The following is an 81015-nucleotide window of genomic DNA, read 5'->3' on the forward strand; positions in this document are numbered from 1 at the left end:
CTTTAGCTCGTTGCCCCGACTGCCCGCCGAAGGAGGGAACTCCATACCACACTTTTGCTCGTTACCCCGACTGCCGGCCGAAGGAGGGAACTCCATAAAGTTGTATCTTGGTTAGAGAGCAGAAGGAGAGCGCATGGAAGGCTGTAACCCGATAATGTCGGGTTACAGAGCAGAAGGAGAGCGCATAAAAGGCTGTAACCCGACAATATCGGGTTACAGAGCGAAAGGAGAGTGCGTCGAAGGCTGTAACCCGACAATATCGGGTTACAGAGCGAAAGGAGAGTGCGCGGAAGGCTGTAACCCGACAATATCGGGTTACAGAGCGAAAGGAGAGTGCGCGGAAAGCTGTAACCCGACAATATCGGGTTACAGAGCGAAAGGAGAGTGCGCGGAAAGCTGTAACCCGACAATATCGGGTTACAGAGCCACCCGGCTGCGGCCCATGCCCAAAAGGCCTCGATTCCGACAATCGGAACCGAGGCCTTTTGCAACCAACTATTCTATTCGAACCGGAATTCCGCCACGCGAACGTCGCGGCTCAGCTTAATCCGGATGCCGACGACTCCGGACGGAGCGGCGATCGAGCCGGAGATCGTCCGCCACGCCTGCGGGCCGCCGGTGGCGATAATGTCGAGGCTGCCGAGCGTTGTCTCGCCGTCCGGACCGACGGCGCAGACTTCGAGCTTGCCGCCGCGGGGCGAGGATACCTTCGCGGCGAACGTTCCGACGCCGCCCGCCGCGAAGTCCGCGTCGGCGTAATACGCCCACGCGCCTTCCCGCACGGCCGCGACGCTGCTGCCGCCGTCCTTGCACTCGTCGATGACGACTCCCTCGTAGTCGTCGTAGTTGCAGGCGGACGTCGGCCGGCGAAGATCGCGCGGCGGCACGGTCTCGCCAACCGCCTCGAGCGAGCACGAGCAGGCGACGTCCGCCGAAGAGCGGCCGACCGCGAGAGTCCACGTTCCGCTCTCGAGGCACCAACGGTCGCGCGTCACGTCCCAGAACGCCAGCTCGGAAGCGGGAACGGCGAACTCTACCGTCGCCGTCTCGCCGGCGGCCAATCCGATCCGCCGGAAAGCGAGAAGTTGCTTGAGCGGACGCTTGACGCGCGAAGCTCCGGCGGTGCCGTACAGCTGAACGACATCCTCGCCGAACCGGTCGCCCGCATTGCGCACGCGAACGGAGACGTTAACTTCCTCGCCCGCGGAGATGGAAGAGCGGCTCAGATTTACCTCTTCATACTCGAACGGAGAGTACGTCAGGCCATGACCGAACGGATATAGGACGGGACCGCGGAAGTAACGGTACGTACGCTCTCCTTTGATGATGTCGTAATCCATGAAGTCGGGCAGCTGATCGGCGCCCCGGTACCAGGTCATGTTCAGCCTTCCCGCCGGCGCGTAGTCGCCGAACAGGACGTCCGCGACCGCGTTGCCGAGCTCCGGTCCGGCATGGGACGTATACAGGATGGCCGGCACGTGCTCGTCCGCCCAGTTGATCGCGAACGGATAGCTGCCGACGACGACCACGATCGTGTTCGGATTGGCTTCGTAGACGGCGCGGATAAGCTTCTCTTGCGCTTCGGGCAGCGTCAGGTCCGGGCGGTCGATCGTCTCCTTGCCGTTGATCAGCGGATGGTTGCCGACGAAGACGATGGCCGCGTCGGCCTCGCTCGCCGCCGCGACGGCCTCGCGAACTCCATCCTGCACCACATGCACGTCGTACGGAGAGACCGTCACTCCGCCTTTCGCGCTGCCGGAAGCCTTGCGCTCCTCCGGAGAGCCGAGGGAGGAATGCTCCACCGCCAGCTCGGGGTCGACGGTCAGCAAGCCGTCCTCGCCGATGCCGATCCTGGCGTTGTTCCAAGCCGAGAGGTTCAGCTTGCCTTGCTCCATCCGGTCGATCAGAAGGGCTTCCTTCGTGAACCAGCCGAATATCTCCTCGGAGTCGGCGGTCGCGTGAACGTCGTCGGCCGTCGCGACGTATTTGCCCGTGCTCTCGGCGACGAGGGAGTGGGCTCTCCAGCCCCAGTCGGTCAGCTCGAACGTCTCGGCGCCTTCCGCGGAGTCGAGCGAGGCTTCCAGCTTGCCGTCCGCTCGGGTCGTCACGAATTTGCCGGAGGCGGCCAGCTTCACCCGGTCGTTCCCCGTGGCGTGAAGGACTTCGCCGCCGGAAGCGTCCGCCTTGGAGCGGATAGCGTCCAACGGCGTGACCGAGTAAGGAAGGGAACCGCTGTACCAATCGCGGTAGACGATGTCGGCCAGCGGGCCGACGACGGCGACCTTGCGCGAACGGGAAGCGTTCAGCGGCAGCGCCCCGCCTTTATTCTTGAGCAAGACGACGTTCTTCCGGGCCGCGTCCAAGCTCGTCTTCTTGTGCTCGTCCGAACCGATGACGTCCTCGCCGATTCCGGAGTACGGATTGCGCTCGTCCGGGTCGAATTCCCCGAGCCGGATCCGGACGCGGAAGGTGTTGAGAAGCGCGACGTCCAAGTCGTTCTCGGTCAGAGTCCCGTCCGCCAGCGCATCCCGAATCGCCTGCTTGGAGATCGGATGATCGTCGGTGATGCTGTCGATGCCGCGTTTGATCGACGCCGCGACGGCGTCCTTATAGTTGTCGAAGTAGGCATGCTCGTTGACCGTTCCGAGCACGTCTCCCGCGTCGCTGACGACGAAGCCGTTCATGCCCCATTCGCCCTTCACGACGTCGTTCACCTGCGGGTTCAGGTTGGCCGGCACGCCGTTCACCGAATTGTAGGCGGTCATCATCGATTGGGCGCCGCCTTCCTTGAACGGAATCTCGAACGCCTTCAAGTAATATTCGCGCATGTTACGGGGATCGATGCTCACCGAGCATTCGCCGCGGTCGACCTCGTTGTTGTTGCCGATGAAGTGCTTCAGGCTGGCGACCGCGCGGAGATAGAAAGGGTGATCTCCCTGAATGCCTCGCGCCAGAGCGGCGGTCAGCTTGCCGGCCAGGATCGGGTCCTCCCCGTACGCTTCCTCGTTGCGTCCCCAGCGCGGGTCGCGCTCCATGTCCACGGTCGGCGCCCATAACGTCAACCCGTTGCGGTCCGGATCGCGGCGGAAAAACCCGCGGGCCTCGGTTCCGATCGCTTCGCCGACTTGGCGGAGCAGCTCCTCGTCCCAAGTGCAAGCGAGCCCGACGGGCTGCGGGAACATGGTCGCTTCCCCGAGCCAGGCGATGCCGTGGGCGGCTTCGGTGCCGTGCTTGTATTTCTTGACTCCCAGGCGGGGAACCTCGTCCTGATATTGGCACATCAAATTGATTTTCTCGTCGAGCGTGAATCTCGAGACCAGGTCGTTCACCCGGGTTTCGAGCGGGAGGTCGGGATTCTCGAACGGGAACGTTCCGGAAGCTTTGGTCACTCGGGTAGCTCTCCTTCCATGCGCCTCCTATTGCAAGCGCCTTCAATAATAGATATGATTTTTATTCTAATACGAATGCGCCTAGGAGTTATACCCCTACAATTGCACCAAAAATACGGCACATTCCCGAGAGAGGACTTGCAAGTTCTCCGGGGGTTGCTTCAAAATAAGGTCGATCGACGAAATTTCCGTCCGTTCGACACGTCGGCGCGAGGGAAGGAGGGCTTCCGATTGAAGCGCATTATCGCCGGCTTCAACGACTTGAAGCTTCGCAACAAGATCGTGCTGGCTTATATCCTGTTTCTGCTGCTGCCGATCGTCATCGTAGGGAGCTACGCCGTTCGGGAATACCGGGACTCGACGCTGGACAAGGCGATCGAACAGACCGAGAACTCGGTCGAACGCGTCAAGGCTCGAATGAACGAGACCCTGTATACCGCGAACGATCTGTCGGCCAGGCTGTTGATCGACAGCGATCTGGAAGAGATCGCCACGAAGCGTTTCGCGAGCCCGAGCGAAGTCCTGGACGCTTATTGGGAATACGATACGATCAAGCTCTATCTCACGTTTAATCCGGAAGTATCCAAAATCCAGCTGGAAGTCGACAATCCGACGCTGCTGAATAACGGGGAGTTCCTTCCGTTAAGCTTCAATACGAAGCAATCTTACTGGTACAAGGACGCGATGAATAATAAAGGGTTGATTGGGTGGTATTACCTGCCGGACGAAGCCGAGAAATCGGAGAGCATGCTGAGCCTGGTTCGGTCCGTCTTTTTCCGGGAAAATCAATCCTACGGGCTGCTGACCATAAACATCAATTCCGATTATTTGAACACCGTGCTGAATCAAGAGGATTCGGAGACGATTGTTCTCGATCCTACGGGAATCGCCGTCGCTTCCAACCGTCCGAATATCGTCGGCAAGCGGCTGGAGGACTCGTTGTACGGAGCCACTCTCTCGGATAGAGAGCCGGGGACTTACGAATTGACGGTGAACGGGGTTCGATCCAAGGTCGTCATCGATCAGATTTTGCCGGATAACAGCTTTTCGTACCTCAAGATCATCTCGATCTTCGCCGTGGACAGCATCATGAAGGATGCCAACCAAATTACCCGGATCGGCGCGCTGGTCATCGTGCTTTTCGCGGTGTTGTCGATTCTGATCATTTACCTGATCTGCACGGTCGTCACGAACCGGCTGCGTAAGTTCAGCAGGCAGATCAGCAAGGTATCCATCGGCAACTTCAACGCGGCGGAGCTTAAGGTCGGGGCCAACGACGAGATCGGGCAGATTACCCGCCAGTTCAACCAGATGGTCTCCAACATCAAAGAATTGATGGAGGAGCTGAAGGAATCGCACCAGCATTCGAACGAGCTCGAACGCAAGCAGGGCGAGATCAAGCTGAGGATGCTGGCCAACCAGATCAATCCCCATTTTCTATACAACGCTTTGGAATCGATCCGGATGAAGGCGCACATAAGGGGAGAAAAGGACATCGCCCGAACGGTCAAGACGCTGGGCAAGCTGCTGCGCAAGAGCCTGGAGATCACCGGCAGCAAGATCAGCTTGAACGAAGAGATCGAGATGGTTCGATGTTACTTGGAGATTCAGAAATTCCGGCATGAGGACCGATTGAATTACGAGCTCGAGATCGCTCCCGAAGCGGAGGGCGTCAAGCTGCTGCCGCTGTTGATCCAGCCTCTGGTGGAAAATTCCGTTATTCACGGACTGGAGCAGAAGGTGGAGGGCGGATGGGTCAAGGTCAGGGCGGAGCTTAGCCGGGGCGGATTGGACGTCGTCGTCGAGGACAACGGCGTCGGCATTCCCGCCGGCAAGCTGAAGGCGATCCGCCGCACGCTGGCCGAACAGGAATCGACGCGGATCGGATTGCACAACGTCCAACAGCGGCTGCTTCTCACTTACGGCCAGGTATCGGGGCTGCGGATCGAGAGCGAACAACAGGAGGGAACCCGGATCGCTTTCTGGATTCCTTTGGAGGAGTGACATCATGTACAGAGTCATGATTGTAGATGACGAGCCCTTGATTCGGGAGGGGCTTCGCACGATCGTGGAATGGGAAGAGTGCGGATTTCAGGTCGCGGCGGTCGCCGTCGACGGGATGGATGCGTTGTCGAAGATTCCCCAGGCGAAGCCGGACCTCATGGTGATCGACGTCCGGATGCCGGGGATGACCGGTCTGCAATTGATGCAGAACGTTCAGGAGCAGTATGATCCCGCGCCCCTGTTCATCGTCCTGAGCGGACATGCCGACTTCGAGTACGCGCGCCAAGCCCTGTCCATGAGAGCGGAAGGCTATATTCTCAAGCCGGTCGACGAAGAGGAGCTGGAGGACGCCTTGAGGAAGGTCAAGCTTACGCTCGACAAGCGGAGATCCGAGGGAAGCTCTCCGTCCGGCCAAGCCTGGAGCCGGGAGCGGACGGTTCTATCCTTGCTCTCCGTCGAAGGCGAAGAACCTCCGGAGGAGGCTCTTGGCACGATCCGGCTCGGGGGCGCTCCCTACTCCGTCCTGCTGATCAAATTGCAGAATAGGGAAGAAATCGATGCCGCGACCGCGACCTCCGTCAAAACCAGACTTTCCGACGCGTTCGACGCATCCGGCAAAGGCGTCGTTTTCTCCCTCGAATCGAACCTGGGACTTGTCCTGTCGGCTGACGAAACGGATATGCCGCATGTTTACCGCGAGATTCGGCGTGCTTGCTCGGAGTCCGGGTTGGATTTTACGGCGGTCGCGGGAGACGAGGCGGACGGGCTTGCCGGTCTGAGCCAATCCCTGCGGTCCGCGGAAGAGGGGCTGAAGAATCGCTTTCTGCTGGAAGGGGACCGGATCTACCCGGCCATGGAAGCGGCAGCCCCCGCGGAGCGGCAGAGCGACGCGAAGGTCCTCGGCGAGTCGGAATCGGAAAAGCTTCTGCTCGCGCTCGACCTCGGCAACGCGGAGGCGGCCGCCTCCTGGGTCAGGGGGACGGCGGACGCTATGCGGGCTGCGCGGATGGGCGAACCGGAGGTAAAATCCGCGTTCGCGCAATCGTTTACGGCCGCGCTCGCGAAGCTGGAGCAGAGGCGGCCGGAGCTGAAGGAACGTTGCCGCGCGTTCGCCGCCGAGGTGCTTAAGCTGTACGGGGAATATCGGCTCTCGGGACTGACCGAGGCGCTGACGGAGCTCGTCGCCAAGATGGCCGATTCGTTCCGCGGCTACGGCAGCGACCAGCAGATGCAGAAGATGATCGAGCTGATCCGCCGCAATTACGCGGATAATCTGAAGCTGGAGTCTCTGGCCGAGGTGTTCGGCTACAACAGCTCTTACCTAGGCAAGCTGTTTCGAAATTACACGGGAGAATCGTTCAACGCCTATCTGGACAAGGTTCGGATCGAACAGGCGAAGGAGCTCCTCGAGCAAGGCTTGAAGGTTTACCAGGTAGCGGAGCGCGTCGGCTATTCGAATGTCGATTATTTTCATGGAAAATTCCGCAAATACGAAGGGGTTTCTCCCTCCGCTTACCGCAAAAAATAGAAAATCCTATGAAAATCCGCAACTCTCCGTTTCCCGACCTCTAATTCTTACATGGTTTTTGCTTCAATCTTCCTCGTATTTTTCCGTCCTCCCCCTAAGCTATCATAGCAATATAGCAAAAGGGGGAGCGACACGAATGGAAACGCTAACAGCTGCTCAAGCATCCCAAACGAAAAAAAGACCGAAAAAAACCAAAACGAATAAGCGGAGCTTCTTGAAGGATCTCATCCAGCAGAAGTATCTATATCTGATGTCCATCCCGTTCGTGATTTGGCTATTCGTGTTCAACTATTACCCGATCTGGGGCTGGACGATGGCGTTCCAGAACTACAAGCCGGCCCGAACGTTCGGGGAACAAGAGTGGGTCGGCTTCGACAACTTCGTCCGGCTCTTCCACGACGACCAGTTCTATCTGGTTCTCCGCAATACGCTCGCGATGAGCGGAATGGGGCTCGTGGCCGGACTGATCTTCCCGATCCTGTTCGCCGTCCTGCTCAACGAAGTCAAGAGCATGCCGTTCAAACGGATCACCCAGACGATCTCCTATCTGCCTCACTTCGTCTCCTGGGTCGTCGTCGCCGGCATCGTGACCAGCCTGCTGTCGCTTGACGGCATCGTCAACGATATTCTGATGTGGCTTCACTTGATCGACGAGCCGATCCAGATCATGGCCAAGGAGCATTGGTTCTGGGGCGTCGTGACCGGGTCCGACATCTGGAAGGAAACCGGGTGGAACGCGATCATCTACCTGGCGGCCATTACCGGTATCGACAAGGAGCTTTACGAAGCGGCGAGAGTCGACGGGGCCGGACGTTTCCGGCAAATCTGGAACATTACGCTGCCCGGCATTCGTTCCACGATCATGGTGCTGTTCGTCATGAACATCGGTCACCTGCTGGCCACCGGCTACGAGAAGCAGATGCTGCTCGGCAACGACCTGGTATCCGATTATTCGCAAGTGCTCGATCTGTACGCGCTCGATTACGGAATCAAGATCGCCCACTTCTCCTACGGTACCGCGATCAGCATGTTTACCTCCGTCGTCAGCATTCTTCTGCTGTTTACGGCTAACGGCCTGTTCAAGAAATTCGCGAAAGAAAGCATCATGTAGGGGGCGGGCATATGTCCAGCAAAGCATTCAACTTGACAAGAGGAGAACGGGTTTTCAGCATCGCCAACTATGTCGTACTGACCATAATCGTCATCGCCACGGTCTATCCGTTCCTGAACGTGCTGGCGATCTCCTTCAACGATTCCGTCGATACGGTTCGCGGAGGCATCTACCTCTGGCCTCGCGAGTTTACGCTCGAGAATTACGAGACGATATTCGGTTACAAGTCCCTGCTTACGGGCTTTAAAATCTCTATTCTGCGTACGGTTATCGGCACGGTCCTAGGGTTGCTAAGCGCTTCGATGCTGGCGTACGTCTTAAGCCGGCCCGACTTCCGAAGCAGCAAGTTTCTCTCCACGTTCCTCGCGCTCACGATGTATTTCTCCGGCGGCATGGTGCCGATCTACATCCTGTTCCGCGACCTGAACCTGCTCGGGACGTTCGCCGTTTACGTTCTGCCCGGCATCGTCAGCGCCTTCAACGTGTTCGTCATCCGTTCGTTCATGGACGGCTTGCCTTACGCGCTGCAGGAATCGGCCAAGCTGGACGGGGCTAACGATTTCAAGATTTTCTACAAGATCATTCTCCCGCTATGCAAGCCGGTGCTTGCGACGATCGCGCTCTTCCTGGCGGTCGGACAATGGAACTCTTGGTTCGATACGTACCTGTACAACGGCAACAAGCCGTCCTTGACGACCTTGCAGTACGAGCTGATGAAGATTCTGGACAGCACGCAGCAAGGCAGCGCGATGACCAATGCCAACGACCTGGCGAACAAGATGGCGCAAGTCTCTCCGGAGTCGATCAAGATGGCCATCACGATCGTCGTTACCGTTCCGATCCTGGTCGTGTATCCGTTCCTGCAGCGGTACTTCGTAGGCGGAATGACGCTCGGGGCCGTCAAGTCCTAAGCGACTGTCAGACATTACCGGTACACCCAGGCCGATAGCCTGTGTACAATAAACGATTGACCAATTCATCATCTAGGGGGAAGTTCCAAATGAAGTTGCGCTCCACTCAATCGCTTTCCTTGCTGACATTGTCCGGCGTGCTGCTCCTCAGCGCTTGCAGCAGCAATAACAACAACGATGAAGCTGCCGGCAATTCGGCAAGCGAAGCGCCTAGCACGTCAAGCGCTTCCGCATCGGCCGATTCCGGCGCGATGGACACGACGCCGATCACGTTCTCGTTCTTCGGCGCGGACGCCAGCCCGAACTGGAACAACATGCAGGACGAAATCGGCAAGGTGATTACCGAGAAGACCGGCGTCACCATTAACGCCGAATACGACATCGCGAGCGGCGGCGGCGAGAACAAAATCGCCCTGATGGCGGCCAGCGGCCAATATCCGGACATCATCTTCGCCAAGGGCGAGCTCGGCAAGCTGGTTGACGCCGGAGCGATCATCGACCTGACCGACCTTATCGATAAATACGCGCCGAACCTCAAGAAATTGATCGGCGAGAACACGAACCGCCTGAAATACAGCCTGGACGACCAATCGATCTACTCCATCCCGACGAACGGAGGCGTCGATCAGCAGTACTTCGACGCGACGGGCGGATTCGAGGTTCAGCTTCGCGTGCTGGAAGAGCTCGGTTATCCGGAAATCAAGACCGTTCAGGATTTTGAAAACGTACTCAAGGAATACGTGGCCAAGCATCCGACGACGGACGGACAACCGACCATCCCGCTGCTGCTTAACGCCGACGATTGGAAGAGCATGATCACGGTCACGAACCCGGCGTTTATCGCGACCGGCGCTCCTGACGACGGCGAATATTACGTCGACCCGACCACCTATGAAGCCAAGCTTCATTATAAGCGTCCGGAAGAGCGCGAATACTTCAAATGGCTGAACCATATGTACAACGAAGGCCTGCTGGACAAGGACACCTTCGTCCAGAAGGACGACCAATACCAAGCCAAGATCGCAAGCGGACGCGTACTGGGCCTTATCTCGCAAGAATGGGAATACGGCAACGCGGAGAACGCGCTGAAGGCAGCCGGCAAGCACGAATACACGTACGGCCACTTCCCGGTAACGCTGAACGATCAGTACCAAGACCATGAGCTGGTGTCCGCCGGCATCGACTTCTCCGGCATCAGCATCACGACGGCGAACAAGGATCCGATCCGCACGATCAAGTTCCTCGACTGGCTCGCTTCCGACGAAGGCCAAGTTCTGCTCAACTGGGGCATCGAAGGCGTTCACTACAACGTAGAGAACGGCAAGCGCGTCATTCCGGCCGACGTGCTCGACAAGAAAGTAAACGACAACTCCAACTTCATGAAGACGACCGGCATCGGCCTGTACACGACGTTCAGCATGCACTACGGCGACGGCGTGCAGGATTCGACGGGCAACTACTACACGACGAACTTCCCCGACCAAATCATCGCGAGCTACTCCGATGCCGAGAAGGCAGCGCTGAAGGGCTACAACGCGACGACCTGGAAGGACCTGTGGCCGACCGATCTGCCGGTCAAGGAGTGGGGCGCGCTGTACAACATGCAAGCTCCGACCGACGGCGACTACCAAGTCATCTACCAGAAGACGCAGGACATCATCCGCAAGAGCATTCCGAAGGCGATCCTGGCGAAGCCGGAAGAATTCGACAAGACGTACGATCAATTCCTCGCCGATCTGGACAAGGCGGGCGCGGAGAAGATGGAATCCATCTACACCGGTCTGGTTAAGAACAGAGTCAAGCTGTTCACCGGCAAGGACATTCAATAGTAGGAAGGACGGCATCGTCCGGATTGCTTCATAGCCAAGAAACCGGCCGCCTTCGGGAGACGACCTCGTCTGCCTGTGGGCGGTCGGCCTTTTAGGGAAAACGTTTTATGTCTGGCGAGCCCTTGTGTTAAAATGATGGGGATAACCGGAGATAAAAAGACGGTTTAACCGATTAGTCGATTAAGCTTGAGGAGTGAGAGGAAGCCAATGACGATCTACCGATTTAAGGAAGGCTTCGCCTGGGGAGCGGCAACCGCTTCTTACCAGATCGAAGGAGCTTATGACGAGGACGGCCGGGGCTTGTCCATCTGGGATACGTTCTCCCATACGCCGGGCAAGGTCAAGAACGGAGACAACGGCGACGTCGCGTGCGACAGCTACCATCGCTACAAGGAGGACGTGCAGCTTCTCAAGGAGCTCGGCGTTTCGACCTACCGGTTCTCGATCGCTTGGCCCCGCATCTACCCGAAGGGACGGGGAGAGGCGAACCGTCTCGGTCTGGATTATTACCATCGCCTGGTCGACGAGCTGCTCGCGAACGGAATCGAGCCGTTCTGCACGCTGTATCACTGGGATCTGCCGCAAGCGCTGGAGGATGAGGGCGGCTGGAACAACCGCGGGACGATCGACGCGTTCGTCGCTTTCGCCGAGACGATGTTCAAGGAATTCGGCGGCAAAATCAAAAAGTGGATTACGTTCAACGAGCCGTGGTGCAGCTCGTTCCTCTCGAACTACCTGGGCATTCACGCGCCGGGCAACAAGGATCTGCAGCTCGCCACGAACATCGCCCATCATATTCTCGTCGCTCACGGACGCACCGTCAGCCTTTTCCGCAAGCTTGGCGCGGAGGGCATCATCGGCATCGCGCCGAACATGACTTGGGCGGTTCCATACGGTCCGAGCGAAGAGGATCGCAAGGCATGCCTGCGCAACATCCAATGGACCGGAGACTGGTTCAAGGACCCGATCTTCTTCGGCAAGTATCCGGACGAGCTTCGCGAATGCATCGAAGGCGCCGGCGCGACGATTCCGATTCTGGACGGCGATATGGAAGACATCCGTCAGCCGATCGATTTCCTCGGCTTGAACTATTATTCGGCCAGCATTAACCGATACAATCCGGAAGCCGGGCTCCTCAAGAGCGAACCGATCGAGTCCCATTACGAGAAGTCCGATATCGGCTGGCCTTACGACGCCGTCGGCTTCTACGACTCCCTTCGTTACGTGAAGGACAAGTACGGCGACATTCCGATCTACATCACGGAGAACGGGGCTTGCATCAACGATGCGCCGGGCTTGGACGGACGGGTTCGCGACGATCGCCGCATCGATTATTACAAGCAGCATCTCGTGAGCCTGTCCCGCGCGATCGATGCCGGAGTGAACGTGGTCGGCTACATGGCATGGTCGCTGCTCGACAACTTCGAGTGGGCGGAGGGCTACGATATGCGCTTCGGGCTCGTCTATGTCGATTTCCGCACTCTTAAGAGAACGAAGAAGGACAGCTACTACTGGTACGAGAAGGTAGCGCGGAACAATTGGTTTGAAGTGAAGTAGGAAGCGGAATAGGAGCGAGCGGTCCCCTCCGAATGTCGGAGAGCGCCGCTCGCTTATTTAATCGAATAAATCCGCATATTCCGAATATGTCAAAATCCGAACATTCGTATTTTCACGTTAATTAAGCGTTCGTCTTTCGATTGACATCCATGGGAGGTTGGGGTAAACTTAGAACCGTAAAATAGCTGATTTGCTCGTATATAGTCGGGGATACGGCCCGATCGTCTCTACCCGGAAACCTTAAATTTTCGGACTACGAGCCCTAGTTCTGGATGAGCAGGCGGATATCGGAGAAAGCGGCGGCGGAATGCCGGAATCCGATGTTGCGCCTATATGGCGTCCGGCGAGGGCGGAAGAACGAGAATAAGGTGTTTCGCAAGAGAGAAGATGGGGTTGATGGGGAATACTGACAGTATACCCATCGGCCTTTTTGTATGTTCGGGCACGATTTTACGCGGGGAAAGGGTGGAATTATGTCGGCACTTGTCGGCGTCATCATGGGAAGCACGTCGGATTGGGAGACCATGAAGCGAGCGTGCGAGGTACTGGATGAATTGAACGTTTCCTATGAGAAAAAAGTCGTTTCGGCGCACAGGACGCCGGACCTGATGTTTGAATATGCGGAGAGCGCGGCAAGCCGAGGGTTGAAGGTGATCATCGCGGGCGCCGGCGGCGCCGCTCACCTGCCCGGCATGGTCGCGGCCAAGACCGTTCTTCCCGTTATCGGAGTGCCCGTCAAGTCGCAAGCCTTGAACGGGCTGGATTCGTTGCTGTCGATCGTTCAGATGCCGGGAGGCATCCCCGTCGCGACGGTCGCGATCGGGACGGCGGGGGCGACGAACGCGGGCTTGCTCGCCGCGCAAATGATCGGAGCGTTCGACCCTTCCGTTCAAGAGAGAGTAGCGGCTCGCCGCGATCGGATTACGGCGGAAGTGCTGGCGGGAGAATTGCCATGAGCGAGCCGTTTAAGCTGGTTAACCTGGGTTCGGCGGACGGCTTGGTATGCGAGGACGGCTACTGCGCGGTGCCCGGGGCCTCGGAAGCGCCGGGGACGGAAGCGGGGGCTGCGGCAAGCACGGATGCGGCGGGATTCTCCGCGGGCAACGGAGCGGATGCGGGCGCTGCGGCGCAGCGTCCGATTCTGCCGGGCTCCACGATCGGCATTCTCGGCGGCGGGCAGCTCGGACGGATGCTGGCCCACTCGGGCAGCCGCCTCGGCTATCGATTCGTGACGCTCGACCCGACGCCGGATTCGCCTTGCGGCCAGACGGCGCAGCAGATCGTCGCGGGCTACGGGGACCGCGAGGCGGCCCGGGAGCTGGCTCGCCGTTCGGACGTGATCACGTACGAGTTCGAGAACGTCGACTCGGACGTGGCGGCGATGCTGGAGCGGGAATCGTACGTGCCCCAAGGCAGCGCGCTGCTGCACACGACGCAGCATCGCCTGCGCGAGAAGCGCGCGATCGAAGCGGCGGGAGCGCGGGTCGCTCCTTACGCGGAGGTGACGAGCCTCGAGACGCTGCGCGGCGCGGCGGCGCGGCTTGGATTGCCGGCCGTGCTCAAGACGGCGACGGGAGGCTACGACGGCAAGGGCCAATGGGTGCTTCGCTCGGAGGACGAGCTGGCTCCCGCTTGGGCTGAAGCCGAGAAGGCGGGAACGGAGCTCGTGCTCGAGAAGTTCATCGCCTTCGAGAAGGAGATCTCGGTCATCGCGGCTCGTCGGCCGTCGGGAGAGATCAAGACGTTCCCTCCCGCGGAGAACGTGCACGTTAACAATATATTGCATCTGTCGATCGTTCCGGCGAGAATCCCGGACGACGTTCGCGCCGAAGCGGAGCGCCTCGCGGTTTCGATCGCGAAGACGCTCGGAGCGGTCGGGCTCATCGCGGTCGAGATGTTCGCGGGGGCGGACGGAACGCTTTACGTCAACGAGCTGGCGCCGCGCCCGCACAACTCGGGACACTACACGATGGAAGCCTGCCGGACCTCGCAGTTCGAGCAGCACGTTCGCGCGATCTGCGACCTTCCGCTCGGAGATACGTCCCTGCTGTCGCCGGTCGTCATGGCGAACATTCTCGGCGAGCACGTTCCGCCTCTGCTGGAGTGGATGAAGGAGAAGGATCCGGAAGCGGAGCGCCTCGGCGTCGAGCCGAAGGTGCATCTGTACGGCAAGGCGGAAGCCAAGAACAAGCGCAAGATGGGCCACGTGAACGTGCTGGCGGACGATACGGAGTCGGCTCTCGCGTGGATAACCCAATCGAATATATGGAGGGTTTGATTTTACGATGATCGATCGCTACAGCCGCCCGGAGATGCGGGCCATCTGGACAGAAGAGAACAAATTCAAAGCATGGCTGGAAGTCGAGCTTTGCGCCTGCGAAGCATGGGCCGAGCTGGGCCACATTCCGAAGGAAGACACGGTGGAGCTCCGCAAGAACGCGAAGTTCGATATCGATCGCATCTACGAGATCGAGCAGGAAACCCGCCACGACGTCATCGCCTTCACCCGCGCGGTATCCGAGAGCCTTGGACCGGAACGCAAGTGGGTTCACTACGGCATGACCTCGACGGATGTCGTCGATACGGCGCTCGGTTATCTGTTGAAGCAAGCGAACGAAATTCTCGAACGCGACCTGGTGAACTTCGTCGAGATCGTTCGAGCACAAGCGATCAAATATAAATCGACCCCGATGATGGGACGCACGCACGGCGTTCATGCCGAGCCGACGACCTTCGGGCTGAAGCTGGCGCTGTGGCACGAGGAGATGAAGCGGAACCTCGAGAGATTCCGCCGCGCGGCCGACAACGTCCAATTCGGCAAGATGTCCGGAGCCGTCGGCACCTACGCGAACCTCGACCCGTTCGTCGAGCAGTTCGTCTGCGACAAGCTCGGCATCAAGGCGGCGCCGATCTCGACGCAGACGCTGCAGCGCGACCGCCACGCCGAGTACATGGCGACGCTGGCGTTGATCGCCACGTCGCTGGACAAGTTCGCGACGGAGATCCGCGCCCTGCAGAAGAGCGAATTCCGCGAAGTCGAGGAGCCGTTCGCGAAGGGCCAGAAGGGCTCGTCCGCGATGCCGCACAAGCGCAACCCGATCGGCTGCGAGAACATCAGCGGCCTCTCCCGCGTCATCCGCGGCCATATGATGACGGCCTACGAGAACGTGCCGCTGTGGCACGAGCGCGACATCTCGCACTCCTCGGTCGAGCGCATCATCCTGCCGGACGCGACGATGCTGTTGAACTACATGCTGAACCGCTTCGGCAACATCGTGAAGAACCTGACGGTGTTCCCGGAGAACATGAAGCGCAACATGAGAAGCACGTACAACGTCCCGTTCTCCGGACGCGTCATGACGAAGCTGATCGACAAGGGCTTCAGCCGCGAGCAGGCGTACGATACCGTTCAGCCGCGCGCGATGCAAGCATGGGAAGAGCAGCGCGACTTCCGCGACATCGTCTCGGGTACGCCGGAGATCACGAACGTTCTCTCCGCCGAGGAGATCGCCGACTGCTTCGATCCGAGCTGGCACCTGAAGCACGTCGATACGATCTTCGAGCGTTTGGGCTTGAATTAAGCGGAAGACGCCGCGGAATAGCCAGAACTGCCGTAACCCGAAATATTCGGGTTAGAGGGCCGCAAGAGCGCTGCAAGGCTGCCGTAACCCGAAAAATTCGGGTTAGAGGGCTGCAAGAGCGCCGCAAGGCTGCCGTAACCCGAAATATTCGGGTTAGAGGGCCGCAAGAGCGTCGCAAGGCCGCCGTAACCCGAAATATTCGGGTTAGAGAGTAGCAAGAGCGCCGGAAGGCTGTCGTAACCCGAAATATTCGGGTTACAGAGTCGCGAGAGCGCCGGAAGGCTGCCGTAACCCGAAATATTCGGGTTAGAGAGTCGCGAGAGCGCCGCAAGGCTGCCGTAACCCGAAATATTCGGGTTGCAGCAATCGCAATCGAAGAAATCACCGCCCCATCTAAGGAGGCTCTCATGTCCACCGAAACGTTGTCCACCGCAGAAGGGATGACCAAGGCTCCCCTCATTCATAAAGGCAAGGTGCGCGAGCTCTACGACCTGGGCGACCGGCTCCTGATCGTCGTCACCGACCGCATCTCCGCTTTCGACTACGTGCTGGATCCTCCCGTCCCGGACAAAGGGAAGGTGCTGAACGGGCTGAGCTCGTTCTGGTTCGAGCAGACGGGCGAGCTTCTCCCGAACCACGTCATCCATACGGACGTGAACAAGCTTGGCGACCTCGTTGCAGATAGCGACAAGCCGAAGCTCGAGGGCCGCATCATGGTCTCCAAGAAAGCGAAGCGCATCGACATCGAGTGCGTCGTTCGGGGCTACATTACCGGCGGCGGCTGGAAGCAGTACCAGAAGTCCGGCGAGGTGAACGGGATCAAGCTGCCGGAAGGACTTCGCAAGAACTCGAAGCTCGAGCAGCCGATCTTCACCCCGGCAGGCAAGAACGACGTCGGCCACGACGAGGACATCCCGTTCGAGGAGATGGCTCGGCGCGTCGGCCGGGAGCTGGCGGAGAAGCTTCAAGAGCTCAGCCTTAAGCTATACTCCTTCGGGCGCGATTTCTGCGCGAAGAAGGGCATTATCCTTGCGGATTGCAAATTCGAATTCGGACTTATCGATAACGAGATCATCCTGATCGACGAGCTGTTCACCCCGGACTCCTCGCGGTTCTGGGCCGACGAGAACTACAAGCTCGACGTCGAGATCGACAGCATGGACAAGCAGCCGGTCCGCGCCTATCTCGAGAACTCGGACTGGGACAAGATCAGCCCTCCGCCGAGATTGCCGGACGAGGTCGTGGCGGCGACTTCCGCCAGGTACCGGGACATCTACCGACGCTTAACGAATAGCTAACCCCGCCTTTAAACCTGGCAGTACGGATAAGACCAAACCTTTTTCCCCTACAGGAGGAGAATCAATCATGAAAGCAACGGTTTACGTAACGATCAAAGAGAACGTGCTCGACCCGCAAGGCAACGCCGTCCAAGGCTCCCTGCAAACGCTGGGCTTCGGCGAAGTGTCCAAGGTCCGCATCGGCAAGTACCTGGAGCTTCAGCTCGACACAAACGACCGCGCGGAAGCCGAGAAGCGCGTCAAGGCGATGTGCGAGAAGCTGCTGGCCAACACCGTCGTCGAAGACTATCGCTTCGAACTGGAGGGCTGAGACCTCATGAAATTCGCGGTTCTCGTGTTCCCGGGCTCCAACTGCGACATCGACATGCTTAAGGCGGTCGAGGACGTCGTGCAGCAGCCCGTCGATTACGTCTGGTATACGTCCACCGATCTGTCCCAATATGATGCGATTCTCGTTCCCGGGGGCTTCTCTTACGGCGACTATCTGCGCTGCGGCGCGATGGCCCAGCTCGCCCCGGTCATGCAAGAGGTTCGCAAGGCGGCCGAGGAAGGCAAGTTCGTTCTCGGCGTCTGCAACGGCTTCCAGATCCTCACGGAGGCGGGACTCCTTCCGGGAGCGCTCATCCGCAACAACTCTCTGAAGTTCCGCTGCCATCCGGTCGACCTCCGCGTCGAGAACGCCGGCACCGGCTTTACGAAAGACTACGAGCAAGGCGAAGTCGTCCGCATTCCGATCGCGCACGGCGAAGGCAACTTCTATTGCGACGAAGAGACATTGGCCAGCTTGCGCAAGAATAACCAAATCGTGTTCCGTTACGCGGGAGACAACCCGAACGGCTCCGTCGACAACATCGCGGGAATCTGCAACGAGAAAGGCAACGTCGTCGGCATGATGCCGCACCCGGAACGCGCGGTCAGCGAGCTGCTCGGCTCCAAGGACGGCGCCCGGATGTTCACGTCAGTACTCAACGCTTGGAGGGAACGCAATGGCGCAGCAAGTGTCCGCTAAAGAACCGACGATCGAGCAGATCGCCGAGCAGAAAATATACAAGCAATTCGGAGTGTCCGATTCCGAATACGAACTGATCTGCGGGTTTCTCGGCCGCAAGCCGAACTACACCGAGATCGGCGTGTTCAGCGTCATGTGGTCCGAGCACTGCGCGTACAAGAACTCGAAGCCGCTGCTCCGCCGCTTCCCGACGACCGGCCCTCGCGTCCTGATGGGACCGGGCGAAGGCGCCGGCATCGTGGACATCGGCGACAACCAAGCCGTCGTGTTCAAGATCGAGTCGCACAACCATCCGTCCGCGGTCGAGCCTTACCAAGGCGCGGCCACCGGCGTAGGCGGCATTATCCGCGATATTTTCTCCATGGGCTCCCGCCCGATCGCGCTGCTCAACTCGCTGCGCTTCGGCAAGCTCGAGAACGACCGAGTGCGCTACCTGTTCGAGCACGTCGTCAGCGGCATCGCCGGCTACGGCAACTGCATCGGCATCCCGACCGTCGCGGGCGAAGTCATGTTCGACGAATCGTACGAGGGCAACCCGCTCGTCAACGCGATGTGCGTCGGCCTTATCGACCACGGCCAAATTCAACGCGGCGTCGCCAAGGGCGTCGGCAACCCGGTATTCTACGTCGGACCGGCAACGGGACGCGACGGCATCCACGGCGCGACGTTCGCTTCCGAAGACCTCACCGCGGAGTCCGAAGCGAAGCGCTCGGCCGTCCAAGTCGGCGACCCGTTCATGGAGAAGCTCGTCATGGAAGCGACGCTCGAGCTGATCGCTTCCGGCATCGTGCTCGGCATCCAGGACATGGGAGCCGCGGGGCTCACCTGCTCCAGCGCGGAGATGGCGTCCAAGGCCGGCAACGGCATGGAGCTCTACCTCGACGAGGTTCCGCAGCGCGAAGAGGGAATGACGGCGTACGAGATGATGCTGTCCGAGTCCCAGGAGCGCATGCTGTTCGTCACCGAGCCTCAGCACGAGGCTCAAGCGAAGGCGATTTTCGAGCGTTGGGGACTCCACTGCGCGAAAGTGGGCAAGGTAACCGACGACGGCCGCCTGCGCCTGTTCCACAAGGGCGAGCAAGTCGCCGACATGCCCGTCAAGGCGCTCGTCGACGATTGCCCGGTGTATAACAAGCCTTCCAAGGTGCCGGACTATTACTTGAAGAACGGCTCCATCGATACGAACCGCTACGAGCAAACGATCGACCTGAACGATGCGCTCAAAAAAGTGCTCGGATCCCCGTCGCTCGCGAGCAAGGAGTGGGTGTACAGCCAATACGATTACCAAGTGCGCACGTCCACCGCGGTCGTTCCGGGCTCGGATGCCGCCGTCGTCACGATTCGCGGCACCCGCAAGGCTCTTGCGATGACGACGGATTGCAACGGACGTTACGTCTATCTCGATCCGGAAGTCGGCGGGCGCATCGCGGTCGCGGAAGCGGCGCGCAACATCGTCTGCTCCGGCGGCGAGCCGCTGGCGATCACGGATAACCTGAACTTCGGTTCCCCGGAGAAGCCGGAAGTGTTCTGGCAGATGGAGAAGGCGGTAGACGGCATGGCGGAAGCCTGCCGCTTCCTGGAGACGCCGGTTATCGGCGGCAACGTCTCTCTCTACAACGAGAATGCGAAGGGCGCCATCTATCCGACGCCGGTCGTCGGCATGGTCGGCCTCGTTCACGATACGGACCACATCACGACGCAAGAATTCAAAGCCGAGGGAGATATCATTTTCCTTCTCGGCGAGACGAAGGCGGAGCTCGGAGGAAGCGAATTCCAATACGCCGTTCACGGCGTAACGGAAGGACGTCCTCCGGAGCTCGACCTCGAGACGGAGCAGCGCCTGCACAAGGCGGTTCTCGGCCTGATCCAGCAAGGGCTCGTCGCCTCGGCTCACGACCTGTCCGAAGGCGGCCTCGCGGCTGCGCTCGCGGAATCCGGCTTCGGCCGCGGTCTCGGCGCCACGGTCGACTTCCAATCGAACCTGCGTCCGGACATCGCGCTGTTCAGCGAATCGCAATCGCGCATCCTGCTGTCGGTCAAGCCGGACAAGGCGGACGAAGTCGCCGCGGCTCTTGAGGCTGCGGGAGTGCCTTCGCAGCGTCTCGGAAAGGTTGGCGGCGAGAACCTCACCATCGCGATTAACGGACATACCGCCATTTCGGCGCCACTCAGCGAATTCCGCAAGGAATGGAAGGAAGCGATCCCATGCCGGATGAAGTGAAGTCCGGGACAGCCCGCTTGGCGTATCCGCCAAGCGGACAGGCAATAGGAGGGTTGGCTCCTTCCGAAGCCCGTTTCTGGACCGGCGATTATTACAACGAAGGCAACGGTCAGGAAGAAATCTTCGACAAGGCGAAGGAAGAATGCGGCGTATTCGGCGTGTTCGGTCATCCCGACGCGGCCAATCTGTCTTATTACGGTCTTCACGCTCTTCAGCATCGCGGCGAAGAAAGCTGCGGCATCTGCTCTTCCGAGGACGGGACTTTCCATTACCATCGCGGAATGGGGCTCGTCAAGGAAGTGTTCGATCGCGAGCGCCTCGGTGCGCTGAAGGGCGACCGCGCGATCGGCCACGTCCGCTATTCGACTTCGGGCTCGAGCAAGCTGGCGAACGCCCAGCCGCTCGTGTTCAAGTACCGCGACGGCGATCTTGCCGTCTGCACGAACGGCAACCTCGTGAACGAGCCGGTCATCCGCCGCGAGCTCGAGGAGCAGGGCTCGATCTTTCAGACGTCCAGCGACACGGAAGTCATCGCCCATCTCATCGCCCGCTCGCCCAAGGATCTGGTCGAAGCGGTCAAGGACGCGTTCGCGCGCCTCATCGGCGGCTACGCGTTCCTGATCATGACGAAGGACCGCCTGATCGCGGCTTGCGATCCGAACGGCTTCCGTCCTCTCGTCATGGGCCGCCTCGGCGACGCTTATATTTTCGCGAGCGAGACTTGCGCGTTCGAGACGATCGGCGCGGAATACGTTCGGGACGTACAGCCCGGAGAGATTCTTGTTCTCGACAAGAACGGCCTCCGCGAGGAGCGCTTCGCTCCGATGGAACGCCGCGCGGTCTGCGCGATGGAGTACATCTACTTCGCCCGTCCGGACAGCGACATCAACCAGATCAACCTGCACTCCTCCCGCAAGCGGATGGGACGGCAGCTCGCGCTCGAATCGTTCGTCGACGCCGACATCGTGACCGGCGTTCCGGATTCGAGCATCTCGGCCGCGATCGGCTATGCCGAACAGACGGGAATTCCTTACGAGCTCGGCTTGATCAAGAACAAGTACACCGGCCGGACGTTCATCCAGCCTTCCCAAGAGCTCCGCGAGAAGGGTGTCAAAATGAAGCTGTCCGCGGTGCGCAAGGTCGTCGAGGGCAAGAGAGTCGTCATGATCGACGACTCGATCGTGCGCGGCACCACTTCGCTTCGCATCGTCAACATGCTGCGGGAAGCGGGAGCGACCGAGGTTCACGTAAGGATCTCATCTCCGCCGTTCATGAATCCTTGCTACTACGGCATCGATACGCCGAATCCGAAGGACCTCATCGCCAACACGAAGACGGTCGAAGAGATTCGCAAGGCGATCAACGCGGATTCGCTGTACTTCTTAAGCAAGAACGGTCTGATGGAAGCGGTAGGCGGGCATGAGAACGAGAAGAATCGCGGTCTCTGCCTCAGCTGCTTCGACCACGACTACCCGACCAAGGTGCAGTTCGAGCTCGCGAAGGCGACCTCCTGCAGCTGCGATTAACAGGGAGCGGCGGCGCGGACACTCGCGCCAGCCGACAAGAAGAACTTAGAGGGGGACCTACCGTGTCCGAAGCGTATAAACAGGCCGGCGTCGACATTGCCGCGGGCAACGAAGCCGTCGAACGGATGAAGAAGCACGTCAAGAAGACTTTCCGTCCGGAGGTTCTGACCGGGCTCGGCGGCTTCGGCGGCTTGTTCGGCCTGAACAAAGACAAATACGAGGAGCCCGTGCTCGTCTCCGGCACGGACGGGGTCGGCACGAAGCTGAAGCTGGCGTTCTCGCTCGACAAGCACGACACGATCGGCATCGATGCCGTGGCCATGTGCGTGAACGACGTCGTCGTGACCGGCGCCGAGCCGCTCTTCTTCCTCGATTACCTGGCTTGCGGCAAGCTCGTCCCGGAGAAGATCGAAGCGATCGTCAAGGGAGTGGCGGAAGGCTGCCAGCAAGCGGGCTGCGCGCTTATCGGCGGCGAGACGGCCGAGATGCCGGGCATGTACCAGGACGGCGAATACGATATCGCCGGCTTCACGGTCGGCATCGTCGATCGTCCGAAGGCGATCGACGGCTCTAAGATCGCCGCGGGGGACGTCGTCATCGGCCTCGGCTCCAGCGGCGTTCACTCGAACGGCTACTCGCTCGTGCGCAACCTGCTGATCGACAAGATGGGTTACTCCTACGTGGACGAGCTGCCGGAGCTGGAGGGCAAGAAGCTCGGCGACGTGCTGATCGAGCCGACCCGCATCTACGTCAAGTCGATCCTGAAGCTTCTCGAGAGCGTGAAGATCAAGGGAATGGCGCATATTACGGGCGGAGGCTTCATCGAGAACATTCCGCGCGTGCTGCCGGAGAACGTCAACGTCGACATCAACCTGGGATCGTGGCCGATCCAGCCGATCTTTAAGCTGATGCAGCGAGACGGGGCGATCAGCGACCGCGACATGTTCACCACGTTCAACATGGGCATCGGCATGGTGCTCGTCGTGCCGGCGGACCAAGCGGACCAAGCCCTCGCTCTGGCGAAGGAGAACGGAGAACAAGCTTACGTGATCGGCCAAGTTACCGCGGGCAGCAAGATCGTCACGTTCGGAGGAGTCGAACTGTAATGAAGGGAGCTCCACTCCGAATCGCGGTATTCGCCTCCGGCAGCGGGAGCAACTTTCAGGCGTTGGCCGAGGCCATCCGGGATACCGGCATTCCCGCCGAAATCAAGCTGCTTGTCTGCGACAAGCCGGCGGCCAAAGTAGTCGAGAGGGCGGAGAAGCTCGGCGTTCCGACCTTCCTGTTCCGGCCGAAGGAATATCCCTCCCGGGAAGCCTACGAGACCGAGATCGTGAAGCGTCTTACGGCCGAGGGAGTCGAGCTGATCGTCCTCGCGGGGTACATGAGGCTCATTACGGATGTGCTCGTGAAGCCTTACTACGGTCGGATGATCAACGTCCATCCGGCTCTTCTGCCCGCTTTTCCGGGCGTTCATGCGATTCGGCAGGCGTTGGATTACGGCGTCAAGCTGACCGGCGTCACGGTTCACTTCGTCGACGGAGGCATGGATTCCGGCCCGATCATCGCCCAACGGTCGATCGAGATCGGGGAGGGCGAAACGGAGGAGGCCTTGACGGAGCGAGTTCATGCGGTCGAGCATGAGCTGTATCCCCAGGCCGTTCGCTGGATCGCCGAGGGACGGGTCTCTTTGGACGGACGACAGGTACGGATCCGCGGGTAAGCCGATTGATGAATGGGCATCGAGCATGATATTTCATGTTTAATTGCGCCGTAAGAGGCATTATCGATAAATAAGCTTGAAATTTCACCTTTATTTTGCTTTCGGAGTGGGAAAGGCACTTATTAAACCTGAAATATCATGTTTAATTCGCCGTTAGTGGGCCCTATCTCGAAAATAGAGTTGAAAATTCAAGTACATTGCTTGTAGCAGAAGGCATGAGGCGCTTAACCGCTAAGAAAATAAGAAAAAGGCTCGTTCCGCACGCTCCGGCGGATGGGACGGGCCATCATTATTGTATAGGAGTGGGAACCATGGCAATCAGAAGAGCGCTTGTGAGCGTCTCCGACAAAACGGGGATCGTAGAGTTCTGCCGCGAGCTGGCGAACCTGGGCGTCGAGATCATCTCGACCGGAGGGACGAAAACGCTGCTGGAGAAGGAGAACGTGCCGGTCATCGGCATCTCCGACGTAACGGGCTTCCCGGAGGTGCTGGACGGACGCGTAAAGACGCTGCATCCTGCCGTTCACAGCGGGCTGCTCGCGATTCGCGACAACGAAGAGCACGTCGAAACGATGCAAAAGCTCGGACTGGACTATATCGATATCGTTATCGTCAATCTGTATCCGTTCCAGCAAACGATCGAGAAGCCGAATGTGAGCTATGAGGACGCGATCGAGAACATCGACATCGGCGGTCCGACGATGCTCCGCTCCGCCGCGAAGAACCATGCGTTCGTTACCGTTGTCGTCGACGCGGGCGACTATGCCAAGGTTCTCGAAGAAGTTAAGGCGGGCGGCGACACGACCCTCGACACGCGCAAACGCCTGGCGGCGAAGGTGTTCCGCCACACGGCCGCCTACGACTCCCTGATCTCCGACTACTTCGCGAAGGTGCTGGACGAGCCGCTGCCGGAGCGTCTGTCCGTTACCTACGAGAAGGTTCAAGAGCTTCGCTACGGCGAGAATCCCCACCAGAAGGCGGCCTTCTACAAGAAGCCGATCTCCTCGGAAGGCAACATCACGAGAGCGGAGCAGCTCCACGGCAAGGAGCTCTCTTACAACAACATCAACGACGCGAACGCGGCTCTCTCGATCCTGAAGGAGTTCGAAGAACCGGCCGTCGTCGCCGTGAAGCATATGAACCCTTGCGGAGTCGGCATCGGAGCCGACATCGACGAAGCGTACCGCAAGGCTTACGAAGCGGATCCGACGTCTATCTTCGGCGGAATCGTCGCGGCGAACCGCACGATCGACGTACCTACGGCGACGAAGCTGAGCGAGATTTTCCTCGAGATTATCATCGCGCCTGACTTCACGCCGGAGGCTCTCGAGATTCTGCAGAAGAAAAAGAACATTCGCCTCATGAAGCTCGGCAACCTGACCGCGGGCGCTCAGCGCCAGTCGGAATGGCTCGTAACGAGCGTCGAAGGCGGCATGCTGGTGCAGGAGAGCGACGTGCACTCCCTGACCGAAGCGGATCTGACGGTCGTGACCGACCGCGCCCCGACGGCAGAAGAGCTGAAGCAGCTCCTGTTCGGCTGGAAGGTCGTCAAGCACGTGAAGTCGAACGCCATCCTGCTCGCTGCGGACAACATGACGGTCGGCGTCGGCGCCGGCCAGATGAACCGCGTGGGAGCGGCGAAGATCGCGATCGAGCAAGCGGGCGAGAAGGCGAAGGGCGCCGTTCTGGCTTCCGACGCGTTCTTCCCGATGGGCGACACGCTGGAGCTGGCCGCGAAGGCCGGCATCACGGCCGTCATCCAGCCGGGCGGCTCGATCAAGGACGCGGAATCGATCGCCGTCGCCAACGCGAACGGCATCGCGATGGTCATGACGGGCGTCCGCCACTTCAAGCACTGATTTCGGCTTACACATTAAGGGGGATTCGGAAATGAATATTCTTGTGATCGGGCGAGGCGGACGCGAGCATGCGATCCTCTGGTCGCTCAAGCGGAGCGACAAGGTGAAGCAGCTGTACTGCGCTCCCGGCAATGCGGGAACGGCGCAAATCGCCGAGAACGTGGACATTGGCGAGTTCGAGTTCGACAAGCTCGTCCAATTCTCGCTCGACAACGCCATCGATCTCGTGGTGGTCGGGCCGGACGACCCTCTCGCGGCGGGCATCGTCGACGTCTTCGAAGCGGCGAAGGTGCCGGTGTACGGGCCTCGGAAGAACGCGGCCGAGATCGAAGGAAGCAAAATTTTCATGAAGAACCTGCTTAAGAAATATAACATCCCGACGGCGAAATACGAGACGTTCACCGATTACGAGACGGCTTTGGCTTATCTTCGCGAGCAGCCGTTGCCGATCGTCATCAAAGCGGACGGGCTTGCGGCGGGCAAGGGCGTTACGGTCTGCTTCACCCGCGAGCAAGCGGAAGAAGCGCTTCGCGAGACGATGGTGTCGAAGTCGTTCGGCGCGGCGGGAGACAAGGTCGTCATCGAGGAGTTCCTCGAGGGCCAAGAGATGTCGATCCTCGCGTTCGTGGACGGCGAGACGGTTCGTCCGATGTCCGCGGCGCAGGATCACAAGCCGGTGTTCGACGGCGATAAGGGTCCGAACACGGGCGGCATGGGCACTTACTCGCCGCTGCCCCACATCCCTCAATCGATCATCGACGAGTCGATCGAGAACATCATCAAGCCTACCGCGAAGGCGATGGTCGCGGAAGGCCGTCCGTTCCGCGGCGTTCTGTTCGCCGGGCTCATGATCACGAAGGACGGCCCGAAGACGATCGAGTTCAACGCTCGCTTCGGCGATCCGGAGACGCAGGTCGTTCTTCCTCGGCTGAAGACCGATCTCGTCGATATTTTCCTCGCGTCGATCAACGGCCGCCTTCATGACATCGAGATCTCCTGGAGCGACGAGGCGGCGGTGTGCGTCATTCTGGCCTCCGGAGGCTATCCGGGCTCTTATCCGAAGGGCTTCCCGATCAAGGGGCTGGACAATGTCGGAGACGCTTTGGTGTTCCATGCGGGAACCGCCGAGAAGGACGGGGAGATCGTGACCAGCGGGGGGCGCGTGCTGGGAGTCGTCGGCCGAGGAGCGGATATCGCGCAGGCTCGGGCCAAGGCGTACGAAGCCGCCGATCGCATTCATTTCGAAGGCAAACAGAATCGAACCGATATCGCGGCTAAGGCGCTTGTGCAAGCCTAAACTAATATCGGCAAGGAAGAGCCGCCAGGCGATCTCCAACGCGGAGAACGCTTTGGCGGTTTTATTGTTTCCAGAACAGGGCTTTGCGGTTCGAAATCACGTAAACGACGGCTAAGATTGTTCCGACGATAAGGATCGTCGTCAGCACGTGATGCTCAAGCCAATTTACGATAGGTTTCATGGCGATCACCTCGGAGGTTGTGGTAACGGTCGAACAGGTTTCATTTTCCACGGGTCGATTGGTCTTAGAATGTCCTTATTCGATGCAAATTAGTAGAGCGTCCCGCGATCTCTCCCTTGACAGGCGGGTTGGGAACGTGTAAGATTCAATACATACTAAATTAATCGGAATTAATGGAAATAAGGAGGGCGACTCTATGCAGCGCGCATTGACCATCCGGCACGAAGGACTGAACCTGGCCGCGACGATTCATTATCCTAGCGGGATTCATCATCATAGCGGCGAGAAAAAGTGGCCGGTTATCGTCATTACTCATGGCTTCGTAGGCAGCCGCGTCGGGGTGGATCGATTGTTCGTTCTGGCCGCTGCGGAGTTGGCCGATCAGGGCAATCTCGTGATCCGCTTCGATTTTGCGGGATGCGGGGAGAGCGACGGAGTGTATGGGGAGCACGGCATCGATTCGATGATCGAGCAGACGAGAACGGTTCTGGACTATGCGCTCGCGCTCGATATCGTCGATCCTTGCCGGGTGACGCTGCTCGGGCACAGTCTGGGAGCATCGGTCGCGCTGCTGACGGCGGTGCGAGACCGCAGGGTTAAGTCCCTTATCCTGTGGGCTCCCGTCGGCTACCCCTTCAACGATATTCTTCGTATCGTGGGACGCAGTACGTACGACGAGGCGGTGACCAAGGGGTCGTCCGACTATCTGGGCTATGAGCTGAAGCCGCCGTTCTTCGATGCGCTCCTGAAGCACCAGCCTTTCCAAGAGACGCAGAGGTTCCTTGGCGACGTCCTGCTCGTGCACGGAACGGGAGACGACACCATCCCGGTGGACTACACGTTCCTGCTCGAGAAGACGTTCTGGCTACGGGGTGAGGGTCGCTGCGAGAAAGTGATCATTTTCCAAGCGGACCATACGTTCTCACGGGGGGAATACAAGAAGGAGCTGTTCAAGGCGACGACCGACTGGATCGCGAGCTACGAGCAGCGCCAGACCGACTGGCAGCATTGGAGCATTTAAAGTTTCGCTCGAGCTGGGGGAGCCGACTGGCATGGGGAAGGGCTGCGGCGCTTCTCCCGCTCGTTCAGTAGGATTGGTTGGTGCGTGGATCGTTGTGCTATGTCGCCTCTCCCGTTCGCTCAGGGGCCAAGAAGGGGGCAGTTGGTGGTATACCGCCTCTCACGCTCGTTCAGTGGGAGCTAAAAGGGGAGCGCCGATCGTTATGTCGCCTCTCCCACTCGCTCAGGTACGAAAGCTCTTACCTCGTTTCATATCTTGAAGCCAAATTTGAGAATTTCCGCTGAAATATGTTTTTGGTTGAATCCTCTTTGCCGAAAAGGAAGCGAATCCGCTATAGAGCGGTACCCCGTCAGGGTATTAATAAACCTCCACTCCTCGCGCCATATCTTCGAAAACATGGCGCTTTGACCACCAAACCGAATCGATGGCAGATAAAAGAACGTACGAAGCCAAAAAAAGGAATCGCCACGCCATAAAACGGGTTGACCGCGATTCTTACGGACATACAGTCCGTTAAAAACGTCGAAATGGCCTTTATAAAATGTAACGGACATAGAAAACCCTTAGAAGGATAAAAGTACCATTTCAAGGCCGTTTCCGAACGCTAACGGACTGTGTGTCCGTTACAATTCCAAAGAGCGATAAACCAACGTTTAAGAGTCGCCAGTGTCCGTTAGCCGATAACGGGCGTGTACCCCGTACCTACAAATCGCCGAGACTAGAGTTACTCCGCTAAAGTGGGTACCCGTACTCTACATTCGCCGAGACTAGGTTACCTCGTTAATGTGTGGTGCCCTTTACCCTACATTCGCCGAAACCGGAGCAACTCCGTCAAAGTGAGGTACAGCGTGCACCAAATGTGCCGAGACTGAAGACATCGAAAAGCCCCTCAAGCTAGCAAAGCTTGAAGGGCTTGTTTTTTACATCGCCAGGTCAGCGGACAGCTCGCTCCGGGAACGAGCCTCTGCGATCAGATGCACCGTCAGGATGAACATCGCGTGAGACCAGGTGAGCGGGACGACCCAGGCGGTCTCGCCGGTGCTCTTGTCGACCTGCTCGGGCAGCAGGCCGCTAGGCGTCCGGTGCTGAACCGCCCAGTCCAAGTGCCTCATGGCTTCGTCGAGCTGCCCGTTGCTCGCGCGGTATTGGGCAAGCCATAACGTCGTCAGAATCCAAGGGTTGCCGCCGATATAGTTGTCGTTCTCGTAGCGTTTGATCCCGCCGACGCCCGGAACCGTCAGTAAGCGTTCGATGGCGTCCGCGGTACGGAGCGCCTGAGAATGATTCGGCGGAATAACGGCGAACGGGACGGAAACGCCGAGCAGGCTGATGTCGACGACCGGGTCGAAGGATTGACGGTGGCGCGCGTAGCCCTTATCGTCGACGGAGCGGGAAACCGCAAAACCGGCGTGCTCGGCTTGCTCAACCTTCCAGGCATCGATCGTTAAGTTGACGCCCCGGTAGAAAGCGCCGCTTTCTTCGTTCCAGCAGAGGGTGACGAGCTTCTCCGCGATCCGATCGGCAACGGCGTTCCAGCCGTCCCGGAGAGCAATCTCTCCCTTCAGCTCCGCGAAGGAAGCGGCCGCCTTCAGCCCGGCATAGACCGCGGCGGAAGAATACGTATGCTGGCCGACGCGCTCCTCCCACAGGTCGTGGCTGGCCATTGGGAGATCGTTCGATTCGTCGATGGAACGAACGAGGAATTCGGAGCCTTTCTTCACAGCCTCCCATACCAATCCAAGAAACGCCGTCCGGCTCTCGTCCTTCAATGCCAGATAGTGCTGATGCATCCCCCACAGAATAGAGGAGCCTTCGTCGATTTGCAGTCCCCAGGACGGCGCGAGCGTGCCGTCGTGATAATGGCGCTGCTGCCAGGAGCCGTCCGGGTCTTGGGCGGTCAGCGTCCATTCGTAGAAGCGGGTCGACATGTCGATCAGCCCGGCTTTATCGAGAGCCGTCGTGATGAAGGCGGCGTCGCGTCCCCAGCAGTAGGCATACCCGCCGCAGCGGGAGAAATATTCGTCGAATTCCGGAGCCGCGATAATGCTTCCCGTCTGCTCGTCGGTCATCAGCTTCATCGCCAGCAAGGAGCGCTCGTATAGCTCGTTCAGGTCCGGACGATCGATAGGACAGGCGGCTACGGAGTCGAGGTATCCGCTCCAATAGTCGACCGTACGGGCCCGAAGCTCGGCGGCGCCTGCCGATTTGGCCGTTGCCAGCGCCGATAGCGACTCCTCTTGGCGACGTCCGGCAGCCAGATAAACGGTCATGCGGGCGGTATCGCCCGGAGCCAAGTCCGGGAAGGACCACTCCATCGCGCCTTCGGGAGACATCTGGATCCGATCCCCGTTGAGGCCTCCCGAATGGGCCGCCTCCCAGGCATATCCGGATTGATACTTAGTGCATACGTTTGCACCCGAGACCGCAAAAGAATAGTCATGACGGAAATGAACCAAGGCATCCGAAGGCGAAACGAACTGCGTCGTATGGTAAAACGGATTCTCCGAGGCTTGAATCGACGTGTAGAAGAAGAACGAGAAGGAGCGGTTCTCGTTGCCGGTGTTGGTGAACCGGTAGTCGAACACGAGAACGTCTTGGCCGGGAACGGCGTAAAGCTCGGAACGAACGCCGATCGGATAGTTCGGCGAAGCGGCCTCCACCGCGAATATATTCGTTCGCGGAACGTAGGAGGAGCGATGGCTCCAGCCGTCGTCCGTGCCGTCGAACCAGGTCGTGCGCTCGGCGCCTGCCATGCGGATGCCGCCGCGAATCGAATCCGCATGCTGCGGAATGTCGACGTGCGGCCACCAGAGACGGACGAGCCTGCCCGTCTTAAGAACGGATGCGAGATAACGCGAGTTGCCGATAACGGCATCGATCAGATAAGGTTTCTTGTCCAGGTAGGAGGACATGGGCTTCAACTCCGTTTGTTTTTTTGGTTGAGGGAGGATTCGCGCACGATCAGGCGATGCGGCACGATGACGCACGTCTGCTGCGGTTTGTCTCCTTGGATATGCCGGATCAATTGCTGGGAGGCCATATAGCCCAGCTGATAGATTCCGATGTCGATGCTGCTTAGAGGCGGCGTGGACAGCTCGGCCAGCGCGATATTGTTGAAGCTGACGAGGCTGAGGTCCTCGGGAACCTTAAAGCCCAATTCGTTCAAGCCGCGCAGCACCCCGAACGTGACCAAGTCGTCCACGACGACGAGAGCGGTCGGCCGCTCGGGCAGGTTCATGAAGAAGGACATCGCCCGGTAGCCGCTCTCCTGAAGGAATTCGCCCTCGACGATCCACTCCGGCTGCACGCGCAAGCCGCTTAAATCCATCGCTTTCCGGAAGCCTTCCAGCCGATCCACGGATACCGTCAGGTTCGGCGGGCCGCTGACGAAGCCGATGCGCTCGTGTCCTTGAGAGATCAGATGCTGGGTCGCGTCGAACGCCGCCTGCACGTTATCGTTGTCCACGCACAGAATGTCGTCGTCCTCCCGGTTGTGGCCGATAAGGATGAACGGGAACGCTTCTTTTTTCAGAAATTCGATGATCGGGTCGTTCTTGCGGGACTGCAGCAGAATGATTCCGTCCACGCGGCGGCCCTTCACGAGGCGAGTGACCGCCTCCAGCTCCCCTTGCTCCGAGTTGCCGGTCGTCATGAGCAGATCATAACCGTTGCGCGAGGCTTGCGTCGTTATCCCTCGGATGTTCTCGGCGAAAAACTGGTTCTGGAACAGCTCCTCCGCGGGTCGCGGAAGGATCATCCCTAGCGTGTATGTTTTATTGGAGACGAGACTTCTTGCCATGATATTGGAGTGGTAGCCCAGCTCTTCCATGATCTCTTTGACCTTCTTCGTCGTCTCCCGGCTGATCCGCGGATGATTCGACAGGACGCGGGAGACGGTGGACGGCGAAACTCCGGCTTTCTTGGCGACGTCTTTGATGGTAACGGACATAAGGTACCTCCATGCAACAGTGCAATCGTTTGAACGAGAGCTGCGAATACCTTCATGTTACATGAACGTAAAAGCGTTGTAAACGGTACCTAAAGGGCCTCTGGATGCCAAAAGAAGGAGAAAACCGAAGCAGCGGCGACTATTTATAATAGTAAGGAAAGGAAATTCCATTTTTTGATTTGCTAAGGAAATCGAAGAAAAGAAGAGAAATCGGAAGATAGCCCTCTTGAAATATAAGAAAAATGTTTGTGCAAACGTTTTTGCAACGCAGGCAAATGATGTATAGTGAAGATGCGAGTATGAAGCGCTTTCACCTATTTGTAAGCGATTAATCTCGTGAATGAAGCCGAGACAAGGATAAGATTTGTCCACTTTCTCGGCTAAACTCGGCAGGTTAATACAAACGTTTGCACAAGCTGAGTCGATCAGATGCCGAACAAGACTCAAGCAAGACTCGAACAAGACTCAAGCGAGACTCGAACAAGACTCAAGCGCGACCCGAATCGAGGAACCAATCCAGACAACGATCAAGACGAATGAGAGGGGAAAAGAAAAAGTGAAAATCAACAAAACGCTTTCCATGATCGCGGCGTTGACCCTGATGGCCGGATCGCTGGCCGCGTGCGGCGGCAACAACAACGGCAACAACACGGCATCTCCGGAAGCCTCCGGCTCCGAGCCGGCGGCAACGGAGTCCCCATCCGCATCCGCGTCCGCCCCGGCTTCCGGGGAAGCGGGCTCCGACGAGCTTGCGCCGGAAGAAGGCGCGTCCCTCGTCGTGTGGGAAACGAAGGAAATGATCCCCCGCATGGAGGCGATCGGCAAGGAATTCACCGCGCAGTACGGAATCCCGGTCAAGGTCGAGGAAGTCAGCGAAGCCGACCAGATCAACAAGCTTATCAACGACGGTCCTGCCGGAATCGGGCCGGACATCGTCATCTATCCTCACGATAACCTCGGCAAAGCGGTAGCGGCCGGCTTGATTCTTCCGAACGACTTCTTCGAGGAGGAGACCAAGGCGGAGAACTCGGAGGCTTCGATCGCGGCGTTCACGTTCGACGGGGTGCTCTACGGCTATCCGCGTTCCGTCGAGACCTATGCGATGTTCTACAACAAGGACCTCGTTCAGACGCCGGCCAAGTCGTACGACGAAATCCTCGAATTCGCGAAGACCTTCAACGATACGCAGAACGGCAAGTACACCTTCCTCTTCGAACAGAACTTCTATTACCAGTATTCGTTCCTTGCCACTCCGGGCGGCTATGTGTACGGCAACGGGGGCGTGGACAAGAACGATATCGGTTTGAACAACGAAGCGGCGATTACCGGCGCGAAGATGTATCAGAAGCTCAAAGAGATCATCCCGATGAAGACGGCCGACGCGACGTTCGACGTCAAGAAGGGCTTGTTCTTAAGCGGCAAGCTGGCCTACGACGTCAACGGTCCGTGGGCGATCGCGGAATACAAGAAGTCGGGAGTCAACTTCGGCATCGCTCCGCTGCCGTCGATCGACGGCAAGCCGAACGTCAGCTTCTCCGGCGTCAAGGGCTTCTCGGTCAGCGCCTTCTCGCAATATCCGAACGCGTCGAAGCTGTTCGTCCGCTTCGCGACGTCGAAGGATCAGCAGCTCAAGGACTTCCAAGAGCTCGGCACGCTGCCTTCCAATAAGGAAGCGGCCGCGGATCCGACGGTAACGGCCGATCCGCTGCTGGTCGGCATCCTCGAGCAATTCGCGAACTCCACCCCGATGCCGGCGATTCCGGAGATGGGCAACGTATGGACGCCTGCCCAATCGGCGATGGCCGACATCTGGGACAACAACAAGGATCCGAAGGAAGCGCTGGATAACGCCGTCAAGCAAATCCAAGACGCGAACTCCGCGACCCAGTAACGGATATCGAAGGACGAGGGGCGCTTACCCGCAAGGCAGGTGCCCCTCCTCCGTTTATGATACGCCTTTCTACTTGGACGCCGAAGGCGTTATTGCAAGTTTGGCAGGAATGGGGAGGTTCCGAATATGCAGCGCAAGAGCATTCTAGCGGCCATACTGTCGCTCATCGCCCCGGGGCTTGGGCAACTCTATAACAAACAATGGATCAAGGGACTGATCTTCCTGGCCATCGACGCGCTCGGCATCTGGTATTTCGCCGGGCATCTCTATCGGGCGGTCTGGGGAATCGTTACTTTAGGTGAGAAGAAACAGCAGCTCGTAAAGGTAGGCAAGGTTTACAAAAACGTACCTGGAGACCACTCCATCCAATTGCTCGTCGAAGGCTTGATCATCCTCATTATCTTTTTTATTTTCGTATGGCTCTATGTTCTCGTCGTTCGCGATGCCTATAAAACCGGCTTGATTAGGGAAAAAGGCGGCAAGATCGCCCGATTCTCCCAATCGGTGAACGCCTTGTTCGAGAAGAACTTCCCGATTACGATGCTGACGATCCCCGCGATCGGAATCCTGTTTCTGACCGTTCTGCCGATTCTGTTCGGCGTTCTCATAGCGTTCACGAACTACTCCGGCCCTTCGCACGTGCCGCCGAAATCTCTCGTCGACTGGGTCGGCTTCAAGACGTTCGTAGATCTGCTCACGCTCAAAACCTGGAGCCATACGTTCTGGAACGTGCTGCTCTGGACGATCGAGTGGGCGGTGCTCTCTACGGTAACCTGTTACTTCGGCGGGCTGCTCGTCGCCCTGCTCATCCAACAGAAGGGCATTCGTTTCAAGAAACTATGGCGGACGATTCTGCTGCTGCCGTTCGCGATCCCGTTCCTGTGCTCCGCTCTCATCATGAACAACCTGTTCAACGGAGAGTTCGGTCCGATCAACCAGTACCTGGGCTACTTCGGCATCCCGAAGATCGGCTGGCTGTCCGACCCGAGCTGGGCGAAGCTGACGGTCGTGCTCGTCAACGCCTGGTACGGAATACCGGTCACGATGCTGCTTATGCTGGGCGTCCTCACGACGATCCCGCGGGATTTGTACGAAGCGGCCGACGTCGACGGGGCGACGGCTTTCCAGAAGTTCCGGAGCATCACGCTGCCGCGAATTCTATTTATCACCTCTCCGGTGCTGATCACGAACTTTGCCGGCAATATCAATAACTTCAACGCCATCTACCTGCTTACGGGCGGAGGACCGATGACCGGGGAATACCAGTTCGCGGGCCACACCGACCTGCTCGTCACGTGGCTGTTCGGCCTAACGTACGCCAACAACAAGTTCAACTTCGCTTCCGCCATCGGGATCATCGTCTTCCTGATGATCGCGACCGTGTCGATCCTCAGCTACCGGCAGACGAAATCGTTCAAAGAGGAGGATCTCGTCCAATGAGAGCGTCCCGCATCGGTTTGACTTTAAGCTACATTCTGCTGATCATCCTCTCCGTCGTGAGCCTCTATCCGGCGGTCTGGATCATCGTCTCCTCCTTCCGGCCGGGCGGAGCGATCTACAGCCCGACGTTCCTTCCGGAGCGCTGGACGACGGTGCACTTCACCGAGCTGTTCACGGACAAAAGCTTCATGTTCGGCCGCTGGTACTGGAACACGCTCAAAATCGCCGTTTTCAGCACCATCTTCGGAACCCTGCTCGTCACGCTCGTCGCCTATTCGCTGTCCCGGTTCCGCTTCAAGGGAAGACAGAAGGTGCTGTCGCTGCTGCTCGTGCTGAACATGTTCCCGAACCTCATGGCGCTCACGTCCGTGTTCCTGCTGCTTAACCAATTCAATCTGCTGGACACGCATCTGGCGCTCATCATCATTTATTCGTGCGGAGCTCCGGTGCTGGGCATGTTCGTGGTCAAAGGGTACTTCGATACGCTTCCGCTCAGTCTGGAAGAATCCGCCCGGATCGACGGGGCCAGCCACATGACGGTATTCATGAAAATCATGCTGCCGCTCAGCAAGCCGATTCTCGTAAACTCGGCGATCGGGCTGTTCGTCGGCTCCTGGATCGACTTCATCCTGGCCCGCCTCGTGCTTCGGGCCCGCGAGAACTGGACGGTCGCCGTCGGGCTGTGGGAGCTGGCGACGAACTTCCGGACGGCCAACTTCACGATGTTCGCGGCCGGCTGCGTGCTCGTCGCGCTTCCGATCACGCTCGTGTTCGTTCTCCTTCAGCGCTACATCGTCGAAGGACTTACCGCGGGAGCGAACAAAGGATGAGCAGGAGGCATTGGCGCCTTCAGGCCGTTCGGGCGGCAGCCCTGCTGCTGCTCGTTCTCGCTCTGGCTTCTTGCTCTTCCTCCGAAGACGAGCAGGAGCAGATGACTTCGAACGTCTTCTACGAGATCTTCGTCCGGTCGTTCGCGGACTCGAACGGGGACGGCATCGGCGACCTGAACGGCGTGACGGAGAAGCTCGATTACGTGAAGTCGCTCGGCGCGGACGGGATCTGGCTGATGCCGATCAACCCGTCGCCCAGCTACCACGGGTACGACGTGACGGACTACTACTCGGTGAATTCGGATTACGGCACTCTGGACGACCTTAAGAAGCTTCTGGCGGAAGCCCATAAAAGGGGAATCCGGGTCATCATGGACCTCGTCGTGAATCACACGAGCGTGGAGCACCCATGGTTCAAGGAGGCTTCGGCTAGCGAGAATAGCGAGTACCGCGATTGGTATGTCTGGTCCGGCGACCGGGGAGGCCGCATTCCGGCCGACGGGGCGGCGGGCGCTCCCCCGTGGCACGCTCTGGGAGGCGACGATTACCTCGGCATTTTCTGGGAAGGGATGCCGGACCTTAACTTCGACAACCCGGCCGTTCGGCAGGAGATGATCAAGATCGGCCGGTATTGGCTGGAACAGGGAGTCGACGGCTTCCGGCTGGACGCGGCCAAGCATATTTACGGCGATTTTACGTCCACCGCCAGCACGCCGGAAGTGAAGGGTGACAACCAGGCATGGTGGCAGGAGTTCCGCGCCGGGCTGAACGAGGTCAACCCGGACGCTTATCTCGTCGGGGAGGTGTGGGATTCCACGGCCGTCATCGGTCCTTACTTGAACAAGGCGTTCGACTCCGCGTTCAACTTTGATCTTGCCAGCAAGATTCTGGGAGCCGCGCAGAACGAGAGAGCCTCGGATCTCGGCTTTACGCTCTCTCGGGTATACGAGTTTTACGCCAAGTCCGCGGAAGGGTCGGCTTACCTCGATGCTCCGTTCCTCTCCAACCATGACCAGAACCGCGTCATGTCTGCGCTCGGGGGCAACGTCGACCACGCCAAGACGGCGGCGGCGATGCTGCTCACGATGCCGGGCAATGCCTTCGTCTACTACGGCGAGGAGCTGGGCATGAGCGGCATGAAGCCGGACGAGAACATCCGCGAGCCGTTCCCTTGGAATCGGGAGCCGGGCGCTCCGGGCGAGACGACTTGGATGGCGTCCAAGTATCGAGCGGGCGAATCGGTATCGGCGGAAGCCGAAGAGGAAGCGGAAGACTCGCTGCTCCACCGCTACCGCCTGCTGATCGAATGGCGCCGGATGGATGCGGCTCTTCGCGAAGGCTCGATCGGTTCTTACGAGAGCGGAGTCGATTCGGTGATGGCGTACGAGAGGACCTCGGGCGACGAACGGCGCCTTGTGCTGCACAACCTGTCGGGGCAGCCTCAGACGGTGACTCTAGAAGCGACTAAAGCTCAGCCGATCGAATATGAGAAGATCGCCCAGACGACGGACGAGGCGGCGAAGCTGAAGGAAGGAAAGCTCGAGCTTCCGCCCTATTCGACCGTCGTTCTGAAACCATAAATACATCGCAGAGAAAACCGATTGCAACGAAGCTTGCCATTCGGTTTTTTCCAGTCCATTGATTAAACGTTTCATCAAGCAACGGAGGCTGCCCGAATGAGCGTTACGAGAGTCACGATCAAGGATGTCGCCCGATCGGCGGGAGTGTCAATCGCGACCGTCTCCAACGTGCTGAACGGCACGGGAAGGGTATCGGCGGATACGGTGCGAACGGTGCGGAGAGCGATTCAGGAGCTCAAATACTCGCCGAGCCAGGCGGCTCGCAATCTGAAGGATAAAAAGTCGCGGCTCATCGCGGTGATCGTTCCTTTGTTGCATAAAGGTTTTCTGCACGACAATCCGTTCTACTGGCAGCTGGTCGGCGGCATCGAAGAGGGAGCGAGAGCCCATCGGCTGCATATCATGCTCGTCGGAGCCGATTCGGAGGAGTCGTACTCGTTCGTCAAAGAGCGTCACTTGGACGGCTTGATCGTGATCGGGGCGTTCGAGGGGTCCGAAGCGCTGGAACGAATCGTTCAGTGGGGCGTTCCGTCCGTCTTCGTGGACAGCTATCTGGCGGATCCTAACGTCTATCAAATCCTTAGCGACGACGAGAAAGGCGGTTACCTGGGCACCAAGCATCTGATCGACCTGGGCCACCGGAATATCGCGCTGCTGACGGGCGAGATAGAACCGAACGGCGTTCACGAAGCCCGGTTTCTCGGATACCGGAGAGCGCTGAAGGAAGCGGGAATCGGCTACCGTCCCGCTTGGGCGGTCGAAGAGCCTCCTACGATGGAAGGGGGAGCGCGGTCGGTACCGAGAATTCTTGCCCTGCAAGGCGTCAGCGCCGTATTCGCCACGTCCGACGTGGCGGCGATGGGCCTCTTAAGCGGCTTGTCCGAACGGGGCCTCTCCGTTCCTCGGGATCTGTCGGTCGCCGGCTTCGACGATCTTCCTTATAGCCGGTTCGCGACGCCGCCCTTGACGACCGTGGCGCAGGACATCGGGCTGAAGGGCAGGGAGGCCGTTCGCCTGCTGCAGGCTCATATGGATAACAAGGAGCCGCCTTATCGCAGGAAGCTTATTCCGGTCGAGTTGAAGGCAAGGCAGAGCACTCGTTTTTTGGAAGAAGGAGAGGGGGAGCCAGTCGATGCAAACGAGATCCGGAAGGGAGGTGATGGATAACGAGTTGAGGTACGGAACGTTCATCTTAGACCAATCATCATCGCGGATCATCCAATCGAATTGGAGGAGATGAGAAGATGGGCAAGAGGAAAATGGGCATTCGTATCTGGGCAACCGCAATCGCGTTGACGCTGGCATTCGGCGGAGGAATCGTTCCCGCGCAGCAAGCATCGGCTTTGACGGCTTCCGGCGCTCTCGGGCCGCTGACGCCGAAGGACGTCGTCTATCAGATCATTACGGACCGCTTCGTGGACGGGGACACTTCCAACAACGTTCCTTCCGGTTCCAGCAGCGCCTTGTTCGACGATTCGAATTCCGACGGCATCGGCGACGGGGACGATCTGAAGCTGTACCAAGGCGGCGACTGGCAGGGCATCATCGATAAAATCCCTTACCTGAAGGACATGGGCGTAACGGCGGTATGGATCTCCGCTCCCTACGAGAACAGGGACACCGCCATCAACGACTATCAGAGCGGAGGCGGCGTGAACGTCTGGACCAGCTTCCACGGGTATCATGTCCGGAATTATTTTGCGACGAACAAGCACTTCGGCATGATGCAGGAGTTCGAGGAGCTGCGCGACGCCCTGCACGACAACGGGATGAAGATCGTCATCGACTTCGTCTCCAACCACACGAGCCGTTGGCAGAACCCGACGAGCGGCTTCTCGGCGGAGGACGGCAAGCTGTACGAACCGGATAAGGACGGCAGCGGCAATTACGTGTTCGACTCGAACGGCAACCCGGTCGATTACAATAACGACGGCAACCTCGAGAATCTGCTCGCGGATCCGAACAACGACGTGAACGGCTGGTTCCACGGGATCGGCGACCGCGGCTCGGACTCCTCCCGGTTCGGCTACCGGCATAAGGACCTCGGCTCCCTGGCGGACTTCTCGCAGGAGAACGGCGCGGTTGCGGCTTACCTGGAGAAGGCGGCGCTGTTCTGGAAGAGCAAGGGGGTCGACGGCTTCCGCCACGACGCCACGCTGCACGAGAATCCGGCGTTCGTGAAGGGCTTCAAGGACGCCGTCGATTCGGCGAGCGGGGGACCGGTCTCGCACTTCGGCGAGTTCTTCATCGGCCGTCCGGATCCGAAGTACGACGAGTACCAATCGTTCCCGGACCGCACGGGCGTGAACAACCTGGACTTCGAGTTCTTCCGCGCGGCGACGAACGCCTTCGGCAGCTTCTCCGAGACGATGAGCGCGTTCGGCTCGATGCTGACGGCGACGAGCGCGGACTACGAGTACGAGAATCAAGCGGTCACGTTCCTCGATAACCACGACGTGACGAGATTCCGCTACATTCAGCCGAACAATAAGCCGTACCATGCGGCGCTCGCCGCTCTTCTGACGAGCCGCGGCACGCCGAACATTTATTACGGGACGGAGCAATACCTGACTTCGGCGGACAGCAGCGACATCGCCGGACGGGTGTTCATGCAGACGGAATCGACGTTCGATACGACGACGACGGCCTATCAGACGATCAAGAAGCTGTCGGCGCTGCGCCAGGCGAACGAAGCGGTCGCCTTCGGGACGACGGACATCCTGTACAGCACGAACGACGTGCTCGTCTACAAGCGCCAGTTCTACGACAAGCAGGTCATCGTCGCCATCAACCGCCAGCCGGACCAATCGTTCACGGTGCCCGCGATCAATACGACTCTGCCGACGGGAACCTATTCCGATACGCTTGACGGACTGCTGTACGGCTCTTCGGCGACGGTAAGCACGGTGAACGGGCAAAACCGGATCGCCTCGTTCACGCTCTCCGGAGGGGAAGTCAACGTCTGGTCGTATAACCCGGACCTCGGCACGTCGGTGCCTCGCCTCGGCGACGTCGTGTCCACGATGGGCAGAGCCGGCAATACGGTGTATATCTACGGCACCGGCCTTGGCGGAACCGTGTCGGTGAAGTTCGACACGACGGCCGCGACGGTCGTTTCCAACAGCAACAACGTGATCGAGGCGATCGTGCCTAGCGTCGCCGCCGGCGTTCGCCAAATCACGGTGACGAAGGGCTCGAACGTCAGCAACCCGTTCCGCTACGAGGTGCTGTCGGACGATCAGGTGCAGGTGATCTTCAAGGTGAACGCTTCGACCGCCTTGGGGCAGAACATCTACGTGGTCGGCAGCATTCCGGAGCTGGGCAGCTGGGATCCGGCCAAGGCGTCGGAGGCGTTCCTCAACCCGAACTATCCGGAATGGTTCCTGCCGGTCAGCGTGCCGAAGGGCACGACGTTCCAGTATAAGTTCATCAAGAAGGACGGCGCGGGCAACGTGATCTGGGAGGGCGGCAGCAACCGCACGTTCACCTCGTCCTCGTCTTCCGCGGGCTCGTCGGATACGGGAACGTTGACTTGGCAGTGAGAATTAAGCGGATGAGAGTCTGACAAGAAGCGCAAGGCTGCCCGGAGGGGCAGCCTTGTTGCCGTTCGTTCTTTATCTATGCGGAATAGCCGGGCGCTAGTCACGCACGAGAGTTTCTTTTATCAGGCGTTCCCGCCTATGTGGGCAGTTTGGTTACCTACATTGGCGTCACATCGAGCGTTCCCGCCTATGTGGGCAGTTTGGTTACCTACATTGGCGTCACATCGAGCGTTCCCGCCTATGTGGGCAATTTGGTTACCTACATTGGCGTCACATCGAGCGTTCCCGCCTATGTGGGCAGTTTGGTTACCTACATTGGCGTCACATCGAGCGTTTCCCCCCCCATGTGGGTAGTTTGGTTACCTTAGCCAACTATGGTACTACCCTTTCTCCTTCAAACTCTGATTGATCTCCTCCAACGTTCGCTGGATGGCGTCCATCTTGCGCAGACCCGAGTATTGATTGCCGATGATGCCGGCCAGTCCGACGAAAAGGAGAACGACAATTAAGAGTTCCATGATTATCGCATCCTTTCTGACATACAAAGCTACTCCTTAGGCAGGAACGATCGATTCCCGAACGTTCTCCAAATAGTTTTCAATGATAGCACGCTCCTGCTCTCCACTTGCTTGAAAAGCATAATGGAGATTCCCTTTGCTGAATTGGATGACCGGACTCCGATTATTCTCCGGGAACGTGACGGGGCTCGTCGACAGCAGCAGCTCGATGCCGTTGGCGAAGGTTACCGTACAGGTCGGGGAAGCGAAGCGATCGTCGTAGCGCTCGATCTTCCCGATCTCCCAATCGGGGAGGTCGGGCTGGTAGGGAATATGCAAGGCGGCGGGAACGGCGAATAACGGAATGAGTTCTCTGACGGTATCGTCCTTAAAAACTCCGATTCGAAACAAACCGATTCCGACAAGAACCAATAGCAGGACCGCTCCAGCCGCGATTCCGACGATTCTTTTTCTCATAGGCACCTCGAACGAATGGATATAATTCTATATTTTACCTGTTGGGTGTTGGAGTGACAAATGATAAGTGCTTCCAATATCGGGAAATTGACGGTGAGAATGATTATCAACTAAAATCAAATAGATAAATATAGAATGGGGGGACGAATGATGGAAAACCGGAAGGGAAAAGGGCTGCTCCTGAGGTACGCGCATACGAGAGAGATCGGGCTTGAGCCGGACAAAGAAGTTCGATTAACGGCCGAGCCGCTTCATCGTTTCGTCGTTTGTCCGCAGCAGAACCTGCGATTCCGGATCGAGGGGGAGAACACGCCGGAGATGCCGGTGGAAGCGGGAGAGATCGTCTACGTGCCGGCGGGAACCGATTTCGTTCTGAAAGTATCCGGAGGACTGGATCCGAAGGCGGCGGCGGTCTCGTTCCGTATCGAAGGAGAGGGAGGACGGGCGCTGGCGGAACCCGATCGTCCGCGGGTCTTCCGAATGCCGCAAATCCGCCATTGGCTGGCCGAGCTGCAGATTATCGACGAGAGCAGCGAGCTCGCCGATTATTGCCGCGCGCAGTCGCATCTCTACTCCATCGCCTCCGCATATATGCAAGCTTCTTCGGAGACGGGAGCATCGGAGGAGACGGAGCTCGCGCGGTTCGTTCTGAACGCCCGCAGGCGAATGCTGGAGAAGTTCGACCTGTCGCACGAGATCGAGAGTCTCGCCAAGAGCTCCGGCACGAGCCGATTCTACCGGGCATTCCGGGAGCATACGGGGCTAAGCCCGCATCAATTCCTGACGGCGACGCGGCTCAAGGCCTCGCTCAAGCTGCTCGCCGACCCCGGCGTCTCGGTGACGCAGGCGGCCCATTCCGTCGGCTACTCCGACGAATTCTACTTCAGCCGGCTGTTCAAGAAGCGGATGGGGCTGGCGCCGACGGAGTACGCGTCCAGAGCCAGAACCAGGGCGGCGGCTCTCTGCGGGGTGTTCGCGGGAGATCTCGAGGCGCTCGGGATGACGCCCTGCATCACCCTCAAGAAGGATTGGGACTTGGACGTCTCCCGGAGAGAGAGCTACCTGAGGGAGATCCGCCAGTCCAACCCGGACTACATCTTATCCGGCCCTATCTCGGAATCGCTTCAGATCGAACTGTCCGCGATCGCCCCGGTGAGGGTCTACAATTGGCACAAATATTCGTGGAAAAAAAGGTTCGCCCAGTTCGGCGAGCTGTTCGGGCTAACCGGCATCGCCGAGCAATGGCTGGCGGACTTCGAGAGCAAAAGCGCGAACGCGAGGGCGCATCTGCGGGAGCGCTTCGCGGACACGCCGTTCCTGCTCGTCGGCGTAAGGGAAGGCAACTTCCGCGTGTACGGCACGCAAGTCCGCAAGCTGGCGGATTTGCTGTACGACGAGCTGGGTTTTCAAGCGCCGAAGGCCGCGGACGACATCGGCTTCATGGACGCGTCTTCCTTATGCGAGGTCGCGAAGCTTCATTGCGATCATGTGCTTTTCCTGGTCGAATACCCCGCATCCGATCGATATTGCCGTCAGCTCGAGGAGGAGTGGGCGAAGCTTAAGGCCGACGGCAGACCGAAGCGAAGCTTCTGCATCCGCCTGGACGAGCCGTTCAACTATAACGCGGCGATGCACGAGGCGCTCGTCGACCAGACCGTCTATCATCTCCACACCAAACGCGAATACGCGCAGAAAAATCCATGAGGGAGCCGGAAAGTCCATTCCGGTTTCTTTTTTTTGCCGTTAGAATGGAAAAGTCGCAAATGATAATCATTATCATAGAAATCATTATCACAGAAAGATGATCATATGAAACTCCGGTACTTGGTTGTTCTGTTAGTCATCCTGTCCTTTATCTCGTTGTTCGTAGGCGTGTCGGATATCCGTCCCTGGGATCTGTTCCGGCTGACGGAGGATCAAGCCGACGTGATGATGATCAGCCGGATTCCCCGGCTCGTCAGCATTCTGATCGCGGGAGCGGGAATGAGCATTATCGGCCTTATCATGCAGCAGCTGACGAGGAACAAGTTCGTCTCGCCGACGACGGCGGGAACGACCGACTCCGCCAGCTTCGGCGTTCTCATCTCGATGGTCGTCTTCCCCGGCTCCGCCCCGCTCGTCAAGATCATAGTCGCATTCGTCTTCGCGATGGCCGGCACGCTTCTGATGATGCGCATCATGGAACGCCTGCGTTATCGCGATCCGGTGCTCGTGGCGCTCGTCGGGCTGATGTTCGGCAGCATCGTCGGTTCGGCGACCACGTTCCTGGCGCTGAAGTACGATCTGATCCAGAGCGTGTCCAGCTGGATGAACGGAAGCTTCTCGACCATCCTGAAGGGGCGGTACGAGATGCTGTACGTGAGCATTCCGATGATCGTTCTGGCTTACCTGTTCGCCGACCGCTTCACGATCGCGGGGATGGGAGAGTCGTTCTCGGTCAATCTGGGCCTGAACTACCGTCAGGTGATGAGGATCGGGATCGTCATCGTGGCGCTTGTCTCCTCCGTCATTCTGCTGACCGTCGGCTCGCTGCCTTTTCTCGGGCTGATCATTCCGAACCTGGTGTCCTTGTACAAAGGCGACAACCTGAGAAGCAGCTTGGGGCACACGGCCGCGCTCGGGGCGGTCTTCGTGCTCGCATGCGACATCATGGGAAGAATCGTCATCTACCCGTTCGAGGTTCCGATCGGATTGGTCGTAGGCGTGTTGGGAAGCGGCATTTTCCTCTTCCTGCTGTTAAGGAGGCGAGCCGCTCATGAGTGACAAGCGCAAGCTGCTGCTGCTCGCGATCGTCGCGATCGCCCTGATCGCCTTGTTCATGACGATCGAGGCGAACGGGATCTGGGAATACGTTCTACCGCGCCGGGCGAAGAAGATCGCCGCTATCGTGCTTACGGGCACCGCGATCTCCGTCTCGACCGTCGTTTTCCAGACGCTGACGAACAACAAGATTCTGACGCCGAGCCTGATCGGCTTGGACTCGCTGTACCTGCTGCTGCAGACGGCGATCGTGTTCCTCTTCGGCTCGACGACGCTAACCGCCATGAACAAGAACGTTCAGTTCGGGATCTCGACGATCGTCATGGTTGGGTTCGCCGGAATCCTGTACAAGCTGCTGTTCATGAGAAAAGGCTCCGGGACGATTTACTTCCTGCTGCTTGTCGGGATCATCTGCGGCTCCTTCTTCTCCAGCATCTCGGAATTCATGAAGATGCTGCTCGATCCGAACGAGTTCATGGTCGTCCAGGACAAAATGTTCGCCAGCTTCAACAACGTGAACGGCGATATTTTGATTCTGGCGGCGCTGGCGGCGTTGGCCGCGATTGGCTTTTTCTATCGGGACTTGAAGTTCCTCGACGTGCTTGCGCTGGGCAGGGAGCATGCCGTCAACCTCGGCGTGCCGTACGATCGGGTGTCGAAGCGGCTGCTCGTGTTCACGGCATTGATGGTGTCCGTCTCGACGGCTCTCGTCGGCCCGATTACGTTCCTCGGGTTCCTGGTCGCGAACGTGGCGTACCGTCTCATGGGCACGTTCAAGCATTCCGTCGTGCTGCCGGCAACGTCGCTCATTAGCTTCGTAGCTCTGATCGGCGGGCAGTTGATCGTCGAGCGGGTGTTCACGTTCTCGACGTCGCTAAGCGTTATCCTGAATTTTGCCGGAGGAATCTACTTCCTATATTTGCTGCTAAAGGAGAATCGATCGTGATCGAAGTGAGCCGACTATCCAAGCGTTACAACGGGAACCACGGCATTCGCGACGTCTCGCTGACGATAGGCAAAGGGGCGATCACCTCGTTCATCGGGCCGAACGGAGCGGGGAAAAGCACGCTTCTGTCCGTGATCAGCCGGCTGCTGCCGATGGACGAAGGCACCGTGCGAATCGGGGGGATGGACGTAAGCAAGTCCGACAGCCGGGAGCTGGCGAAGGTCGTCTCGATTCTTAAGCAATCGAACCACCTGAACGTGAAGCTCACCGTCGGGGAGCTCGTCGAATTCGGGCGGTTCCCTCATTCGGCGGGACGGCTGAACGCGGAGGATCGCCGCCAAGTGGACGAAGCGATCCGTTACATGGAGCTGGAGGAGCTGCGCGGGAAGCATCTGGATAACCTGAGCGGCGGACAGAGACAAAGGGCGTTCATTGCCATGGTGCTCGCCCAGGACACCGAGTACATCCTGCTCGACGAGCCGCTCAACAATCTCGACCTGAAGCATTCGGTCCAGATGATGAAGGTGCTTCGCAGGCTGACCGACGAGCTCGGCAAGACGATCGTGCTCGTGCTGCACGACATCAACTTCGCCGCCGCGTATTCCGATTCGATCGTCGCGCTTAAGGACGGCCGGGTCGCCCGGCACGGCGCCGCGGACGAGATGATCGACCCCGCCGTGCTGCAAGGGATTTACGACATCGACATTCCGGTCCATGAGCTAGGCGGCCGCAAGGTATGCGTCTACTTCCGTTAACGATCGATCGGCGGAAGAACCGCCGGTTCTTCGATAAATAAACAAACATTATGCTAAGGAGTGGTCTATCGTGTTCAAGAAGTTTGGCAAAATCGGGTCTCTCGCCGCGGTCGCGGCGCTTTCGCTGACGGTGCTGTCGGCGTGCGGCAGCAACAACAATAATGAGGGAGCGGCAAGCCCTTCCGCGTCGGCATCGCCGTCGTCTTCCGCAGCCGCCTCCCCGTCCGCTTCTCCATCCGCGTCCGAAGCGGCGGCTCCGGCCGAAGTGACGATTACGCACGCGCTCGGCACCGCGACCGTCAAGACGAATCCGGAGAAGGTCGTCGTGTTCGATTACGGCGCTCTCGATTCGCTAGACAAGCTCGGCGTCGAGATCGCGGGCCTGCCTAAGGCTTCTCTGCCTAGCTACCTGTCGAAATACGAGGATGCCAAGTATGAAGACGTGGGTACCCTGTTCGAGCCTGACTTCGAGAAGCTGGCCGCCATGAAGCCGGATGTCATCTTCATCGGAGGACGCACCGGCGAAGCATACGAAGAGCTGAACAAGATCGCTCCGACGATTCAATCGGCGGTCGACCAAACGAAGTATCAGGAGTCGTTCAAGGAACTGGAAGGCTGGTACGGTCAGATTTTCTCGAAGCAGGCGGAGGTCGACGCCGCGCTGTCCGAGATCGCGGCGGCTCAAACCGATCTGAAAGCCAAGGCCGAGGGAGCGGGCAAGGCGCTTATCGTCCTGACGACCGGCGGCAAAATCAGCGCGTACGGATCGGGCTCGCGCTACGGAGTCATCTATGACACGTACGGCTTCACGGCGGTCGACGATTCGATCGAGTCGGGCACGCACGGCCAGAGCATCTCGAACGAATACATCTCCGAGAAGAATCCGGACGTCCTGTTCGTCATCGACCGCGACGTCATCGCGGGCGGAGAAGGCGCGAAACCGGCCAAGGAAGTCATCGAGAACGACCTCGTGAAGAAGACGAACGCCTACAAGAACGGCAAGATCATATACCTGGATCCGGAAGTATGGTACATCTCCACCGGCGGCCTGACCTCCGAGCTGAAGATGGTGCAGGAAGCGTCTCAAGCGGTTCAATAACAATGACAAGGTTCAGAGAGGAGTGACGGGCATGTTCGTCATGATAAGAACGATCGCCGTCGAGAAGGGCCACGCCGACAAGGTCGTCGAGCGCTTCAGCCAGCCGGGCAAGCTGGACGGGAGGGAAGGGCTTATCGACGTCAGCGTTATGGTGAACAAGCGGGCGAAGGAGAACGACGAGGTCGTCGTCCTGATCCGTTGGGAGTCCGAGGAGGCTTGGAAGGCTTGGGAGAAGAGCCCCGAGCACATCCAGGGCCACCGCGACAGCAAGGGCAAGACGCCTCCGGAATACGTGCTGAGCACGACGGTGAATTTGTACGACGCGAAGGCGGTCAAGAAGGGACCGGCTTCTCGGCAATAGAACATGAAGAAAGCGCGGAGGTACGGCTCCGCGCTTTTTTTTTAACGACAAATCATGAATCGCCCCGCTTAGGAAGCTATAACGGACATGGCAGCCCCTTAGCCGCACGTTAACGCCCATCTTGAATTTTAACGGACATGAGAGACCCTTATTCTTTAAAAATCGCTTTTTCAAACGAGAAAATCATTTCTAACGGTCTCTTATGTCCGTTAAATTTGGCCTTCAGAGACAAGGCATTTTATTTGATCGACTGACGATTTATTGTCCTATTCGAACTCTATCATCAGGTCGGGGAGCGCCGTTTCGGAGTTCTCCAGCAGCTTGAACATCATGGCCGAAGCGGCCTCGGCCTTCGAGACTTTAGGCACAAGGCGGTTGATACGCTCCGGCAGGTACTCGGGACAGCCGGAGGTACAGACGACGAGCAAGTCTAGCGAAGGCCGGTACGCCAGCAGCCGCAAAGCGAGAAATTCGCCGATCACGACGACCGGACTGTCCCGGTGCCGATCCGCGAACGCACGCAGTCCCTCGTCCCCGTCGTTTGTTTGTTTGATTTTCCCCGGGTCCAATCCGCTTGCGCTACGAATCGCCTGAATCGCCGCCTGATTGTGGTAGTCCTCATGGACGACGGCGAACGTGCTTGTCTCGCCCAGGCGCGCGCGAACCGTTCGGAAAAGCTGCCCGTAATTCGGAGTCAGCTTGCGGAACAGAGAATCCTCGATCGATCCGTCAACGAGGAGGAGTGGGGAGCCGTACGGGAATTTCTCCGAAACCCGATAAAAGGAGCTCTCGCGGGCATCGATCAGGAAGACGCCGTCCAGCTTCCGCTCGGCGATGATCGAGAAATCGGGCTGCTTTGGGTCGATGCGCGTCACCATGAGATGATAGCTTTTGGCGCGGCAGCTTCGCTCGAGCTCATCGAGGAATTTGCCGTAGCTTACGTATTTGGAGACGAGATCGGATTCCTCTCCGACGAGGAGAACGCCCAGAAGGTTCGTGCGGCCTGACGATAGGGAGCGGGCAGCCAGATTCTGCACGTAGTTCAGCTTGGCGGCCGCGTCGAGCACGCGCCGCTTCGTCTCTTCGGGAATCGTCTGGTTAGGCGCCTTGTTCAGCACGTAGCTCGCCGTCGCGATCGACACCCCGGCTTCCTTGGCCACGTCCTTCAGCGTCGTTTTCCTCATTGCAGGTTCGCCCCTTTCCGCCTCATCATCCATTAACTGTATGCTATCATAATCGGGCAACGGACGGGTGTCAAACGATTCCAAAACAGGATTGACAAGGAACCCGATCGTTTCTATACTGAAATCACTTAAACGTTTAAGCGAAGGTGTTGGCGAGAAATTCCATCTTGTGAAAAGTCCAATGAGGAGGTGAGAGGATGGAGGCGCCGCTTCAGGGTCAGCCGAGGGAGAACGATGCCGTAAGGGCGGGGCTCCCGGAAGCCGCTGCGGATCGCCCGGTTTGGCGCAACCGTCGGTTCCTGTGGCTGTTATCGGGGTTCACGGCTTCCATCTTCGGAGACAGCTTCAACGGCATCGCGCTGAGCCTATGGGTGCTCCAGACGACGGGAAGCGCCCAGCGCATGGCGGCCGTTCAGATCTGCACGATGGCGATCGCCTTCGTGTTCGGCTCGTTCGCCGGCACGATAGCGGATCGAATGGATCGCAGGAGGCTGATGCTGTTATCCGATTGGTCGAGGTGCGTCACGGCGGCTTTGTTGGGGGTAAGCTTGTTCGTGGTCGAGGCGCCTTTTGCCGTTATGCTCGTTCTGGTGTCCTTGGCGATGTTCGCGGGGTTATTCTACGGGCCGTCCTTCCAAGCGGCAACGACGCAACTGGTCGGAGCAAGCCGAGTCCAGCAAGCGTCCGGCTCGATCTATCTGTTCGACAACGTCGCCCGAATCTCGGGGCTGGCGCTGGCGGGCGTCGTCGTATCGGCGTTCGGAGGATTGGCGGCGATCCTGACGACCTCCGCGGCGTATTTGATCTCTTCGATTTGTACTCTGGCGGCAGGTAGATTTTCTTCAGGGGAACGATTCCCAGCAGGAGAGCGATCTTCTTTGGAGAGAAAGAAGCCGTCGTTCCTCCAGGATTGGCGAGGAGGGCTCTCGTACATTCGCCGAAACCCGTTGATCCGGTCGGTCGTCCTGCTGAGTCCTCTTCTCTCCGCTTTCTTCCTGACGGCCATCATGCTGGTGCAGGTCATCGCCATAAACGATTGGAAGGCGGGACCGATCGAGTTCGGGCTGATCGAGATGTGCGTTCCGCTCGGCTACGTGACGGGAGCGAGCTTCCTGATCGCGTTAGGACAACGGTTAACCCGGCGCGGCAGGCTTGTCTTTCTGGGACTCCTTCTTCTTGGCCCGATGTACTTGCTGATCTCCTCGCTTGATTCGCCCCGGCTGGCGATTCCTTTCGTTCTGCTGGGAGGACTGCTTTTCTCCTTCTGCTCCATGCTGGCTCAAGTCATTCTTAAGAGCGAAGTGGCTAGCGAATGGCAGGGAAGGGTGTTCGGGACGGTCGGGGCGATCTCGAGCGTGGCTCCTTCGTTGGGCCTTGCGATCGCCTCGGTGTTGGCGGACCGTTGGGGCGCGGCGACCGTCTTGGCATGGGAGAGCGTCGGATTGCTCGTAGTCGGCATTGCGGCGGGGATGATATTGAAGCCGATTCGGGAGTATCGGTGATTGAGGGCTATCACCTCGGCATTTACCGTGAGGGCCAGTCTCCCCTTCGGGAGAGATTCTCAATAATTGAGTCGTAGAGTGGAAGAGCGCCTTTCCTCATGGGATTGTTCGCTCCTCCCTCGCAGTACCGTGCTTGCGCTATTTACGCAATCGCTTCTGTCCTATCATGGGTGCTTGTGCTCCAAATTGTAAGATTCGGCAACGGGCGTTCCAGGCTCGGGCAGCTTCTTCAATCCGGCCGCATACAACGGACCGTGCACCAGAATGGTTGTCAGGATGCGCGCCATTTCCTCGGGCGACTCTTGCCTGCCGCTCTCCAGCCATTGTTGAATCACGCCGAGGTGCGCCGATCCCACGTACGTAGCAAAATACTTTGCCGGAACGAGGCATTCTTCTTCATTGATCAGCACGTCCGGGCTTTTCCCCAGCATCGTCTCCCGAAAAAAATCTTTAAACCTGGTCTGGAACGTCATGTCTCCCTTCGGTCCCAATGCCGCTCTCATAAATCGGCTGTGCTCGTTCAAGAACTCGAAGATGGCTACAACAAGCGGATAAATCTCCAATCGGGGCGGCGAATGCCGCATCTCCGCTGTCACCGATGGGACCGTCTTCTTCACTAGTTTGGACAGCCGGACCATGATCTCTTCTTCGCATTTGGCCATCAGATCGTATTTGTCGTGATAATGGTCGTAGAACGTGCCGCGGTTGATTCTGGCCCGCGTCGTAATGTCTTTGACTGTAACCGTTTCGAACCCCTTCTCTTCGATCAATTCCACCAGCGCATCCCGAATCGCCTGTTTGCTGCGGACCACCCGCAGATCGGTCGTGTTCCCGCTCATCCGAATCTCCCCCCGTTTTTCCCGGAAAATTTTACCCGACACCTTGGCCAAACGTGTTCGTTAACCGACACATTCGCCATTATTGCTCGTTGAAGCCTTGCTTGTCCCGCATAATAATAATCTACTAGATGCTCATTAAATTATAAATCCGTAGTTGGAGGAGAGCCAATAATAGACGACAAAATTCGGGAAGGCAGAATTATGACGAAATAGATCGTATATGTAAATCGAGTCGTAGAATGTGGGAGTGTTTATCATGTTATTCATGAAAAGGCGAAGTATCATTCCTCTTGTTCTGTCTTTCGTGTTGCTGCTGGCTGCGGCGGTTCCTTACGGCTCCGGGAAGGCGAATGCGGCGCAAACGGGAGCGGGAAGCGGAATCGTAAAAATCGCCGCGGGAGCGTATCATTCGTTGGCGCTGAAGTCGGACGGCACCGTTGTCGCCTGGGGAAGCAATAGCGCTGGTCAAACGGACGTGCCGGACGAGCTTGCCGGGCCGGGGAAAGCGATCGATATCGCGGCGGCAGGGAATTATTCGCTGGCGCTGAAATCGGACGGCACCGTCGTTGCCTGGGGTGATAATCATAATGGGGTAACGGACGTGCCGGCCGGACTTACCGGGGTTGTGGCGATCGCAGCGGGAGGCGCTCATGTGCTGGCGCTGAAATCGGACGGCACCGTCGTCGCCTGGGGAAGTAATACGTTTGGTCAATCGACCGTGCCGGCCGGACTTACCGGGATCGTGGCGGTCGCGGCGGGAGAGATTCATTCGCTGGCGCTGAAGTCGGACGGCACCGTCGTCGCCTGGGGAAATAATGATGAGGGTCAAACGAACGTGCCGAACGGGCTTGCCAAACCGGTCAAGGGTGGCGCTGTCGCGGCGGGATCGATTCATTCGCTGGCGCTGAAGTCGGACGGCACCGTCGAAGCCTGGGGAGGCAGCCCGGGAGAAGTCTGGGGAGACGGCGACCCGAGAATTGGTCAATTGACCGTGCCGGCCGGGCTTGCCGGGGTGACGGCAATCGCAGCGGGAGCGTATCATTCGCTGGCACTGAAGGCGAACGGCTCTGTTGTCGCTTGGGGAGATAACCGTTACGGTCAAACGGACGTGCCCGGGCTCTCCGGCGTGAAGGCCGTCTCGGCGGGAACGCAACATTCGCTGGCGCTGACAGCGAACGGCACCGTCGTCGCTTGGGGAGATAACTATTATGGTCAAACGACCGTGCCGGCCGGACTCTCCGGGGTGGTGGCGATCGCGGCGGGAGGGTTTCATTCGCTGGCGTTGAAGGCCGACGGCACCGTTGTCGCCTGGGGAAGTAATGCCGGTGGCCAAACGAACGTGCCTGCCGGACTCTCCGGGGTGGTGGCGATCGCGGCGGGAGGGATACATTCGCTGGCGCTGAAGTCGGACGGTACCGTCGTCGCCTGGGGCGGCGATTTTCATGGTCAATCGTACGTTCCGGCCGGGCTTACCGGAGTGGTGGCGATCTCGGCGGGAGGGCTTCATTCGGTGGCGCTGAAAACGGACGGTACCGTCGTCGCCTGGGGTGATGATTTTTATGGTCAATCGGACGTGCCTGCCGGACTCTCCGGGGTGGTGGCGATCTCGGCGGGAGGGACTCTTTCGCTGGCGCTGAAGTCGGACGGCACCGTCGTCGCCTGGGGGGATAACTATTATGGTCAATTGAACGTGCCGGGTAATAACCGCCTGAGCGGCCTTACGGTGCAGGAGGGCGACCTGGATCCCGATTATTCCTCTTCGGTCACCGCTTATACCCTCGACGGCCCATTGGTATCGAGCGTGCATATCAAGGCAACGCTCGCCGACCCGACTTACGCCCAGCTTTATGTCGACGACAAGCCGGTAGCCAGCGGGAATACCGCTACGGTCAGCGTCTCGGGAGCGTCGACGGTCATCCCGATTCGGGTGGAACCGTATTTGAAGCCGCCTCGAACGTATACGATCACCGTGCATGGAGACGGAGAGCCTCCTGAAGTTCAGTTCGCCGCGAACGGACATGCGACGCCTTCGCACACGGCGGAGAGCACCGTAACCGTGACGGATGCGGAAAGCGGCGTCGACACAGCCTCGCTGCAATACGCATGGACGCAAGACACGGCCGTTCCCGCAGACGGCTGGACCGATTTTGCCGACGGCGACACGCTGCGGCAGACGAGCGGGGACGGCAACTGGTACTTGCATATTCGCGCGCATGATCTGGCCGGGAATGTCGCCGACGCGGTATCGAATGCGTTCGTGCTGGACAATACGGCACCGGAGCTTGCGTTGAACGGCAGCAATCCGATGAATATCCCGCAAGGCGGGGCGTATACGGAACCGGGGGCGACCGCGACCGATGCGATCGACGGAAATCTCTCCTCGTCCGTCGTCATTACGGGCGACGTCGACACGACACGCCTTGGCAATTACCCGGTTCAATATGCGGTAACGGACCGCGCCGGGAATATCGCTTCGGTCATCCGCAATGTGTACGTGTACGACGGAGACGAGCCGGCGATTTATTTGAACGGAGCGAATCCCATGACGGTTGAAGCGAACAGCCCGTTTGTCGATCCCGGCGCAACGGCGCAGGATGCGCAGGACGGCGATCTTTCCGCTTCGATCGTGGTGACCGGAACGGTGGATACGTCGACACTCGGCACGTATACGCTGACCTATAACGTTTCCGATGCCGCAGGCAATGCGGCTGCGACCGTGACGCGCACGGTCTATGTGCAAGATACGCAGCCTCCCGTTCTCGCGCTGCTCGGCGATCCCGCGATGAGCGTGCCGCTGGGCGCAGCGTTTGCCGATCCCGGAGCGCAAGCGACCGATGCCTATTATGGCGACATCTCCGATCGCATTGTCGTGACCGGAACGGTAGATACAAGCCAAGCGGGCGAGTATACGCTGCGGTACAGCGTGGAGGATCCATCCGGCAATTCCGCCTCAGTCATCCGCGATGTGAACGTGTACGACGGAGACGAGCCGGTCATTAATTTGAACGGACCGAACCCCATGACGGTGGAAGCGAACAGCCCGTTTGTCGATCCCGGCGCAACGGCGCAGGATGCGCAGGACGGCGATCTTTCCGTTTCGATCATGGTGACCGGAACGGTGGATACGTCGACACTCGGCACGTATACGCTGACCTATAACGTTTCCGATGCCGCAGGCAATGCGGCTGCGACCGTGACGCGCACGGTCTATGTGCAGGATACGCAGCCTCCCGTTCTCACGCTGCTCGGCGATCCCGTGATAAGCGTGCCGCTGGGCTCAGCGTTTGCCGATCCCGGAGCGCAAGCGACCGATGCCTATTACGGCGACATCTCCGATCGCATTGTCGTGACCGGAACGGTAGATACAAGCCAAGCGGGCGAGTATACGCTGCGGTACAGCGTGGAGGATCCATCCGGCAATGCCGCCTCGGTCATCCGCGACGTGTACGTGTACGACGGAGACGGACCGGCGATTTATTTGAATGGATCGAATCCCATGAAGGTGGAAGCGAACAGCCTGTTTGTCGATCCCGGCGCAACGGCGCAGGATGCGCAGGACGGCGATCTTTCCGCTTCGATCATGGTGACCGGAACGGTGGATACGTCGACACTCGGCACGTATACGCTGACCTATAACGTTTCCGATGCCGCAGGCAATGAGGCGCAAAGCGTGACGCGCACGGTCTATGTGCAAGATACGCAGTCTCCCGTTCTCACGCTGCTCGGCGATCCCGCGATGAGCGTGCCGCTGGGAGCAACATTTGCCGATCCCGGAGCGCAAGCGACCGATGCCTATTACGGCGACATCTCCGATCGCATTGTCGTGACCGGAACGGTAGATACAAGCCAAGCGGGCGAGTATAAGCTGCGGTACAGCGTGGAGGATCCATCCGGCAATGCCGCCGCGGAAGCGACGCGCACGGTGACGGTCACGGCTCCTGATGGTTCCAATGGCTCCGACGGCTCCTCAGGCAGCGACGAGCCTGCGGTCATCCACCAGGTGAGCGTCAAAATCAACGGCGTGGTCAAATGGGTGGGCGCATCGTACGAAACGTCCGGCGGTAAACGCATAACCCGGATTTTCCCGACGGCGGGGCAATTGTCCGAAGCGTTGGCAACCGAGCCGAACGGCATTCGGATCGAAGCGCAAGACATCGGAGACTCGATCAAGATGGACCTTCCGGCCGCTCCGCTGCTTCACGCGCTGGAAGTTCGTCCCGACGCCCTGCTGGAATGGCGCGTTAACGGAAACGGCCTGCTCATTCCGCTCCGCGTCCTGCAAGGAGTTCCGAAGGAAACGGTCGTTACCTTCGGGATAGCAGAGGCTGCGGGTTCCGTCAGCGACGCCGGGAACGGAGCGATCGCAAGAGCGGGGGGAGAGCCGCTGCTCCCTTATCCGGTCGTGTATTCGCTCCAGGCCAACGACGGCAGCAGCATCGATTGGGGCCGAACGTACGCGACTCTGACGGCCGCTCTGCCCGAACCGGCCAATCCGGATCAAGCGACTGCCGTACGCATCGACGAAAACGGGCGGATGCGGTTCGCGCCGGCTGTCTTCTCGAACGACGGCTCCCCCCTGGTGACGATTCGTTCGCTTTATAACGGCGCTTATTCGGTCACCCGATCGGATCGTTCGTTTGCGGATTTGAACGGGCATTGGGCACAAAAGGATATCGTCCTGATGGCGAATAAACTGCTTGTCGAAGGAAGAACGCAAGACCGATTCGTGCCGGACGATCGCATCAGCCGCGCCGAATTTGCCGTCATGCTCGTGCGCGCTCTCGGCCTGGACGATGGACCAAACGATTCGACGACTTTCCGGGACGTGGCGCCGGGAGCGTGGTATGCGGGGGCCGTTCGGGCCGCTCAACAACATCAGCTCATCAACGGCTTGGGGGACGGGACGTTCCGGCCGGAGGCTCCCGTTACCCGCGAACAAATGGCGGTCATGATCGTCAGGGCGATGGAGTACGCCGGACATGCGCCGGATGCGAACGGGGCGATGGCGAGAACGTTCGCCGACGCGGCGGACATCGCGCCATGGGCGGACGCCGCGGTGGAGCGGCTGACCGAAGCCTCCATCATCCTCGGGTTGACCGAAACGAAGTTCGGCCCCGGGGAATATGCGTCCCGCGCGCAAAGCGCCGTCCTGTTGAAGCGGATGCTGCAGGCGATGCAATTTATCAATCCGTAAGCTTTAAGGATTCGAGTGGAAATTCAAACAATCTGCCCCAGGCGATGCCTGGGGCAGATTGTTTACAAAGCTCCTAGCGATTAATATCGCGATCAACGGCCGTCGTTCCGAAGCGGGAAGGTCGGCCATACCTCCTGGTTTAAGCTTGCTTTAGCACCATGAATCCATAACCCGGAAGCCGAACGTCGATCTTCCCCTTGGACGAACGGACCGGCTCGCCGGAGTAGGCGTTCACCCACTGGCCTTCCTCTTCCACCGAGACCTTCGCTTTGCCCTTGCCGGCGTTCATCGCGACGATCAAACGGTCCCCGTCCTCGGAACGGCGCTCGTAGACGAGCACCTTGCCGCCTTCCTCCGCCCGAAGGAAGCGAAGGTCGACGCTCCTTAACGCCGAGTGCTTGGCGCGCAGCGCGAGGGTGCTCCGGTAGAAGTCGAGCATCTCGGCGTCCTGCTTCTCTTCGTCCCATTCCATGCACTTGCGGCAGTCCGGATCGCCTTCCCCGGTCATGCCGATCTCGTCGCCGTAGTAGATGCAAGGCGTTCCCGGATACGTGAGCTGGAATAACGCGGAGAGCCGCATCCGGTGCCCGTCCTCCTTGCAAAGCGTGAGCAGGCGAGGGGTATCGTGGCTGCCAAGAAGATTAAACGCGGCTTCGTTCACCTGCCGCGGGTAGGAGGCGAGCTGCTTGCCGATCCGGTTCGCGAAGGCGGCGGCATCGATCTTGCCCTTGGCGAAGAAGTCGAGCACGGCGTTCGTTAACGGATAGTTCATGACAGCGTCGAACTGGTCGCCCTGAAGCCAAGGCATCGAGTCGTGCCAGATCTCCCCGAGAATGTAGGCGTCCGGATTGACGGATTTGACCGTCTTGCGGAATTCGCGCCAGAATTCATGATCGACCTCGTTCGCCACGTCCAGCCGCCAGCCGTCGATGCCGATCTCCTCCACCCAATAACGGGCCACCTCGAGCAAGTACTTTTTCACCTCCGCGTTCTCGGTATTCAGCTTGGGCATGATCGGCTCGAACGCGAACGTCTCGTACGTCGGAATGCCGTCCTTGATCGTCAGCGGGAACTCCCGCACGTGGAACCAATTCGCATAGGGAGACTCCGCTCCCTTCTCGAGAACGTCGACGAACGGAGGGAACGTCTTCCCGGCATGGTTGAACACCGCGTCCAGAAGCACCCGAATGCCGCGCGCGTGACAGGCGTCGACCAGCTCCTTAAGCTTCTCGTTCGTTCCGAAGTGAGGGTCCACCTTCAGATAATCCCGGGTGTCGTACTTGTGGTTGGTCGTCGCTTCGAACAGCGGGGTGAAGTAGATCGCGTTAACGCCCAGCTTCTCGATATAGTCGAGATGGTCGAGGACTCCCTGCAGGTCGCCTCCGAAGAAATTCTTGGGGGTCGGCTTGCCGCCCCAGGGCTCGGCGTTCTTCGGGCTGATCGAAGGATCGCCGTTCGCGAACCGCTCGGGGAAAATCTGATAGAACACGGCGTCCTTCACCCAAGCCGGGGGCGTAAACACGTCTACGGGATTGATAAACGGGAATTCGAACATGTTCTCGGAGTCGGACGGCGCTTTCGTGCGGAACTCCTTCTCGTTCAGGTAGAGGCTGTCGGCCCCTTGGCGAAAATGAAAAGCATAACGCAGGCGGCGGTACGGAGGCCGGACGGCGGCTTCCCAGTAATCGAACCGGTCGTCCGAAGCGAAGCGGCGCATCGGCACGCTGTCTTTCGTTTCTTTCCAAGCGTACTTGTCGCCGACGATGGCGTGGACGGAATCGACGTCGTTCTTCTTGGTGCGGACCCTCAGGTGCACGGTTTTGCCGTCATACGCATAAGACCAGTTCTGCTTCGGACGATGATAGATCGCTTCTTTTAACATGCTCTTCGCTCCTCTGATTGAGATGGACTCCGACAACCGGCGAACAAGAAGAACGGCAAAAAAGGCACAATCCTCCCGCCAACTGCCTGCGCGCCGAGGTTGTACCTTGAAGGTAGCATTGCCTTTGAATTGTCATCGTTTACATTTCCAATTATAAGCGATCCCGGAAGGGCCGCCAAGCCCGGCTTTATCGGAATTTTGTATGTTTTTTTGCCATCGTTCGAGCGATTCGGAGCCCGTCGGCCAAGACAAGTCGAAAGAGGATATGGTTTAATAAGGGAGTAGGTTGAAACCAGACGGGACCAATACGCGATTGACGGAGGATTCGAGACATGGACGCGACTAGTAAAAAGACCCTGCGCTACCCTATCATTCTGGCATTGGCGGCAAGCCTGCTCGTCCTGCCCGCTTGCGGGGGCACAGACAAGCCTGCGGAGGCGAATCCATCCGGAGAGAGCTCGCCAAGCGCTTCGGCTTCGGCCGGCCCGGACGCGTCCGAGGCGCCCGTTGCCAACTTTCTCGCTCCTCTGACCGGCTTGCCGTCGGTGGAAGAAGTGACGAAGCGGCCGCTTTCGGTCATGATCAACAACTACGCGGCGGCGCGTCCCCAATCGGGGCTGACTCAGGCGGATACGGTGTGGGAGGTGCTTGCAGAAGGCGGCATTACCCGGTTGGTGGCTATTTTCCAAAGCAAGAGCTTTACGGATCCGATCGGTCCCATTCGCAGCATTCGCCCCTACCTGATCGACATCGGAGAAAGCTACGGCGGCGTTCTCGTGCATGCCGGAGCCAGCAACGACGCCCTTGCGCTCCTTCAGCATTCCGGCAAAGCCGATCTCGACGAGATCAACAACGCGGGCGCTTATTTCTATCGGGAGAAGTCCCGCAAAGCGCCGCACAACCTCTATTCGACGCTCGAGATGCTCCGCGAGGGAGCGGCCAAGCGCAAGTTCGACGAGACGGCGGACGTGCCGCTCGTGACGTTCAGCCCGCAGCCGGACGCAGCTTCCGCGGCAACCGCGTCGCAGATCGAGGTGAAGTTCCAGCTCTCGGACTACAAGGTCGAGTACGCGTATGACGCGGCGACGGGGCTATACGCCCGTTCGATCAACGGAGAGCCGCACATCGACTTGAACAACGGAGAGCAACTCAAGGCGGCCAACCTGGTCGTGTTCTCGACCAAGCATCGGGCTTACGACGACGTCGGGCGGCTGGAGATCGATTTGAACAGCGGCGGCAAAGCGTTGTTGTTCCAGCAAGGACATGTCATCGAGTGCACGTGGGAGAGAACGAAAGGGGACATCGTCCGGCTGACGAAGGACGGAAAGGAGCTTCCGTTCGTTCCGGGCGTGACTTATTACCACGTGGTGCCGAATTCGGATTCGCTGGAGAACCATGTGACGTACCGGTAGGGGAGAGACGGGTGGACAGAGCATGGGATACGGGGAGCCCGGCTGCCGAAGTAGGCGGTCGGGCTTTCTCCATGGGGAGCGGCTGTCTACGATTGCTTCCGATACTCGCTCGGAGTCATGCCGAACCACTTCTTGAACGACTTGGAAAAGTAAAGCGGATCCGCGTACCCGACCGAGCGGGCGACTTCTTCGACGGAGAGCGGCTCAAGCAGCAGGAGCTTGGCTCGGTCCATCCGAAGCTGCTGCAGGTAACGAACCGGCGACACGCCGATCTCCTGGTGGAACAGCTTCGTCAGGTAGGTGCGGTGGTAGCCGAGCTCCTGCGCCATCCGCGCGATCGAGACGGAGGAGGCCGCCTGGGCTTGAAGCCAGCGGGCGGCCCGGTCCGCTTCGGCCGCGGCGATGCTTTTTTTGCTTGCGGTGACGGGCGGTCCGTCCGGACGGTTGGCCTTCGCCCAGGCGGAGAAAGCGAGCTTCAGCCACGCCTCGGCTTCCCAGTCGGCGGTCCATTCCTTCTTGCGGAACGTCCGCTCGATCTCGTTCATCGCCTTGAGCGCGACGTCCGCTCCTCCGTTCAGAATGGGATGGTCCGCGTCGATCCCGGCGGCCGCGAGCCATCGTTCCGCCTCGCTCCCGCGAAAGGCGACCCAGCGGTAGCGCCAGGGGGTGCCGGCGGACGATTGGTAGCTGTGCATCTCCCCCGGCAGAATGACGAAGCTGTCGCCCGGCCCTAAGTCGTAATGGCGGTCGCGGCAGCGGAACCAGCCGGTTCCTTCCATGACCGTATGAATGAGGATATAATCCAGCCGTTGAGGCCCCATCCGATGCTCCGGCTCGGTCTGCGAATGCCCGGAGAACAGGACGGAGAGCGGCCCGCCTTGACGGGGAGACGGGTGGACGGCGGTGATGGAGACCGGTTTTCTGCGCATGGATGGACCTCCTCGAATAGAAACGACAAAAGTACATATATCGCATTTTTTCATCCATATGGTTGTAAGCGTTGCCTCTTTATTATAGAACGCAGAGAGTCTTTATTCTACCTACACTTTAGGAGGTCTCTGCCCATGTCCAAAATCACGTTCCTCGGAGCCGGAAGCACCGTCTTCGCCAAAAATGTACTGGGAGACGTCATGCTGACGCCGTCGCTTCAGGAGTTCGAGCTCGCCCTGTTCGACATCGATCCGGTGCGGTTGAAGGATTCCGAGAACATGCTGAATAATCTTCGCGGCACGTCGGGGAGCCGTTGCAGGGTGGTCGCTTATTCGGACCGCAAGGAGGCGCTGCGCGGGGCCAAGTACGTCGTGAACGCCATCCAGGTCGGTGGCTACGAGCCGTCCACGGTCATCGACTTCGAAGTGCCTAAGAAATACGGCTTGCGCCAGACGATCGCGGACACTCTGGGGATTGGCGGGATTTTTCGCAATCTTCGCACGATTCCGGTCATGCTGGACTTCGCCCGCGACATTCAAGAGGTATGTCCCGACGCTTGGTTCCTTAATTACACGAACCCGATGGCGGTGCTGACGAACGTCATTAACACGTATGGCGGGGTCAAGACGGTCGGGCTGTGCCATAGCGTGCAGGTGTGCGTCTCCCATCTGTTCAAGGATCTCGGGATGGATGCGACCGGCGTGCAATCGAAGATCGCGGGCATCAACCACATGGCATGGCTGCTCGAGGTGAAGAAGGACGGCGTGGATCTGTATCCGGAGATCAAGCGCCGCGCGGCGGAGAAGCAGAAGGAGAAGCATCACGATATGGTTCGCTACGAGCTGATGAACCGCTTCGGCTATTACGTGACCGAGTCGTCCGAGCACAACGCGGAGTATCATCCGTACTTCATCAAGCGCCAATATCCGGAGCTGATCGAGAAGTACAACATCCCGCTGGACGAATATCCGCGCCGCTGCGTGAACCAGATCGAAGGCTGGGCGAAGATGCGCGACAGCATGGTGAACAACGTGGATCTGACGCATGAGCGTTCGCATGAGTACGCCTCGTATATTTTCGACGCGATGGAGACGAACACTCCGTTCAAGATCGGCGGCAACGTGATGAACTCGGGCGGGCTGATTTCGAACTTGCCGCGCGAGGCGTGCGTCGAGGTGCCATGTCTGGTGGACGCGTCCGGCGTGACTCCGACGTACGTAGGCGCTTTGCCGCCTCAGCTCGCCGCGCTCAACCGCACGAACATCAACACGCAGCTGCTGACGATCGAAGCCGCGATGACCGGCAAGAAGGAGCACATCTATCACGCCGCGATGCTCGACCCGCACACGGCCGCCGAGCTGTCGATCGACGACATCGTGTCCCTGTGCGACGACTTGATCGAGGCTCACGGGGATTGGCTTCCGAAGTTTGTCTAAGCGCGAGAACGCGAATATAGCAACCCCCGGCGCAACGATGCGCCGGGGGTTGTCGTCTTCAGGTGCCGCCTAATCTCTTCAGAAGGAGCCGGCCTTGGCTTTGCGGTACGCGCCGGGGGACATGCCGGTCTCCCGTTTGAACAGGTTGCAAAACTGTGCGTCGTTCGTGAACCCCGTCTCGGAGGAGACTTCGGAGATGTGCATGCGCGAGTGAATCAGCAGCGACTTGGCGAACTCGAGCCGCTTCATGAGCAAATAGCGGATCGGAGAGTCGCCGTACCGATCCCGGAACAGATGGCGGAACCGGTCGTAACTGTAGCCGGACATCCGAGCCAGCGCTTCGATCGACAGCTTCTGGCGGTAATGCTCGTCCATATAGTTGCGGACGTATTGAACCCGGTCGGCGGAAGCCTGCGCCGTCTTGCCCCGGCCGAACATGCGCAGCATAAGCGGAGCGATCTCGCTGGCCATCAAATTCAGCAGATGCGCGTATCCCTCGCGCCGCTGCGAGAATTCGGCTTCGATCCGGCGCATGAGCTGCTCGATCGTGCGGTCCTTGTCGTCTTCGTAGACGCCGCTTAGGGACCGCATCTCGGGGCTTGCGCACTGGAAGCCGACGAACAGAATCCTCGCGTCTTCCTGATGGTTCTCGTTATGCAAGCAGCGGGGCGGAAGGAACGCGAACGTGTTCGCCTGGAACGGATAGCTCATTTGACCGATCGTCGTCGTCCCTTTACCTTCGAGGTAATAAACAAGCTCATAGCATTCATGTTGGTGAGGGGGGATGTAAGTGTTTCTGCCATGATCGGCGCTGACAATATATAGGAAGCGATCCATAAGCTCACCCTCGTTTTCCAAGAAATTAGCCAGATCGTGCAAAAAGACGGCCAGATCGCGATAATGTAGAGCGCATCAATTTGCTATGATCGTATCAATAAAAAGCGAAAACCGCAACCGGATGCGAAAACCATTTGTTCCGCCTCAACGCGTGGACGAAGCGATGAAAAGCGACTCTTCCGGCCATGTGAAAACGCTTTTTGTGAGGTAAGCTGACGTGTCGGAAGGGGTCTTAAGCATTTGGGCAGGGATAACATCGGGGGAGTGATCGGGATGAAGAGGAAGAAGGGTCTACTGTTGGCAACGTTGGCCGTCGTTCTGCTTTTATCGGCTTGTTCGGGGGGCAACGGCGGCGGCAACGCAAGCGAGAGCGCGGATTCGGGCGGAGCTTCGAGCCCTGCCGAATCCGGCAAGAAAACGAAGGTTGTTCTGCTCGTTCCAGGCAATCTTGGCGACAAGTCGTTCTTCGACGCGGCGAACCGGGGAATGGATTTGCTGAAGGAGCAGCTCGGCGCGGAGACGAAGGTGATCGAGATGGGTACCGACAAGACGAAGTGGGAGCCGACGGTCAACGATATCGCTTCGCAGGATTGGGACTTCATCCTATCCGGGGGAGCCGACATTACGGAAGTTTTCAACGCGGCGGCCGAGGCGTATCCGGATAAGAAGTTTATCGACTACGACACGGAAAATCCGGAGGTGCCGGACAACGTGTACGCGATGTCGTACGCGACGAACGAGGTTTCGTTCCTGGCGGGCGCGGTGGCGGCTCTAACGACGAAGTCGAGCATGCCGCAAGCCAATCCGGACAATGTGATCGGCTTCCTCGGCGGGATGGACATTCCGGGCATCAACACCTTCCTGGTCGGTTATATCGAAGGCGCCAAATACGTCGATCCCGACGTCAAGGTCGCCGTCTCGTATGCCGGAAGCTTCTCCGACCCGGCCAAGGGCAAGGAGCTGTCGCTCGTCGAATACAACTCCGGCGTCGACGTCATCTTCAACGTGGCGGGCGGGACAGGCCTCGGCGTGTTCGATGCCGCGAAGGAGAAGAAGCAATACGCGATCGGCGTCGATTCGGACCAGGCCATGCTGATGAAGGACAGCGACAGCGAGAAGGCGAACCTGATCGTCACGTCGGCGATCAAGAAGATCGATACCGCCATTCTCGGCGCGGTTAAGAAAGGCCAGGAAGGCACTCTGCCGTACGGAACGCTTGAACGGATGGGCTTCGAGCAGGACGGTGTCGGACTCGCCGACAACGAGATCTACAAGAGCGTCTTCCCGGCGGATCTGCAAGCGAAGATCGAGGACATAAAGAAGAAGCTGGCCGCTAAGGAAATTACAGTGACCGATGCGTCGGCAATGGAGACGTCGAAGGTCGAAGAGATCCGCAACTCCGTCAAACCTTAAGGCGCCGGGGAGCCGATTTCGGCCAAAGTTGGATACTTCTCCTTCCGGGGCGGGTATCCAACTTTACTTTTAGCAGACTTTATGGGGAATGGGGAGGGCGAACGAGATGAGCGGGGCGTTGCTTGAAATGCGGGACGTGACAAAGGTGTATCCGAACGGCGTCATGGCCAACTACAAAGTCCGATTCTCGCTGCGGGAAGGAGAAATCCACGCGATCGTGGGCGAGAACGGAGCCGGCAAGTCGACGCTGATGAAAATGATGTTCGGCATGGAAGAGCCGAGCGAAGGTGAGATCCTGCTGCGCGGCGAGAAGGTGAAGCTGGCTTCTCCGCAGGATGCGATCGACCGGGGCATCGGAATGGTGCATCAGCACTTCATGCTCGTGCCGTCGTTCACGGTCGCCGAGAACATGGTGCTCGGGATGGAGCCGAAGAAGGGGCTCGGCATCCACTTCGCCGAAGCCGTGCGGATGACGGAGGAGATGTCGCGCAAGTACAACCTGGCCGTCGATCCGAAGGCCAAGGTCGAGAATCTGACCGTCGGCATGAAGCAGAAGGTCGAGATCCTGAAGGCGCTTCTTCGCGGCGCGAAAATATTAATCCTGGACGAGCCTACGGCGGTGCTGACGCCTCAGGAGACCGAGGAATTGTTTCGCGAGCTGAGGCTGCTCAAGGACCAGGGCCATACCATCGTTTTTATTTCCCACAAGCTGAAGGAAGTGAAGGCGATCTGCGACCGGATTACGATCATGCGGGCCGGACGCAGCGAAGACGCGTTCCGAACCGCGGACGTTACGGAACAAGAAATTTCCCGCCTGATGGTCGGCCGCGACGTCGTGCTCAAATACGACAAGGAGAAGAGAGAGGCGGGCGAGACCATTCTCGCCGTCCGCGGCTTCTCGCTCGCCGGCAGCGCTGGCAGTCGGCTGCTGTCGGACGTCGGCTTCACCGTCCGGGCCGGGGAGATCGTCGGCATCGCCGGCGTGGAGGGCAACGGCCAGACGCCGCTCGTCGAGGCGCTTACGGGAAGTTTGGCCGGGACTGCGGTCGGCGGTTCGGTCACCGTCAAGGGAGCGGACATCCTGCGGGCCGACATTCGCGCCATCCGGAAGCACGGCGTATCGTACATCCCCGAAGACCGAATGAGGCAGGGGGCGGCGGGCGAGGCGAGCATCGCGGACAATCTCATCTCTACGCAATATGCCTCCGGGAAGCTTGGCGGGGGGATGTTCATGAACGGCGGCAAGATCGAACGGCTCGCGGCCTCGCTCATCGAAGCGTTCGACGTCCGGTGCTCCGGTCCGAAGCAGCCGATAGGCATGCTGTCCGGAGGCAATATGCAGAAGGTCGTCGTCGCCCGCGAATGCTCGACCGAGCCGGATCTGCTTATCGCCGAGCAGCCGACGAGGGGCGTCGACATCGGCGCCGCCCAGTTCATCCACCGGAAGCTTATCGAGCTTCGCGACCGGGGCTGCGCCATTCTGCTCGTATCCGCGGATTTGAATGAAATTCTGGAGCTTAGCGACAAATTGCTCGTCCTGTACGAGGGCCGAGTGACCGCCTACTTCGAAGAGCCGTCCGCTGTCGGCGAGGAGGAGCTCGGCTTGTACATGCTGGGAATCAACCGGCAGGATCCGGAGCAGATCGGGAGGGCCGTCCATCGATGAAAGCCAAGTACTTCGAGCCGTTCCGCACGTTGGCGGTTATTCTGATTGCTCTTGTAATCGCGTTCGTCATCATCTCGCTCGTCAGCGATCGTCCGCTGGAGACGATTCTCATCTTCCTGTGGGAGCCGCTTGCGACGAAGGGTCATATCGGCAACCTGATCGAGATGGCGATTCCGCTCATGTTCACGGGACTGTCGGTGTCGCTGCTATTCCGCGCGAACCTGTTCAACCTGGGCGCGGAAGGCATCTTCTACTTCTCCGGCGTCGTCGCCGCGGCCATCGCCATCCACGCGAGTCTGAACGGCTTCCTGCATCCGATCGCCGCGATCGCCGCGGGATCGGTCGTCGGAGCGCTGCTGTCCGCCATTCCGGGCATTCTGAAGGCGAAATGGAATGCCAACGAACTCGTCACTTCGCTTATGTTCAACAACATTCTGTTCGGCGTCGGCCTGTATATCCTGAACTACCAGCTGCGGGACGCGAAGGCGTTCTCGTCGGCTTCGTACAAATTCGAGCCGACGGCGCTCTTGAGCCGCATCTGGCCGGGTACGCGCGTTCACGCCGGGCTTATCATCGTGCTCGTTATGATCGTAGCCGCGCATGTTTTTCTCTATAAGACGAAATGGGGCTACGAGCTCAGGATGACGGGAGCGAATCGGGCATTCGCGGGCTACTCGGGCATCCGGACGGCAAGGGTTATTATCCTCACGCATCTAATCGCCGGGTTCATCGCCGGCATGGGCGGCTCGGTCGAGGTGCTCGGCATGTACACGCGCTTCAACTGGGTCTCTCTGCCGGGCTACGGTCTGGACGGGGCGCTCGTGGCGATGCTGGCGAAGAATAACCCGTTGTCCGTCATCGGCGCGGCGCTGTTCCTCTCCTATATCCGCAACGGGGCCGATCTGATGGCCCGGCTGTCGGACGTTCCGTCGGAGATGATCTCCATCGTGCAGGCGATCATCATTCTGCTGCTGTCGGCCGAACAATTCCTGAAGTTCTGGAAAAACCGAATGTTGCTGAAGGAGGCGCGGAAGCATGGATAGCTTGTGGAGCGTGATCTGGTCGACCGATTTCGCCTTCTCCATCCTCCGGGTGACGACGCCGATTCTGTTCGCCGCGCTCGGGGCGCTCATCTCCAACCGCGCGGGCATCATCAACATCGGGTTGGAGGGCATCATGCTGGTCGCGGCGCTGACAGGCGTCGTAACCAGCGCTTATACGCACAGCGCATGGGTCGGTCTCTTGTGCGCCGTTCTCTCGGGCGTTATGATCGCCGGCATTCTGGCCTTCTTTACGCTGCAATTCAAGACGCATATCATTCTCGGCGGCATCGCGATCAATATGTTTGCGTCCGGGGGAACCGTATTCTTCCTCTATCTGCTGAGCGGAGACAAGGGCGCCTCGAGCTCGCTGCAAAGCAAGGTGCTGCCGAACGTCGACATTCCGCTGTTGAAGGACGTTCCCGTGCTCGGCCCCATTCTGTCGGGGCATAACGTGCTCACGTACGCGTCGATCGCCGCCGTATTCGCCGTGTACTACATGATGAAGCGCACGCCGCTCGGGCTGCGCATTCGTTCCGTCGGCGAGAATCCGCATGCGGCCCAGTCGGTCGGCGTCAGCGTCGTCCGAACCCAATATACCGCGCTCCTGCTCAGCGGCCTGCTGGCGGGACTCGGCGGAGCGTACATGTCGATGGGCTATTTGTCGCTGTTTACGAGGGACATGACGGCGGGCAGGGGCTGGATCGCCATAGCCGCGGAATCGATGGGACGAAGCACGACGGTCGGCACAACGCTGACGTCGTTCCTGTTCGGAGCCGCCAACGCGCTCGCGAACGCGTTGACCGTGCTCAAAATTCCGTCGGAGCTGATCGCCACGTTCCCATACGCCGCGACCGTTATCGGTCTGCTCGTTTATGCGATCGGCGAATCGCGGAAGAGAAAAAAAGCGGCCGTAAAGCCGAACGAAGGATGAGGAGAGTCGGACATGACATTGGAGTTGGCAAGACCGATCATCATCGACTGCGATCCGGGGCACGATGACGCGATTGCGATATTGCTCGCGCTCGCGAACCCGGAACGGCTGCGAGTGCTCGGCATTACGACCGTCGGCGGAAACCAGGTGCTGGAGAAAATAACCGACAACGCCCTGAAGCTGCTCAGCTTCGTGGACGCGGACATCCCGGTCGCCATGGGGGCGAAGGGGCCGTTGCTGGGCAAGCTGGTGACGGGCGCGGAAGCGCACGGAGAATCCGGCATGGACGGGCCCGTTCTGCCCCCGAGCAAGTTCAGGCCGGTGCGGCAAGGCGCCGTCGAGTTTATGGTCGAGCGGATTCGTTCGAGCGACCGCCCCGTAACTCTCGTGCCGATCGGCCCGTTGACCAACGTGGCGATGCTGCTTGCCGCCTACCCTGATGTGAAGGAGAAGATCGAGCGCATCTCGCTCATGGGCGGCGGCCTGGCGTACGGCAACGTCACCGCCGCGGCGGAGTTCAACATTTACGTCGACCCGGAGGCGGCGCGCATCGTATTCGAATCCGGCATCCCGATCGCGATGAGCGGTCTGGACGTCACCGACAAGGCCATGATCTACGAAGAGGAGATCGCGGAATTGAAGCGGCGCGGCAAGGTGTCCGTCATGGTCGGGGAACTGCTGGACTTCTACTCGATATACAGCCGGAAGCTGGGCTTCGACGGCAGCTCGCTGCACGATCCGTGCGCGGTGGCCTGGCTATTGCAGCCCGAGCTCTTCGAGTCGAAAGCTTATTGCGTGACGGTGGAGACGAAGGGGGAGCGGACGCGGGGCATGACGGTGGCGGACATGCGCCGCAAGCCGGGCGACGCTCCGAACGCGCACGTGCTGCTGGACGTGGACCGGGATGCGTTTATCCGGCTCCTCTTCGACGCGCTGGAGCGGTTGGACCGGCAGGCGGCGCTGCGACCCGCGGAAGGGGAGTGATCGCGTGGCTGGATGGGACCGCTTGCGGGAGCTGGTGAGGCTGGAGATTGTCCAACGGATGGAGGAAGGCTGCGATATCGCGGGGTTTGACGAGAAGCTGGCGGAGGCGGACGAGGACGAAGAGCGGCTGATGCGTGTTTACGAAGAGCTGATTGGGCTGGGCGTGCGCGATGATTATCCGTTCGAGGAGCCTTCTGATCTCGAGAGCATTCGCCGGCTCCGTCCCGACGGGCCGAGGCGGATGGATGCCGGCTGGAGCGAGCCGGAGTGGCTCGATAAGTTCTACGGCGCCTGGCTTGGGCGCTGTGCCGGCTGCGTGCTCGGGAAGCCGCTGGAGCACGCGGATTACCTGTACGGCAAGGACGGGCGGCCCGGCTGGGCCAATGTCGAGCTGTGGTTCCGCGGCGCGGACGCTTGGCCGATTCGCGGTTATACGCCCGCGCGTTCGCGAGCGGAGTCGGAGTATGGGCTGGCGCTCAACGATTGGTCGCCGATGAGCGTGCGGGAGACGATTCGTTATGCGGAGAGCGACGACGACATCCGTTATACGGTGCTTGGCCTTCTGCTGTTGGAAGAGAAGGGGCTCGACTGGGACTCGTGGGACGTCGGCAAGCTGTGGCATAGGCATCTGACTTACAGCCAGGTATGCACGGCGGAGACGCAAGCGTATATGAACTTCGCACGCGAGACGTCGCATCTGAACGGCGGGAAGACTGCGGATTGGCCGGTTCGCGGGGAGCGCGTTCGCATGTATCTTAATCCGTACCGCGAATGGATCGGCGCGCAAATTCGGGCGGACGGACTCGCTTACGGGGCTGCCGGGCATCCGGAGCTGGCGGCCGAACTCGGCTGGCGCGACGCTTCGTTCTCCCACGTCAAGAACGGCGTATACGGCGAGATGTTCGCGGCCGCGATGATCGCCGCGGCGTTCGCCGAACGCGACAGCGGGCGCATCGTCGAGATCGGCCTGAGCGAGATTCCCGCGACGAGCCGATTGGCGAAGGCTGTGCGAGAGGCGGTCGACATCGCCGGGCGCGCGAAGGACGAGCGCGAGCTGGCGAGCGCCCTCTGGGACGCGTTCGGGCAGTACGACGCGGTGCACGCGATCAACAACGCGGCACTGGTTGCGGCGTCGCTCGTGTTTGCGGGCGACGACTTCGAGAAGGCGATCGCGATGGCCGTTTACGGCGGGTGGGACACCGACTGCAACGGGGCGACCGTCGGCTCCGTCATGGGAGCGAAGCTGGGCGCATCCGGGCTGCCCAAGGCGTGGATCGAGCCTCTGGGCGACACGCTGTACGCGGAGGTGCACGGGTTCCACCCGATCGCCATCTCGGCTTGCGCAAGGCGGAGCTATGAGGTGTTCCTCAAGCTGAGGGCGCGCTTGCCGGAGTGAGGGCGTCGCGGAGTGCCGGGATGACATCTATCGCGCGAAATCGGGTAATCGCATAATCGAACATAAGCTGCTCCTCCAAGTGCGCAAGAGCGCCTGGGGAGCAGCTTTGTGATCGATGGGGGGTGGACTGGCGCTAGAAGCATTCCGGAATCCAGAACCGGCTCATCGGAGGCTTGCCCTTCAGCTCGTCGATCATGTTCAGAACGAGCAGGTTCCAGTTGAGGAAGCCGCCGTTCATGACGGGCTCGCCCGTCTGCGGGACATAGTATTCGTGCAGCGTGCCGGTACGCTCGAGATCTTCTCCGAGCAGCCGGACGGTTTTCTCGCACAGCTCCTCCGCTTGCTGTCGGTGACCATAGTTCATCAGCCCGCGGAAGACGACGTAGTTCGAGACGATCCAGATCGGACCGAGCCAGTTGGACGGGTTGTTCGTCGCGCGGCAGTCGAACATCTTCTCGTCCATCGCCAGAGTAGCAATGCCGTAAGGGCTGTTGAACGTGTTAGCGTCCGCGGCGTGGGTGTTGGCGAGATAGGCGGCCTGATGCGGCTCCGCCGCCCCGGACCAGAGAGGGATAAAGCCGGTCCAGGCGCGGATCTTGATCGGGAGCGTCTTCCAGAAGACGCCGAGCCCTTGATGGAACCAATCGAAATGCCTGGTCTTGATGTCGACGTCCGCCGAGTAGAAGAATTTATCCCGGTTGTCCCAGCCCTCCTCCTTAATCGCTTGGACGAGCCGGGCAGCCTTCTCGCGGTAATGCGAGGCTCTATTCACGCCCAACCGCTGGGCGATCGTCGCCATCGCGTTCAGCTCCGACACCATGAAGCCGTTCAGGAACATGTTCGCCGTGGAGTAGCGTGGACGGCCGAACGTCGCGGGATCGTTGTCCATGCCGATCATAATATCGTCGGCCCAGACGTACAAGCCGCAGTTGTCGTTGTAATAGAACCGATCGTAACATTCGAAGTAAACTTCCAGCTTGGCGAAGTCTTCCGCGATCCAGGAATAATCCTCGCCGAAGCCGCCGATCAGCGCGATCTGTTGGCACAAGAAAGGCTTGTGCATGTTGGTCACGACGCCCTCGCGCCGCTTGAGAATCAGATAAGGCTCGGGCAGCTCGGAATTCAAGTCCAGCGTGGCGATCATCATCGGAATGTAGCCGTCTTCCATCTGGTAATCGAGGAAGTTGCGAATGTTGCCCTTCGCATGGCGAATGTAGCGATCTCTCCGATCGGCATCCTCATCGCCGTCCGCGAGGTTGAACAACGCGTATACCGCCCAGAAGGAGTCCCAATCCCACAGGTTGCCGTCGTAGATCGATCCCGGATCGACGAACGGATGCTTCAAATAATGAACCGGCTGCTTCAGGATCGTGTCGACCTGGGACAAAATGTATTTTCGAAGCAAAGGCTCGTAATGGGTTATCGTAGGTGTCAATGTTCTCTCTCCTCTCGAGGGAAGTTGCGGTAACCGGTCGTTATCCCTTCATCGCTCCCGCCGTCATCCCTTCGACGATGTATTCTTGCAGCAGGAAGTAGAGGATCAGCACGGGCAGAATGACGACAAGGATGTCGGCGAAGATCAGGTTCCAGTCCGAGCTGTACCGCCCGACGTAGTTGTAGACGGAGACGGTTACCGTCCACTTATCCCCATCGGTCAGCAGATAGAACGGGCCCATGAAGTCGTTCCAGACGGAGACGATTGTCAAGAGCGACGCGGTCACGATCACCGGCTGCATGAGCGGCAGCGCGATGGAGAAAAACAGGCGCAGAGGCCCGCAGCCGTCAATGATGCCGGATTCGTCCAGCTCTCTCGGAAGGGTCTTCATATACCCGGTCATGAGGAAAATCGTAAACGGAAGAAGAACGGCCGAATAGTACAGGATCATGCCTTGGTACGTGTTATGGATGCCGAGTCCCATCAAGAGCTTGATCGTCGGAACGAGCGAGACGGGCATGACGAGTCCGACGATAAAGAAATAGTAGAGAAAGTTCGTCAGCCGGTTGTTGTTCCGCTGAATGCTGTACGAGGCCAGCGAGGCGAACAGATTGGTGACGACGAGAGCGCCTAGCGAGATGAGCGCGCTGTTGAAGTAGCCCTTGACGATCTTGCCGCCCGAGAAAACCTCTTTGAAGTTGTCGAAGCGCCAATCGGAGGGAAGCGTAAGCCTGAACCGGGCGGCTTCGTTCACGTCCTTGAACGAATTGACGGCGATCATGTAGAACGGAATGACGACGACCGCGACGAGCGCGAGCAGAAGCGCTTCGCGTCCAATGCGACGCGGTCGAAGCGACGAGAGTCTCATAGCTCCACCTCCCTTTTCCGCAGAATTCTTAGGAACGTAACCGCGATCACGGAGACGATAATGGTCAGGACAAGGCCGGATGCGGTCGCGTACCCCCAGTTGCCGCGGGAGAAATTCCGGAAGATGAGCGTGTTGAACACCTCGGTGTCGTAGCCCGGCCCGCCGTTCGTCAGCACCAGCACCGTCTCGAACACCTTCAAGGAGTTGATGACGGTCAGAAGGAGGTTGACGGTGAACGACGGCGCCAGCAGCGGGAACGTGACGTTGCGGAATTTGCGGAACGCTCCGGCTCCGTCCACGCTTGCCTGCTCCAGCAGGTCCTGCGGAATCGTCTTGAGGCCGGCCAGGTAGATGACCATCGCGAAGCCCGAGCTGCGCCAAAGCTCCGTCAGCATGATCGAGAACAGCGCGTAGCGGGAGTCGTTCAGCCAATCCACGGCGAAGCGTCCCAGTCCGAAGAAGCGCAGCGCTTCGTTCAGGATGCCTTGCTCGGGATTATAAATGGCGGTGAAAAGGTAGCCGACGATAAGCGGGGCGATGACGACCGGCGTGTAGAACGATGTTCGGTAGAACTTCCCCAAGCGGCTGTTCCGGTTGAGCAGCAGCGCCAGAATCAGCCCGAACAGGTTGACGAAAATCGTTACGACGAGCGCGTAGAGCAGCGTGTTCTTGATCGCGAGGCCCAGCACGCCTTCGGAGAAGAGCTGCCGGTAGTTGTCGAGGCCGATCCACTTCGTTTCCTCGCTGTAGGCGCTCCAGTCCGTGAAGCTGTAAGCGAAGCCGGACAGCGCGGGGAAGACGAACAGCGCGAAGTAGACGGCGAACGCCGGGGCGATGAAGTAGAGCGGGTAACGAACGTGTCGTTTCATGGTTTCGTACCTCATGGTTTGTTATGGCCTTGGCAGGCCTGAGAGAAGGGGGCGGCCGCTCCCCCGTGAGCCCGACTTCCGGGTTGCCCCGGGGGCGGGTTCACGGCCGATTAGAAGCCTGCAATCTTCTTGTTCTTGCCGTCCTGCTTGTAGTTCTTGTCCATCTGCTCGACCGCCTTCTGGGCGTCGCCCTTGCCGACCAGCTCCTGCGTGATCTTGTCGAAGTCGATGATGCCCGCCGGAAGGCGAAGCTGGATTTGGATGATGCCCTTGCCTTCCTCGATGTACTTATAGATGTCCTGTTGGCCGGCGAACAGGGAAGCGTCGACGCCGTTGTAGACCGGAATGCCCGGATTGTATTTGTACCACACGGCGAGCGAATCCGGCTGCGTCATGAACTCGGCCAGCTGTTTCGCGGCTTCGACGCGCGGCGACGTCTTCGTCACGAAGATCTGCTTCGGCGGGTAAAGCGAGACAACGCCCGCGTCCCGCTCCGACGGCAGCGGGAAAAACCCGATGTCGTTCACCTTGTCCCCGAACCGCTTCGAGATCTCCGGCAGCATCCAGTCCGCTTGGAACGCCATCGCCACCGTTCCGTTCGCGAGCGCCTCCTGCTGATTCTCGTACGTGCCCGCTAGCAGGTCCTTGTTGTAGTAGCCTTTGGTCTTCAACTCGAATTGGCGCTCGAACACTTTCTTCATCTCCGGGATCTCGGCGAAGCCCAGCGTGTTCGACACCAGCTTCTGCACGCCTTCCTCGCCGCCGATCGTCGGCATGACGAACGACTGGAACGCGGACAGCGGATAAATCTGCGTTGGCCAGCCGGTCTTGACCGCTTCGTAAAACGGCGTGACGCCCGCTTGCTTCAGCTTCTCGGCGTTGCTCAGCAGCTCGCCGTAGTTGGTCGGGATGGACAGCCCTTGCTGCTCGTACGTCTTCTTGTTGTAGAGCACGCCCATCGCGTTGTACGAGCCCCACGGAATGCCGTATATTTTCCCGTCGACCGTGTAGAAGTCGCGAACCGCGGACGTGAGGTTATCGACATAGGCGGAGCCCGTCATCTCGACGAGGTTCTTCTCCGCCTGCATCGTGACGTATTCGTTCGGTCCGGCGAAGAAGTAGAAGATGTCCGGCGCGTCCTGCGTGGCAAACCGCGTCTTGATGATGTTCTCGTACTGGTTGACGTCCGGCAAAATCTGTAGGTCGACCTTGTTGCCCGTCGCTTGCTCGTAATTGGCGAAAATCTCCTTGAACGCCTGCGACTCGGAGTCTCCGTTCGCTACTGTCGCGAACGTCAGCTTGACGGGCTCCTTGTTCGCAGAGGCCGAAGCCGACGGAGAAGAGGATGCATCCGCCTCCGAAGAGGCTGGCGATGACGAGGTCCCGGCGGAGCCGGAGTTCGTATCGTTCCCTCCTCCGCAAGCGGCCAGCGACCCGGTCAATAAAGCGACTGCCGTCAAGCCAGATAAGCGCTTCCAATTCGTTGTCATATCGTTCCCCCCGCATGTGCTCGATATCGTCTTACATCCCGTATTATAAGAAGCGGCCAAGAGGCGGTTATAGGCCGATCCGAAGCAGTTTATAGGGCATAATCGCTCAGTATCCGCCGTTCTTCTTGAACTCCCGGGGAGTCAGACCGGTCCACTGCTTAAATAGCTTGCTGAAGTAAAAAGGGTCCGCGCAGCCCACCATCTCGGCAATCTCCCTGAACAGCAGGCGCGGCCGTTCGAGGATGAGCTTCTTCGCGCGGTCGATGCGGATTTGGATCAGGTTGTCGATCGGACTCTGGCCGTATTTGCGCTTGTAGACCCGGCCGAGGTACGAGGGGTTAAGGCCGAAGCGCTCCGCCAGCTCGGCCAGGGTGATGTTCTCCATGTAGCGGTTCTCCAAGTACAGCTTCAGTTCTTCCGTCCATGAGGCTTCGGCCTCCTGCTCCATCTCGTCGAAGAAAGTGTCGAAGAACTCCCGAATGCCCTCGATGATGCCGTCGCGGTTCGTCGGCCGCCAAACGGCATCCTCCAGCTCATGATGCCACCTGGCGGTCGGCGCCTTCGGAGAGGAGGCTTCTTCGTGAAGCAGCAGCGAGTTCGTCAGGAAGGTGAGCGTTTGCTGCCATTGCGCCCGCGTCGCGTTCGACCAAGCCTCCGTCAGCAGCAGCCCTTCGAGCTTGCGGACGAAGTCGGATTTGCGCTTCTTTACCCATAGAGCCGCCAGCTCCTGTTCCAGGCTTCCCGGAAGCGGAAGCGGAGGAATGTCGTAAGGGCGATCATGCGGGCCGCGGAACGAACGGACACGCTTGCCCTCCAGAGGAAAGCCCGCGCGCGAAGCGCGGCGAAGCAGCTCGAGAGCCGGATGCAGATCGTCCTGCAGCTTCGCCGCGGCGACGGCCGTTACGCAGGCGGCGGAAGCCTGCAGCTCGGACCGGGCATACTCGAGAAGCTTTTCAAGCCGGGCTTCCGTCAGGTTGTGGACGCCGATGACCGAAGCTCCTTCATACGCGCCGATCGGAGGCAGCGCGTATTGCCGTTCGCCGTCCTCGAGCACCGGAAGCAAGCTGGGAATCTTCGCCTGGGATTCCGGGGAACCCGCGACGCGGGCATACAGAACCAAGTAGCGAGAATGATAGAAATATTCCTGCGCGAGCCGGCGAATCTCCTCCGAGCCGCCTCCTTCCTCCTTGCGCAGCATCCATTGCTGAAGCAGCTCCGCTTCGACCAGTGTCTGGTTGCGGGACAGCCGCCGCTTCGTCTCCGCGAGGAACGGACCCAGAATGTCGGCTGTCGGAGGCTTGAGAAGCAGGTCGGAGACGCCCAATTGGATGGCCTGGCGTGCGTACTCGAAGTCTCGATATCCGGTCAGGATGGCGCAGATCGTGGCCGGCGACCGTTCCCGGACGTGGCGAATAAGCGACAGCCCATCCATGACGGGCATGTAGATGTCGGTCAGGACAACGTGCGGTCTAAGCAGATCCAGCTCGAGAACGGCGTATTCGCCGTTCTCGTATTCCCCGACGATCTTGAAGTCGGGATCCAGTTGCCGGATTTTATCCGCGATGCTCTTCAGCAGCAACGGTTCGTCTTCTGCGATCAGGATGCGGAACATCCGTTAGCCCTCCTTGCCGATGGTGATCAGAAGCTCCATGCCTTCTTCCAGATTGCGGACGGAGAAGGCGACGTCGCCTCCGTAGAACAGGTGGAGGCGGGTCATCGCGTTCTCGATGCCGAGTCCGCCGAAGCCTCTCGCCGCGAGCCGCTCGAGCCCGTCCGGTCGGCCGGCCTTCAGCTCCTCCGCGAAAGAGCGGACGCGGTCCAGCGCTTCGGGGGAGAAGCCGCTTCCGTTGTCGGCGATCCGCAGCGTCCAGACGCCATAGGAGAGAGGCACGCAGTCGATGCGGACGACCCAGGGAGGGTAGACCTCCTTGAAGCCGTGGGCGAACGAATTTTCCACGAGGGGCTGAAGCACGAACTTCGGGAAGGAGACGCCGAGCAGCGAGTCGTCGGTCTTCACTTCGTAGCGGAAGTTCTCTTGGTACCGGAGCTTCATCAGCTCCAGGTAATTTTCCGTGAAGCTCAGCTCTTCGGCGAGTCGTGTCGTATCGTCTTCCTGGCGGCTAATGTACTCCATCATTCTCATCATCCGGAAAGTCATGTCCGCCGCCATGGGCGCTCCTTCGTTCTCGGCGAGGATCCCGATCGAGGACAAAGTATTATAGACGAAGTGAGGCTGAAGCTGCCTGCGCAGGGCTTGAAGATTCGCAAGACTCTCCCGTCGTTCGGCTTCGATCCGCTGCTCGATCGAGTGGTGCAGGCGCTGCTTCATGGAGACGAAGCCGTCATGCAGCTCGCGGATTTCGAACGAGGCTTTGGAATAGGCGCGCGACCGGTTGTTCTTCAGATGGAATTGCTCCAGGTCCCAGCGTTTCATATCGCGCAGGATGAGCCGAAGCGGGGAGGCGATCGTCGAGGCGACGGCGTATGCGACGAGAAGGGCGAATAACCCCGCCGCGATCGTTACGGTGAGCACGACGTTGCGCAAGTCTTTGACGGGGCTCAACAGCACATGACGGGGCTGCGCGGCGACGATCGTCATGCCGAACGGGGCGGAGCGAAGCCAGCCGAGCACGTAGCTCTGGCCGTTCTTTTTCTCGGTCATGCTGTGGAAAACGCCGGGCGAGAGGTTCGGGATATCCGCCCAATCGAAGGGGAGGCTGCCCGCCTTCTCCGCAGCCGGGTAGAACAGTCGTCCTTGATCGTCGAAGATGTACAGCTCGTTATGGGTTTGCGACAGCGCGTCTCCGACGATTTCTTCCAGCTTGTCGTATCGCTGCTGCACTTCGACGAATTGGGGAGAGTCCGAGGAGGCGTAAGGGAACAATCGGGACAGGGAAAAAACGAGTTCCCCGGATTTGAACCACGTGTCGCGGTGGGGAGGATTCAGGATCTTGTCTCCCCCCTTCGCTTCCGTCGGGCGAACCCAATCCGTTTCAAGGATGCGATCTTTAAGGTCGGGATAGGGATCGATCTTCAGGCCATAGGAGATCATATCGCCTTCCAGGTTGAAGACGTTGATCTGCTCGGCGATGAAGGAGGGGCCGTTCAGCGTGGAGAGCGTCGTTTCGAACGATTTTTTGCGATCCAGGGCTTCGAAAGACTCCGGTTCGACGAATGCTTCCTGAAACCGATTCTGGAAGTCCGGGTTGTAGATGACCTGGGCCGAGATGCGATCCAGATCGCGCAGCGCCTGCGTCAAGGAGGCGTCCACCCGCTGCAGCATTTGCCGGGACGACTCTAGCGACCGCTCCCACAGAATGCTAGAGAGCTTGTCGTAGAAGAAGACGCTAAGCGCGGCGATGACGAATGAGACGACTAGCGTGATGGAGAAAAATAGCCGGCTTCGGATTCCCAGTCGCCGCATCTCGATGGCCACCCTTTCCTAAAGGACGCGCGAACGCTCTCGCTGTTACTCTTAGAATACCATAGGAGGATTTAGATTTTGGGGAAAGGTAGACATTATACAAAAACGGAGGTAGAGATCTTCCATGTACAAAGGCGGGGCTTCGCTTTAGAGTACTTAACAGAGTCGCCCGAAACGGCTGGGAAGAGGGCGTCGAGGGGCTCGGGAGAATCATGCGAATTCGCATTCGGGGAGGAATTGGACATGGCGGAGCTGCTGCGGGGAGAGCGATTCTTCGAGGAGGATTACCGAATCTTCCTTAACCGGGAAACGGAGGCGTTCGCGACGGGCATGCATCGGCACGACTTCGTCGAGCTGAGCTTGGTCGCGGAGGGAAGAGGCTTCCACTACGTCGAAGACCAGCTGCTGGAGGTGGCCAAAGGCGATCTGTTCCTGCTGCCCGTCGGCACCTCGCATGTATTCCGTCCGGGCTCGACCGACAAGACGTCCCCTCTCGTCGTGTTGAACTTCATATTCGATCCGTCCGCGCTCGATATCCCTCCCGAATGGCTGACGGAGCAGACGGGCATCGCCGATCTGCTGCGGAAGCAAGGGCTGCCCGACGGAGGCTGGTACCGGTGCGCAGATCGGCAGGACCGCTTCCTCGCGTTGTTTACGCAAGCTTACCGCGAATATACGGAGCGGTCGGCGGGCTTCCGGACGATGGTGAAGGCGCTGCTTGTCCAGTCGCTGCTGCTGCTCGGCAGAACGCTGGAAGAGGAGCGGCTTCGCCAGGGGAAATCGGCTTCGGACTCGTTCCCGGCGTTGGTCAACGAGACGCTGTCGGCGGAGAAGCTAGCGGAGGCTCTCCGCTATATCGAGCTTCATTATGGCGACCGGGTCACGCTCAAAGACGTCGCCGATCAAGTGTATATGAGCGCCGGGCACTTCCAGAATCAGTTCAAGAGGCTGACCGGCCAGACGTTTAATCAATACTTGCAGAACGTGCGCATCCAGAAGTGCTGCCAGCTGCTGAGAACGACGGACAAGACGGTCCAGCAGACGGCCAACGAAGTCGGGTATTCGGACATGAAGTTTTTCCACTCGCTGTTTCGAAGGATCACGGGCAGCTCTCCTCAGCGGTATCGAAGGGCTTGAGGGGGGGGCTGAAGATAAAACTAGAGTCAGCGTGGACCACTTGAGTCCCGATTAGATTCCGGCTATTGCTATTTTGTTTGTTGTCAGGTATTGTAAATTTATTAAGGTCCTGAAGCACAGGCCGCTCGTTCCGGAGATAGTCCGGGGTGGGCGGCTTATTTCATTTTCCGGAGGGATGACGATGGAGGCAAGAAGGGTTAAGGAGCGTCGTTTGGACGATAGGGATTTTAAATTCGACCCAGCTTTCGAGAGGGAGTATCGGCAGATGATGGCGGAGGCGATCAAATCGAGCCGCGGGGAAAGGAAGAGGCGACTTCAAGAGGAGCACGGAATAGCGGAGAAAATTCTCGCCTACGTATGGTGGCTCGCCATGGGTAGCCTAAAGCATCTGCACCCGGAATACGAAATAATCGACTTACGTGGCGGAACCCGGTTCGCCGATTACGCTTATCTACCTTCGCGAACGTTTGGTTTGCTTCTGGAGGTAGATGGCTTTGGCCCTCACTGGCGTGAAATCAGCCGATGGAAATTCGACGATAACGAGGAGCGCCAGAACTTGCTGTTGATCGACGAGTGGAAGCTGCTTCGCTTCTCGTATGACGGGCTCAACGAGAAGACGGCCAGGTGCCAGCAGACGATCCTAATGGCTATGGCAAGATGGGGACGAGCCGTTGGCGTAGAACAAGTGGAGCTGAATGTTTATGAGCGGGCAATTCTTCATTACGCGATGACCGCGGATGAACTTAAGCTGACAGCAAAATTAGTAGCATTAAAGCTTCAAATTAACAGACGGACAGCTCTACAATATATGGACTCTTTGGCGAATAAAGGACTATTAACTCCTATTGTTTCGCAATCAGGAAGAAAAATGGCATACGAGTTAGTTTCGAAAAAACAATTCTTGGGAAGAAGGTAACTAGACTACCTACATGAGCGCGGGGGACTGGCGAATGTGAGAAGAAGGTAGTTTG

Annotated in this window: 58 protein-coding genes, 1 pseudogene and 1 riboswitch; of the genes and pseudogenes, 43 read left to right on the top strand and 16 right to left on the bottom strand. The window is 59.1% G+C overall.

Going from position 1 to position 81015, the window contains the following annotated elements; genetic code table 11:
* Positions 1-500: 500 nt before the first annotated feature.
* Entirely contained in the window at positions 501-3389 is a 2889-nt protein-coding gene (locus H7B67_RS17970; protein ID WP_342592622.1) for a glycoside hydrolase family 3 C-terminal domain-containing protein, read from the bottom strand.
* 231 nt (positions 3390-3620) lie between these two features.
* On the opposite strand from H7B67_RS17970, the gene H7B67_RS17975 reads away from it, so the two are divergent.
* The 19 genes from H7B67_RS17975 (at position 3621) to H7B67_RS18065 (ending at position 28045) form a co-directional block, all read left to right on the top strand.
* Entirely contained in the window at positions 3621-5393 is a 1773-nt protein-coding gene (locus H7B67_RS17975; protein ID WP_185121248.1) for a sensor histidine kinase, read from the top strand.
* A 4-nt stretch (positions 5394-5397) separates the two neighbouring features.
* Complete coding sequence (locus tag H7B67_RS17980) at positions 5398-6921, top strand: response regulator transcription factor (RefSeq protein WP_185121249.1); 1524 nt, start codon at positions 5398-5400, stop codon at positions 6919-6921.
* Between the two features lie 136 nt (positions 6922-7057).
* Positions 7058-8032, top strand: coding sequence for an ABC transporter permease (locus H7B67_RS17985; RefSeq protein WP_185121250.1), 975 nt, complete (start codon positions 7058-7060; stop codon positions 8030-8032).
* A gap of 11 nt (positions 8033-8043) precedes the next feature.
* A complete protein-coding gene (locus tag H7B67_RS17990) occupies positions 8044-8943 on the top strand; it encodes a carbohydrate ABC transporter permease (RefSeq protein ID WP_185121251.1) in 900 nt (299 codons plus the stop codon).
* Between the two features lie 89 nt (positions 8944-9032).
* A complete protein-coding gene (locus tag H7B67_RS17995) occupies positions 9033-10772 on the top strand; it encodes an ABC transporter substrate-binding protein (protein ID WP_185121252.1) in 1740 nt (579 codons plus the stop codon).
* A 207-nt stretch (positions 10773-10979) separates the two neighbouring features.
* On the top strand, positions 10980-12329 hold the full coding sequence (locus H7B67_RS18000) for a GH1 family beta-glucosidase (RefSeq protein WP_185121253.1): 1350 nt from the start codon (positions 10980-10982) through the stop codon (positions 12327-12329).
* Positions 12330-12503: 174 nt separating this feature from the next.
* A riboswitch (purine riboswitch) is annotated at positions 12504-12605 on the top strand.
* Positions 12606-12802: 197 nt separating this feature from the next.
* On the top strand, positions 12803-13285 hold the full coding sequence (gene purE / locus H7B67_RS18005) for a 5-(carboxyamino)imidazole ribonucleotide mutase (protein ID WP_185121254.1): 483 nt from the start codon (positions 12803-12805) through the stop codon (positions 13283-13285).
* Entirely contained in the window at positions 13282-14607 is a 1326-nt protein-coding gene (purK, locus tag H7B67_RS18010; RefSeq protein ID WP_185121255.1) for a 5-(carboxyamino)imidazole ribonucleotide synthase, read from the top strand. The genes purE and purK overlap by 4 nt, the downstream gene beginning before the upstream one ends.
* A 7-nt stretch (positions 14608-14614) precedes the next feature.
* A complete protein-coding gene (gene purB, locus H7B67_RS18015; RefSeq protein WP_185121256.1) occupies positions 14615-15910 on the top strand; it encodes an adenylosuccinate lyase in 1296 nt (431 codons plus the stop codon).
* Between the two features lie 407 nt (positions 15911-16317).
* Positions 16318-17208 (top strand): phosphoribosylaminoimidazolesuccinocarboxamide synthase, encoded by an 891-nt coding sequence (locus tag H7B67_RS18020; protein ID WP_185121257.1) that lies wholly within the window; start codon positions 16318-16320, stop codon positions 17206-17208.
* A gap of 64 nt (positions 17209-17272) precedes the next feature.
* Positions 17273-17518 carry a phosphoribosylformylglycinamidine synthase subunit PurS gene (gene purS, locus H7B67_RS18025; RefSeq protein WP_185121305.1) on the top strand — a complete coding sequence of 82 codons (246 nt, stop codon included), beginning with the start codon at positions 17273-17275 and terminating at the stop codon, positions 17516-17518.
* A 6-nt stretch (positions 17519-17524) separates the two neighbouring features.
* Positions 17525-18217, top strand: coding sequence for a phosphoribosylformylglycinamidine synthase subunit PurQ (gene purQ / locus H7B67_RS18030; protein ID WP_185121258.1), 693 nt, complete (start codon positions 17525-17527; stop codon positions 18215-18217).
* Positions 18195-20438: a phosphoribosylformylglycinamidine synthase subunit PurL gene (gene purL / locus H7B67_RS18035; protein ID WP_185121259.1), complete on the top strand. Its 2244-nt coding sequence runs from the start codon at positions 18195-18197 to the stop codon at positions 20436-20438. Before purQ ends, purL begins: the two co-directional genes overlap by 23 nt.
* A complete protein-coding gene (purF, locus tag H7B67_RS18040; RefSeq protein ID WP_185121260.1) occupies positions 20423-21964 on the top strand; it encodes an amidophosphoribosyltransferase in 1542 nt (513 codons plus the stop codon). Before purL ends, purF begins: the two co-directional genes overlap by 16 nt.
* A 62-nt stretch (positions 21965-22026) precedes the next feature.
* Positions 22027-23070 (top strand): phosphoribosylformylglycinamidine cyclo-ligase, encoded by a 1044-nt coding sequence (purM, locus tag H7B67_RS18045; protein WP_185121261.1) that lies wholly within the window; start codon positions 22027-22029, stop codon positions 23068-23070.
* Entirely contained in the window at positions 23070-23687 is a 618-nt protein-coding gene (gene purN / locus H7B67_RS18050) for a phosphoribosylglycinamide formyltransferase (RefSeq protein ID WP_185121262.1), read from the top strand. Before purM ends, purN begins: the two co-directional genes overlap by 1 nt.
* 311 nt (positions 23688-23998) lie before the next feature.
* Entirely contained in the window at positions 23999-25546 is a 1548-nt protein-coding gene (purH, locus tag H7B67_RS18055) for a bifunctional phosphoribosylaminoimidazolecarboxamide formyltransferase/IMP cyclohydrolase (protein WP_185121263.1), read from the top strand.
* Positions 25547-25577: 31 nt separating this feature from the next.
* Positions 25578-26843 (top strand): phosphoribosylamine--glycine ligase, encoded by a 1266-nt coding sequence (gene purD / locus H7B67_RS18060; RefSeq protein ID WP_185121264.1) that lies wholly within the window; start codon positions 25578-25580, stop codon positions 26841-26843.
* A gap of 377 nt (positions 26844-27220) precedes the next feature.
* Positions 27221-28045: an alpha/beta hydrolase gene (locus tag H7B67_RS18065; protein WP_185121265.1), complete on the top strand. Its 825-nt coding sequence runs from the start codon at positions 27221-27223 to the stop codon at positions 28043-28045.
* Positions 28046-28965: 920 nt separating this feature from the next.
* On the opposite strand, the gene H7B67_RS18070 is transcribed toward H7B67_RS18065, so the two are convergent.
* Entirely contained in the window at positions 28966-30957 is a 1992-nt protein-coding gene (locus tag H7B67_RS18070; protein ID WP_185121266.1) for a glycoside hydrolase family 15 protein, read from the bottom strand.
* Positions 30958-30962: 5 nt separating this feature from the next.
* Positions 30963-31994, bottom strand: a complete 1032-nt coding sequence (locus H7B67_RS18075; RefSeq protein WP_185121267.1) for a LacI family DNA-binding transcriptional regulator — start codon at positions 31992-31994, stop codon at positions 30963-30965.
* 556 nt (positions 31995-32550) lie between these two features.
* Here H7B67_RS18075 and H7B67_RS18080 point away from each other — a divergent pair.
* The 6 genes from H7B67_RS18080 to H7B67_RS18105 all read left to right on the top strand — a co-directional run bounded on the left by H7B67_RS18080 (position 32551) and on the right by H7B67_RS18105 (position 41277).
* Positions 32551-33885: an extracellular solute-binding protein gene (locus tag H7B67_RS18080; RefSeq protein ID WP_185121268.1), complete on the top strand. Its 1335-nt coding sequence runs from the start codon at positions 32551-32553 to the stop codon at positions 33883-33885.
* 126 nt (positions 33886-34011) lie between these two features.
* Positions 34012-35325, top strand: a complete 1314-nt coding sequence (locus tag H7B67_RS18085; protein WP_185121269.1) for a carbohydrate ABC transporter permease — start codon at positions 34012-34014, stop codon at positions 35323-35325.
* Entirely contained in the window at positions 35322-36155 is an 834-nt protein-coding gene (locus H7B67_RS18090; RefSeq protein ID WP_185121270.1) for a sugar ABC transporter permease, read from the top strand. The genes H7B67_RS18085 and H7B67_RS18090 overlap by 4 nt, the downstream gene beginning before the upstream one ends.
* Positions 36152-37735 carry an alpha-amylase family glycosyl hydrolase gene (locus tag H7B67_RS18095; protein ID WP_185121271.1) on the top strand — a complete coding sequence of 528 codons (1584 nt, stop codon included), beginning with the start codon at positions 36152-36154 and terminating at the stop codon, positions 37733-37735. Before H7B67_RS18090 ends, H7B67_RS18095 begins: the two co-directional genes overlap by 4 nt.
* A gap of 96 nt (positions 37736-37831) precedes the next feature.
* Positions 37832-38902 carry a LacI family DNA-binding transcriptional regulator gene (locus H7B67_RS18100; RefSeq protein WP_185121272.1) on the top strand — a complete coding sequence of 357 codons (1071 nt, stop codon included), beginning with the start codon at positions 37832-37834 and terminating at the stop codon, positions 38900-38902.
* Positions 38903-38979: 77 nt separating this feature from the next.
* Positions 38980-41277: an alpha-amylase family glycosyl hydrolase gene (locus H7B67_RS18105; protein ID WP_185121273.1), complete on the top strand. Its 2298-nt coding sequence runs from the start codon at positions 38980-38982 to the stop codon at positions 41275-41277.
* A 380-nt stretch (positions 41278-41657) separates the two neighbouring features.
* Here H7B67_RS18105 and H7B67_RS18110 read toward each other — a convergent pair whose 3' ends face one another.
* A complete protein-coding gene (locus H7B67_RS18110; protein WP_185121274.1) occupies positions 41658-41795 on the bottom strand; it encodes a hypothetical protein in 138 nt (45 codons plus the stop codon).
* 36 nt (positions 41796-41831) lie between these two features.
* The gene (locus H7B67_RS18115) at positions 41832-42251 is read right to left on the bottom strand and encodes a hypothetical protein (RefSeq protein ID WP_185121275.1); all 420 of its coding nucleotides are present in this window, start codon (positions 42249-42251) and stop codon (positions 41832-41834) included.
* Between the two features lie 150 nt (positions 42252-42401).
* Here H7B67_RS18115 and H7B67_RS18120 point away from each other — a divergent pair, with 150 nt between their 5' ends.
* The 6 genes from H7B67_RS18120 to H7B67_RS18145 all read left to right on the top strand — a co-directional run bounded on the left by H7B67_RS18120 (position 42402) and on the right by H7B67_RS18145 (position 48172).
* Entirely contained in the window at positions 42402-43955 is a 1554-nt protein-coding gene (locus H7B67_RS18120) for a helix-turn-helix domain-containing protein (RefSeq protein WP_185121276.1), read from the top strand.
* A gap of 105 nt (positions 43956-44060) precedes the next feature.
* Positions 44061-45014: an ABC transporter permease gene (locus H7B67_RS18125; RefSeq protein WP_185121277.1), complete on the top strand. Its 954-nt coding sequence runs from the start codon at positions 44061-44063 to the stop codon at positions 45012-45014.
* Positions 45007-45957, top strand: a complete 951-nt coding sequence (locus H7B67_RS18130) for an iron chelate uptake ABC transporter family permease subunit (RefSeq protein ID WP_185121278.1) — start codon at positions 45007-45009, stop codon at positions 45955-45957. The genes H7B67_RS18125 and H7B67_RS18130 overlap by 8 nt, the downstream gene beginning before the upstream one ends.
* Entirely contained in the window at positions 45954-46712 is a 759-nt protein-coding gene (locus H7B67_RS18135; protein WP_185121279.1) for an ATP-binding cassette domain-containing protein, read from the top strand. Before H7B67_RS18130 ends, H7B67_RS18135 begins: the two co-directional genes overlap by 4 nt.
* Positions 46713-46845: 133 nt before the next feature.
* Positions 46846-47811, top strand: a complete 966-nt coding sequence (locus H7B67_RS18140; RefSeq protein WP_425353919.1) for a siderophore ABC transporter substrate-binding protein — start codon at positions 46846-46848, stop codon at positions 47809-47811.
* A gap of 31 nt (positions 47812-47842) precedes the next feature.
* The gene (locus H7B67_RS18145; RefSeq protein ID WP_185121280.1) at positions 47843-48172 is read left to right on the top strand and encodes an antibiotic biosynthesis monooxygenase; all 330 of its coding nucleotides are present in this window, start codon (positions 47843-47845) and stop codon (positions 48170-48172) included.
* A 266-nt stretch (positions 48173-48438) separates the two neighbouring features.
* On the opposite strand, the gene H7B67_RS18150 is transcribed toward H7B67_RS18145, so the two are convergent.
* Positions 48439-49356, bottom strand: coding sequence for a LacI family DNA-binding transcriptional regulator (locus H7B67_RS18150; RefSeq protein WP_185121281.1), 918 nt, complete (start codon positions 49354-49356; stop codon positions 48439-48441).
* A 197-nt stretch (positions 49357-49553) separates the two neighbouring features.
* On the opposite strand from H7B67_RS18150, the gene H7B67_RS18155 reads away from it, so the two are divergent.
* Positions 49554-50858, top strand: coding sequence for an MFS transporter (locus tag H7B67_RS18155; RefSeq protein ID WP_185121282.1), 1305 nt, complete (start codon positions 49554-49556; stop codon positions 50856-50858).
* A gap of 224 nt (positions 50859-51082) precedes the next feature.
* Here H7B67_RS18155 and H7B67_RS18160 read toward each other — a convergent pair.
* Positions 51083-51697 (bottom strand): annotated as a pseudogene (locus H7B67_RS18160) (TetR/AcrR family transcriptional regulator); the annotation flags it as partial.
* 256 nt (positions 51698-51953) lie between these two features.
* On the opposite strand from H7B67_RS18160, the gene H7B67_RS18165 reads away from it, so the two are divergent.
* Positions 51954-56891, top strand: a complete 4938-nt coding sequence (locus H7B67_RS18165) for an immunoglobulin-like domain-containing protein (protein WP_185121284.1) — start codon at positions 51954-51956, stop codon at positions 56889-56891.
* A 139-nt stretch (positions 56892-57030) separates the two neighbouring features.
* Here the strand turns inward: H7B67_RS18165 and H7B67_RS18170 are convergent, their stop codons facing one another.
* Positions 57031-58773 (bottom strand): alpha-glycosidase, encoded by a 1743-nt coding sequence (locus H7B67_RS18170; RefSeq protein ID WP_185121285.1) that lies wholly within the window; start codon positions 58771-58773, stop codon positions 57031-57033.
* A 332-nt stretch (positions 58774-59105) separates the two neighbouring features.
* On the opposite strand from H7B67_RS18170, the gene H7B67_RS18175 reads away from it, so the two are divergent.
* The gene (locus H7B67_RS18175) at positions 59106-60185 is read left to right on the top strand and encodes a DUF3048 domain-containing protein (protein WP_185121286.1); all 1080 of its coding nucleotides are present in this window, start codon (positions 59106-59108) and stop codon (positions 60183-60185) included.
* An 86-nt stretch (positions 60186-60271) separates the two neighbouring features.
* Here H7B67_RS18175 and H7B67_RS18180 read toward each other — a convergent pair whose 3' ends face one another.
* Positions 60272-61114 (bottom strand): AraC family transcriptional regulator, encoded by an 843-nt coding sequence (locus H7B67_RS18180; RefSeq protein WP_185121287.1) that lies wholly within the window; start codon positions 61112-61114, stop codon positions 60272-60274.
* A gap of 135 nt (positions 61115-61249) precedes the next feature.
* On the opposite strand from H7B67_RS18180, the gene melA reads away from it, so the two are divergent.
* Positions 61250-62551 carry an alpha-glucosidase/alpha-galactosidase gene (melA, locus tag H7B67_RS18185; protein ID WP_185121288.1) on the top strand — a complete coding sequence of 434 codons (1302 nt, stop codon included), beginning with the start codon at positions 61250-61252 and terminating at the stop codon, positions 62549-62551.
* Positions 62552-62629: 78 nt separating this feature from the next.
* On the opposite strand, the gene H7B67_RS18190 is transcribed toward melA, so the two are convergent.
* The gene (locus H7B67_RS18190) at positions 62630-63388 is read right to left on the bottom strand and encodes an AraC family transcriptional regulator (RefSeq protein ID WP_185121289.1); all 759 of its coding nucleotides are present in this window, start codon (positions 63386-63388) and stop codon (positions 62630-62632) included.
* 273 nt (positions 63389-63661) lie between these two features.
* Between H7B67_RS18190 and H7B67_RS18195 the strand changes: the two genes are divergently transcribed.
* From H7B67_RS18195 to H7B67_RS18220, 6 genes are all read left to right on the top strand, one after another.
* A complete protein-coding gene (locus tag H7B67_RS18195; RefSeq protein ID WP_185121290.1) occupies positions 63662-64801 on the top strand; it encodes a BMP family ABC transporter substrate-binding protein in 1140 nt (379 codons plus the stop codon).
* A gap of 106 nt (positions 64802-64907) precedes the next feature.
* Positions 64908-66467 (top strand): ABC transporter ATP-binding protein, encoded by a 1560-nt coding sequence (locus tag H7B67_RS18200; protein WP_185121291.1) that lies wholly within the window; start codon positions 64908-64910, stop codon positions 66465-66467.
* Positions 66464-67510 (top strand): ABC transporter permease, encoded by a 1047-nt coding sequence (locus H7B67_RS18205; protein ID WP_185121292.1) that lies wholly within the window; start codon positions 66464-66466, stop codon positions 67508-67510. The genes H7B67_RS18200 and H7B67_RS18205 overlap by 4 nt, the downstream gene beginning before the upstream one ends.
* Positions 67503-68441, top strand: a complete 939-nt coding sequence (locus tag H7B67_RS18210) for an ABC transporter permease (protein ID WP_185121293.1) — start codon at positions 67503-67505, stop codon at positions 68439-68441. The genes H7B67_RS18205 and H7B67_RS18210 overlap by 8 nt, the downstream gene beginning before the upstream one ends.
* A 12-nt stretch (positions 68442-68453) precedes the next feature.
* Entirely contained in the window at positions 68454-69425 is a 972-nt protein-coding gene (locus H7B67_RS18215) for a nucleoside hydrolase (protein WP_185121294.1), read from the top strand.
* A gap of 4 nt (positions 69426-69429) precedes the next feature.
* On the top strand, positions 69430-70821 hold the full coding sequence (locus H7B67_RS18220; protein WP_185121295.1) for an ADP-ribosylglycohydrolase family protein: 1392 nt from the start codon (positions 69430-69432) through the stop codon (positions 70819-70821).
* A 133-nt stretch (positions 70822-70954) separates the two neighbouring features.
* On the opposite strand, the gene H7B67_RS18225 is transcribed toward H7B67_RS18220, so the two are convergent.
* From H7B67_RS18225 to H7B67_RS18250, 6 genes are all read right to left on the bottom strand, one after another.
* Complete coding sequence (locus H7B67_RS18225) at positions 70955-72256, bottom strand: MGH1-like glycoside hydrolase domain-containing protein (protein ID WP_185121296.1); 1302 nt, start codon at positions 72254-72256, stop codon at positions 70955-70957.
* A 40-nt stretch (positions 72257-72296) separates the two neighbouring features.
* A complete protein-coding gene (locus H7B67_RS18230; protein WP_185121297.1) occupies positions 72297-73124 on the bottom strand; it encodes a carbohydrate ABC transporter permease in 828 nt (275 codons plus the stop codon).
* Positions 73121-73993, bottom strand: coding sequence for a carbohydrate ABC transporter permease (locus H7B67_RS18235; RefSeq protein ID WP_185121298.1), 873 nt, complete (start codon positions 73991-73993; stop codon positions 73121-73123). Before H7B67_RS18235 ends, H7B67_RS18230 begins: the two co-directional genes overlap by 4 nt.
* Before the next feature lie 110 nt (positions 73994-74103).
* Complete coding sequence (locus tag H7B67_RS18240; protein ID WP_185121299.1) at positions 74104-75483, bottom strand: ABC transporter substrate-binding protein; 1380 nt, start codon at positions 75481-75483, stop codon at positions 74104-74106.
* A 106-nt stretch (positions 75484-75589) separates the two neighbouring features.
* On the bottom strand, positions 75590-77095 hold the full coding sequence (locus tag H7B67_RS18245; protein ID WP_185121300.1) for a response regulator transcription factor: 1506 nt from the start codon (positions 77093-77095) through the stop codon (positions 75590-75592).
* A 3-nt stretch (positions 77096-77098) separates the two neighbouring features.
* On the bottom strand, positions 77099-78907 hold the full coding sequence (locus H7B67_RS18250; protein ID WP_185121301.1) for a cache domain-containing sensor histidine kinase: 1809 nt from the start codon (positions 78905-78907) through the stop codon (positions 77099-77101).
* A gap of 243 nt (positions 78908-79150) precedes the next feature.
* Between H7B67_RS18250 and H7B67_RS18255 the strand changes: the two genes are divergently transcribed.
* Both H7B67_RS18255 and H7B67_RS18260 read left to right on the top strand, forming a co-directional pair.
* Positions 79151-80044: an AraC family transcriptional regulator gene (locus H7B67_RS18255; RefSeq protein WP_185121302.1), complete on the top strand. Its 894-nt coding sequence runs from the start codon at positions 79151-79153 to the stop codon at positions 80042-80044.
* Positions 80045-80225: 181 nt separating this feature from the next.
* On the top strand, positions 80226-80960 hold the full coding sequence (locus H7B67_RS18260; RefSeq protein WP_185121303.1) for a DNA-binding response regulator: 735 nt from the start codon (positions 80226-80228) through the stop codon (positions 80958-80960).
* The last annotated feature ends 55 nt before the right edge of the window (positions 80961-81015 follow it).

It is taken from the genome of Cohnella thailandensis (assembly GCF_014212135.1).
GTDB lineage: Bacteria > Bacillota > Bacilli > Paenibacillales > Paenibacillaceae > Cohnella > Cohnella thailandensis.

Bases quoted from the DNA above. Each gene is read 5' to 3' on its own strand.
- H7B67_RS17980 (WP_185121249.1), top strand. From the start codon at position 5,398: ATGTACAGAGTCATGATTGTAGATGACGAGCCCTTGATTCGGGAGGGG.
- H7B67_RS17985 (WP_185121250.1), top strand. From the start codon at position 7,058: ATGGAAACGCTAACAGCTGCTCAAGCATCCCAAACGAAAAAAAGACCG.
- H7B67_RS17990 (WP_185121251.1), top strand. From the start codon at position 8,044: ATGTCCAGCAAAGCATTCAACTTGACAAGAGGAGAACGGGTTTTCAGC.
- H7B67_RS17995 (WP_185121252.1), top strand. From the start codon at position 9,033: ATGAAGTTGCGCTCCACTCAATCGCTTTCCTTGCTGACATTGTCCGGC.
- H7B67_RS18000 (WP_185121253.1), top strand. From the start codon at position 10,980: ATGACGATCTACCGATTTAAGGAAGGCTTCGCCTGGGGAGCGGCAACC.
- purE (WP_185121254.1), top strand. From the start codon at position 12,803: ATGTCGGCACTTGTCGGCGTCATCATGGGAAGCACGTCGGATTGGGAG.
- purK (WP_185121255.1), top strand. From the start codon at position 13,282: ATGAGCGAGCCGTTTAAGCTGGTTAACCTGGGTTCGGCGGACGGCTTG.
- purB (WP_185121256.1), top strand. From the start codon at position 14,615: ATGATCGATCGCTACAGCCGCCCGGAGATGCGGGCCATCTGGACAGAA.
- H7B67_RS18020 (WP_185121257.1), top strand. From the start codon at position 16,318: ATGTCCACCGAAACGTTGTCCACCGCAGAAGGGATGACCAAGGCTCCC.
- purQ (WP_185121258.1), top strand. From the start codon at position 17,525: ATGAAATTCGCGGTTCTCGTGTTCCCGGGCTCCAACTGCGACATCGAC.
- purL (WP_185121259.1), top strand. From the start codon at position 18,195: ATGGCGCAGCAAGTGTCCGCTAAAGAACCGACGATCGAGCAGATCGCC.
- purF (WP_185121260.1), top strand. From the start codon at position 20,423: ATGCCGGATGAAGTGAAGTCCGGGACAGCCCGCTTGGCGTATCCGCCA.
- purN (WP_185121262.1), top strand. From the start codon at position 23,070: ATGAAGGGAGCTCCACTCCGAATCGCGGTATTCGCCTCCGGCAGCGGG.
- purH (WP_185121263.1), top strand. From the start codon at position 23,999: ATGGCAATCAGAAGAGCGCTTGTGAGCGTCTCCGACAAAACGGGGATC.
- purD (WP_185121264.1), top strand. From the start codon at position 25,578: ATGAATATTCTTGTGATCGGGCGAGGCGGACGCGAGCATGCGATCCTC.
- H7B67_RS18065 (WP_185121265.1), top strand. From the start codon at position 27,221: ATGCAGCGCGCATTGACCATCCGGCACGAAGGACTGAACCTGGCCGCG.
- H7B67_RS18070 (WP_185121266.1), bottom strand. From the start codon at position 30,957: ATGTCCTCCTACCTGGACAAGAAACCTTATCTGATCGATGCCGTTATC.
- H7B67_RS18075 (WP_185121267.1), bottom strand. From the start codon at position 31,994: ATGTCCGTTACCATCAAAGACGTCGCCAAGAAAGCCGGAGTTTCGCCG.
- H7B67_RS18085 (WP_185121269.1), top strand. From the start codon at position 34,012: ATGCAGCGCAAGAGCATTCTAGCGGCCATACTGTCGCTCATCGCCCCG.
- H7B67_RS18090 (WP_185121270.1), top strand. From the start codon at position 35,322: ATGAGAGCGTCCCGCATCGGTTTGACTTTAAGCTACATTCTGCTGATC.
- H7B67_RS18095 (WP_185121271.1), top strand. From the start codon at position 36,152: ATGAGCAGGAGGCATTGGCGCCTTCAGGCCGTTCGGGCGGCAGCCCTG.
- H7B67_RS18100 (WP_185121272.1), top strand. From the start codon at position 37,832: ATGAGCGTTACGAGAGTCACGATCAAGGATGTCGCCCGATCGGCGGGA.
- H7B67_RS18105 (WP_185121273.1), top strand. From the start codon at position 38,980: ATGGGCAAGAGGAAAATGGGCATTCGTATCTGGGCAACCGCAATCGCG.
- H7B67_RS18110 (WP_185121274.1), bottom strand. From the start codon at position 41,795: ATGGAACTCTTAATTGTCGTTCTCCTTTTCGTCGGACTGGCCGGCATC.
- H7B67_RS18115 (WP_185121275.1), bottom strand. From the start codon at position 42,251: ATGAGAAAAAGAATCGTCGGAATCGCGGCTGGAGCGGTCCTGCTATTG.
- H7B67_RS18120 (WP_185121276.1), top strand. From the start codon at position 42,402: ATGGAAAACCGGAAGGGAAAAGGGCTGCTCCTGAGGTACGCGCATACG.
- H7B67_RS18125 (WP_185121277.1), top strand. From the start codon at position 44,061: ATGAAACTCCGGTACTTGGTTGTTCTGTTAGTCATCCTGTCCTTTATC.
- H7B67_RS18130 (WP_185121278.1), top strand. From the start codon at position 45,007: ATGAGTGACAAGCGCAAGCTGCTGCTGCTCGCGATCGTCGCGATCGCC.
- H7B67_RS18145 (WP_185121280.1), top strand. From the start codon at position 47,843: ATGTTCGTCATGATAAGAACGATCGCCGTCGAGAAGGGCCACGCCGAC.
- H7B67_RS18150 (WP_185121281.1), bottom strand. From the start codon at position 49,356: ATGAGGAAAACGACGCTGAAGGACGTGGCCAAGGAAGCCGGGGTGTCG.
- H7B67_RS18155 (WP_185121282.1), top strand. From the start codon at position 49,554: ATGGAGGCGCCGCTTCAGGGTCAGCCGAGGGAGAACGATGCCGTAAGG.
- H7B67_RS18165 (WP_185121284.1), top strand. From the start codon at position 51,954: ATGTTATTCATGAAAAGGCGAAGTATCATTCCTCTTGTTCTGTCTTTC.
- H7B67_RS18170 (WP_185121285.1), bottom strand. From the start codon at position 58,773: ATGTTAAAAGAAGCGATCTATCATCGTCCGAAGCAGAACTGGTCTTAT.
- H7B67_RS18175 (WP_185121286.1), top strand. From the start codon at position 59,106: ATGGACGCGACTAGTAAAAAGACCCTGCGCTACCCTATCATTCTGGCA.
- H7B67_RS18180 (WP_185121287.1), bottom strand. From the start codon at position 61,114: ATGCGCAGAAAACCGGTCTCCATCACCGCCGTCCACCCGTCTCCCCGT.
- melA (WP_185121288.1), top strand. From the start codon at position 61,250: ATGTCCAAAATCACGTTCCTCGGAGCCGGAAGCACCGTCTTCGCCAAA.
- H7B67_RS18190 (WP_185121289.1), bottom strand. From the start codon at position 63,388: ATGGATCGCTTCCTATATATTGTCAGCGCCGATCATGGCAGAAACACT.
- H7B67_RS18195 (WP_185121290.1), top strand. From the start codon at position 63,662: ATGAAGAGGAAGAAGGGTCTACTGTTGGCAACGTTGGCCGTCGTTCTG.
- H7B67_RS18200 (WP_185121291.1), top strand. From the start codon at position 64,908: ATGAGCGGGGCGTTGCTTGAAATGCGGGACGTGACAAAGGTGTATCCG.
- H7B67_RS18205 (WP_185121292.1), top strand. From the start codon at position 66,464: ATGAAAGCCAAGTACTTCGAGCCGTTCCGCACGTTGGCGGTTATTCTG.
- H7B67_RS18210 (WP_185121293.1), top strand. From the start codon at position 67,503: ATGGATAGCTTGTGGAGCGTGATCTGGTCGACCGATTTCGCCTTCTCC.
- H7B67_RS18215 (WP_185121294.1), top strand. From the start codon at position 68,454: ATGACATTGGAGTTGGCAAGACCGATCATCATCGACTGCGATCCGGGG.
- H7B67_RS18230 (WP_185121297.1), bottom strand. From the start codon at position 73,124: ATGAGACTCTCGTCGCTTCGACCGCGTCGCATTGGACGCGAAGCGCTT.
- H7B67_RS18235 (WP_185121298.1), bottom strand. From the start codon at position 73,993: ATGAAACGACACGTTCGTTACCCGCTCTACTTCATCGCCCCGGCGTTC.
- H7B67_RS18240 (WP_185121299.1), bottom strand. From the start codon at position 75,483: ATGACAACGAATTGGAAGCGCTTATCTGGCTTGACGGCAGTCGCTTTA.
- H7B67_RS18245 (WP_185121300.1), bottom strand. From the start codon at position 77,095: ATGTTCCGCATCCTGATCGCAGAAGACGAACCGTTGCTGCTGAAGAGC.
- H7B67_RS18250 (WP_185121301.1), bottom strand. From the start codon at position 78,907: ATGCGGCGACTGGGAATCCGAAGCCGGCTATTTTTCTCCATCACGCTA.
- H7B67_RS18255 (WP_185121302.1), top strand. From the start codon at position 79,151: ATGGCGGAGCTGCTGCGGGGAGAGCGATTCTTCGAGGAGGATTACCGA.
- H7B67_RS18260 (WP_185121303.1), top strand. From the start codon at position 80,226: ATGGAGGCAAGAAGGGTTAAGGAGCGTCGTTTGGACGATAGGGATTTT.